The following is a 115,343-nucleotide window of genomic DNA, read 5'->3' as shown; positions in this document are numbered from 1 at the left end:
TGGCGCCGCTGATTGAAACCCACCTGCCGGGCGTGGTCATGGTGCTGGTGCTGATGCCGGCGGGCATTCTTCTGACCGCTTTTGTCTGGCAGTACCTGCCCAAGCACATCAGGAACGCCGTGCCCGATGGCTGGCAGAGCCTGTTGCTGCTGCCGGTGGTACTGCTGGTGGGCTGGGCCTGTTTTGCCTTCAGCCCCGTGGTGGAAAACGTCTTCTTCGGCGGTGATGCCCGCGGTTTTCTTACCAACGAGCTGGGCATTGGCTTTGATCAGCGCAATTCCCTGGTGGTGGGTATCGCCATGGGCTTTGCGGTGATCCCGACCATTTTCTCCATTGCCGAAGACGCCGTGTTCTCGGTGCCCCGTCACCTGACCAACGGCTCCCTGGCACTGGGTGCGACCCCCTGGCAGACCCTGACCCGGGTGGTGATGCTGACCGCCAGCCCTGGCATCTTCTCGGCGGTGATGATGGGCCTGGGCCGGGCCGTGGGCGAAACCATGATCGTACTGATGGCCACCGGCAACACACCGGTGATGGACTTCAGCATCTTCAACGGCATGCGTACCCTGGCCGCCAACATTGCGGTGGAAATGCCGGAAGCCGAGGTGAACAGCTCTCACTACCGGGTTCTGTTCCTGGCGGCCTTTGTGCTCTTTGTGTTCACCTTCCTGTTCAACACGGTTGCGGAGTTCGTGCGTCAGCGACTGCGTGACAAATACAGCTCAATGTAAGGGGCGAGACGAATGAGTAAATGGTTCAAATCGGGTGCGCCCTGGATCTGGATGACCGGCGGGGCTGTCAGCCTCAGCCTGGTGGCCGTGCTGGGTCTGCTGCTGATGATCGGCTGGCGCGGACTGGTCTATTTCTGGCCGCACACCATTTATGAATGGCAGCTGAGCACGCCCGAGGGCGAGCGTTACACCGTGATCGGTGAAATCCACGACCGGGAAGAAGTACCGGTGGCCCAGCTGCGCGGCTCCGGCCTGGCGCTGGAAGGGGTGACCGAAGAAAATCTGACCCGTTATCTGGTGAAAACCGGCAACCGGGAATTCGTGCCCCTGGACTTTCGCTGGATCCTGGAAACCGACATTCAGTCCCGGGATATTCCGGCCAGTCTGGCGGTGCTTGAGCGTTCCCACAACGGCAACTTTTACGGCTATGTGGAACGCGTGCTGGAAAACGGCAGTGCCGTGGCCGGCGATGTGCGTGAGCAGCTGCGGGCCCGCATTGAACGGGTAGACGAGCTTAACGAACGCATGGATGAACTGCAGCGCGGCGAGATCGGCAGCATCAACCACCAGCTGGAGCGGCTGCGTCTGGAACAGCGCAAGCTGGAGCTGGAGGGGGAACTGACCGAACAGGCGCTGGCCGACATTCAGGCTGAAGAGGAAAAGCTTCGCGCCGATTACCGCGTGCTGGAAAAGGATCTGTTCGCCCTGCGTGACGAAACCCGCCGTGACAGCGTGGTGGTGCGTGACATGCGTGGCCAGGAAGTGACCCTGTCTCTGGGCGATGTGCTGGACGTGGCCTGGCCCAACGACATGGGGACGGTGGCCAAGACCGGCCACTGGTTCAAGGAGATGGGCAAGTTCATCAGCGGTGAGCCGCGGGAAGCCAACACCGAAGGCGGCGTGTTCCCGGCCATTTTCGGCACCGTATTCATGGTGATCCTGATGGCCATTATCGTGACCCCGCTGGGGGTGGTGGCGGCCATCTATCTGCATGAATACGCGGGCAAGAACAGCCTGACCAAGATCATCCGTATTGCGGTGATCAACCTGGCCGGTGTGCCTTCCATCGTGTACGGCGTATTTGGTCTGGGCTTTTTCGTCTACATGCTGGGCGGCTCCATCGACAAGCTGTTTTATCCGGAAGCCCTGCCCAGCCCGACCTTCGGCTCCCCGGGTGTGCTGTGGTCAGCCCTGACCCTGGCCATTCTGACCCTGCCGGTGGTGATAGTGTCTACCGAAGAGGGGCTGTCGCGGATACCGAGCTCGGTACGTCAGGGCTCCCTGGCACTGGGTGCGACCAAGGCCGAAACCCTGTGGCGTATCATTATTCCCATGGCCAGCCCGGCGATCATGACCGGTCTGATCCTGGCCATTGCCCGGGCTGCGGGTGAGGTGGCGCCGCTGATGCTGGTCGGTGTGGTCAAACTGGCGCCCAACCTGCCGGTGGATGGCAACTTCCCCTACCTGCATCTGGACCGCAAGTTCATGCATCTGGGCTTTCATATTTACGACGTGGGCTTCCAGAGCCCGAACGTGGAGGCGGCGCGCCCCCTGGTGTATGCGACCTCCTTCCTGCTGGTGACGGTGATCGTGGGGCTTAACCTGACCGCCATCGGCATTCGCAATCACCTGCGTGAAAAATTCCGCTCGCTGGATCAGTAAACCGGCCGGCCAACGTTTAGAGGTATAGAAACATGATTAACGTCGCTACCCCCCTTGGTCAGGATTCGACCCTGGATGTCAGCCGCCTGAGCGAGGAGCAGACCGCTCTGGAAGTACGCGGACTCAACCTGTTTTACGGTGCCAAGCAGGCGCTGTTCAACGTGGATATGAAAATTGCAAAGGGCCAGGTCACCGCCTTTATCGGCCCTTCTGGCTGCGGCAAGTCGACCCTGTTGCGTTGTATCAACCGCATGAACGATCTGGTGGAAAGCTGCCGCATCGAAGGCGAAATTCTGCTGCACAACCAGAATATCTACGGAAAGGAAGTGGATGTGGCGGCGCTGCGCCGCCGGGTGGGCATGGTATTCCAGCGTCCCAATCCCTTTCCCAAATCCATCTACGAGAACGTGGTCTATGGCCTGCGCCTGCAGGGCATCAATGACCGCCGCCGGCTGGACGAAGCGGTGGAGCGCTCTCTGCGCGGCGCCGCCTTGTGGGACGAGGTCAAGGATCGTCTGCACGACAACGCCTTTGGTCTCTCCGGTGGTCAGCAGCAGCGCCTGGTGATCGCCCGGGCCATCGCCATCGAGCCGGAAGTGCTGCTGCTGGATGAGCCCACCTCGGCGCTCGATCCCATTTCCACCCTGGTGATCGAAGAGCTGATCAACACCCTGAAAGAGCAGTACACTGTGGTGATCGTGACCCACAACATGCAGCAGGCGGCCCGGGTGTCGGATCACACTGCCTTTATGTACATGGGGGAGCTGATCGAATACGCCGACACCAATACCCTGTTCACCACCCCCAGCAAGAAAAAGACCGAAGACTACATTACCGGTCGTTACGGCTAAGGAGCCTGCACCATGGACAAGCAGAATCTCAACAAACATATCTCCGGCCAGTTCAACGTTGAGCTGGAAGGCGTACTCAATCAGGTGCTGGTGATGGGCGGCCTGGTGGAGCAGCAACTGAATGACGCCATTACCGCCATTCATGAGCAGAACATGGATCTGGCCCGTCAGATCGTGGCCAGCGATCACAAGGTGAATGCGCTGGAGGTACAGATCGACGAGGAATGCACCCGCATTATCGCCAAGCGTCAGCCGGCGGCTTCGGATCTGCGTCTGGTGCTGGCGATTATCAAGACCATCACCGATCTGGAACGCATCGGTGATGTGGCCAAGCGCATTGGCATGATGCTGCTCGACAACGCCAACAAGAAGCAGCCGCCGCTGGTCTCCATGGAAAACATGGGCCGGCGTACCGTGCGCATGCTGCACGAGTCTCTCGACGCCTTTGCCCGAATGGACGTGGAAGCGGCCATCGAAGTGCACAAGGAAGATGACAAGGTGGACCGGGAGTACGAGTCCATTATTCGTGAGCTGATGACCTTCATGATGGAAGATCCCCGCTCCATTCCCCATGTGCTCAACGTGCTCTGGTGCGCCCGCTCTCTGGAACGGGTCGGGGACCGGGTGCAGCATATCTGCGAATACATCATCTATTTCGTCAAGGGCAAGGACGTACGCCATACCAGTGATGAAGATATTCACAGCATGCTGGACTGATTAAAACGGCAAAACTGGTTGGTAAAAAAACGCGCTTCGGCGCGTTTTGTTGTTTAAAGGGGGTGCAAAACACGCCGGATGGAGGGAAGGAAAGGGAGTTGGAGATAAAGGATCGGTGGCGGATCCTGGTTGATCCTGAGTCAGGGGTTAATTGCTGAGCAGTTGTGTTATATGATTGAATTATATAGAAGAATATAAAGTTAGTGATTTTTTATTCACAATTTGTGAAGATCCTGTGACCATAAATCGCAATTCGACTTTGCCTAGACCCGTCTTCGCAGGTAAACTATCGCTCCCAAGCGATTAGGGTTAGTGATCGGTCGATTGAACACTACTGACAACTAGAATAGAAGAAGCAACTATGACGGAACGTACTCACCTCGGCACTTTGCAAGTCGCTACCGTTCTACATGATCTGGTAGTAAATGAAATCATTCCCGGTACCGGCGTTGAGCCCGCCGCGTTCTGGAGTGGCATGGAGCAGATTGTTAACGATCTGGCCCCCAAAAACCGCGCCCTGCTGGAAAAGCGGGAAGCCCTGCAGAAACAGATCGACGAGTGGCACCAGGCCAACGCCGGCAAGCCCCACGATGCAGCCGTTTACAAGCAGTTTCTGACCGACATCGGTTATCTGGTGCCGGAAGTGGAAGATTACAAAATCACCACTACCAATGTTGACGCCGAGCTGGCCACCCTGGCCGGTCCGCAGCTGGTGGTACCGGTGAACAACGCCCGTTACTGCCTGAACGCCGCCAACGCCCGCTGGGGCAGCCTGTATGACGCTCTGTACGGCAGCGACGCCATTCCCGAAACCGATGGCGCCGAAAAGACCAAATCCCTGAACCCGCGCCGCGCCGAGAAGGTGATTGCCTGGGGCCGCAACCTGCTGGATCAGGCCGCGCCGCTGGCTGCCGGCAGTCACGCCGACGCCACCGCCTATAAAGTGGTCGACGGTGAGCTGCAGATCACTCTGGAAAACGGTGACACCACCACCCTGGCCGACGCCGACAAGTTCGCCGGTTACAAGGGCGATACCACTGCTCCGGCTTCCGTACTGGTGCGCAACAACGGCCTGCACATTGAGCTGCAGTTCGACGCCGCCAACCCGGTTGCTCAGCTCGACAAGGCCGGCATCAAGGATCTGATCGTTGAAGCCGCCCTGTCCACCATCATGGACTGTGAAGACTCCGTGGCCGCCGTGGACGCCGAAGACAAGGTGGGTGTTTACCGCAACTGGCTGGGCCTGATGAAAGGCACCCTGACCCAGAAAATCAAGAAGGGCGACAAGGAAATCGTTCGCGCGCTGAACGCGGATCGCGAATACCTGAACCCCCAGGGCGAGTCTTTCACCCTGCACGGCCGCAGCCTGCTGTTCGTGCGTAACGTGGGTCACCTGATGACCAACGAAGCGGTACTGGACAAGGACGGTAACGAAGTGCCGGAAGGCATCATCGACGGCCTGGTCACCTGCCTGATCGCCATTCATGATCTCAAGGGCAACGGCAAGTTCCGCAACTCCCGCACCGGCAGCGTGTACATCGTCAAGCCCAAGATGCACGGCCCCGAAGAAGTGGCCTTTGCCGTTGAGCTGTTCAGCCGCATCGAAAAAGTGCTGGGTCTGGCCGAGAACACCCTGAAAGTGGGCATCATGGACGAAGAGCGCCGCACCAGCGCCAACCTGAAGTCCGCCATCTATGAAGCCCGTGACCGTGTGGTCTTTATCAACACCGGCTTCCTGGATCGTACCGGTGATGAAATTCACACCAGCATGGAAGCCGGCGCCGTGGTGCGCAAGGGCAACATGCGCAAGCAAGCCTGGATCAGCGCCTACGAAAACAACAACGTGGACGTGGGCCTGGCTGCCGGCCTGCAGGGCAAGGCGCAGATCGGCAAAGGCATGTGGGCCATTCCCGATAACATGGCCACCATGCTGGAAACCAAGATCGTTCACCCGCTGGCCGGTGCCAACACCGCCTGGGTTCCGTCGCCGACTGCGGCCGTACTGCACGCGACTCACTACCATCAGGTGAATGTGAAAGCGCGTCAGGATGAACTCAAGTCCCGCAAGCCGGCCAAACTGGACGACCTGCTGACCATTCCGCTGCTGACCCAGGCCGATCGTGACGCCCTGACCGCAGAAGATATTCAGAATGAACTGGACAACAACGCTCAGGGCATTCTGGGCTACGTGGTTCGCTGGATCGACCAGGGTGTGGGCTGCTCCAAGGTGCCCGACATCAACAACGTGGGCCTGATGGAAGACCGCGCCACTCTGCGTATCTCCGCTCAGCATATCGCCAACTGGCTGCGTCACGGCATCCTGACCAAGGAGCAGGTGATGGAGTCCATGAAGCGCATGGCCGCCATTGTGGACGAGCAGAACGCCGGCGATCCCCTGTATCGCAACATGGCGCCCGACTTCGATGGCATCGCCTTTGAAGCCGCCTGCGCCCTGGTGTTTGAAGGCACCACCCAGCCCAGCGGTTACACCGAGCCGCTGCTGCACGCCTACCGTCGCAAGCTGAAAGCCCAGGGCTAAGCCCGGCTTTTGCTGAATAAAAACCCCCGGCCCCGGCCGGGGGTTTTTGTTTATGTTCGGTTCAAAAAGCGCTTTGGTTCAAGAAATAGTGATCGGCACCGAATATTGAACGCTCAGGACTTGTTCAGCCCCGCTGCTTGCTGTCACTCTGGGCGCCTTTCACTCACCGTCAAACGACCAACCGCCATGATAAAACGTCTGGTTATCTCCCTGTCGTCGCTGATCTTCAGCGTGTTTCTGCTGATGGGGGGCAACACCTTTGTGATGACCCTGCTGGGGGTTAACCTGGGTCTCAGACAGGTGGAGCCGACTCTGATCGGCAGCATCATGGTGTGCTACTCGGTGGGCTTTGTGCTGGGCTCCCTGTACGGGCCCAGGGTGATCAAGCGGGTAGGTCATATTCGCGCCTTTGCGGTGTTCAGTGCCGTACTGGCCAGCTCTACTCTGATCTTTCCGCTCACCGACAGCATTATTGTCTGGGCACTGCTGAGAGCATTGAGCGGCATTGCCGTGGCCGGCAGTTTTGTGGTGATTGAAAGCTGGTTCAGTGCCGTGGCCACCAGTGACAATCGCGCCACCCTGTTCTTTGCCTACCAGATCTGCGCCTATCTGGCGGCCACCGCCGGCCAGCTGCTGATTGGCTTTACCGACCCCGCCGCCTTTGTGCCGTTTACGCTTGGCGCCATTCTGCTCACCGCCGCCCTGGTACCGCTGTCGCTGACCCGAATGGATGCGCCCACGGTGGAGCACAGCGAGCGCATCAGTATCAGGTCGATTATTCGCAGCGCCCCGGTGGGGCTGCTGGCGGCCCTGTGCAGCGGCGTGCTGATCAGCAGCTTCTACGCCATGGCCCCTGTCTACGCCATTCAGGTGGGCCTGCCCGTGGGTCAGTTGTCCTGGTTTATGGCGGCGTCCATCTTTACCTTTATTCTGTTTGCCTGGCCTCTGGGACGACTGTGTGATCGCCTTAACCGGGGCAGCATTATGCTGGTCATCAATCTGCTTATTGCCTTCAGCGCCGCCGGCGTGATTATTGGGGGCGAGTATCACCTCGGCATTCTGATCGGCTTTTCCGCCCTCTATATGGGCATGGTGGCGTCCATCTATCCGGTGGCGGTGGCCATTACCAATGACCGCATGGAGGCCCATCATATCGTGGCTGCCAGTACCACCCTGCTGCTGAGCTATGGTCTGGGCAGTTCGCTCGGCCCCCTGTTCAGCTCCGGCATGATGACCTGGCTCGGGCCTCAGGGGCTGTATATCGGCTGTGGCGGCGTGGCCCTGTTACTGAGCGGCTACACCCTGTGGTGGCAGTGGCGCACGCCGGCGGTGCCGGTGGCCGAGCAGGCCGCCTGGATTGCCACGCCCGCCGATACGCCCGGTGTGATCACCGAGCTCGATCCCCGTAACGAGGAGTTCGTGGATTTGCCGATGGAGGAGGTGTTTCCGGATCTGGAAGAGCAAGCCCTGGCCGAGGCCAGCGCCGGCCAGATGGAGCTGGAGCTGAGCGAGCCTGAGGTGGTGGAGGAGGAAGAACCCATATCGCAGGACAGTGGAGCGCAGGCGGCTCGACTGCATTAGTGCGGGGGCGCCCTTGTGGCTTGAATTGGCCTTTTAGTGGCAAAGCGGGTAATGTCATCAAACCGTCAATCGGTAAGGTTAATCTGAGTTTGGTTCCATCAGCGAGGATTGCTTTATGGATAATGTGTCGCGTATGAGTGCTGTTTCAACCCCGCCGCCCTGCCAGTGGTCGGCGGACGATTGTTACCCCGCCCAAATGCTGCACTGGCTGCAGCAGCAGGCGGTTCAGGCCAAGGTAAGTCCGGTGGTTACCGAGCCTGAGCCCGAGCTGGAAGTTGTCTGAATTTTAATCCCTGATGACTGCCCCGGACGTGCAAACGGCCGGGGTTTTTCCTTTTTAGGGCTGCATCACTGCCTTCACCATTCCCCTCGCTTTCAATCCTCGTTAGACTTGGGCCTGAATTCTGACACCGGGCCTTTCGCCCGCAGCCCAGCAGGAAGCAGACACTCATGATTCGACTCGCCATCAACGGCTATGGCCGCATCGGCCGCAGCGTGTTGCGTGCCTTTTACGAGCGCGGCCTTGACCGGCACATGAAAATCGTGGCCATCAACGAGCTGGCCGAGCCCGAGGCCATGGCTCACCTTACCCGCTACGACTCCAGCCACGGCCGCTTTGGCCGGGAAGTGAGCCTGGAGGGGGAGGGCATGCGCATTGGCGACGATCATATCCGGCTGTGTCATGAGCCCGAGGCCGGCAGGCTGCCCTGGGCCGAGCTGGGCGTGGATCTGGTGCTGGACTGTACCGGCGTGCTGTCGAGCCGGGCCGATGCCGGCCTGCACCTGGCGGCGGGAGCGGGGCGAGTGCTGTTTTCCCACCCCGCCGACAGCGATGTGGACGCCACCATCGTCTATGGTGTGAATCACCAGCAGCTCACCGGCGATGAGACCATCGTTTCAAACGCTTCCTGCACCACCAACTGCGTGGTGCCGGTGATCGAGACCCTGCACCGGGTGTTCAACATCAAGTGCGGCAATATCACCACCATTCACTCGGCCATGAACGATCAGCAGGTGATTGACGCCTATCATGCCGATCTGCGCCGTACCCGGGCCGCCAGTCAGTCCATTATTCCGGTGGACACCAAGCTGGCCAAGGGCGTTGAGCGCATATTGCCGCATTTTGCCGGCAAGTTTGAGGCCATCTCCGTGCGGGTGCCCACCATTAACGTCACCGCCATGGATCTCAGCATTATCGTGGAAAAACACGCGTCGGTGGAAGAGGTCAATCAAGTGCTGCGCGAGGCGGCACAGGGGCCGCTCAAGGGCATTCTCGACTACACAGAAGCGCCGCTGGTGTCGGTGGACTTCAACCACGATCCCCATTCTTCCATCATCGACGGCACCCAGACCCGGGTGAGCGATGCCAACCTCATCAAGATGCTGATGTGGTGCGACAATGAATGGGGCTTTGCCAACCGCATGCTGGATACCAGCCTGGCCTGGCTGGCGGCGAGAAAAACGAATTAACAACAGTACTGCCAATTAGAGGACGCATTATGTCTGTCATCAAAATGAATGAACTCGATCTGTCCGGCAAGCGGGTGCTGATCCGCGCCGACCTGAACGTGCCGGTGAAAAACGGCAAGGTCGGCTCCGACGCCCGCATTCTGGCCTCGCTGCCCACCATTGAAGCGGCCCTGGCCAAGGGCGCGAAAGTGATGGTCACTTCGCACCTGGGCCGCCCCACCGAAGGGGAATTTGCCGACGAGTTCTCACTGCAGCCGGTGGTGGACTATCTGGCCGGCAAGCTGAGCGTGCCGGTACGCCTGGCCAGCGACTACCTGAATGGCCTGGACATTGCCGAGGGCGAGCTGGTGGTACTGGAAAACGTACGCTTCAACAAGGGCGAGAAAAAGGACGACGAAACCCTGTCGCGCCAGTATGCCGCCCTGTGTGATGTCTTCGTGATGGATGCCTTCGGCACCGCACACCGGGCCCAGGCTTCTACCCACGGCGTGGCCAAATACGCCCCCGTGGCCTGTGCCGGCCCGCTGCTGTCCGCCGAGCTGGACGCCCTGGCCAAGGCCATGGACAAGCCCGCCCGCCCCATGGTGGCCATTGTGGGCGGCTCCAAGGTGTCCACCAAGCTGACCGTGCTGGAGTCGCTGTCCAAAGTGGCCGACCAGCTGGTGGTGGGCGGCGGCATAGCCAACACCTTTATCGCTGCCGCCGGCCACCCGGTGGGCAAGTCGCTGTATGAGCCCGAGCTGCTCGATACCGCCAGAAAACTGGCCGCCGACTGTGCCATTCCCCTGGCCACCGATGTGGTGGTGGGCACCGAGTTCTCCGAGCAGGCCGAGGCCGCCACCAAGCCGGTGAGCGAGGTGGACGCCGACGACATGATCTTCGATCTCGGCCCCGACTCCGCCGAGGCCCTGGCCAAAATCCTGAAGGAAGCCAAAACCATTCTGTGGAACGGTCCGGTGGGTGTGTTTGAGTTCGATCAGTTTGCCCATGGCACCGAGGTGGTGGCCAGAGCCATCGCCGAGAGCGAGGCCTTTTCCATCGCCGGTGGTGGTGACACCCTGGCAGCCATCGACAAGTTCGGCATCAAGGACAAAGTGTCCTACATTTCCACCGGTGGCGGCGCCTTCCTGGAGTTCGTGGAAGGCAAGACCTTGCCGGCGGTGGCCATGCTGGAACAGCGCGCCCAGAGCTAACTCTTATTACATTTAACCAACGACCTGATTTTGTAGCTGCCACTTTAGTCGGCAGGGCCTGTGCAACAGGCCTTTAAGCGACAGCAGCCTTCAGGTTTGCGCCAGCTAAAGCGGCGCCTGCAGTTGAATCCATTTTTCCATCACGGTCGGCAGCGCCGGCCGTGATGCAGCTTACAGGAGCAATACAATGTCCCAGAAAATTTCCGATGTGGTCAAGCCGGGCGTAGTCAGCGGCGATGACATGCAGAAAATCTTTGAAATCGCCAAGGCCGGCAAGTTTGCCCTGCCGGCGGTGAACGTGGTGGGTACCGACTCGGTCAATGCCGTGATGGAAGCCGCCGCCAGGGTCAAGGCCCCGGTGATCGTGCAGTTCTCCAATGGTGGCGCCGCCTACTTTGCCGGCAAGGGCCTCAAGCTGGAAGGTCACCAGGCCGCCATTCTGGGTGCCATTTCCGGTGCCCGCCATGTGCATGCCCTGGCCGAGGCCTATGGTGTGCCGGTGATCCTGCATACCGACCATGCCGCCAAGAAGCTGTTGCCCTGGATTGACGGCCTGCTCGACGCCGGTGAGAAGCACTTTGCCGAAACCGGCAAGCCGCTGTTCAGCTCCCACATGATCGACCTGTCTGAAGAAAGCCTGGAAGAAAACATCGAGATCTGCGCTAAGTACCTGGAGCGGATGAGCAAGATTGGCATGACCCTGGAAATTGAGTTGGGTTGCACCGGCGGTGAGGAAGACGGCGTCGACAACACCGGCATGGACAGCTCCCTGCTCTATACCCAGCCGGAAGACGTGGCCTACGCCTACGAGAAGCTGAGTGCCATCAGCGACAAATTCACCATTGCCGCCTCCTTTGGCAACGTGCACGGCGTGTACAAGCCCGGCAACGTCAAGCTGACCCCGAAGATCCTTGACAACTCCCAGAAGTTCGTGTCCGAGAAATTCGGTCTGGCGCCCAAGTCCCTGAACTTCGTGTTCCACGGTGGCTCCGGCTCCTCTGCCGAGGAAATCAAGGAATCCATCGAGTACGGTGTGATCAAGATGAACATCGACACCGATACCCAGTGGGCCACCTGGGCTGGCGTGATGAACTACTACAAGGAAAAGGAAGCCTATCTGCAGGGCCAGATCGGCAACCCCGAGGGCGACGACAAGCCCAACAAGAAGTACTACGATCCCCGCGTCTGGCTGCGTGAAGGCCAGCTCAGCATGATCGCCCGCTTGGAGCAGGCGTTCCGCGAGCTGAACGCCGTCGACGTGCTGTAAGGGCACACAGGCGCAAACAAAAATACCGGCCAAATGGCCGGTATTTTTTTGCCGCTTCAGCGGCAATATGCGGGCAAGCTGCAGATGGCACTATGTGGTGGAGCGCAGGCTGCCAGCCTGCATTAGCGCCGCAGGCGCTCCAAAGAGTTTACCCTTCCAGCTCACCGCAGAAACGGTAGCCTTCGCCATGAATAGTGGCGATGATCTCGGGGGTATCGGGCACGGATTCAAAGTGCTTGCGAATGCGGCGAATGGTCACGTCCACGGTGCGGTCGTGAGGCTTGAGCTCGCGGCCGGTCATTTTCTTCAGCAGCTCGGCGCGGCTCTGGATCTGGCCCGGGTGCTCGCAGAAGTGCACCATGGCGCGAAACTCGCTGCGGGGCAGCTTGAACATTTCACCGTTGGGGCTGACCAGGGCGCGGCTGTTGATGTCCAGGGTCCAGCCGTTAAAGCGGTAGGCTTCAACTTGCTTTTCCTCTTCCTGACCATCAGGGGCCTGCATGGTCCGGCCCAGCAGGTTGCGGGCGCGAATGGTCAGCTCCCGGGGGTTGAACGGCTTGGTGATATAGTCATCTGCACCGATTTCCAGCCCCAGGATCTTGTCAACCTCGTTGTCGCGGCCGGTGAGGAACATCAGCGCCAGGTTGTGCTGCTCGCGAAGCTCCCGAGCCAGCAGCAGACCGTTCTTGCCTGGCAGGTTAATATCCATGATCACCAGATTGACCTTGTGGCTGGACAGGGCCTTGTACATTTCCTCACCGTCGGTGGCTTCCAGCACGGTGTAACCTTCCGCCTCAAAAATGCTTTTGAGGGTATTGCGGGTGACCAGTTCGTCTTCAACGATAAGAATGTGTGGAGTCTGCATGAGCTTACCTGTTCTCTGAATGTAAAAATACTGTCGCTGGCAGCGGAACAAATCTCGGGTACCGGGCAGAGCCATGCTGTAACAAGTTTACACCATGCCGCCTTATGCTCCGGTTTTGTGCCTGTGCCGATGCCATTATTGTTTTTATATGCGTCCCATGCAGTTACTGCGTCATACCCAACAGGCTTGAAAAGGGGAAGAACAGAGGTCCTTTTGATAAATTGGTGTTATTTTAACAGTTAACACCGGCATAACAACAGTTTGCAATAGATATTGTTAAATAGTTTTATTAAGGGGGTTGATCCAGGTCAAGCCCTGTTTTAAGGCTGAATCCCGGTGTGGCTGCCGGATTCCGCGCAGCGGCTCCGGCAACGCCGGTTACCTGAGTTTTGATAATGGAGAATGAAATGCTCGATTTGCTGCCGGATCTGTGTGACGAACATGCAGACAAGATCAAGGTACTGGACCCGGTTTTTCGCGACTTTGGCGGAGAATCCCTGTTCTGGGGGCAGGCAGTGACGGTGCGCTGCTACGAAGACAACTCCCGGGTGCGGGAGCTGGTGGCACAGCCGGGCACCGGCAAGGTGCTGGTGGTGGACGGCGGCGGCCTGCTGCGCTGCGCGCTGATGGGAGACATGCTGGCGGAAAAGGCCCTGGAAAACGGCTGGGAAGGTATCATCATTCACGGCGCCATTCGTGATGCCGGCACCCTGGGCGGGCTGGCCATCGGCATCAAGGCCCTGGCGGCCTGCCCGATCCGTTCGGAAAAACGCGGTGAAGGGGTGGTGGACGTGCCGGTCACCTTTGCCGGGGTGACCATTCAGCCGGGCGATTATGTGTATTCGGATTTGAATGGCGTGCTGGTGTCCCGCGAGCCCCTGAGCCACCCGCAGCTGTAAGCTTTGTGTGAGGGGAGAGGGGACAGATGTGAGGAGAGTGTCCATACCCCTCACCCCTCACCCCTCACTCTTTACACCTCTCCCCTCACACTCTTCACCGTACTTGTATTTAAACCGCTGCCGCCGCCGGTAGGGGAAGATATCCTCAACCCGGCCCTGTTCTATGTTGTGCTGCAGTTGCCGCCAGTAGCCGGCGGTAAACAGTTCCATATGTTGCTCACCAAAGGCGTCACGAATGCGTGGGTTATAGAGCAGAAAGGTGTTGAACTCCTCGGGAAACACATCGTTAGGCCCCACCGAGTACCAGAGCTCCGGGCTGAGCTGATCCTGCAGGTTATCGGTTCTGGGAATATCGCGAAAGTGGCACTCGGTCATATAGGCGATTTCATCATAGTCGTAAAAAATCACTCGGCCGTGGCGGGTGACGCCAAAGTTCTTGAACAGCATGTCACCGGGAAAGATATTGGCGGCGGCCAGTTGCTTGAGCGCACTGGCGTATTCATCCAGCGCATCACGCAGCCGCTCGTCATCGGCCTGCTCCAGGTGAAGGTTAAGAGGGGTCATGCGGCGCTCGGTATAAAGGTGATGAATGATCAGTCGCTCGTCCTTGAGGGTCAGCAGCGACGGCACCTCCCGTTGCAGCTCTTCCAGCAGTTCGGGGCTGATACGGTTGAGTGGCAGTTCGAAGTTGGTGAACTCCATGGTGTCGGCCATGCGCCCCACTCTGTCATGCTGTTTCACCAGCCGGTATCTGGCCTTGACGGTGGTGCGATCCACGGTTTTGGGCGGTGTGACCTGGTCCTTGATCACCTTGAACACCACATCGAGCGAGGGCAGGGTAAACACGCACATCACCATGCCCTTGATGCCTTCCGCTGTTACAAACTGATCCCGTGAATTCTGCAGATGTTGTAAAAAGCCCCGGTAAAAAATGGTTTTGCCATGCTTTTGCCAGCCGATGGCGTTGTAGATTTCATAATCCGGCTTGTTGGGCAGCAGCGGCCGTAAAAACTGCACCAGCAGCGAGGGCTTTGAACAGCACACCATAAAATAGGCCCGGGCAAAGCCAAACAGAATGGAGGCGTCATCCCGGCTCAGCAGCAGGGTGTCGATGACCAGACCGTCCTTTTCATGCAATATCGGCAATATAAAGGGCAGGAGCCCTTCGGGCCGTTCCAGCCGGCCAATCAGGTAGGCTCCCTTGTTGCGGTAAAACAGGGTGTTGATCACCGTCAGCTGCAGAGGCTCAACGGTCAGTCCCTGCTCGGCCATGGTGTGCTCAATATGCTCCAGATCCCGCTCCAGCCGTACAAAGGGCCTGTCCAGCCCCAGGCGTTCCAGCAGACTCTGCAGGGTGGTGGCGAGTTCTTCCGGGGCAATATGATAGCGCCAGATCATGGGCGCGAGATCCTGCTCTCCCGGGCAAGGCACAAAGGGGTGCACGTAGAGGTTTTCGGCGCGAATGCTGCGATGACGGGTAGAGCGGCGGTAGACCGAGTTGTAGAAGGACTCGGCCATGTCCGCATTGGGATGCGCGATCAGCAGATCATTAAAGGCCTGTTTCAGTGCCTTCAGCTCCTGATGGCGCAGGGGACTCCGGTTGTAGTCGAGCACGGCGCGCACGGTATTGTTGACGTGTTCGTCATACAGCCAGATGCGGCGACGTGCGGCCAGCTGCACGCCATGCCAGTCCTGGGTTTCAAACCGTACCTTGGCACCCTGAGTGATCACCAGAAAATAGCGGTAAAAGGCGTCGAAACCGCGCATGACAATGTGCGCCATTTCCCGTGTCCGGCTGTTCATGTTTCTGCTGCTCCCGACCAAGTCCGAAAAGCATGTTAATGAAACAAAAGGGAAAAAAGCGAAGAGGAAGTGAGCGTTTTGTGGTCTGCCGCACGGGCGGGGGAGTTGGGGAAGAAAATCTGTGAAGTGGGGCGAAGCATGTTACTTCGCCCTTGTATGTTGTAGGCCCGGTTTTAACCGGGCAAGTGGTATTGCCGGGCGGCACCATTGCCCCGATAAATCGGGGCCTACAGGATTACTTCAGCTCGTCGGTCAGCTTGACCGCGCGGCCGATATAGTTGGCCGGGGTCAGTTGCTTGAGCTCGTCCTTCACGGACTCGGGCAGTTCCAGGGTGTCGATAAAGGCGCGCATGCCGTCGCCGTCCACCCGCTTGCCCCGGGTCAGCTCTTTCAGCTTCTCGTAGGGCTTTTCGATGCCGTAGCGGCGCATCACGGTCTGTACCGGCTCGGCCAGCACTTCCCAGTTCTGATCCAGATCGGCCGCCAGCGCCTGCGGGTTGGCTTCCAGCTTGCTGATGCCCTTCAGAGTGGCCTGATAGGCGATCAGCGAGTAGCCCACGGCCACACCCAGGTTGCGCAGCACTGTGCTGTCGGTGAGGTCACGCTGCCAGCGGGATACCGGCAGCTTGGCGGCCAGGTGGTTGAAGATGGCATTGGCCAGGCCCAGGTTGCCCTCGGAGTTTTCAAAGTCGATGGGGTTGACCTTGTGGGGCATGGTGCTGGAGCCGATTTCGCCGGCCACGGTCTTTTGCTTGAAGTAACCCACGGAGATATAGCCCCATACATCCCGGTCGAAGTCGAGCAGAATAGTGTTGAAGCGGGCCAGGGCGTCAAACAGCTCGGCAATGTAGTCGTGGGGCTCAATCTGGGTGGTGTAGGGGTTCCAGGTCAGGCCCAGGCCGGTCACGTACTGCTCGGAGAAGGCGTGCCAGTCTACTTCCGGATAGGCGGAGATATGGGCGTTGTAGTTACCCACGGCGCCGTTGATCTTGGCCAGCAGCTCAATACCCTGGATCTGCTTGAGCTGACGCTCCAGACGGTAGGCCACGTTGGCCATTTCCTTGCCCAGAGTGGTGGGCGAGGCGGGCTGACCGTGAGTGCGGCTCAGCATGGGCAGATCGCGGTACTGGGCGGCCAGGCGTTTTACTTCATCCACCAGCTGCTGGCAGTAGGGCACCACCACGTCGTCACGGCCCGCTTTCAGCATCAAGGCGTGAGCGTTGTTGTTGATGTCTTCACTGGTGCAGGCAAAGTGAATGAACTCGCTCACCGCGGCCAGCTCGGGCAGGGCCTCAACCTTTTCCTTCAGGAAGTATTCCACGGCTTTGACATCGTGGTTGGTGGTGCGCTCAATGTCCTTGATGCGCTGACCGTCGGCTTCGTTGAAGTTGGCCACTATGCTGTCGAGCAGGGCATTGGCTTCAGCGGAGAAGGCCGGCACTTCGGCAATGGCGGGCTCGGCGGCCAGGGCCTGCAGCCAGCGAACTTCCACCTCTACGCGAAAGCGCAGCAGGCCGAACTCGGAGAAAATGGCGCGCAGCGCCTCGGTTTTGTTGCCGTAACGGCCATCGACCGGGGAAATGGCCGTTAATGCTGACAATTCCATCAACTGTAACTCCTGAAGGTTGGGGGGTATTAAAACACTTAATAACGCAGGGCGGCCTGGGCCTGAGCCACCAGTCGCTTGCGGGAAAACAGAATATGCCGGCGTTTGCCACCGAGCTGGCGCCACAGCACGCTGCTTCGAATGCCCGCCAGCAGCAGGGCGCGGATCTGGTGCTGCACCAGCGGCTGCTGCAGGTAACTGGGGTTACCCGCGACCTGAATGCGCGGCCCCAGGGGGCTGACAATGTCGCTGTAAATGCCGGCCAGGTTGGCCAGTACCTGCTCGTCGAGCAGATCAAAATGATGCAGCTGGCGTTTGACCTGGCTGATGCGCTCACCCAGCATCGACAGCAGATCCCGGCGCCTGGCCAGCTTGCGCTCCAGCGCCACCAGGCCCACCAGATAGCGGGTCAGTTCGGCGTCTTTCTTGCTGCTGTCGCCGTTGAGCTGTTCGATCAGGGTCTGATAGCCCAGCCGCAGGTGGTCGTGACCGCCGTAAATGTCTGCCGACTGCTCGGCGTCGGTGACCATGATGCTGTGCAGGGTGGAAGACAGCACCGCCTTGTCTTCAATCACGCCCTGGCGGGCCACCTGTTGTACCAGGTGAGCGGCCTGGCAGATGCCGGCAAAGGCCAGGGTCTGGTTTTCGAGACTGTGACTCACGCTTTATCCTTGTTGAACCGGGTTTCGATAATGCCGCCGCCCAGGCACACCTCGCCGCTGTAAAACACCGCCGACTGACCCGGCGTCACCGCCGCCTGGGGCTCGTCAAAGATCACGCGAATGGTATCGGCGTCCACCGGCGCTATGGTGCAGGGAATGTCGGTCTGGCGGTAACGGGTTTTGACGGTACAGCGAACGGTCTCGGTGATCGGCTGGCGATCCACCCAGTGCAGCTGACGGGCGATGAGGCCGTCGGAATAGAGCCGGGGGTGATCCCCCTGAGCCACCACCAGCACGTTGCGCTCGACCTCTTTGTCGACCACATACCAGGGCTCGTCGCCGGCGTTTTTCAGGCCGCCGATGCCTAAGCCCTTGCGCTGGCCCAGGGTGTGATACATCAGGCCCTGATGCTGGCCGATCACTTCACCGTTCACGGTTTCAATATTACCGGGCTGGGCGGGCAGGTAGCGGGCCAGAAAGTCGGTGAACTTGCGCTCGCCGATAAAACAGATGCCGGTGGAGTCCTTTTTCTTGGCGGTGACCAGCTCCAGCTGTTCGGCAATGCGGCGTACCTCGGGCTTTTCCAGCTCGCCCACCGGGAACAGGCTTTTGGCCACCTGCTGTGAGCTCAGGGTGTAGAGGAAGTAGCTCTGATCCTTGTTGCCATCGATACCGCGCAGCAGTTTGGGCTGGTCGTCAAAGCTGCGGCGCACATAGTGGCCGGTGGCAATGTAGTCGGCGCCCAGATCCTCGGCGGCGAACTCGAGGAAGGCCTTGAACTTGATTTCCTTGTTGCAAAGGATATCCGGGTTGGGGGTGCGGCCGGCCTTGTATTCCGCCAGAAAATGCTCGAACACATTGTCCCAGTATTCGGCGGCAAAGTTGATGGTGTGCAGTTCAATGCCGAGCTTGTCGCACACGGCCTGGGCGTCGCGCAAGTCTTCCGCGGCGGAGCAGTACTCGTCGGTGTCGTCTTCTTCCCAGTTCTTCATAAACAGGCCTTCCACCTGATAGCCCTGCTGTTGCAGCAGATACGCCGAGACCGAGGAATCCACACCGCCGGACATGCCGACAATCACTTTAACCTGACTGTTATCGCTCATAACGCCCATTACTCGATTGCAAAACGGGCGCTATTTTACCAGACAAATGCGGTGAGGGGGAGGGAGCTTTCTTTAAGGGAATAGGGACTGGGGAATGGTGGGTAGTTTCAGTTCCTATTCCCTATTCCCCATTCCCTAATCCCCATTCCCTAGTCCCAGCTTTTGAGTGCCGAGATAGGAAACCGCTCGCCCTTAAGATAATCCCGAAATGAGGCCAAAATCAGCGGGCTGCGCAGTTGTTTACCGAGCGCTTCAATTTCAGCCAGCGTCAGCCAGTGGCAGCGAATAATGTCACCGTCCGGATCCTGCGGGTTTGTTGGCAGGGGCTCGTCCACCTCGGTGCAGAAGGTAAAGCGCACAAAGTGCTTGCCGTTGTCCGGCGCCGTGTACTGATACACGGCCACCGCCTGTTCGAGGGGCAGTGTCAGGCCGGTTTCTTCCAGCAGCTCGCGGCGTGCCCCGTCCAGCAGGTTTTCACCGGGCTCAAGGTGGCCGGCGGGCTGGTTGAACATGACTCTGCCCTGCTGCCATTCTTCCACCATCAAAAAACGTTCACCGGCACGCACGATCACCGCCAGGGTTACCGCATGACTCATACTTTTCTCCATTGTCCGGGTTGCAGGTCACCCAGGGTCCAGTTGCCCACGGCGTAACGGATCAGCCGCAGAGTGGGAAAACCGATATGGGCGGTCATGCGTCGCACCTGCCGATTGCGCCCCTCGGTGATTTTAATCTCCAGCCAGGTATCGGGAATATTTTTTCGCTCGCGTATGGGCGGATTGCGCGGCCAGACATCAGGGGCCTCCATACGCCGAACCTCGGCCGGCAGAGTAAGACCGTCCTTCAGCTCTACGCCCTGACGCAATTTATCCAGATCGGCCTCGCTGGGGTCGCCTTCCACCTGCACCCAGTAGGTTTTGGCGGTCTTGCGCCCGGGCTGAGTCAGGCGGGCATTAAGGGCACCGTCATTGGTCAGCACCAGCAGACCTTCGCTGTCGCGGTCCAGCCGGCCGGCGGCATAAACACCGGGCACATCCACATAGTCGGCCAGGGTCTCGCGACCGTCGCCATCGGTAAACTGGCACAGCACCATATAGGGCTTGTTCAGCAGCAGGGTCACGGTTGGGCCGGACGGCTTTTTCGGTGCGGGTTTGCGGGGACGTCGGTCAGGGCTGCGGGTAACGTTGGGTTTCATGAGGGTGATTCAGGGAATAGGGAATGGGGAACAGGGACTTGGAACATGTTGGGATTCGCGTTGCTCATCCCAACCTACAGGCGCTGTTATTCCAACAGGCGACACCAATATTTCACGAAGCAGCAGCGGGGATTGCCGTAGCCGACCGTCAAATGCCATGGATGGCATTTGCCGAGTGTCCCATGGATGGGCTTGAAGCGTGTCGGCGGAGCGCAACCGCGCTGCTGCTTCGCATCGCGGTTAAGCGGTGATAATCCGCGGCAGGTTGTCGTCCTTGCGCAGGGTCAGCACTTCGCAGCCGGTTTCGGTCACCAGAATGGTGTGCTCATACTGGGCCGACAGGCTGCGGTCCTTGGTCACCACGGTCCAGCCGTCGTTCAGCATCTTGCTGTGGCGTTTGCCCACGTTGATCATGGGCTCAATGGTCAGGCACATGCCCGCCTTCAGTACCTCGCCGGTGCCGGCCTTGCCGTAGTGCAGCACCTGGGGCTCCTCGTGGAACTCCTTGCCGATGCCGTGGCCGCAGTATTCCCGTACCACCGAATAGTTGTGGGCCTCGGCGTGCTGCTGAATGGCGGCGCCGATATCGCCCAGGTGAACGCCGTCCTTCACCATTTTAATGCCAAGCTCCATGCACTCCTGGGTGACCCGGCACAGACGCTCGGCCATGATGCTGGGCTTGCCCACGGTAAACATTTTGGAGGTGTCGCCGTGGTAGCCATCCTTGATCACGGTAATGTCGATATTGATGATATCGCCGTCCTTGAGCTTCTTGTCCGCCGGAATGCCATGGCAAATCACATGGTTTACCGAGGTGCAGATGGACTTGGGAAAGCCGTGGTAGTTCAGCGGCGCCGGAATGGCCTGCTGTTCGTTCACGATATAGTCATGACAGATTCGGTTGAGTTCGTCGGTGGTGACACCGGCCTTGACATAAGGCTCGATCATCTCCAGCACCTCGGCGGCCAGGCGGCCGGCCACGCGCATTTTTTCGATTTCTTCCGGGGTTTTTATGACTATGCTCATATTCGTCTCTGTAAAAAGGCTGGGCGATGGGCGGGCGTACCCGTGAAAGGGCCAAAAGTGTACCCTTGCCGGGCGTCAACTTCCAGCACCGAAATCGGCCTTCATGCTGGTGCAGCAGGGGCAGTTATGGTATAAAGCGCGCCGTGAAGCCGGGTCTGCGGATTGGCTTCACCAACATTCACTTTTTTAACACACACACACATCGGCACATGCTCCAGGGTGCCTTCGGGTCGGAGTCATGGGATGTGTGGAGGCCTAACCCAATACACTTTTGAGGAAATCATGGCACAAGTATCAATGCGCGACATGCTGAAAGCCGGCGTTCACTTCGGTCACCAGACCCGTTTCTGGAACCCCAAGATGAAGCCTTACATTTTCGGCGCCAGCAACCGGGTTCACATCATCAACCTGGAAAAAACCGTTCCCCTGTTCAACGATGCGCTGAACTACCTGGGTAACGTGGCTTCCAAAAAGGGCAAGATCCTGTTTGTTGGTACCAAGCGCGCTGCCTCTGAAGCCGTAAAAGAAGCCGCCACCAACTGCGACCAGTTCTATGTGAACCACCGCTGGCTGGGCGGCATGCTGACCAACTGGAAGACCGTGCGTCAGTCCATCAACCGCCTGAAGGATCTGGAAGCCCAGTCTCAGGACGGTACCTTTGACAAGCTGACCAAGAAAGAGGCGCTGATGCGCACTCGCGAAATGGAAAAGCTGGAAAAGTCCCTGGGTGGTATCAAGGACATGGGCGGTCTGCCCGACGTACTGTTCGTTATCGACGCCGATCACGAGCACATTGCCATCAAGGAAGCCAACAACCTGGGCATTCCCGTGGTATCTGTTGTAGACACCAACTCCAACCCGGACAGCGTTGACTACATCATTCCCGGCAACGACGACGCCATCCGTGCCGTTCAGCTGTACCTGAACGCCGCTGCCGACGCCGTAAACGCTGCCCGCGCCCAGGATCTGGCCGTGCAAGCCGAAGACAGCTACGTCGTAGAAGAATAATAAAGACTGAGCCCTGCGCTTAAGCCTTTATTAACCATACGAAAGTTATAGGTTAACAGGGGCCATGTGCCCCTGTTTTCTTGGAACAAGACCGAGGACATTACACATGGCAAACATTACCGCCGCCCTGGTAAAAGAACTGCGTGAGCGCACTGGCGCCGGCATGATGGATTGTAAAAAAGCGCTGATCGAAGCCAACGGTGACATCGAGCAGGCCATTGAAGACATGCGCAAGTCCGGCCAGGCCAAAGCCGCCAAGAAAGCCGGCCGCATCGCCGCTGAAGGCATCATCCTGGCCCGTCAGGAAGGCAACACCGCCGTACTGGTAGAAATGAACAGCGAAACCGACTTCGTTGCCAAAGACGCCGGTTTCCGCGCCCTGGGTGAGCAGATCGCCGACCTGGCCCTGACCAACAAGATCGGTGACGTAGAAGCCCTGAAGGCCGCCACACTTGCCAGCGGTGAAACCGTTGAAACCGCCCTGACCAACCTGATCGCCAAGATCGGTGAGAACATGAGCCTGCGTCGCGTCGTGCTGGTAGAAGGTGACAACCTGGTGACCTACCTGCACGGCACCCGCATCGGCGTTATCGCCAACCTGCAGGGTGGCGACGAAGAGCTGGCCAAAGACGTGGCCATGCACGTGGCTGCTTCCAGCCCGCAGTTCGTCAAGCCTGAAGACGTGTCCGCCGAAGTGGTGGCCAAAGAGCGTGAAATCCAGGTGGACATCGCCATTAACTCCGGCAAGCCGAAAGACATCGCCGAGAAGATGGTTGAAGGCCGCATGAAGAAATTCACCGGCGAAATCTCCCTGACCGGCCAGCCCTTCGTCAAGGATCCGTCCATCTCCGTGGGCGAGCTGCTCAAGCAAAAAGGCGCCGACGCCCTGGGCTTCGTACGTTACGAAGTGGGTGAAGGTATCGAGCGCAAGGAAGAAGACTTCGCTGCCGAAGTTCAGGCTCAGATTGCCGCTTCCAAGGGTTAATTCCCGCCTTTTTTGATGCTGTTCAGACCGCGACATTTCGTCGCGGTCTTTCTATGATCAGGAATAGAAAGCATGAGTACCAATCCGAAACCCGCATACAGACGCATTCTTCTCAAGCTCAGCGGCGAAGCGCTGCAGGGAGAGGAAGGCTTTGGTATCGACCCCGCCGTACTGGAGCGTATGGCTCAGGAAATCAAGGAACTGGTTGAGCTGGGCGTCCAGGTTGGCCTGGTGATCGGCGGTGGCAACCTGTTTCGTGGTGCGGGCCTGGCCAAGGCGGGCATGAACCGCGTGGTGGGCGACCACATGGGTATGTTGGCTACCGTCATGAACGGTCTGGCCATGCGCGATGCTCTGCACCGTGCTTATGTGAATGCCCGTCTGATGTCTGCCATAACCCTGGAAGGCGTGTGCGACAGCTATAACTGGGCCGATGCCATCAGCCTGCTGCGCAAGGGCCGGGTGGTGATCTTCTCCGCCGGCACCGGCAACCCCTTCTTTACCACCGACTCCGCCGCCTGTCTGCGCGGCATCGAGATCGAGGCCGACGTGGTGCTCAAGGCCACCAAGGTGGACGGTGTGTTCAGCGAGGATCCGGTCAAGAATCCCGATGCCGAGCTGTATCATCACCTGGGTTACGACGATGTGCTCGATCGTGAACTCAAGGTGATGGATCTGGCCGCCTTTACCCTGGCGCGGGATCACAACCTGCCCATTCGCGTGTTCAACATGAACAAGCCGGGCGCGCTGCGCCGTGCCGTCATGGGCGAAACCGAAGGCACCCTGATCAGCAACAAGTTGTGATACTTTGTGAGGATTGAGGGGAGCGGAGTGAGGAGAAGCCCTCACCCCTCACGCCTGACTCCTCACCATCAAGATAAAAGGATAACGACCGTGATAAACGACATCAAAACCGACGCCAAAACCCGCATGGAAAAAAGCGTGGAAGCGCTGAAAAGCCAGATGAACAAGGTGCGCACCGGTCGTGCTCACCCCAGCCTGCTGGACACCATTCACGTGGACTACTACGGCGCCTCCACGCCGCTCAACCAGCTGGCCAACATTACCACCGAAGACTCCCGCACCCTGGCGGTCACCGTGTTTGACCGCTCCATGATCCAGGCCGTTGAAAAGGCCATCATGACCTCCGATCTGGGGCTGAACCCGTCCAGTGCCGGCGCCATGATCCGCATTCCGCTGCCGCCGCTGACCGAAGAACGCCGCAAGGATCTGATCAAGGTGGTGCGCAACGAAGCGGAGCAGGGCCGGGTGGCCATTCGCAACATTCGTCGCGACGCCAACAGCAGCCTGAAGGCACTGCTCAAGGAAAAGGAAATCTCCGAAGACGACGACCGTCGCGGACAGGACGACATTCAGAAACTCACCGACCTGTACATCAAGCAGGTGGATGATGCTCTGGCTGCCAAAGAAAAAGAGCTGATGGAAATCTGATAGTTACATCAGGTATAGTAGCCAACGCCGTGTAGCTGCCTGCACGGCGTTTGTTTTTGTGCAGGAGTGATTATGCCAGCTACGGCAGCATTTGAAGAGCAGTCGTTGCCCCGCCATGTCGCCATTATTATGGATGGCAACGGACGCTGGGCCGAGCAACGGGGAAAGTTCAGGGTGTCCGGTCACAAGGCCGGGGTAAAGTCGGTGCGGGCATCGGTGAGATTTGCCTACAAGCTCGGCCTCGATGCCCTGACCCTGTTTGCCTTTTCCAGTGAAAACTGGCGCCGGCCCGAAGACGAAGTCAGCGCCCTGATGAGCCTGTTTATTGCCGTGCTGGGCTCCGAGGTACGCAAGCTGCACCGCAACAATATCCGGCTGCGCATTATCGGTGATCGCAGTGCCTTTGCTTCCCATCTGCAGCGGAAAATCGATGATGCAGAGCGCCTTACCGCCAATAACACCGGCCTGACCCTCAATATTGCTGCCAACTACGGCGGCCGCTGGGATATTACTCAGGCGGCGCGGGCACTTGCCGAAAAAGCGCAAAAGGGGGAGCTGGCTCCCGCAGAGATTACCGAGGCGCTGCTGAACGAGCACACCCAGCTTGCCGATCTGGCGCCGGTGGATCTGCTTATCCGCACCGGTGGTGAGCAGCGCATCAGCAATTTTCTGCTGTGGCAGCTGGCCTACGCCGAGCTGTATTTTACCCCCGTGCTCTGGCCTGATTTTGGTGAAGATGCGTTCAGTGACGCCATTGCCGCCTTTGTGGGCCGGGAGCGGCGCTTTGGCTGCACCGGCGCCCAGATAAGGGAAATGCTGGAGCAAAAGGTCGCAAACAAATAATAACGAAAAGGGTGAGCATGCATGGCTCAAGGCCTTCACCCGCGAAGAGAGGACATTTCTTGCTAAAGCTTCGTATTATCACGGCCCTGTGCCTGATCCCTGTGGTGCTGGGGGCCATTTTTCTGCTGCCCCTGCCGTTTTTCGCCCTGTTTGCCACCGCCGTGTACCTGCTGGCGGGCCGGGAATGGGGCCGCTTTATCGATACACAAAAGTCCAACGTGGTCATGGTGTTTCTGGCGCTGGTGCTGGTGGCGCTGATGGCCAGTGTGCCCATCGAGCATATCTGGGCCGATGGCCTGCACGGCTGGGTTGGCATGGTGTTAAATGCCGGTGCGCTCTGGTGGCTGTGTGCCCTGCCGCTGGTGCTGCGCTATCCGGCCAGCCGCGCACTGTGGCAGGATCGGACCTGGCTCAAGGCGGTGTTTGCATTGCTCAGCCTGGTGCCCTTTTTCTGGTCCCTGCTGGTGCTACGCAGCTATCACTATGAACAGAATCCCCATTACGGCGCCTGGCTGCTGCTGTTTGTGATGGCACTGGTGTGGGCTGCCGATACCGGCGCCTACTTTGCCGGCAAGACCTTTGGCAAACACAAGCTGTGCCCCAGCGTCAGTCCGGGCAAGACCCTGGAAGGCATGATCGGCGGCGTGATCGCCGCCTGTGCTTTGGCGCTGGCGGTCACTTATGCCGTTGACTTGCCGGGGGCACAACGCAATGCGGTGTTGCTGGCCTCCATGGTGGCGGTGCTGGCCTCGGTGTTGGGAGATCTGGTGGAAAGCATGTTCAAGCGGGAAGCCGGTCTTAAAGACTCGGGCAATATACTGCCCGGCCACGGCGGCATTATGGACAGGATCGACAGCCTGACCGCCGCCCTGCCCATCTTTATTGTGGTCTATCAACTGGCGGGGCAGGGCTGATGCAACAGCTGACCATACTGGGGGCCACCGGCTCCATCGGCCAAAGTACCCTGGCGGTGGTGCGTCGTCACCCTGAACGTTTTTCGGTGTTTGCGCTGACCGCCAGCCGTCAGGTGGAGCGAATGCTGGCCGACTGTCTGGAATTTGCGCCCCGCTTCGCGGTGATGGCCGACGCCACGGCGGCGGCCGAACTGCGCCGGCAACTGCGCGACGCCGGCAGCAAGACCGACGTGCTGGCGGGCAGCGAGGCGCTGTGCCAGGTGGCCGCCGAGCCCGAGGTTGACACCGTGATGGCGTCCATTGTCGGTGCCGCCGGCCTGCTGCCCACGCTGGCGGCGGTGCGGGCCGGCAAGCGGGTGCTGCTGGCCAACAAGGAAGCCCTGGTGATGAGCGGCGAGCTGTTTATCGATGCTGTGCATCACAGTGGTGCCGAACTGCTGCCGGTGGACAGCGAGCATAACGCCATCTTCCAGTGTCTGCCTGCCGAGCTGCAACGCACCCCGGGCAGAGGGGATCTCGCCGGCGCCGGCATCGGCAAGATCCTGCTTACCGGCTCCGGCGGACCCTTTCGTTATACCCCGGTTGAAGCGCTGGCCAATGTCACGCCGGCCCAGGCCATCAATCATCCCAACTGGTCCATGGGACCCAAGATTTCCGTCGATTCCGCCACCATGATGAACAAGGGGCTGGAATATATCGAAGCCCGCTGGCTGTTTAACGCTGCGCCTGCCCAGATGGAGGTGCTGGTGCATCCTCAGTCGGTGATCCACTCCATGGTGCAATACTCGGATGGTTCCGTCTTGGCCCAGCTGGGCCAGCCGGATATGATGACACCTATCGCCCATGCGCTGGCCTGGCCCGAACGTATTGAGTCCGGCGTGGCGCCGCTCGACTTTACCCGCCTGGGCGAGCTGAGCTTTATGGCCCCCGATATGGCCCGCTATCCGTGCCTGCAGCTGGCCATCGACGCCTGCGCCGCCGGGCAGGGGGCTACCACGGCGCTGAATGCCGCCAATGAAGTGGCGGTGGCGGCCTTTCTGGAAGGCCGGCTGGGCTTTATGGCCATTGCCGGCATTAACCGGCAAGTGGCGGAGAGTCTGGGAGCAACCCGGGCGCAGGCGCTGGAAGACATACTGGCCCTCGACGCCGAGGCGCGCCGGCTGGCCGTACAACTGATCGGGACACGGGCATGATTGAAATACTGTGGAATCTGGGCGCCTTTATTATCGCCCTTGGCATACTGGTGGCGGTACATGAATACGGCCACTTCTGGGTGGCCCGGCGCAATGGCGTGCGGGTTGAGCGATTTTCCATCGGCTTTGGCAAGCCCATCTGGCGTAAAACCGGCCGTGACGGCACCGAGTATGTGGTGGCCATGATCCCTCTGGGTGGCTATGTGAAAATGCTCGACGGCCGGGTCGATGAGGTCCCGCCGGAGCTGGCGGACCAGGCCTTTAACAACAAGTCGGTATGGGCGCGCATGGCCATTGTGGTGGCCGGCCCCATGGCCAACTTTTTGTTTGCGGTGTTTGCCTTCTGGCTGATGTTCATGATCGGTGTGCCCTCGGTGAAGCCGGTGGTCAGAGACGTGATCGCCGAGTCACCCGCCGCTCTGGGCGGAGTCACGCCCGGCATGGAAATTACCGCCGTCAATGGCAATCAGGTACTCACCTGGGAAGAGGTGAATTTTTCGCTGATTGGCCGTATTGGTGCCGATCAGACCACCATTAAGGTTCAGGACAACAATGGCCGGGAGCAACAGCTGACGCTGCCCCTTGAACGCTGGCGGTTCGATCCCGACAGTGAATCACCCATTACCGCTCTGGGGCTGGTGCCGGAAGGCCCGGTACCCACTCTGACTCTGGAGCAGGTGCTGGCCGGTGGGGCCGGGGAGCAGTCCGGGCTGCAGCCCGGGGACACGCTTTACAGCGCCAATGGTGAAATATTGCGCGACTGGTCGCAGTTTGTGGCACTGGTGCAGTCTTCTCCCGGGGAGCCGGTGGAACTTGTGGTGCGCCGTGCGGGTCAGAGCCTCGACCTGATGCTCACACCGGCTCTGCTTGAAACCGATGACAAGGCCATTGGTTATGTGGGAGTGGCGCCCTCGGTCACCCCGGTGGATGAGCGTTACCGTTTTGAGCTTGCCTATGGCCCGGTCCGGGCCTTGTGGGAAGGGGCGGAGCGCACCTGGGAGCTGACGGTGCTGACCTTCAGCATGATCGGCAAGCTGCTGACCGGTATCGTCTCCGTCGACAACCTGAGCGGACCCATTTCCATTGCCAAGGGGGCCGGTGCCAGCGCCGACTTCGGACTGGTATATTTTCTCAGTTTTATGGCGCTGGTCAGCGTGAATCTGGGCATTATCAACCTGTTGCCCCTGCCGGTACTGGATGGTGGGCACCTGCTGTTTTATGCGGTTGAGGCCATTACCGGCCGGCCGGTGCCGGAAAAAATACAGGAGCTGGGATTCAGGATAGGGGCGGCCCTGCTGATATTGCTGATGGGGCTGGCGCTGTTTAATGACATTGGTCGCCTCTGAGCGACAAGACACAAGGATCAAGTCAGGCTATGGCAAAAACAAGGGCACTCAAGAATACGTTTGCCGCTTCCTGCCTGCTGGGCGCCAGCATGCTGGCCCAGGCGCAGAGCGGCATCACCCCCTTTGTGGTAGAAGACATTCAGGTTGATGGCCTGCAACGGGTAACCCTGGGCGCAGCCCTGCTCAGCCTGCCGGTCCGGGTAGGCGAGGAGGTCGATCAGGCCCGTCTGGCCGAAGCCATTCGCAGTCTTTACGCTTCCGGCAACTTCGAGCAGGTTCAGCTGTTGCGCGACGGTGATACCCTGGTGGTACAGGTCACCGAGCGGCCTACCATTGCCGGCATCAGCTTCAGCGGCAACAAGGAAATCAAGGAAGAGCAGCTGCGTGAAAGCCTGGAAGGGGCCGGAGTGAGAGTTGGCGAGCCGCTGGATCGTACTACCCTCAGCGAGCTGGAAAAAGGCCTGGAAGATTTTTACTACGGCGTGGGCAAGTATTCCGCCGATGTCAGGGCGGTACTGACACCGCTGCCCCGCAACCGGGTTGATCTCAAGTTCGAATTTGTGGAAGGCGAAGCCGCCGAAATCAAGCAGATCAACATTGTCGGCAACCGTGCCTTCAGTGAAGAGCAGCTGCTGAGCCAGCTGGAGCTGTCAGACGATGTGCCCTGGTGGAACATTCTGGGTGACAAGCGTTATCAGAAACAGAAGCTGGCCGGCGACATTGAGACCCTGCGCTCCTTTTACCGCGATCGGGGCTATCTCAAGGCGGATGTCACCTCCACCCAGGTGTCCATGTCGCCCGACAAGGAAGGGGTTTACATTACCCTGAATGTGACCGAGGGCAAGCAGTATACGGTTTCCGGCGTCAGCCTGCGTGGCAACCTGATTGATCGCCAGCGGGAGATGAACGAGCTTATTCCCATCGAGCGCGGTGATCTCTATTCCGCCGCCGACACCGCCCATATGGAAGAGCTGCTGTCGCGCTTTCTTGGTCGTTTCGGCTACGCCTATCCGCGTATCAACACCTTTCCGCAAATCGATGAAGCCACCAACAAGGTGGAGCTGGTGGTCAATATCGAGCCGGGCAACCGGGTCTATGTGCGCCGCATCAACTTCAGCGGCAACGAGATCACCAAGGACGAGGTACTGCGCCGGGAAATGCGTCAGATGGAGGGCACCTGGCTGTCGAGCGAAAATATCGAGCAGTCCCGCACCCGTCTGAACCGGCTGGGTTACTTTGAAAACGTGGAAGTGGACACTCAGCGTCTGCCGGGACAGGACGACCTGGTGGATCTCGACGTCAAGGTCAAGGAGCAGCCCGCCGGCTCCATCAACTTTGGTGTGGGCTTCGGTACCGACTCCGGCTTCAGCATTCAGGCCGGCCTGCAGCAGGACAACTTCCTTGGCACCGGCAACCGGGTGGGCATCAACTCCCAGATGAACGACTATTCCAAGAATGTGTCGCTGGACTTTACCGATCCCTACTTCACCGTGGACGGGGTCAGCCTGGGTGGCCGCATCTATTACCGGTCGTTTGAGTCCGATGATGATCTGGGCTCCATCGATTATGAAAGCACCACCTATGGTGTGCGTGGCCTTACCGGCTTCCCCATCGATGAGAACAACAGCCTGAACTTCAGCCTGGGGTATGAGCACAACACCCTGAGCCAGCCGGATCGGGCTTCGGAACAGCTGCGGGCGTTCTGGAGCGACAATGATGCTAATGAAGACGAGAAGGTGACCTTTGACGACTTCGATCTGACCGCCGGCTGGACCCGCAATACCCTTAACCGGGGCGTGTTCCCCACGTCCGGCAGCCGCCAGAGCCTGAGCGCCAAGGTGACGGTTCCCGGTTCGGATCTTCAGTATTACAAGCTGAGCTTTGACGATGGTCATTACTTTCCGCTCGATCGCAAGCACAACTGGGTACTGCACGGCAAGTTCCGCGCCGCTTACGCCGACGGTTACGGTAATACCAGCCGGTTGCCCTTCTTTGAAAACTACTATGCCGGTGGCTTCAGCACCCTGCGCGGTTTCAAGAGCAACTCGGTGGGGCCGCGGGCTGTTTTCCGGGAAGACAATGGTGATCTGACCACGGACGGCAGCGCCATTGGCGGCAACGCCCTGCTGGCGGGCTCCCTGGAGCTGATCGTGCCCACGCCCTTTGCCGGTGAGGATCTGCAGCGCTCCCTGCGCACCAGCCTGTTTATGGATGTGGGCACCGTATGGGACACCGAATACGATGCGTCCGATTTTGCCGGTTGCACCAAAGGCTGTTATGACTTCGGCGATCCCGGCGAGTATCGTGCTTCTGCCGGTGTCAGCATGCAGTGGCTGTCACCCCTGGGCCCGCTGGTGTTCTCCCTGGCCACCCCGATCACCGAGGTGGAAGGGGACAAGACCGAGGTGTTCAACTTCAATATCGGCCGCACGTTTTAACTGCGTGAGGGGTGAAGCGTGAGGAGTGAGGGGAGAAGAGTGGGGAGATTTTTTCCCCTCACCTTTAACGCCTCACCCCTCACTTCTGACCGTTAACGCCTCACCCCTCACCGAACAAGGAGAATTTAAATGAACAAACTGGTTAAACTCGCCGGCGCCCTGGCGCTGGTCATGACCGCGACCCTGGCCCAGGCCCAGGGCAAGATTGCGGTGGTGGATACCGCCGAAGTCTTTCAGAAAATGCCTCAGCGGGAGGTGGTACGCAACCAGCTGAAAAACGAATTTGCTTCCCGGGTGAAGGAAGTGCAGACGCTGGAAGAGCAGGGCCGCAGCTTTGTGGAAAAACAGCAAAAAGACATGGCCTTTATGAACGATCAGCAAAAGGCCGAGGCGCAGAAAAAGCTCAATGAAATGCAGGCCGCCTTTGTGCAGAAGGCGCGGGCACTGGAGCAGGACCAGGCGCGTCGTGAGCACGAAGAGCGCCAGAAAATGCTGTCGCGTATCAAGGGCGCGATAGATGACATTACCAAAACACAGGGGCTGGATCTGGTGATCGAGCGGGGCGCCGTGATTTATGTTAATCCGTCTCTCGACATCACCCAACAGGTGATCAGCCGCGTCAGCAAGTAACAAGAGCAAGCCCATGAGCATCACACTGCAACAACTGACCCAGGCACTGGGAGCCGAGCTGCACGGAGATCCTGCGCAGCCCATTCACAAGGTCAATACCCTCGACAAGGCCGGTCCCGGTGAGGTTGCCTTTCTGACCGACGGCAAATACCGCCACCTGCTGGAGCACACGCAGGCGGCAGCGGTAATACTGCGGGCAGAAGACAAGGACGCCTGTCCGGTCGCCAGTCTGGTGATGGCCGACCCGTATCTTGGCTTTGCCCTGGCCGCCCAGGCGCTGGACACCACGCCAGCCCCGGCGGTGGATGTGCACCCCAGCGCCGTGGTGGCGAAAAGCGCCACGCTCGGCAAGGGCGTGGCCATCGGCGCCAATGCGGTGATCGAGTCCGGTGTGGTGCTTGAAGACGGCGTTATCATCGGCCCCGGTTGCTTTGTGGGCAAAAACTCGCGCCTGGGCGCCCGCACCAAGCTCTGGGCCAATGTGACCATCTACCATGGCGTCACCTTTGGCAGCGACTGTCTGGTGCAGTCGGGCGCGGTGATCGGCGCCGACGGCTTTGGCTATGCCAACAACAAGGGCGAGTGGATCAAGATCCCTCAGCTCGGCGGTGTGGTTATCGGCAACCGGGTGGAAATCGGCGCCTGTACTACCATAGACAGGGGCGCGCTGGAGGATACCCGTATTGCCGATAATGTGATTATCGACAACCAGTGTCAGATCGCCCATAACGTGGAAATTGGCTACGGTACCGCCATGGCGGGCGGTACCATCATGGCCGGTAGTCTCAAGGTCGGTAAATATTGTATTATTGGTGGCGCTTCGGTGTTCAACGGCCACATGGAAATCTGTGACGGCGTCACCATTACCGGCATGGCCATGGTAATGCGGCCCATTACCGAGCCCGGTGTTTACTCCTCCGGCATTCCGCTGCAACCGAACAAGGAGTGGCGCAAAACAGCGGCGCGTGTGATGCGCATTGACGACATGCACAAGCGGCTGAGCCAGCTTGAAAAAAAACTGAACAACAACGACTAAGCACACTTTTGGTAGGGTTAAATTTTGAGTAACGAACTGAATCAGTTGGACATCCAGGAGATCCTGGAATTGTTGCCGCACCGCTATCCTTTCCTGATGGTCGACCGGGTGGCTCACTACGAGATAAGCCCGGAGCGCAAAACCCTGCGCGGCATCAAGAACGTGTCGTTCAACGAGCCCATGTTCACCGGCCACTTTCCCAACAAGCCGGTGTTTCCCGGTGTGCTGATCCTGGAAGCCATGGCCCAGGCCACCGGCATTCTGGCGTTTAAAATGGTAGGCAAGCCCAAGCCCAACGAGCTGTATTACTTTGCCTCCATCGACAACGCCCGCTTCAAACGCCCCGTGGTGCCGGGAGACCAGCTGGTGCTGGACGTGGTTTATCTGAAAGAGCGCAGAGGCATCGCCAAGTTTACCGGTGTTGCCAGCGTCGACGGCGAAGTTGTGTGCACCGCCGAGCTGATGTGCGCCAAACGCGAGGGTTAAGTGTGAGTGAACAAGGTGCAGTGATCCATGAAACCGCCATCGTTCATCCCGATGCCGTTATTGGCAAGGGCGTGGAGATTGGCCCCTGGACCCTGATCGGTCCCGACGTAGAAATTGGTGACGACTGCCGGATCGCCTCTCATGTGGTGATCAAGGGCCCGACCCGTATTGGCAAGCGTAACCGTATTTTTCAGTTTGCCTCCATTGGTGAAGACTGCCAGGACAAGAAATACGCCGGCGAGCGCACCGTGCTGGAAATCGGCGACGACAACATTCTTCGTGAATCCTGCACCTTTCACCGGGGCACCTCCCAGGATGAAAGCCTCACTGTCGTGGGCAGCCGTAACCTGTTTATGGTGAACGTGCATGTGGCTCACGACTGCCGCATTGGCAGTGATTGTATCTTCGCCAACAACGCCACCCTGGCGGGGCACGTACACATTGGTGACCACGTGATTTTTGGTGGCCATGCCGCCATTCACCAGTTTGGCCGGGTCGGCAGCCACGCCTTTATTGCCGGCTGCGCCGCGCTCAACAAGGACGTGCCGCCCTACGTGATGGCCGCCGGCCATTATGCCAAGCCTTTTGGCATCAATTCCGAAGGGCTGCGCCGCCGGGGCTTCAGCAAGGAAGCCATCTCCGCCATCAAGCAGGCCTATCGGGAGCTGTTCCGCAGCGGTAAAACCGTGGAGGAAGTGTTGCCGGCGCTGGAAAGCCTGGGTGAAAAGCACTCAGAGGTGAGCATTATGGTTGATTTCCTCAAGGCCAATGAGCGCGGAATTATTCGTGCCTGAGGCGCCCCTGCGTATCGGCATTGTCGCCGGTGAAGTGTCCGGCGACACCCTTGGGGCCGGGCTTATTCGCGAGCTGCGCCGTCGCCACCCCGACGCCATCATTGAAGGCATTGCCGGCCCGCAGATGCAGGCGGAAGGCTGCAAGGCCCTGTTTGAGATGGAAGAGCTGGCGGTAATGGGCATAGTGGAAGTGCTGGGCCGGCTGCCGCGCATTCTGCAAATCCGCAAGCAGATTATTCGGCACTTTATCGCCAACCCACCCGATGTGTTCGTGGGCATCGACGCTCCCGACTTCAATATCGGGGTGGAGCACAGGCTGAAGCAGGCGGGCATTGCCACCGTGCATTATGTCAGCCCCTCGGTCTGGGCCTGGCGGCAGAGCCGCATTCACAAGATAAAGGCCGCCACCGATCTGGTGCTGGCCTTTCTGCCCTTTGAAAAAGCCTTTTACGACCGCTTTGACGCGCCTTGCCGTTTTATCGGTCATACCCTGGCGGATCAAATGCCGCTGGTGCCCGATACGCGCAGTGCCCGGGAGCGACTGGGCCTGGATGTAAATGGCCGCTACCTGGCTCTGTTGCCCGGCAGCCGCCATGCCGAGGTGACCCTGCTGAGTCCGGTGTATCTGGAAGCCTGCAAGCAGCTCAAGGTGCGTCATCCCGAGCTGCAGTTTGTGGTGCCTCTGGTCAGTGAGAAGCGCCGTCAGGAATTTCTGGCCATCAAGGAGCGGGTTGCGCCAGGGCTCGAGGTTACTCTGATCGAGGGGCAGGGGCGCGAGGTGATGACCGCCGCCGACGTGGTGCTGCTGGCCTCGGGTACCGCCACCCTGGAAGCCATGCTGGCCAAAAAGCCCATGGTGGTGGGCTACAGGCTCAAGGATTTCAGCTACTGGCTGGCCCAGCGGCTGGTGAAAACCGAGCATGTGTCGCTGCCCAATCTGCTGGCGGATCAGACCCTGGTGAGCGAGCTGATCCAGCACGAATGCACGCCGGGTCATATTGTGGATGAAATCGGCAAGCTGCTCGACAACGACACCAGTGAGCTGGTGGCTCATTTCACTCAACTGCACAAACGCATTCGCTGTAACGCCGACGAACAGGCCGCCCTGGCGGTGCTGGAGCTGGCAACAAGAAAACCATGAGCGACATTATTTACCCCAGCGGCGTGCTGGTGGCCGGCGTCGACGAAGTGGGCCGGGGCCCTCTGGTCGGCGACGTGGTCACCGCCGCCGTTATTCTCGACCCTCATCACCCGATTCCCGGTCTCGCCGACTCCAAGAAAATCAGCGAGAAAAAGCGGGAGCAGCTGGCGCCGCTTATTCGCGAGCATGCCCTGGCCTGGGCCATTGGCCGCTGCACGGCGGCCGAAATCGATGAGCTGAACATATTGCAGGCCACCATGCTGGCCATGACCCGGGCGGTGGCGGGTCTTTCCGTGCAGCCCGGCTTTGTGTTTATCGACGGCAACCGCTGCCCCGAACTGCCCATGCCTGCCCAGGCAGTGGTAAAAGGGGACAGCCGGGTGGCGGAGATCAGCGCCGCCTCCATTCTGGCCAAGGTGGCGCGGGACAATGAAATGCTGGCGCTGGATGCCCGGCATCCGCAATACGGCTTTGCCCGCCACAAGGGCTACCCCACCAAAGAGCATATGGCGGCCTTGGCCGAGCACGGCGCCTTGCCCGAACATCGCAAAAGCTTTAAACCCGTGGCCCGGGCGCTGGAGGGCGCATGAGCACGGGATTTATTCATCTGCGTATTCACTCCGACTTTTCCATGGTGGATGGCCTGGCCAAGATCGGCCCCATCACCAGCCGAGTGCAGGAGCAGGCTTATCCGGCCCTGGCCCTGACCGACGAGATGAACCTGTGCGGCCTGGTGCGCTTTTACGGCGATGCCCATAAAAAAGGCCTCAAGCCCATTGTGGGCACCGATATCTGGGTGCAGAGTGAAGAGATGGGCGAGCAGCTGTTCCGGCTCACTCTGCTGGCCATGGACAACACTGGTTACCAGAACATCACCCTGCTGATATCCAGAGCCCATGAGCGGGGCCATATTCAGCACAGGCCGGTGATCGACAAACACTGGCTGGCCGAGCATGGCGAGGGGCTGATTGTGCTTTCCGGCGGCCGGGAAGGGGATGTGGGGGCCTGTCTGCTCAAGGGCAACCAGGCCCTGAGTGAGCAGTGCCTGGCCTTTTATCAGCAGCATTTTCCCGATAGGTATTATCTGGAGCTGCTGCGCACCGGCCGCCCCGATGAAGAAAGCTACCTGCATATGGCGGTGGCGCTGGCCACCGAGCAACAGCTGCCGGTAGTGGCCACCAACGAGGTGGTGTTTCTCGACAAGAGCGACTTTGACGCCCACGAGATACGGGTGGCCATTCACGACGGCTATACCCTGGATGACAAGCGCCGGCCCAAACGCTACAGCCCCGAGCAATACCTGAAAAGCGCCGAGGAAATGGCCGAGCTGTTTGCCGACATTCCCGAGGCACTGGAAAACAGTGTGGAAATCGCCAAGCGCTGCAACGTGACCGTGCGCCTGGGCGAGTACTTTTTGCCGGACTTTCCCACCGGCGACATGAGCATTGAAGACTTTCTGGTCAAATGCTCGGAAGAAGGCCTGGAAGAGCGGCTCGAGTTTCTGTTCCCGGATCCACAGGTGCGTGCCGAAAAACGCGGGGAATACGACGACCGCCTGAAGATTGAGCTTCAGGTCATCAACCAGATGGGCTTTCCCGGTTACTTCCTGATCGTGATGGAGTTTATTCAGTGGTCCAAGGACAACGGCATTCCCGTGGGGCCGGGCCGGGGCTCGGGCGCCGGCTCACTGGTGGCCTATGCGCTGAAAATCACCGATCTGGATCCGCTCGAATTTGACCTGCTGTTTGAACGCTTTCTGAACCCCGAGCGGGTGTCCATGCCCGACTTTGACATCGACTTCTGCATGGACAGGCGCGACGAGGTGATCGACCACGTGGCCGAACTCTACGGCCGGGACGCGGTGAGTCAGATCATCACCTTTGGCACCATGGCCGCCAAGGCGGTGGTGCGGGACGTGGGCCGGGTGCTGGGCCACCCCTATGGCTTTGTGGATCGCATCTCCAAGCTGATCCCCCCCGATCCCGGCATGACCCTGGCCAAGGCCTTTGACGCCGAGCCCAAGCTGCCCGAACTGTATGATCAGGACGAGGAAGTGCGGGCGCTGATCGACATGGCGCGCATTCTGGAAGGGGTCACCCGCAACGCCGGCAAGCATGCCGGGGGCGTGGTCATCGCGCCCACCAAAATCACCGACTTTGCGCCCCTTTACTGCGATGCCGAAGGGCATCATCCGGTCACCCAGTTCGACAAGAACGACGTGGAGTCCGCCGGCCTGGTGAAGTTCGACTTCCTTGGTCTGCGTACCCTCACCATTATCGACTGGGCCCTGGGCATGATAAACCCGCGGCTGGAAAAGGAAGGCAAACCCCCGATCGATATTGCCGCCATTCCCATCGATGACAAGGCTTCGTTTCAGCTGCTGAAGCGTTATGAGACCACGGCGGTGTTCCAGCTGGAATCCCGGGGCATGAAGGACTTGATCAAGCGCCTTCAGCCGGACTGCTTTGAAGACATGATCGCCCTGGTGGCGCTGTTCCGCCCGGGCCCGCTGCAGTCGGGCATGGTGGACAACTTTATCGACCGCAAGCACGGTCGCGAGGCGGTGTCCTACCCCGACGAGCAGTGGCAGCATGAGTCGCTCAAGCCCATTCTCGAGCCCACCTACGGCATTATTCTGTATCAGGAGCAGGTAATGCAGATAGCCCAGGTGCTGGCGGGCTATTCCCTTGGCGGCGCCGACCTGCTGCGCCGGGCCATGGGCAAAAAGAAACCCGAAGAGATGGCCAAGCAGCGGGCCGGCTTTGAGGCGGGGGCCGTGGCCAACGGCATCGACGGCGAACTGGCGATGAAGATCTTTGACCTGGTGGAGAAATTCGCCGGTTATGGCTTCAACAAGTCCCACTCCGCCGCCTATGCCCTGGTCTCCTACCAGACCCTGTGGCTGAAAACCCACTATCCGGCGGAATTCATGGCGGCGGTAATGACTGCCGACATGGACAACACCGACAAGGTGGTGACCCTGGTGGACGAGTGTCAGCGCATGGGCCTGACCCTGATCCCGCCCGATGTGAACACCGGCCGCTACCGCTTTACCGTCAACGAAGACGGCCATATCGTCTATGGCATCGGCGCCATCAAGGGGGTGGGTGAGGCACCGATTGAATCCATTCTCGAGGCCAGAGAAAAAGGCGGGCCGTTCCGGGATCTGTTCGACTTCTGCAACCGGGTGGATCTGAAAAAGCTCAACAAGCGGGTGATGGAAAAACTCATCCTCTCCGGCGCCATGGACCGGCTGGGTCCGCACCGGGCTGCCATTATGGCCTCGCTCGAAGAGGCCATGAAGGCCGCCGATCAGCACGCCAAAGCCGAGGCTCTGGGCCAGGGCGACATGTTTGGCGTGCTGGTGGAAGAAGACAAGGCAGAGCACGCCTTTGCCGACGTACCGCCCTGGCCCGACAAGATCTGGCTGGACGGCGAGCGTGATACCCTGGGGCTGTATCTCACTGGTCACCCCATTAACCAGTACGCCAGAGAGCTGCGCCACTATACCAGTGGCCGGCTCAACGAAGTGCAGCCCGGCGGCCGCGACCGCATCAGTACGGTGGCGGGGCTGGTGATCGCGTCCAGGGTGATGACCACCAAGCGGGGCAACCGCATGGGCATTCTCACCCTGGATGACAAATCCGGCCGGCTGGACGTGACCCTGTTCTCCGATGCGCTGGAACGCTATGAGTCTTTGCTGGAAAAAGATAAAATTCTGGTTATCAGCGGACAGGTCAGCTTTGACGACTTCTCCGGTGGCCTTAAAATGTCGGCCAGAGAAGTGCTTGATATCAGCGATGCCCGGGAGCGCTTTGCCCGCGGGCTCGCACTGTACATCGACAAAAGCCGCATCGATCAGGGCTTTTTTACTCAATTGCTGGACATACTCACGCCGGTAAGGGCGGGCGTATGTCCTGTGCGTGTGACCTACAACCGACCCGGCGCAAGAGCCGAGCTCACTCTGGGCACCGAGTGGCGGGTAACCCCCACCGACCAGATGCTGGAATCGCTCAGGGGCTTGCTGGGTTCGGACAAGGTCGAACTGATTTTTGACTAGAGGGCAGCCATGAGCCACCATTTCCTGGATTTTGAACAACCCATCGCCGAGCTTCAGGCCCAGATTGAAGAACTTCGTCACGTGGGCGAAGGTGAAGGCCTCGATATCGATCTGGATGAAGAGATCAGCCGTCTGGAAGCCAAGCGTGACGAGCTGACCAAAAAAGTGTTCGGCAATCTGGGCCCCTGGCAGATCTCCCAGCTGGCCCGCCACCCTCGTCGCCCCTACACCCAGGACTACCTGGAGCTGATGTTTGGCGAGTTTGACGAGCTGGCCGGTGACCGTGCCTATGCCGACGACAAGGCCATTGTGGGTGGTGTGGCCCGCTTTGAAGGCCGCCCGGTCATGGTCATTGGCCATCAGAAGGGCCGCGAGACCAAGGAAAAGATCAAGCGCAACTTCGGCATGCCGCGCCCGGAAGGTTACCGCAAGGCTCTGCGCCTGATGGAAATGGCCGAGCGCTTCAAAATGCCGATCCTGACCTTTATCGACACGCCCGGTGCCTACCCGGGGGTGGGTGCCGAAGAGCGTGGCCAGAGTGAAGCCATTGCCCGTAACCTGAAAGTGATGTCCGGCCTCAAGACCCCCATCATCTGCACCGTGGTGGGTGAGGGTGGCTCCGGCGGCGCCCTGGCCATTGGCGTGGGCGACCGGGTCAACATGCTGCAGTATTCCACCTACTCGGTGATCTCCCCGGAAGGCTGTGCTTCCATTCTGTGGAAGAGCGCCGAAAAGGCCTCGGTGGCCGCCGAAGCCATGGGCATCACCGCCGGCCGCATTCATGAGCTGGGCCTGATCGATAATGTGGTGGAAGAGCCCATGGGCGGCGCTCACAGCAACCCGCTGCTGATGGCCGAGAACCTGAAAGCACGTCTGGTGACCGATCTGGCCGATCTTGAGCAGCTCGATACCGACACCCTGCTGGAACAGCGCTACCAGCGCCTGATGAAATACGGCTACTGCTGACCCGGCTTTGCCGTAAGCTTGAAGCCATAAGCTGTAAGCTGTAAGAAAAGCGTAGGTTGTGAATGAGCAAAGCGAATTCCAACATTCGAGCAGATGGTGACAATGTTGGGATTTGTACCAACTTCAAAGATTGCACAATCAATGGAGCGCAGGTCTTGTCCCTGAATAGGGGCCGCTAGCCTGCATTAGCGCCCGGTAGGGCGCTTAAAAAAGTTGGCGCTTTGCACCAAACAGCGGGCAGGCTGCCCGCGCTCCATTGGACTCATCATGTCTCTCTATCCCCGTTTCCTCCAACGCATCAACGACCTTTACCCTCAGGGCCCGCTTTATGTCGCCTTCAGCGGCGGGCTCGACTCCACCGTCTTGCTGGTGCTGGCAGCGCGACTGGCCGCTGAACAAGCGCGCGAGATTCATGCTCTGCATGTGCACCACGGCCTGCAGGCGGCGGCCGACGCCTGGCCGGCGCATTGCGCGCGTGTAGCGGAAAGCCTGAATGTGCCTTGCCGCATTCTGCAGGTAAAGGTGGAAACCGGCCCACGCATCAGCCTGGAAGCCGCCGCCCGCAACGCCCGCTACGCAGCCCTGGCCGACGAGCTGCCATCCGGGGCCGCCCTGCTTACCGGTCATCACCTGGATGATCAGGCCGAGACCCTGCTGCTGGCGCTCAAGCGTGGTGCCGGCATTGCCGGGCTGGCCGCCATGCCGGAATGCAAGCCTCTGGGACAAGGGATCCAGCTCAGGCCCCTGCTGCAGGTTTCCCGCGCCGAGCTTGAACGCTTTGCAACCGAGCAGGGCTTGAGCTGGGTGGAAGACCCTTCAAATGCCGACAACCGCTTTGACCGCAACTTTTTGCGTAACGAGATCCTGCCGCGCCTGCTGGCCCAGTGGCCGGCCTTTGCCCATACCGCCAGCCGCAGTGCCGGACTCTGTGCCGAGCAGCTGGAGCTGGCCGAGGCACTGGCCGGGCAGGATCTGCCGGCGCTGCAAAACGACCATGGCGGCCTTTGTGTTGCCGGACTTTCCCGGCTCAGCCAGACCCGGCGCAATAACGCTCTGCGTTACTGGCTGGCACGAGCAGGGCTGCACTTGAGCCTCAGCCAGCTGAAGGTGGTTTGGCATGAGCTGGCCCAGGCCCGGGTGGATGCGGATCCGGTGTTTAATATTGGCGGCAAAACGCTCCGCCGTTATCAGGGGCACCTCTATGTGCCGGTATTACAGGGGAAACCGGTTGCCGCCTCCCTCCTTGAGCCAGAGCAATGGCTGGCGCTGGGCGTCGGCCGGCTGCGGCTTTGCCGGGTTGAAGATGAGGCAGATCTCAGGGTCGATCTGGCACCGCAGCAACTGCATATCGCCTTTGCCGTGTCCGGCCTGCGGGCCCGCCCTGTGGGCAGAAGCGGTTCCCGTCCCTTAAAGAAGCTGTGGCAGGAATATGGTGTGCCTCCCTGGCACCGGGAGCGGGTGCCCTTGCTGATGCTGGGTGAACAGCTGGTGGCCGCCGTGGGGGTATTCGTGTGTTCCGGCTTTGCCGCCAAACCCGGTCAGCCCGGCTGGAAAATGGAGTGGACCCCTGGAGCGCAGGCTGCCAGCCTGCATTAGCGTCCTCCAGGGCGCTCAAGACGTTGGCGCGTCGCACCAAATTGCGGGCAGGCTGCCCGCGCTCCATCCTCACCTCACCCCTCAAGTCCCCGTTCTTCGCAGCGACGGCTCCAGATCCAGAAACAAACAGACTTCCTCCAGCCGTTTGTGCGTATCGGCATAGCCCAGATCAATCAGCTCCCGGGTGTATTCCCGTTCAAACAGTAAAAAGCTTGCCAGGCCGGTGGCATCGCCGGCTTCCACGCCAAACAGACTGAGCAGGGCCCGAATGTTCCAGGGCAGGCGATGAAAATGCTGCAGCGTCATTTCATCCAGGTTACGGCTGGGTTTGAGCACCAGGTTATCGATATGGCGCAGGCTCAGCTGTTCCCGCTTGCGCTCGGGGATCAGCCGGATGGTGCTGTTGATTCGCTGCAGCCGCTCAATATCCGAGGTGAGTGCATCGGTAAAAATGGTGTCGAGCAGGTGACCGGCAATATCGGAGCTGCTGGGGTTACTGGATAAATGGTCCGGGTCCACCTCGTCATGGGCCAGGCTGATGATAAGTATCCGGCTGGCGCCCAGGTGAATGGCCGGACTCAAGGGGTTGAGCTGGTGAATGGAGCCATCGCCGAAAAAGTGGTTCTGCAGCCGGCAGGGCTTGAATACAAAGGGCAGGGCGCTGCTGGCCATCAGGTGCGGCGTGGCAATAATGGACGAACGCCCCGAGCGGCCCGCCCGGGCCCAGGGTTGATGATAGGGCCGGCCCTGAAAAAAGGTGGTGGAGTCTCCGGTGTTGTAGTTGGAGGCGGTTACCGCCAGCACCTCCAGCGCGCCATAAAGCAGGTTGTTGTCTATGCGCTGAAAGTCGATCAGGGTCTCCAGCAAGCGCTCCAGTGGGCTGTTGTCAAACAATGGCAGCGCCATTTGTGTGGGCTTGCCCAGTGCTCCCTTTACCAGAGTTTTTACCGAATGGCTGATTATGCGCCCCAGCTGCAACCTCAGTACCTTGTGGGTGTTGAGGTGGCGCCAGACATATTCCAGCTTGCGTACGCCAAGATGAAAGCAGGATGCATAACAGGCCAGGGCTGTGGCATTGATGGCACCTGCCGAAGTGCCGCACAAAATGGGAAAGGGAATGGCATGACCCCGCGGGTAACACTCGGCAATGGCCTTCAGCACCCCAACCTGATATGCAGCCCGGGCACCACCACCTGTCATTACCAGAGCGCAGGTATTGCTGGCTTCTCGTTCCATGATGCTCCTCCCTTTGCCGAAAGTATACGTAATGGTTCGCAGGGGGAGAAAGGGGAGCGCGAGTGATAGGAGGCTTCGGGATGCCAGCCAGTCGGTGTTTTCGGTTTATCAGCGCAGGTGGTCCATAATGGGATACCAGGTGTGACAGTAAGCAGGGTTTCAGGTGGTTTTTCAGGAAGGGCGGGTGAGCATTAAGTAACTGATTACCAAACAAAAAGGCCCCTTGCGGGGCCTTTCCAATCGATTGGTGGAGCTGGCGGGAGTTGAACCCGCGTCCGAAAAACCTACATCGTCGGTACTACATGCTTAGTCAGTCATTAAATTCGCCAGCTGCTGCGGACTGACACGCCACAGACAGACTATCCTGAATTGGTTTTAACGCTTCAACCGTCAGGCACGGCATCCACGCGATCCTGTGAAGGATGACCTTCCGATTCCCTAAGTCACAGGCAAGCTAGGGCAGAAGGGCTCTCAGCAGGTTATTAAGCTGCGAGTGCGTAGTTTTCGTCGTTTGCGACTATTTTTTTGCGATTGTTTAACGAGGCCTATCGCACCTCGGCATGCACCTAGGAGTTCGAGAATCTCGTCGAATCCTGAATCAGCCCCAAGGAACAGTTCGATCTTATTTCAAATATTGCTGAAACACAAGCCTCAACTCAGCGTCCCTTGTGTTTCATCATGCGGGCCTTTTCCCGCTTCCAGTCGCGCTCCTTCACGTCCTGGCGTTTGTCGTGGGCTTTTTTGCCTTTTACCAGGCCAATTTCGGCCTTGACCCAGGACTTGGACCAGTACAGCGACAGCGGTACCAGGGTGTAGCCTTCCCGCTCGATCAGGCCGGTAAGCCTGTCCAGCTGGCGCTTGTGCAACAGCAGCTTGCGGGTGCGTAACGGGTCACACACCACGTGAGTGGAGGCCATGTTAAGCGGGGTGATGGTGGCGGCAAACAGAAATGCCTCACCGTTTCGCATAAACACGTAAGCCTCGCCAATGTTGGCCTTGCCGGCCCGCAGCGCCTTGACTTCCCATCCTTGCAGCTCAACACCGGCTTCGAGTTTTTCCTCAATGGAATATTCGTGCCGTGCCTTGCGGTTAACGGCGATGGTGTTGGAGCCGGGTTTCTTTTTGGTTTTGTTTTTTGCCATAGTGCACGCATTATACGGTGCCCTTTGGTGCTTGGGAATTGGTGAACTGGCGATCGGTGTCTTTTTAAGCAGCTTCCAGGGGTGAGCCTGGGTCCCATAAGTGTTAAAATCGGCCGGTCAGAATGCCAGGAGAGGTTATGCCGAGTATTACCCGAAGTGCGCTGGTGATGTTCAGTGCCAAGCAGATGTATGAGCTGGTCAACAATGTAGACGACTACCCGCAGTTTCTGCCTGGTTGTGTGGCCAGTCGCGTGCTGGAAAAAAGCGAACACAGCATCACGGCGGCGCTCGACGTGGCCAAGGCCGGGATCCGCAAGACCTTTACCACCCGTAACCGTCTTGAACAGGATCACAAGATTAATGTGGAACTGGTGGATGGCCCCTTCAAGTCGCTGAACGGCGGCTGGACCTTTATTCCTCTCGATGAAGATGCCTGCAAGGTGGAGCTGAAACTGCATTTCGAATTTCAGTCACGGCTGGTGGAACTGGCATTCGGCGGCATTTTCAAGGAGCTGACCAACGCCATGGTGCATGCCTTCAGTGAACGGGCGAGGGAGGTATACGGCAGTGAATCTTATTCAGGTTGAAGTGGTCTATGCCCTGCCGGACCGGCAGACGGTGCTGAGCCTGCGGGTGCCGCCCGAGGCCACGGTACGGGAGATCATCGAGCAGTCCGGCATGCTGCAGCAGTTTCCGGAGATCGATCTCGAGCAGAATGCGGTGGGCATTTTCAGCCGTCAGGTAAAACTCGGCCAGCCGGTGCACGAGGGTGATCGCATCGAGATCTACCGGCCCTTGCTGGCCGATCCGAAAGAGATACGCCGGCGCCGGGCGGAGCAGGCCAAGGAGGAAGGCCGCGCCGACAAGGTCACCGGTGGCCGGCCGGATCCCAAGCGCAGTCGCAAATAAATAATGGAGCCACAAGGCTCCATTATTTATTGGGGCGGGATTAAAGTCCCTGCTCAAAGGTCTCGGGCTGAGTATAGTCACCGCCTATAGAGGCCAGGCCATCATTGATAAAGTCCAGCACTAGACGTTTTTGTTCCAGCTCCCCCCGGCCCGGCTTGAAATAGTAGATATAAACCCAGCGGTTGTGGTTAAAACCGTCCAGGCTCATGGGGTTGCCCAGCAGGTAACGAACCTGCTCTTTGGTCATGCCCTGACGAAGCTGTGCCACCTGTTTTTCTTCCAGATAGTTGCCCTGGGGAATGTCGACCTTATAGACCAGGTTGCAGGCGGTCAGGGGTAGAGTGAGAAAAAGGGGTAATATCAAGCTTTTGAGTTGCATAGGCGGTTATGTCCTGAGAGTCCTGCCGGCATCATAGCGGCACTGCAATGGGATGTAAAAGACTGACCGGCGCCGCTGGCGTTGGTTCCGCAGCTGAGCATGGTGATTTACCTTCGGCTGGCTTACTATTCGGGATTATTGTACTCGCTTGAGGAGCTTCGTTATGACCAAACATGTTTTTCACCTGGGTGTCACCGACGAGGATTTGCACGGTGCAGCACTGGCCATTCTGCCCGGTGCTCCGGAACGGGTGGAGCGCATTGCCCGTCACCTGGAAAACCCGGTGCACCTGGCCAGCCAGCGTGAGTTTACCTCCTGGCTGGGCGAGCTGGATGGCAAGCCGGTGGTGGTATGCTCTACCGGCATTGGCGGACCTTCTACTTCCATTGCGGTGGAAGAGCTGGCCCAGCTGGGCGTGCGCACCTTTTTGCGGGTGGGCACCACGGGGGCCATTCAGCCCGGAGTGGAGGTAGGCGACATTATCGTGACCACGGGTGCCGTCCGTCTCGATGGCGCCAGTAGCCACTTTGCGCCTCCGGAGTTTCCGGCGGTGGCGGATTTTGACTGCACCTGTGCTCTGGTGGATGCGGCCCGGGAGCAGGGCGTGGCGCCTCATGTGGGTATTACCGCTTCCTCCGATACCTTTTATCCGGGGCAGGAACGCTACGACACCCACTCGGCCCGCATGCTGCGCCGGTTCCAGGGCAGCATGAAGGAATGGCAGTCAATGGGGGTGCTCAACTACGAAATGGAGTCGGCGACCCTGTTTACCATGTGCTCCAGTCAGGGCCTGAAGGCCGGTTGTGTGGCAGGGGTGATCGTCAACCGCACCCAGCAGGAAACCCCCGACGAAAGCACCATGCAGAACACCGAGCAAAAAGCCATCGACATTGTGGTGGGTGCCGCCCGCCGGCTGGTGTAATCCGCTTTCAGCACACCAGCAGCTCCCGGGCGTTGGCCAGGGTATTGTCGGTAATGCGGTTGCCGCCCAGCAGCCGGGCCAGCTCCTGCAGACGGTGCTGCTCATCCAGTTCCTGCATACGGGTTTCGGTGTGATCGGTGTCGCTGCTCTTGCTCACAAAGAAGTGCTGGTGACCATTGCCCGCCACCTGAGGCAGGTGAGTGATCACCAGTACCTGGGTGGACTCACCCAGCTGGCGCAGCAGTTTGCCCACCACGGCGGCGGTGGGGCCGCTTACGCCCACATCCACCTCATCGAAAATAAGGGTGGGTGTCTCTACCTTCTGGGCGGTGATCACCTGAATGGCCAGACTGATGCGCGACAGCTCGCCCCCCGAGGCCACCCGGGCCAGGGGGCTCATGGGCTGACCCGGGTTGGTGCTCACCAGAAATTCCACCCGGTCAATGCCCAGCGGTGAAAAACCGGCGCCGGCATCGGCGTTGACCTGAATTTCAAAACGCCCCTTTTCCATGCTGAGCCGGTGCAGACTCTGGGTGATCTGTTTGTTGAGGGCAGCGGCGTAACGCTGGCGGCTCTGGCTCAGGCGTTCGGCGGCCTGCACAAAGTCTTCACGGGCCAGCTCCACTTCATCGTCCAGCCCTTCCAGCCGGCTGCTGCTGTGATCCATGTCGGCCAGCCGGGCCTTGAGCTGCTGATGAAAGCCAAACAGCTCCCCGGCGGGCACATGATGCTTGCGCGACAGCTCCATTACCTTGCTCATGCGACTTTCCACCTCGTGCAGGCGCTCCGGATCCAGTTCCAGCCGGTCCAGATACCGGCCCAGCTCGCTGTGGCCTTCTTCCAGCTGAATAAGGCTGCTTTCCACCATTTCCAGCACCGGACTCAGGCGTGAGTCCATGGCAACCAGCTCGCCCAGGGTTTTCAGGCCCTGACGCAGCAGCTGCAGGGCATTGGTTTCGTCATTGTCGCCCAGCACGTCCAGCGCCAGCTGACAGTCGTTAACCAGCTCGGCACCGTTGGAAAGCCGTTTGTGTTCGGCTTCCAGTTCGGGAAATTCCTCTTCGCTCAGGGCCAGCTCGTCGAGCTCGGCCACCTGATACTCCAGCAGCTGGCGCTCTGCCTGCCATTTTTCCTGTTCTTCCAGCAGCCGTTTGCGTTCGTTGTTGAGCTGGCGCCAGTGCTGATAGCTGTGGCTGACACCGCTCACCAGCTGATGATGGCCGGCATAGGCGTCGAGCAGGGCGCGCTGGTGATCGGGCTTTTGCAGCTCCTGATGGGCGTGCTGGCCGTGAATGTTGACCAGCAGGGCGCCCAGCGCCTTGAGTTGCGACAGGGGAACCGGGGTACCGTTGATATAGCCACGGGAACGGCCTTCCCGGCTGAGAGTACGGCGCAGTATGCATTCATCCTGCTCGTCCAGCTCCTGCTCACTGAGCCAGGCCTTGACCCTGGGCAGCTTGTCGACGCGAAAGCGGGCGCTGATGTCGGCCTTGTCGGCGCCGGGGCGCACCGAGTCGGCGTCGGCTCGCTCGCCCAGGGCCAGGGCCAGGGCGTCGATGGCAATGGATTTGCCGGCGCCGGTTTCGCCGGTAATGCTGGTCATGCCCTGGCGCAGATCCAGCTCAAGAAAGGAAACGATGGCGAAATTGCTGATGGTGAGCTGAAGCAACATGATGATTCCCTGCAACAAAAAAGATGCTGTATGGGAATACAGTATACTGTAGTTTTATACAGTGCAAGATCAGAACAGCTTGCTGCCCCAGCCCAGCTTGCTGCGCAGCACTTCGAAGTAGCTGTGGCCGCGGGGATGCAGCAGTTTCAGCCGGTGCGGGCTCTTGTTGATGTGAATTTCATCCCCGGGCTGCACCGCCAGCGACACATGGCCGTCGCAGCTCACCAGCATGTGTTCGCTTTTGTTGGCAGGGGAAAGCACCATCTTTATCTGGGCATCGGCGTCGATCACAATGGGCCGGCAGCTCAGGGTATGGGGGAACATGGGCACCAGGGTAATGGCATTGAGATTGGGCGTGAGAATGGGGCCACCGGCGGAAAGCGAATAGGCGGTGGAGCCGGTGGGGGTGGCCACTATCATGCCGTCAGCGCGCTGGCTGTACATGAAATGGCCGTTGATATACACCTCAAACTCGATCATGTGGGCGATTTTGCCCGGATGCAGCACCGCCTCGTTCATGGCGGTATTGCTGGCCTTGAGCTGGCCGTGGCGGTGCACCTGGGCTTCCAGCAGAAAGCGGTGTTCGGTCTGGTAGTCGCCGGAAAGCAAGCGTTCCAGCGGCTGCTCAAAGCTGTCGGGAGAGAGATCGGTCAAAAAGCCGAGGTTGCCCCGGTTGACTCCCACCACCGCCACATCAAAGCGGGACAATACCCGGGCCGAGCCCAGCATGTTGCCGTCGCCACCCACTACGATGGCCAGGTCCGCACGTTCTCCCAGCTCCACCATTTCCAGCAGCTCGGCCCGCTCCAGCCCCAGCTGTTCGCCTACCCGGCGTTCGATCACCACGTTGAGGCCAAGGCCGGACAGATAACGATACAGCGCCACCAGGGTCTGGTTGGCGCCCTGATGATCCGGTTTGCCGATAAGGGCGATGGTATTGAAGTCGGTTTCCATAAATAGCTGTCCGGCGAAGCGGTCCGCGTTGCTCGACGTTGTTGAATAATCGCCATTCTAATCAGAGTGTTGCCCAAGCGCCACCAACGCGGAAACAAGTCTGTGAAGTTCAGCCCTTGAAATGGGGCAGGGCACCCCCATATAGGCACAAAGTTAATTGATACTCACGGGAGACAACATGAGCAGCAAGCATAATCAGGTTGATACGGAACAGTCCGCCGAGCTGGAGCAGGAGCAACAGCCGGAACAGGCGCAGCCGGCCGCCGAGGCAGAGCAGCAAGAGACCGTCCAGCCCGATGCGGCTTATGTGGCTGAACTGGAACAGAAGCTGGCCGCCGCCGAAAGCAGTGTCAAGGAAGAGCGGGACAATGCCCTGCGGGCCGTGGCCGAGATGGAGAACATTCGCCGCCGTGCCGCTCAGGATGTGGAAAAGGCCCAGAAGTTTGCCCTGGAAAAGTTCGTGGGCGAGCTGCTGCCGGTGATCGACAGCCTGGAACGGGCCATTGAGCACACCAGCGATGAAAGCGATGCCTTCAAAGCCGTGCATGAAGGGGTGGAGCTGACCCTGAAATCGCTGCTGAGCGCGGTGGAGAAGTTCGGTGTGGCGCAAATCGATCCCAAGGGCGAACCCTTTGATCCCAACCGGCACCAGGCCATGAGCATGGTGGAAAGCAACGAAGTGGCGGCCAACGCCGTGCTGGCGGTAATGATGAAGGGCTATGAGCTTAACGGCCGGGTGCTGCGTCCCGCCATGGTAATGGTGTCAAAAGGCCCCGCCGCCGACACTCAGGCCTGATACCGGTCAATACATAAAAAAATGTGAGCGCCGTCTTGAAAGCCCAAACCGGCAGCCACATATAGACGTTAAAGCAAAATATCAAAACGCTTGTTACCGAATTAGCAATATCAAGAGAGGATTCTATGGGTAAAATCATCGGCATCGATCTGGGTACCACCAACTCCTGCGTTGCGATCCTGGACGGGGATACCCCACGGGTCATTGAAAACGCCGAGGGTGCCCGCACCACTCCCTCCATTATCGCCTACACCGACGATGGCGAAACCCTGGTAGGTCAGCCGGCCAAGCGCCAGGCCGTGACCAACCCCAAAAACACCCTGTTCGCCATCAAGCGCCTGATCGGTCGTCGTTTTGAAGACGAAGAAGTTCAGCGCGATATCAAGATCATGCCCTTCAACATCATCAAGGCCGACAACGGTGACGCCTGGGTGGAAGCCAAAGACAAGAAAATGGCGCCGCCGCAGATCTCCGCCGAAGTGCTGAAGAAGATGAAGAAGACCGCCGAAGACTACCTCGGCGAGCCGGTCACCGAAGCCGTTATTACCGTACCGGCCTACTTCAACGATGCCCAGCGTCAGGCCACCAAGGACGCCGGCCGCATCGCCGGTCTGGACGTGAAGCGCATTATCAACGAGCCGACCGCCGCCGCCTTTGCCTATGGCGTGAACAAGTCCAAGGGCGACCGCAAGGTGGCCGTATACGATCTGGGTGGTGGTACCTTTGATATCTCCATCATCGAAATCGATGACATGGACGGCGAAAAGACCTTTGAAGTACTGGCCACCAACGGTGACACCCACCTGGGTGGTGAAGACTTCGACAACCGCCTGATTACCTACCTGGTGGAAGAGTTCAAGCGCGAGCAGAACTTTGACCTGCGCAACGACATGCTGGCCCTGCAGCGTCTGAAGGAAGCCGCCGAAAAGGCCAAGTGCGAGCTGTCTTCCGCCCAGCAGACCGAGGTGAACCTGCCCTACATCACCGCCGATGCCTCCGGTCCCAAGCACCTGAACATCAAGGTAACCCGGGCCAAGCTGGAGTCTCTGGTAGAAGACATGGTCAGAAAGTCACTGGATCCGGTGCGCACCGCCCTGCAGGATGCCGGTCTGTCCGTGTCCGACATTGACGACGTGATCCTGGTGGGCGGTCAGACCCGCATGCCGCTGGTACAGAAGGCCGTGAGCGACTTCTTCGGCAAGGAGCCGCGCAAGGACGTGAACCCCGATGAAGCCGTGGCCGTAGGTGCCGCCATTCAGGGCGCCGTGCTGGCCGGCGACAAAAAAGACGTGCTGCTGCTCGACGTGACCCCGCTGTCTCTGGGTATCGAGACCATGGGTGGCGTGATGACCGCGCTGATCGAAAAGAACACCACCATTCCGACCAAGAAGTCTCAGGTGTTCTCTACCGCCGAAGACAACCAGTCTGCCGTGACCATTCACGTCATTCAGGGTGAGCGCAAGCGCGCCGCCGACAACAAGTCGCTGGGCCAGTTCAACCTGGAAGGTATTCGTCCGGCGCCGCGCGGCCTGCCGCAGATTGAAGTGACCTTCGACATCGACGCCGACGGCATTCTGCACGTGTCCGCCAAGGACAAGGACACCGGCAAGGAGCAGAAGATCACCATTCAGGCCTCTTCCGGTCTGAGCGAGGAAGAGATCGACGCCATGGTGCGCGCCGCCGAAGCCAACGCCGCCGAAGACAAGAAGTTCGAGGAGCTGGTCGCCGCCCGCAACCAGGCCGACGGTCTGGCCCACGCCACCCGCAAGCAGCTGGAAGAAGCCGGTGACGCCCTGGCCGCCGACGACAAGAGCGCCATCGAGTCTGCCCTGAGCGCGCTGGAAACCGCCGTTCGTGGTGAAGACAAGGCCGAGATTGAAGCCAAGCAGCAGGCACTGCTGGAAGCATCCCAGAAGCTGATGGAAGCCGCCCAGGCCAAGGCGCAGTCCCAGGCTCAGGATGCGGGTGCCCAGGATGCCGGCAGCAAGAAGGCCGACGACGACGTGGTGGACGCCGAGTTCGAAGAAGTCAAAGACGACAAGAAGTAAGGCCACCCCGGCGCACAGACGCTGACCGTGCGGGCGTTGGGACTCCAACGCCCGCCTTTGTGTTAATCAGCAGGTAAACACGCAAGCTATGTCGAAACGAGATTATTATGAAGTGCTCGGCGTCTCCAAGGGAGCCGACGAGCGCGAAATCAAGAAAGCCTACAAGCGAATGGCGATGAAATATCATCCCGATCGCAACAAGGACGATGCCGACGCGGCCGACAAGTTCAAGGAAGCCACCGAAGCCTACGAAGTACTCACCGACGCCCAGAAGCGGGCCGCCTACGATCAGTTCGGCCACGATGCGGTCAATGGTCAGCACGGTGGTCAGGGCGGCTTTGGCGGCGGTGCCGATTTCAGTGATATTTTCGGTGACGTATTCGGCGACATTTTCGGCGGCGGACGGGGCCGGCAGCAGCGTTCTGCCCGCGGATCGGATCTGCGCTACAACATGGAGCTGACCCTGGAAGAAGCGGTCAGGGGCGTGACCAAAGAGATCAAGGTGCCTACCCTGGCCGGTTGCGACGTGTGCGACGGCAGCGGCGCCAAGCCGGGCACCCAGGCCAAGACCTGTCCCACCTGTCACGGCCATGGCCAAGTGCAGATGCGCCAGGGCTTTTTCACCGTGCAGCAGCCTTGTCCGCACTGTCGCGGCAAGGGCAAGATCGTCAGCGATCCCTGCAGCAAGTGCCATGGCGAAGGCCGTTACCAGAAGACCAAGACCCTGTCGGTGAAAATTCCGGCGGGGGTGGACACCGGCGATCGTATTCGCCTGTCCGGCGAAGGGGAAGCGGGCGAAGCCGGGGCCCCGGCGGGCGATCTGTATGTACAGATGCACGTGCGCGAGCACGATATCTTTGTGCGCGACGGCAACAACCTCTATTGCGAGGTGCCCATCAGCTTTACCGCTGCCGCCCTCGGTGGCGAGGTGCAGGTGCCGACTCTGGACGGCCGGGTCAAGCTCAAGATCCCCGCCGAAACCCAGACCGGCCGCATGTTCCGGCTCAAGGGCAAGGGCGTGCGCTCGGCCCGCAATGGTCAGCTGGGCGATCTGGTGTGCAAGGTGTACATAGAAACGCCGGTGAACCTGACCGAGGAGCAAAAGGAGCTGCTGCGTCAGCTCGAGGATTCCTGCGGTGGCTCCGCGGCCAGGAAGCACAGACCCAAGTCGGAAGGCTTTTTTGACGGGGTAAAGCGTTTTTTTGACGATTTGACCAGTTAAGCCGGCTGTATTAGGCTGGGTTATTCGCCAGCCGGCCAGCATCGCACTGCAAGCGCAGGTACCGTTGCATAAAAACGTAAACGATTTGAGCCCTGTTCCGGCAGGGCTCTTGTTATTTTGTTGTTCAAAAGGAACCGGGTTTCCATTATGAATCAAACTCCGATGACCATTCGCGGCGCGCAAAAGCTGCGTGAAGAGCTGGACCACCTCAAATCCGTGCGCCGTCCGCAAATTATCGAGGCCATTGCCGAGGCCCGTGAGCACGGCGATCTGAAGGAAAACGCCGAATATCACGCCGCCCGTGAGCAACAGGGGTTCTGTGAAGGCCGCATTCAGGAAATTGAAGCCAAGCTGTCCAACGCCCAGATCATCGACGTGACCCGCATGCCCAAAAACGGCAAGGTGATTTTCGGCTCCACCGTAACCCTGTTTCGCGTCAACGACGAACAGGAAATCACCTACCGCATCGTGGGCGACGACGAGTCCGATATCAAGGCCAACCTGATTTCGGTGAACTCCCCCATCGCCCGGGGCCTGATCGGCAAGGAAGAAGACGACGTGGCCGTGGTCAAGACTCCCTCCGGTGAGGTGGAGTACGAGATCATCAAGGTCGAGTACCTCTGAACCCGGACGGGAGTGGCCCACAGGCTACTCCCGTCTTTATCCGGATGCCCGGATACAAAAAGAGCCCCTCGGGGCTCTGTGTTTTTTTACTCTGGCTGACGGGCAATTACCCCCGGGGCAGAATGATTTTTTTCTGCTCGCTCTGACGGTAAATCGTCAGAATATGACCAATGGTCTGTACCTTGACGGCGCCGGTTTCACGCACAATGGCGTCCATGACAAGCTTTTTAACGTCCCTGTCTTCGGCGGCGACCTTCACCTTGATCAGTTCGTGGTGGTTCAGGGCCAGGTCGATCTCGGCGAGTACGCCTTCGGTCAGGCCATGCTGGCCAAGCAATACCACCGGCTTCAGGCTGTGGGCCAGTCCCTTGAGGTATTGTCTTTGCTTATTGTTCAGGGTCATTGCAAAATGCTTCGGTTAATCAGGTTGAAAGGGGAGCATTGTACCCCCATCTAGGCACTAATGGTAATAGCAGAGCGACAAATTAATGGGCAAAAAGAAACGTTCGGCCAGCTCAACCCGCTGGCTGAAAGAGCACTTTGACGACAAATATGTACAACAGGCACAAAAAAAGGGCCTGCGCTCGCGTGCCGTATTCAAGCTGGAAGAGCTGCAGGGCCGCGACCGGCTGCTGCGCGCCGGCATGACGGTGGTGGATCTGGGGGCCGCCCCGGGCGGCTGGAGCCAGTATGCCACCGAGCAGGTAGGCCAGAGCGGCAAGGTGATCGCCTGCGACATTCTGCCCATGGACCCCATCGCCGGCGTTGACTTTCTGCAGGGCGACTTTCGTGAAGAGGCGGTGCTGGGAGCCCTGCTGGAGCGGGTAGGGGACGACAAGGTGGATGTGCTGCTGTCGGACATGGCGCCGAACATGAGTGGTACCCCCGAGGTGGATCAGCCCAGAGCCATGTATCTGGTGGAGCTGGCGCTGGATATGTGCAAGCAGGTACTGGCCCCCAGAGGCAGTTTTGTGGTGAAAGTCTTCCAGGGGGCCGGATTTGATGAATTTCTTGCCGATGTGCGCCGGTCTTTTGCTACGGTCAAGGTAAGAAAACCCGACTCCTCGCGGCCCCGATCCCGAGAAGTCTACATTGTGGCTACAGGTTTTAAACTGTAGTACCCTGTTTCAGTCATAAACTGTCAGCCGGTGAGGTTAGTAATTTGAGTGACATGGCGAAAAATTTGATCCTGTGGTTGGTCATTGCCGTGGTGTTGATGTCAGTATTCCAGAGCTTCAGCCCAGGTGAACCGTCCGGCCGCCAGACGGATTATTCCACTTTTGTACAGGAAGTGGCTCAGGGCCAGATCCGTGAAGTGCGTATGGACGGCCAGACCATCAATGGCGTCAAGCGCAGCGGTGACCGTTTTACCACCATCATGCCTTCCGAAGACCCTCAGCTGCTTAACGACCTGCTCAACAATAATGTGCGGGTAGTGGGTGAGAAGCCGGAAGAGCCCAGCCTGCTGACCTCCATCTTTATTTCCTGGTTCCCCATGCTGCTGTTGATCGGCGTCTGGGTATTCTTTATGCGCCAGATGCAAGGTGGTGGCGGCAAGGGGGCCATGACTTTCGGCAAAAGCAAGGCTCGGCTGATGGGCGAAGACCAGGTGAAAACCACCTTTGCCGATGTGGCCGGCTGTGATGAAGCCAAGGAAGATGTAAAGGAGCTGGTGGATTACCTGCGTGATCCCAGCCGCTTCCAGAAGCTGGGTGGCCGCATTCCTACCGGTATTCTGCTGGTGGGTCCGCCGGGTACCGGTAAAACCCTGCTGGCCAAGGCCATTGCGGGTGAAGCCAAGGTGCCCTTCTTTACCATTTCCGGCTCCGACTTTGTGGAAATGTTTGTGGGCGTGGGTGCATCCCGGGTGCGCGATATGTTCGAGCAGGCCAAAAAATCGGCCCCTTGCATCGTGTTTATCGATGAAATCGACGCCGTCGGTCGCCAGCGTGGTGCCGGTCTGGGTGGCGGTCACGATGAACGCGAGCAGACCCTGAACCAGATGCTGGTGGAAATGGACGGCTTTGAAGGCAATGAAGGCGTTATCGTGATCGCCGCCACCAACCGTCCCGACGTACTCGACCCTGCGCTGCTGCGTCCGGGCCGGTTCGACCGTCAGGTCGTGGTGGGTCTGCCCGATGTGCGTGGCCGTGAGCAGATCCTCAAGGTGCATATGCGTCGCGTGCCTCTTGGTGATGATGTTGAGCCTTCGCTGATCGCCCGGGGTACCCCCGGTTTCAGTGGTGCCGATCTGGCCAACCTGGTCAACGAGGCCGCCCTGTTTGCTGCCCGTGGCGGCCGTCGTCTGGTATCGATGGAAGAGTTCGAAAAGGCCAAGGACAAGATCATGATGGGCGCCGAGCGCCGCTCCATGGTGATGTCCGAGTCCGAGAAGGAGATGACCGCCTACCACGAAGCCGGCCATGCCATCGTCGGCCGCATCGTGCCCGAGCACGATCCCGTGTACAAGGTGTCCATCATTCCCCGTGGCCGAGCCCTGGGTGTGACCATGTACCTGCCCGAGCAGGATCGCTTCAGCTACAGCAAGCAGCATCTGGAGTCGATGATTTCCAGCCTGTATGGCGGCCGTCTGGCGGAAGAAATCATCTATGGCTTTGACAAGGTGACCACGGGGGCCTCCAACGACATCGAGCGGGCCACCGAAATCGCCCACAAGATGGTGACCCAGTGGGGCCTGTCCGAGAAAATGGGACCCCTGCTGTATGCGGAAGAAGAGGGCGAAGTGTTCCTGGGCCGTACTGCGGCCAAGAGCAAGCACATGTCTGATGAAACCGCCAAGCTGATCGACGCCGAAGTCAAGCAGGTCATCGAGCGCAACTTCAACCGGGCCAAGCAGATCCTGAACGATAATCTCGACATTCTGCATGCCATGAAAGACGCGCTGATGAAGTACGAGACCATCGACGCCCGCCAGATCGACGATCTGATGGCGCGCCGGGAGGTCCGTCCGCCTGCCGACTGGAAGGACGAGCACGGCAACAAGCCCCAGGGGCCGGCCGCCGGCACCGGTGACAAGCAGGACGAGAGCGAAGACAAAAAAGCGTCTTCACCCGATCTGAACAAGCCCGGTGACGCCACCAGCAACTGAGTTTTGTGATAAATTAAGCCCCGGTCATGTCTACCGGGGCTTTTTTGTTTTCAGGGATTACCCGTTTATGTTGTTATCTTCTTCATCCAGAACGCTGGATCTCTCCACACCACAGGTGATGGGGGTGCTCAATATCACTCCCGACTCTTTTTCCGATGGCGGCCGTTTTCACGGTCAGGACGCTGCCCTGCGCCATGCTCTGCAAATGGTGGCCGACGGTGCCACCATTATTGATGTGGGCGGTGAGTCCACCCGGCCCGGCGCCGATGAGGTGGCCGAGCGGCAGGAGCTGGAGCGGGTTGTGCCCGTAATCGAGCGGTTGCGCACCGAGCTGGACTGCTGGATTTCCGTGGATACCAGCAAGGCGACTGTGATGGCCGAGGCGGTGAAAGCCGGCGCCGATCTGATTAACGACATTCGTGCCCTGCGCGAGCCGGACGCCTTGAAGGTGGCCGCCGCCAGCGGTGCCGCCGTGTGCCTGATGCACATGCAGGGCCAGCCCCGCACCATGCAGCAGGCGCCGGATTATGACGATGTGGTCGCTGATGTTGCCCGCTTTCTTGAAGAGCGGCTGGATGCCTGCGAGGCGGCGGGCATTGCCCGCGAACGCATCTGCCTGGATCCGGGTTACGGTTTTGGCAAATCCCTGGAGCATAATTACGAGCTGCTGGGCCGTATCGGTGAGCTGCATCGCCTGGGGTTGCCATTGCTGGCAGGCATGTCGCGCAAGTCCATGATTGGCCAGCTGCTGGATCGCGAAGTGAACGAGCGCCTTGCCGGTACCCTGGCGGCCCATCTGTTTGCAGTGGCGCAAGGCGCACAAATTGTACGGGTGCACGATGTAAAGGAAATGGTCGATGCCCTGCGCGTATGGCGCAAGGCGGCCCACTATCAGGAACACATTTCATGAGCAGAAAATATTTTGGTACCGACGGGGTCCGCGGCCGCGTCGGTGAATATCCCATTACCCCCGAATTTGTAATGAAGCTGGGCTGGGCGGCCGGCAAGGTGCTGTCACAAACCGGCACCAAAAAGGTGCTGATCGGCAAGGACACCCGTATTTCCGGCTATATGCTGGAGTCGGCGCTGGAGGCGGGGCTGTCCGCCGCCGGTCTGCAGGCCGCCCTGCTCGGCCCCATGCCGACCCCGGCCATCGCCTACCTGACCCGCACCTTCAGGGCCGAGGCAGGGATTGTGATCAGCGCGTCACACAACCCCTATTATGACAATGGCATCAAGTTTTTCTCTCACGACGGCACCAAGCTGCCCGACGAGGTGGAGCTGGCCATTGAAGCCATGCTGGATCAGCCCATGGACTGCGTGCCGTCGGATCAGCTGGGCAAGGCCAGCCGTATCAATGATGCCGCCGGCCGCTATATCGAATTCTGCAAGAGCACCTTTCCGTCGGGTCTGCATCTGGACGGCCTGACCATAGTGCTGGACTGTGCTCACGGCGCCACCTATCACATCGCGCCGGCGGTATTTGAAGAGCTGGGCGCCAAAGTTATTCGTACCGGTGTGCAGCCCAACGGTCTCAACATCAACGACGGCGTCGGCTCCACCGCGCCGGCGGCACTGCAGGCGGCGGTGCGGGAGCACGGCGCCGATCTGGGCATCGCCTTTGACGGTGACGGCGATCGCCTGGCCATGGTGGATCATACTGGGGCCCTGCTCGACGGCGACGAGCTGCTTTATATCATCGCCCGGGACACCCAGCAGCGGGGCAAGCTCGAAGGAGGCGTGGTCGGCACCCTGATGAGCAATATGGCGCTGGAGCTGGCGCTGGCCGCGCTGGATATTCCCTTCAAACGCGCCAAAGTAGGGGACCGCTATGTGATGGAGTTGCTCAAGGAGCACGGCTGGAAACTGGGCGGCGAAAATTCCGGCCATATCATCAGCCTGGATCACAACAGCACCGGGGACGGCATAGTGGCGGCGCTGCAGGTGCTGCGTGCCCTGTTAAATCAGGGGGGCAGCCTGGCCGAACTGCGCCGCGACCTGACCCTGTTCCCTCAGGTACTGGTCAATGTGCGCTTTGCCACCGGTACCGACCCGCTGGCCGATGAAGAAGTACAGCAGCGGGTGGCCGCCGCCGAAACCGAGCTGGCCGGCAACGGCCGGGTATTACTGAGAAAGTCGGGCACCGAGCCGCTGATCCGGGTGATGGTGGAAGGTGCCGACGAGTCCCAGGTGCGCCGCCTGGCCGAGCATATCGCCGAAGCCATACCGGCCTGACCGGCTTCGCCGGAGCTTTAAGCTCGAAGCTGGAAGCTATAAGTTGCCCGAAGTATTAAGATATTCAGTTGCCAGTATGTACTCAAACACAACACCGGGTGGCTTACAGCTGACAGCTTACGGCTTAAAGCTAAGAAAACGGTTGTTGAATCATCGCTTTGCCGTCTTTTTATGCATTCAGACGGTTTTTTTTAAATTACGCTTGTAACCCGCAGGGGGTGTCGTTAGTATTAGCCCCGCTCCCAAGGCAGACCGCCACGGGAAGCAAGCGCCAACCAAAGGTAGCAAAATGTACGAGATTCTTTTGGTGGTGTACCTGCTTATTGCGCTGGCCCTGATTGGCCTGGTGCTGATACAGCAAGGAAAGGGCGCAGATATGGGCGCCTCCTTCGGAGCGGGTGCATCCAATACGGTATTTGGATCCAGCGGTTCAGGGAATTTCCTGACCAAAACGACCACACTGTTGGCGGCTGGATTCTTTGTAGTGAGCCTGGTGCTGGGTAACCTCTCTACCCACAGCACCAAGCAGAGCAGCGAGTGGGAAGACCTTTCGGCTCCCGAAGTGGTTGAAGCTCCTGTTCAGGGTGACGTGCCGGTGACCAACGGCAGCGACGTACCCAATTAAAGTTTTGCCGAGGTGGTGGAATTGGTAGACACGCTATCTTGAGGGGGTAGTGCCCGTATGGGCGTGCGGGTTCAAGTCCCGCTCTCGGCACCAATTTATAGACAAGTTGAGAAAAATGCTCGATTTGGCTATAATCTCGCACGATTTCGGACGCGGGGTGGAGCAGCCTGGTAGCTCGTCGGGCTCATAACCCGAAGGTCGTCGGTTCAAATCCGGCCCCCGCAACCAATTTCACGTTCATCGTCTGCTCACGATGAATGGTCGCTGCGAGGCGACAATCAGGGTCCTGGTGAATAGCCCCGATTTGAATATCGGGGCTTTTTGTTATCTGGACTTTTGCATTGGCGTAGCCAGTGCGTATTTAAACTGGGCTGCGAGCCCTTTTTTTGTTTTTGAAGGGGGTAGCTTTGGCTACATTGGAACAACGATTGACCGAGATGCTCAGCGAGCCGGTAGCGGCATTGGGCTTTGAACTGCTGGGGCTGGAGTTCGTTCGTGCCGGCCGTCACTCAACCCTGCGACTGTATATCGATCATGCAAACGGCATCGATGTGAACGATTGCGCCGAAGTCAGCCGGCAGGTCAGTGCCGTGTTGGATGTGGAAGATCCCATTTCCACTGAGTATGATCTGGAAGTCTCATCCCCGGGGCTCGCACGACCTCTGTTCAAACCGGCCCATTACCAGGCCATTATCGGCCAGGAAGCGGAGCTGGCGCTGCGCATGGCCGTGAACAATCGCCGCAAACTCAAGGGCATTGTGGTGTCTGCCGACGACACCATGGTTCGCCTGGAGGTGAATGGCCAGGAATTTCCCGTGGCCTACGCCAACATTCAAAAAGCAAATCTGGTTCCGAACTTTGACTGACGAGGCCATCGGACATGAATAAAGAAATATTGCTGGTTGTAGACGCCGTTTCCAACGAAAAGGCGGTGCCTCGCGAAAAAATTTTTGAGGCGCTGGAAACCGCGCTGGCCACGGCCACCAAGAAAAAATACGAAGGCGACATCGACGTGCGGGTTGCTATCGACCGCAAGAGCGGCGACTTCGATACTTTCCGCCGCTGGCAGGTGGTGGAAAATCAGGAAGTCCTGACCAACCCTTACCGGGAAATTACCCTGGAAGCGGCGCAGATCGACGACCCGGAAATTGAGGTGGGTGGTTATGTGGAAGATCAGATTGAATCTGTCGTCTTTGATCGCATCACCACCCAGACCGCCAAACAGGTGATCGTGCAGAAGGTGCGCGAAGCCGAGCGCATGCAGGTGGTGGAGCAGTTCCAGGATCAGGAAGGCGAGATCATTACCGGTGTGGTGAAAAAGGCCACCCGCGACAACGTCATTCTGGATCTGGGCAACAACGCCGAAGCGGTGATCTTCCGTGAAGATCTGCTGCCCCGCGAGTCGTTCCGCTCCGGTGACCGGGTGCGTGGTCTGCTCTATGCGGTGCGCCCCGAAGCCCGTGGCGCCCAGCTGTTTGTCAGCCGCTCCAATCCGGAGTTTCTGAAAGAGCTGTTCCGCATTGAAGTGCCGGAAATCGGTGAAGAAATCATCGAAATCATGGCCGCCGCCCGGGATCCGGGCAGCCGCGCCAAGATTGCGGTCAAGACCAATGACCGCCGCATCGATCCCATCGGCGCCTGTGTGGGCATGCGTGGCGCCCGGGTGCAGGCGGTATCCGGCGAGCTCGGTGGCGAGCGGGTGGATATCGTGCTGTGGGACGACAACCCCGCCCAGTTTGTGATCAACGCCATGGCCCCGGCCGATGTCGCCTCCATTATCGTGGACGAAGACGCCCACGCCATGGACATTGCCGTGGAAGCGGGCAATCTGGCCCAGGCCATCGGCCGTAACGGTCAGAACGTGCGTCTGGCTTCCCAGCTCACCGGCTGGGAGCTGAACGTGATGACGGTGGAAGATCTGCAGCAGAAGCATCAGGCTGAAAACGACAAGATTATCAGCCTGTTTGTGGACAATCTGGACATAGACGACGACTTTGCCGCTCTGCTGATGGGCGAAGGCTTCTCCACCCTGGAAGAAATCGCCTATGTACCGGTCAGCGAGCTGCTGAGCGTGGAAGGGCTGGACGAGGAAACCGTCGAAGAGCTGCGTAACCGGGCCAAGGATGCCCTGACCACCAGGGCACTGGCCCAGGAAGAGTCTTTTGAAGGGGTAGAGCCGGCAGAAGATCTGCTGGGGCTGCCCGGAATGACCCGCGAGCTGGCCTATCAGCTGGCCGCCCGCGGTGTTGCGGATCTGGAAGAGCTGGCAGAGCAGGGCATCGACGACCTGGAAGGCATTGAAGGTCTTGATGAAGCCCAGGCGGGTGAACTCATCATGGCTGCCCGTAACATCTGCTGGTTCGGAGAGCAGAACCAGGAATAAGATCATCGGAGGTAAATGAATGGCAGAAGTATCATTGACGCAACTTGCCAGTGACATCGACACGCCGGTTGATCGTCTGATCCAGCAGTTTCGTGAAGCGGGCATGGAGAAATCCGGCAACGACACCGTTTCTGAAACTGAAAAGGCCGCCCTGCTTGCTCATCTGAAAAAGCAGCATGGCGCCAATGACGATAAAGAACCCAAACGGATGACCCTGCAGCGCAAAACCATCAGCACCCTGAGTGTTCAGGGCGCCGGCGGCAAGAACAAGGCGGTGCAGGTAGAGGTGCGCAAAAAGCGCACCTACGTAAGACGCGACACGCTGGAAGAACAGCAGCGTGAAGCGGAAGAAAAGGCGCGCCAGGAAGCTGAAGAGCAGGCGCGTCGCGAGGCCGAAGAACGGGCCCAACGAGAAGCAGCCGAACAAGCCAAGCGTGAAGCGGAAGAGCAAGCCAAGCGCGAAGCGGAAGAAAAAGCCAAGCGTGAAGCGGAAGAACAAGCCCGTCAGGCTCAGCTGCAGGCTCAGAAAAACACCGAGCAGGGGGCTGCCAAGCCTCAAAGCAAAGAGCAGAAAAAGGCGGATGACATGGCCAAGCGCGAAGCAGAAAACCTGAAGAAACAGCGCGAAGAGGAAGCTCTGCGCAAAGCCGAGCTGGAAGCCCAGAAAAAGGCGGAAGAAGTGCGCCGGCTGGCGGAAGAAAACGAGAAGCGCTGGGCCGAAGAAGCGGCCAAAAAGCCGGAAGACGCCGACTATCACGTCACGACCAACCAGCACGCCCGGGCTGCGGAAGACGAAGCCGATCAGAGCGAGGAGCAGAAAGCCCGTCGCACCGGTGGCAAGAAGCGCAAGGGTGGCAAGTCGAAGGAAGATCGTGAAGACCGCGAAAGCCGCAACGAGCGTCAGCGCAAGGGCAAGCGCGCCAAGGTGATGACGCCCAAGTCCATGAAGCACGGCTTCCAGAAGCCGGCCCAGCCGGTGAGCCGCGAAGTGGAAATCGGCGAGACCATCAGCGTGGCCGAGCTGGCCAACCGCATGGCGGTCAAGGGCACCGAAGTCATCAAGGCGATGATGAAGATGGGCGCCATGGTGACCATCAACCAGGTGATCGACCAGGAAACCGCCCAGCTGGTGGCCGAGGAAATGGGCCACAAGGTGGTGCTGCGTCGTGAAAACGAGCTGGAAGAGCGGGTACTGTCCGATCGTGACACTGACGCCGAGCGCAAGTCTCGCGCACCGGTAGTGACCATCATGGGTCACGTTGACCACGGCAAGACCTCCACCCTGGACTACATTCGTCGTACCAAGGTGGCCTCAGGTGAAGCTGGTGGCATTACCCAGCATATCGGTGCCTATCACGTAGAAACCGACAATGGCATGATCACCTTCCTGGATACTCCGGGACACGCGGCCTTTACCTCCATGCGGGCCCGTGGTGCCAAGGCCACCGATATCGTGGTACTGGTGGTGGCCGCCGATGACGGTGTGATGCCCCAGACCATTGAAGCCATTCAGCACGCCAAGGCGGCGGAAGTACCGCTGATCGTGGCCGTGAACAAGATGGACAAGCCGGAAGCGGATCCGGATCGGGTCAAGAGCGAACTGGCTCAGCACGGCGTGATGTCGGAAGACTGGGGCGGCGAGAACATCTTCGTTCATATCTCCGCCAAGGCCGGTACCGGTATCGACGAGTTGCTGGAAGCCATTCTGCTGCAGGCCGAAGTACTGGAGCTGAGTGCGGTCTACGACGCCATGGCCTCCGGCGTGGTGATCGAGTCCCGCCTCGACAAGGGCCGTGGCCCCGTGGCCACCGTGCTGGTACAGGACGGTACCCTCAATCAGGGTGACATCGTGCTGTGCGGCCTGGAATACGGCCGGGTACGCGCCATGAAGGACGAGCTGGGCCGCGAAGTGAAATCCGCCGGTCCGTCCATTCCGGTGGAGATCCTGGGTCTGTCCGGTGTACCCACTGCCGGTGACGAAGCCACAGTGGTACGGGACGAGAAGAAGGCCCGGGAAGTGGCGCTGTACCGTCAGGGCAAGTTCCGCGAAGTCAAGCTGGCCCGCCAGCAGAAGGCCAAGCTGGAAAACATGTTCGCCAACATGAGCGAAGGCGAAGTGGCCGAGGTCAACCTGGTGCTGAAGGCGGACGTACAGGGCTCCATCGAGGCGATCTCCGACTCGCTGATGAAGCTGTCCACCGACGAAGTGAAGGTGAAGATCGTGGGCTCCGGCGTGGGTGGTATCACCGAGACCGACGCCAGCCTGGCAGCCGCGTCCAACGCCATCATTCTGGGCTTCAACGTGCGTGCCGACGCCTCTGCCCGCAAGATGATCGAGGCGGAAGACATCGACCTGCGCTACTACAGTGTGATCTATGAGCTGCTGGACGAAGTGAAGCAGGCCATGACCGGCATGCTGGCGCCCGAGTTCAAGCAGGAGATCATCGGTCTGGCTCAGGTGCGTGACGTGTTCCGTTCGCCCAAGTTCGGCGCCATCGCCGGCTGTATGGTCACCGAAGGTGTGGTCAAGCGCAGCAACCCGATTCGCGTACTGCGCGACAACGTGGTGATTTACGAAGGCGAGCTGGAGTCCCTGCGTCGCTTCAAGGATGACGTTCAGGAAGTGCGTAACGGCATGGAATGCGGCATCGGCGTGAAGAACTACAATGACGTGCGCGTGGGCGACCAGATCGAGGTATATCAGATTGTGGAAGTACAGCGCACCCTGTAAGGTGGCCGTTAACCACGTCTGAACACAGTAATCAACGGGGGCCACTGGGCCCCCTTTGTCTTGGAAAAAAGCAATGGCCAGAGAATTCAGCCGTACCCGCCGGGTAGCGCAGGAACTGCAAAAAGAGATTGCCGTTATCCTGCAGCGGGAAATCAAAGACGACCGTCTGGGCATGGTCACCGTTTCCGGAGTGGAAGTGTCCCGGGACCTCAACTACGCCAAGGTGTTTGTGACCTTTCTCGACAACGATGCCGAGCGGGTAGAGCAGGGCATGGAAGTACTGAAGGAAGCCAGCGGTTACATTCGCAGCCTGGTGGCCAAGGCCATGCGCCTGCGGGTCACCCCGGAGCTACGTTTCTCCTACGATCAGAGCCTGGTGGAAGGCATGCGCATTTCCACCCTGGTGTCGAGCACAGTGGCCGAAGACAAGCGCCGCAGCACCGGCCGCGACGACGAAGACGAGAAGGAGCAGGACTGAGATGGGCCGTCAGCGACGTTTTCGCGGCCGTGAGGTAGACGGCATTCTGTTGCTCGACAAGCCGGCGGGCATCACTTCCAACGATGCTCTGCAGCAGGTCAAGCGCATCTACGCCGCCGCCAAGGCCGGCCACACCGGGGCATTGGATCCGCTGGCCACCGGCATGCTGCCGATCTGCCTGGGTGAAGCCACCAAGTTTTCCCAGTTCCTGCTCGACGCCGACAAGCGCTACCGGGTGGTGGCTAAACTGGGTGAGCGTACCGACACCAGCGACGCCGACGGCGAAGTGGTGGAAACCCGCCCGGTGAACGTGTCTGCCGGCGAGCTGATTGAAGCCCTGGATCATTTCCGCGGCGACATTGAGCAGATTCCGTCCATGTACTCGGCGCTCAAGTACCAGGGCAAGCCCCTGTACCAGTACGCCCGGGAAGGCATTGAAGTGCCCCGGGAAGCTCGGCCCATCACGGTGTTTGAGCTCAAGCTCATTCGCTTTGAAGGAGACGAGGTGGAGCTGGAAGTGCACTGCAGCAAGGGCACCTACATTCGCACTATAGTGGACGATCTGGGCGAGCGCCTGGGTTGCGGCGCCCACGTCACCGTGCTGCGCCGGCTGGCGGTGGCCGGTTACCCGGCGGATCGCATGCTGACCCTGGAGCAGCTGCAGTGCATTCTCGACAACTGCAAGGCCAATGATATCTCGCCCCGGCTGGAGCTGGATCCGCTGCTGCTGCCCATGGACACGGCGGTGCAGAGCCTGCCCGAGGTGAACCTGTCCGAGCTGGTGGCGGGTTACCTGCTGCACGGCCAGGCGGTGCAGGTGTCGGGCGCGCCCCTTGAAGGCTTTGTGCGCATGACGGTAGGCGAAGACCGCCGTTTTGTCGGCGTCGGTGAAATCGACGACGACGGCAAGGTGGCGCCGCGCCGTCTGGTGCGTTAATTAGCACGCATTTCAGGTTGCCAAGTGCGGCGTTGCTGGTAGAATGCCGTGCTTCCTTCCGGCTGAATTAGTGATCGGCTGGAATTCATTCATGTTATTTGGAGTAGACACAATGTCACTAAATGCTGAAACCAAAGCCCAGATCGTTGCCGAATTCGCCCGTGGCGAAGGCGACACCGGCTCTCCCGAAGTGCAGGTAGCTCTGCTGAGCGCCCAGATCAACCACCTGCAGGGCCACTTCAAGCAGCACATCCACGATCACCACAGCCGCCGCGGCCTGCTGCGCATGGTATCCCAGCGTCGTAACCTGCTGGACTACCTGAAGCGCAAAGACGTAGAGCGCTACCGTGCCCTGATCGAAAAGCTGGGCCTGCGTCGTTAATCGACTCCAAAGCCTTGTTAAAAAGGGAGCCTCGGCTCCCTTTTTTCTTGCCTGTTTTTAATGGGGAGGGGTGAGGGGGAAGGGGCCTTTATTTTACCTCACCCCTCACCCCTCACGCTTTTATTCCCGCCATTCTGTCCTTTAAACAGGAATCAAGTATACTGTGCCGGCGTATTAAAGAATCAAACAGTTAAAGGAATCTACCACGTGAATCCTATCGTAAAGACCTTCCAGTACGGTCAGCATACCGTCACCCTTGAAACCGGCGTGATTGCCCGCCAGGCCACCGCCGCCGTGATGGCCAGCATCGACGATACGTCCGTGCTGGTGAGTGTGGTTGGCAAGCGCGAAGCCGACGAAAGCCGCGACTTCTTTCCGCTGACCGTGAACTACCAGGAGCGGGCCTACGCCGCCGGTCGTATTCCCGGCAGCTTCTTCAAGCGTGAAGGCCGTCCTACCGAAGGCGAAACACTGACCGCGCGTCTGATCGACCGCCCCATTCGTCCGCTGTTTCCCGAAGGATTCAAAAACGAAGTTCAGGTCATTGCCACTGTGATGTCCGCCAACCCGGAAATCGCCCCGGACATCATCTCCATGCTGGGCACCTCTGCGGCCCTGGCCATTTCCGGCATTCCCTTTGCCGGCCCCATCGGTGCCGCCCGTGTGGGTTACATGAACGGTGAATATGTACTGAACCCCAGCATCACCGAGCTGAAGGAAAGCCAGCTGGATCTGGTGGTGGCCGGTACCGCCGGTGCCGTACTGATGGTGGAATCCGAAGCCTCCGTGCTGCCCGAAGACGTGATGCTGGGCGCCGTGATGTACGGCCACGAGCAGATGCAGGCCGCCATTACCGCCATCAACGAGCTGGCCGCCGAAGTGGGCACTCAGCCCTGGGACTGGCAGCCCAAGACCGAAAACGAAGCCCTCAAGGCCAAGGTGGCCGAGCTGGCTTCCGCCGAGCTGGGCGAAGCCTACCGCATCACCGACAAGACCGCCCGCCGCGATGCCATTTCCGATATCAAGGCCCGGGTTCAGGCCGCCGTGCTGGAGCAGTCCCCGGAAGCGGAAATCAAGGAAATTCAGGAGCTGCTGGGCAAGCTGGAAAAAACCATCGTGCGTGGCCGTGTGGTCCGCGGTGAGCCCCGCATCGACGGCCGTGAGCCCGACATGATCCGCGCCCTGAACGTGGCCACCGGCCTGCTGCCCCGTGCCCACGGCTCTTCCCTGTTTACCCGGGGCGAGACCCAGGCGCTGGTGGCCGCGACCCTGGGCACCGAGCGTGACGCCCAGCTGATTGACGAGCTCACCGGCGAGCGTGCCAACCGCTTTATGCTGCACTACAACTTCCCTCCCTACTGCGTGGGTGAGACCGGCATGGTCGGCAGCCCCAAGCGCCGGGAAATCGGTCACGGCCGTCTGGCCAAGCGCGGCGTGGCTGCTGTCATGCCGAGCGCGGAAGAATTCCCCTATACCGTGCGTGTGGTATCCGAGATCACCGAATCCAACGGCTCTTCTTCCATGGCCTCCGTGTGTGGCACCTCCCTGGCCCTGATGGACGCCGGTGTGCCCATCAAGGCGTCCGTGGCCGGTATCGCCATGGGTCTGGTGAAGGAAGAAGAAGGCTTTGTGGTGCTGTCCGACATTCTGGGTGACGAAGATCACCTGGGCGACATGGACTTCAAGGTAGCCGGTACCAACGAGGGTGTGACCGCCCTGCAGATGGACATCAAGATCGAAGGCATCACCAAAGAGATCATGGAAGTGGCCCTGAAACAGGCCCGCAACGCCCGCCTGCATATTCTGAAGGTGATGGACGAGGCCCTGCAGGCGCCCCGTGCCGATATTTCCGACTTTGCCCCGCGCATTCACACCATCAAGATCAACCCCGAGAAGATCCGTGACGTGATCGGCAAGGGTGGCGCCACCATTCGTGCCCTGACCGAAGAAACCGGCACCACCATCGAGCTGGATGACGACGGCACCGTGAAAATCGCCGCCGTGGACGGTGAAGCCGCCAAGGCCGCCATTCGTCGTATCGAGCAGCTGACCGCAGAAGTGGAAAGCGGCACCATCTACGAAGGTCAGGTGGTGCGTCTGGCCGACTTTGGTGCTTTCGTCAACATTCTGCCCGGCAAGGACGGTCTGGTGCACATCTCCCAGATCACCGAAGAGCGGGTGAAGAATGTATCCGATCACCTGAAAGTGGGTGATACCGTCAAGGTCAAGGTGCTGGAAGTGGACCGTCAGGGCCGTATCCGCCTGTCCATCAAGGAAGCCAACAAGCCGGAAGAAGCCGAAGCGCCCGCCGCCGAGGCCGCTGTTGCCGAAGAAACCAAGACCGACAGCGCCGAATAAGCCACTCGGTTAACGCAAAAGCCGGAGAATCTTCTCCGGCTTTTTTGTTTTAACTCCTCACTCTTTACCCCTCATTCCTTACGTCTTCCTCTTCACGTCTCAACAACAACACTTGCCAAGCCAGGGCCGGCTTTGCACAATGAAGCCACTTTCAGCCGACGGAAACAACACACATGGAGCTGGCGGATTACCGACGGGAATATCTGCAGGGCGGCCTGCGCCGTAACGACCTGCCCGACACCCCCCTTGCCTTGTTTGAAACCTGGATGCAGCAGGCCATTGCCGCTGGGCTGCCCGATCCCACCGCCATGGTGGTGGCCACGGTCGACGAGCAGGGACAGCCTTATCAGCGCATTGTGCTGCTCAAGCAGGTGGATGAGCAGGGCTTTGTCTTTTACACCAACATGGGCAGCCGCAAGGCCGCGCATCTCAATCATAATCCCCGCATCAGCCTGCTGTTTCCCTGGCACCCGCTGGAGCGTCAGGTGCATGTCACCGGCCGGGTCGAAAAACTTTCCGCCACCGAGGTGATGAAGTATTTTTCCAGCCGTCCCAAGGACAGCCAGATTGGCGCCTGGGTATCAAAACAGTCGTCACGTATTTCAGCCCGGGGCCTGCTTGAAGCCAAGTTTCTGGAAATGAAGCAGAAGTTCGCCAGCGGTGAGGTGCCCTTACCCAGCTTCTGGGGTGGTTTCCGCGTGAAGTTCGAGTCGGTGGAGTTCTGGCAGGGCGGCGCCAACCGGCTGCACGATCGCTTTATGTACCAACGCGAGAATGACGGCTGGACCATTTCCCGCCTGGCCCCCTGAGTTGCCAACGCGAGCCGGGAGGCAAGCATGCTGATCTGCAGAACCGAGCGTCCCGGTGACGGCGACGATATCGACGAGGTGGTATACGCGGCCTTTGGCCGCCCCGATGAGGCCGATCTGGTACTGGCCCTGCGTGAGCAGGGGGCCATCAGCGTCAGCCAGGTGGCGGAATACGAAGGGGCGGTGATTGGTCACCTGGCCATGAGTCCGGTGCTGATCAACGGCGAAGACATCGGCTGGCTGGGACTGGCGCCGGTGAGTGTGTGGCCCGACTGCCAGAACCAGGGCGTGGGCTCGGAAATGATCCGCGAAGCCATTCAGGCCGCCAGCGACTTTGACTGGGCCGGCATAGTGGTGCTGGGCAACCCGGCCTATTACCGGCGCTTTGGCTTTCGCCCGGCGCGGGAAATAGGGCTGACCTGCCCTTATCCCGATGCCGGCGACGCCTTTATGGCGCTGGCGCTGAAGCCGCCGGCCCCCACCGGCCTGGTGACCTACCACCCGGCCTTTGACTCGCTCTGAGCGAAAGGTGCGAGATAGCTTATACCTATGATTATGCCCGCACCGCGGGCATAATAAGCCGCTATTCTTGAAGCATTATTGCCCCCGTTGCGAGTTTTTCATGCACAGCCCTCTTAAACTGGATATCGACCATTTTCTGGCCCACGACTGGCAGCGCCGGCCGCGTCTGTTCAAGGCCGCCCTGCCGGACTTTGACGATCCCCTGAGCCCCGACGAGCTGGCCGGTCTGGCCCTTGAACCCCATATCGAATCCCGCCGGGTATGGCGCGAGCAGGACCGCTGGCAGGCGGAAACCGGGCCGTTCGAGTCATACGATCACCTGGGCGAACGCGACTGGACCCTGCTGGTGCAGGCGGTCAACCAGTGGCACCCCGGGGTGCAGGATCTGGCCGAGCTGTTCCGCTTTATTCCCGGCTGGCGCTTTGACGACGTCATGGTGAGCTTTTCCACTCCGGGGGGCGGTGTGGGCCCCCATATTGATCAGTATGGTGTCTTTATTCTTCAGGGCGCCGGCAGCCGTCGCTGGCGGGTAGGGGAGCGTCAGAGCCTGCGCGAATTCGCCGCCCACGGCGCCCTGCGCCACTGCGACGACTTTGAGGCGGTGATCGATGAAGTATTGCAGCCCGGCGACATGATTTACATTCCCCCCGGCTGCCCTCACGAGGGGTATGCCGAAACCCCGGCGCTGAACTATTCCATCGGCTTTCGCGCTCCCGACGCCAAGGACCTGTTCTCCAGCTTTGCCGATCACCTGCTGGCCCATGTGGATACTACCCGGCGTTTTGACGATGCCGGCATGAGCGCCGCCAGCGCCCATGGCCGTCTCGATCACAGTGTGATGACCCAGGTGAAAGCCCTGATGCACGAGCTGCTGGACGACGACGCCCGCCTTAACGACTGGTTTGGCGAAATGATCTCGGAAGCCAAGCATGACCTGGATCTGGAACCCGCCGAGCCGGTGTACAGCCTGGAAGAGCTGGTGCTGCGGCTGGATCACGGTGACCACCTCTACCGCCTGGGCGGTGTGCGCTGTTTCTACCATGAAGGCAGCGCAGACGTGTTTTACCTGGACGGTGATCGCTACCAGCTGGCAGAAGCCGATGCCGACGCCATCGCCCTGCTGTGTGATCAAAACCGTATCTGCGGCCCGGAAGTGGCCTGCCTGAAAGACCCGCGCAACCTGCTGGACTGCCTGCTGCCGCTGGTGAATCAGGGCTACTGGTATTTTGAGGAAGACGAGTAATGTCCGTGCAGCTGTATTTCATACTGGAGTCACCGGCCCGTCCGGAAAATGTCGGCGCCGCGGCCCGTGCCATGAAAACCATGGGCTTTGAGCGCATGCGGGTGATCAACAGCCGGGTGCACGAGCAGGAGCAGGCCCAGTGGGTGGCCCACGGCGCCCAGGAGATACTGGCGCAGGCCGAGCATTTCTCCACTCTGGCCGAGGGGCTGGCCGACATGGATCTGGTGATCGCCACCACTGCCCGCCGGCGTGGCCGCTACCAGCACTATGCCACCCCCAAGGAAGCCATTGCCCAGGTCAACAACAAGGCGGTACAGCGGGTGGCGGTGCTGTTTGGCTGCGAGGAGTCGGGGCTGAGCAACGAGCATCTGGCCCAGGCCGATATCATCAGCTATCTGCCGCTCAAGGTGGGCTATCCGTCCCTCAATCTGGGCCAGGCGATCATGCTCTATGCCTGGGAATTCAGTCAGGGGCTGGCGCCCGAAGGTGAACAAAAAAACGACGTTCAGCAAGAAAACGCTCAGCTTCGCGTGTTACAGCAAAAAACAGAACAATTACTGGATTCAATTGGGGTTTCACAGCAGGAAAAACTGGCTGAATGGGTAAAGGACAAGTTGCCTGTGCTGGCGCAGCGGGATCTGAACCTGCTGCACCTGCTCTGCAAGGACCTTGAGCGGGCCCTCAAATCCCGGGAGTGAAGTTGACAAGCCACCGGCCCCGGGTTATTGCTATGCCAATCGTTGTTACAGGTTTTACGTCATGCTGCAGTTTACCCGCACCACCACCATTATTATTACCGGCACCACCATGGGTGGCACCGGGGCGGGCTGATGCGCTGACGACAAACAGAATTTGAATCGAAAAGCCCGTGTCCCAACCAGATACGGGCTTTTTCAGTTTTACACAGGGAGTAATAAATGCGAGTCCTGAAATTTGGCGGTACATCGCTGGCCAATAACGAGCGGTTCGACACCGTGGCCGATATCGTGGTCAACAACCAGCGCCAGTCCCAGGTGGCGCTGGTGCTGTCGGCCCCGGCCCGGGTTACCAATCATCTGGTGGCGGTGGTGGAGCAGACCATTCGCGGTCTGGAAGCGGCGCCGGTGCTGAAGGAAATCGAACAGATTTTTCACGGCATTATCGACGGACTCAAGGGCAAATATGCCGGTCTGGATGACGCCGGGCTCAAGGTAGTGGTGGAGCGGGAGCTGAACCAGCTGACCCGGCTGTTGCAGGGCGTCAGCCTGCTGCAACAGTGTCCCGACAACATTCAGGCCCGTATTCTCAGCCGGGGGGAGGCCCTGTCCATTGCCACCATGGCCGAGCTGCTGCGGGCCCGGGGCGAGCAGGTGGAAGTGATTTCCCCCCAGGAAATGCTGCTGGGCGAGGGCAGTGTGCTGGAAGCCCAGGTCAATATCGAAGTGTCCCGCCAGCGTTTTGCCGACAAGGGCCTGCGTGACGACTGCGTTTATCTGATGCCCGGTTTTACCGCTGGCAACGAGCAGGGTGAAACCGTTATTCTCGGCCGCAACGGCTCCGACTACTCCGCCGCCGTGCTGGCCGCCTGTGTGGGCGCCGAGTGCTGCGAGATCTGGACCGACGTGGACGGTGTGTACAACTGCGACCCGCGCCTGGTGCCCGATGCCAAGCTGCTGCGCCAGCTGTCCTACAAGGAAGCCATGGAGCTGTCCTATTTCGGCGCCAAGGTGCTGCACCCCAAAACCATCGCCCCCATCGCCCAGTTCCATATTCCCTGCCTTATCAAGAACACCGGTAACCCTCAGGGCGAAGGCTCGCTGATTGGCCCCGAGTGCAGCGACGACGATCTGCAGGTGAAGGGCATTTCCGATCTGGCCGGCATGACCATGATCAACATCTCCGGTCCCGGCATGAAGGGCATGGTGGGCATGGCCGGCCGGCTGTTCTCCTGCATCTCCCGCGCCGGTGCCAGCATAGTGCTGATCACCCAAAGCTCGTCGGAATACAGCGTCAGCTTCTGTATTCACACCTTTGACAAGCAAAAGGTACAAAAGGCCATCGCCAATGAATTTGCCCTGGAGTTCAAGAACAACCTGCTGGAGCCGCTGGATCTGATCGACGATCTGGCCATTATCTCTCTGGTGGGGGATCGCATGCGCACCGCCCGGGGGGTGTCTGCCCGCTTCTTCAACTCCCTGGCGGAAGCATCCATAAATATCGTGGCCATTGCTCAGGGCTCCAGCGAACGCTCCATCTCGGCGGTGATCCGCAAGGAAAAGGTGACCGAAGCGATCAAGGCCTGTCACCAGAACTTCTTCTCCAGCCGGCAGTTTATCGATGTGTTCCTGGTGGGCTGTGGCGGTGTGGGCGGCGCCCTGCTTGAACAGATCCGCCGTCAGCAGCCGGTGCTGGAAGCCCAGGATATCGGCATTCGGGTAGTGGGCATCGCCAACTCCCGCAAGATGTTGCTGGACAAGAACGGCATCAATCTGGGCGACTGGCGTGATCGTCTGGAGCAGGCCCAGGAAAGCTTCAGCCTGGAGCGGGTCACCCGCCTGGTGGAAGACAGTCACCTGATCAACCCCGTACTGGTGGACTGCACCACCAGCGAGGTGATTGCCGATCAGTACGCCGACTTTCTTGCCGCCGGCTTTCACGTGGTCACTCCCAACAAGAAGGCCAACACCTCAAGCCTGGATTACTACCGTGAGCTGCGCCGTTCGGCCCGCTCAACCCGTCGCAAGTTCCTGTATGAAACCAACGTGGGCGCCGGTTTGCCGGTGATCGAAAACCTGCAGAACCTCATTCGTGCCGGCGACAAGCTCAAGGCCTTTGGCGGCATTCTGTCCGGCTCCCTGTCCTACATCTTCGGCAAGCTGGACGAAGGCATGAGCTTTGCCGAGGCCACCCGCATCGCCCGGGAAAACGGCTTTACCGAGCCGGATCCGCGGGACGACCTGAACGGCATGGACGTGGCCCGCAAGCTGCTGATCCTGGCCCGGGAAGCGGGCATGGAGCTCGGCCTCGACGATATCGAGGTGGAGCAGGCGCTGCCGCCGGGTTTTGACGCCAGCGGCGACATTGAGTCCTTTATGGCCCGGCTGCCGCAGGCAGACGCCTGGTTTGCCGAGAAAGCCGCCGAGGCGGGCGAGGGCCAAGTGCTGCGTTATGTGGGTGTTATCGAAAATGGCAAATGCAAGGTTGCGATCAAGGCCGTGGACGGCGATGATCCCCTGTTCAAGGTCAAGGACGGCGAAAACGCCCTGGCGTTTTATACCCAGTATTACCAGCCCATTCCGCTGGTGCTGCGTGGCTACGGTGCCGGTGCCGATGTAACCGCCGCCGGCGTCTTTGCCGACCTGTTGCGCACCCATAACTGGAAGCAGGAGATTTAAATGAGTGTTGTAGCCTATGCGCCGGCCTCTACCGCCAACGTCAGTGTTGGATTTGATGTACTGGGGGCCGCGCTGGCCCCCCTCGATGGCTCCCTGCTGGGAGATCGCGTGCTGGTAGAAGACGCCAGCGGCGAGTTTCATCTCACCAACGCCGGCCCCTATGCCCACAAGCTGCCGGCCGACTACACCCAGAACATCGTATACGATTGCTGGCTGGCCTATGAAAAGGCGCTGGACAAAAAGGGGCTGGCGCGCAAGCCGCTGACCATGACCCTGGAAAAGAACCTGCCGGTGGGCTCAGGGCTGGGATCCAGCGCCACCAGCATAGTGGCCGCCTTCGTGGCCCTGAACGCCTTTTACGACAACGCCATGAGCGAGCATGAGCTGATGCTGCTGATGGGCGAGCTGGAAGGGCAGATCTCCGGCTCGGTGCATTACGACAACGTGGCCCCCTGCCACCTGGGGGGCATGCAGCTGGTGCTGGATGAAGCCGGTGTGGTCAGCCAGACCCTGCCGTCCTTTGATGAATGGTACTGGGTGGTATGCTACCCGGGCATTGCCGTGTCCACTTCCGCCGCCCGGGAAATTCTGCCGGCCCAGTACCGCCGTCAGGACTGCCTGGAATACGGCCGCCGGCTGGCGGGCTTTGTGCATGCTAGTCACACCGGTCAGGAAAGGGTGGCCGCCGCCATGCTCAAGGACGTGATCGCCGAGCCCTACCGCTCCCAGCTGATCCCCGGCTTCAAGGAAGTGCGCGAGCATGCCGCCGCCATGGGCGCCCTGGCCACCGGTATTTCCGGCAGCGGCCCCACCGTGTTTACGGTGATGAAGGATCTGCATCAGGCGGAAAAGCTCCAGGCCTGGTTGGCCGACCACTTTATTCAGAATCAGGATGGCTTTTGCCATATTTGCAAACTCGACGCCGAAGGCGCGCGAGTCACAGGAACCAAGCTATGAAGTTGTACAACATCAAGGATAACGCAGAGACCATCAATTTTGCCGGCGCCGTCAAGCAGGGCCTGGGCCGTGGCCAGGGCCTGTTTTTTCCGGAAAACCTGAGCCCGCTGGCCAACGTGGACGCCCTGCTGGAGCTGCCGCTGGTGCCGCGCTCCGTGGCCATTCTGCAGCACCTGATCGGTGATGAAATTCCCAAAGACACCCTTACCGCCATGGTGGAGCACGCCTTTACCTTTCCGGCGCCGCTGGTGAAGGTGGACGAGCACACCTACGCCCTGGAGCTGTTCCACGGCCCGACCCTGGCGTTCAAGGACTTTGGCGGCCGCTTTATGGCCCAGTGCCTGGCCACCCTGAGCAGCGACGGCAAGATCACCATTCTGACCGCCACCTCCGGCGACACCGGCGCCGCCGTGGCTCACGCTTTCTACGGTCTGCCCAATATCGAAGTGGTTATCCTGTATCCGGAAGGCAAAATCAGCCCGCTGCAGGAAAAGCTGTTCACCACTCTTGGGGGCAATATCCGTACCTTTGCGGTACAGGACGACTTTGATGCCTGTCAGGCCCTGGTCAAGAACGCCTTTGACGACGAAGAGCTGAAGGCCGCGGTGGGTCTGAACTCCGCCAACTCCATCAACATCAGCCGGCTGCTGGCCCAGGTGTGCTACTACTTTGAAGCCGTGGCCGAGCTGCCCGCCGAGCAGCGCAGCAAGGCGGTGATTTCCGTGCCGTCCGGCAACTTCGGCAACCTGACTGCCGGCCTGATTGCCAAGGCCATCGGCCTGCCGGTGAAGCGCTTTGTGGCCGCCACCAATGCCAACGATACCGTGCCCCGTTACCTGGAAAGCGGTGACTGGGATCCCCACGCCACCGTGGCCACCCTGTCCAACGCCATGGACGTGAGCCGTCCCAACAACTGGCCGCGGGTGGAAGAGCTGTGCCGGGTCAAGGGCTGGAGTCTTTCCGATATCGCCTCCGGCGCCCTTAACGATGAGCAAACCCAGGACGCCCTCAAGCGGCTGTTTGCCAAGGGCTACCTGTGCGAGCCCCACGGCGCCATCGCCTGGGATCTGCTCAACAAGGAGCGGGGCAAGGACGAGGTGGGTATTTTTCTGTGCACCGCCCATCCGGCCAAGTTCAAGGAAAGCGTGGACCGCATTCTCGAGCAGGATATTGAACTGCCGGGCCCGCTGGCCAAGCACGGCGCCATGGAATCCCTGTCCGAGACCATTCCCGCCGATTTCGCCGTGCTCAAGGCGAAAATGATGGGCTGAAGCGAATTTCTTGCCATATGACCATGCCGGGCTTGCCCGGCATTTTTTTGCCATTCTCCATTCTCCATTCCCCATTCTCCATTCCCCATTCCCCCCCCTATTCCCTATTCCCCCCTCATCCTTGTAAGCGATCTCTCAAGGCACGCACGGAAAAGGCGCTTTTGATATATGGTTTTTGGATTGGTGTTTTAACAAGCTATTGAATGTAAAGGGGTTTATTTTCGTGTTCAAAGCGTGAGCGATTTGACCGGTGTTCCGGCTGCATTGTTCCGGGCAAAGGAAAGGGTATAGTTAATCCCAACAGCAAGGCGGGCTGAGTTGCAAAGGAAAGCAACGGGCAGGAGGCCTTCAGGACACACCGACAGGAACGTCGGAGAACGGAATCGGGGAAGACAGTGCGGGCAGGAAAGCCGGCAGCCAGGAACGGCAAGGGACCCGGTCGTGGATGACCAAGCGGAAAGGGTCGGGAAGACCGAAGGATACCTTCAGGACGAAGCGGTTGGCAGCAGGAACGCAGCCATTCACGGAAGAGACAGGGACGAGCCCGACGGAACGGGAAAGGGGAAGGCCCGGAGTGGGTCAGGTCAGGGATTGCAGGGAGCAACCAGGGCTCAGGATGACGCCGACGACACCAAAAGGGGCAGCCAGTGGCTGCCCCTTTTCTATTGCCGTTACCCGGGTCGGTTACATGGCTGACGGTTGCACATCCAGCTCGTCCACAAAGCGCTCAACGGTTTTTTCCGCCTGCTTGATCTCGTCAAACAGGGCGATATGGCAGATGGCATCGCCTTCGTTCACCAGCGGCATGGTCAGGCTGCCAATCACAATACCGCTGCGCGGTGCGATAATATCCCGGTTTTCCGTGCCCAGGGGCGCAGTGATGGTACCGAGAATGTCTCCCTTGCGAATGCGATCCCCGAGTCTGACCTGCAGGTGCAGCAGGCCATCGTGCTCGGCCCGAATCCAGGTACTGGTGCGGGCGATAATGGGCTCGGCCACTGCCTTGGTGGACGTCGATCTGAGCATGTCGAGACAGCGCATGACCCTGAGCACGCCGCGCACCCCGGCCTTGATCGGCAGGGGATCAAAGCGCAGTGCCTCGCCGGCTTCATATAGGATGACCGGCACTCCCTGGGTTTCGGCCACCGAGCGAAGCGAGCCATCGCGAATGCTGGCGTCCAGAATAATGGGCGCGCCAAAGCTTTCCGCCATTTGCCGGGTGACCGGACAGTCGAGCTGGGCCCGGATCTGGGGCAGGTTGCTGCGATGAATGGCGCCGGTATGCAGATCGATAATATGACTGCACTTGCTGACGATCTCGTTCACAAAAAAGTGCGCCACCCGGGCACCCAGCGAGCCTTTTTCTGACCCGGGAAAACAGCGGTTGAGATCGCGCCGGTCCGGCAGGTAGCGGGACTTGTGAATAAAACCGAACACGTTGACCACGGGCACCGCCACCAGGGTGCCCCTGAGGCGGGCCGGATTGATTTTGGCCAGCACCTGGTTGACCACCTCAATGCCGTTGAGCTCGTCGCCGTGTATGGCGGCGCACAGCAGCAGCACCGGGCCAGGCAATTTGCCGTGCACTACTTCCACCGGCACCGTCAGTGGCGACTGGGTATAGAGCTGGGCCAGGGCCAGCTGCATGATCTGCCGCCGGCCGGGGGCCACATGCTGGCCGGCGAGTTCAAAGGTCGCTCTCATCAGCCACGCTCCCGGTGGCGGGGCTTGCGGTGGGCATGCTTCTCAAGGTGTTCAATGATCATGCCTGCCACGTCCTTGCCGGTGGCGCTTTCAATGCCTTCCAGCCCGGGAGAGGAGTTCACCTCCATCACCAGGGGACCACGTTTTGAGCGCAGCAGATCCACCCCGGCCACCTGCAGTCCCATGGCCTTGGCCGAGGCCACGGCGGTCTTGCGCTCTTCGGGGGTAATGCGTACCAGCCGGGCTTCGCCGCCCCGGTGCAGGTTGGAACGAAACTCGCCCTCCTGGGCCTGGCGCTTCATGGCGGCAATCACTCTGTCGCCCAGCACAAAACAGCGAATGTCGGCGCCGCCGGCTTCCTCGATAAACTCCTGCACCATGATATTGGCCTTGAGCCCCATAAAGGCTTCCAGCACGCTCTCTGCCGCCTTGCGGGTTTCCGCCAGCACCACGCCGATGCCCTGAGTGCCTTCCAGCAGCTTAATTACCAGAGGCGCCCCGCCCACCATGTTGATGAGATCGGGCACGTCGTCGGGCTTGTTGGCAAAGCCGGTGATCGGCATGCCCACGCCGTGTCCCGACATCAGTTGCAGCGATCGCAGCTTGTCCCGGGAGCGGCTGATGGCCGCCGAGTGGTTAAGGGTATAGCAGCCCATCATCTCGAACTGGCGCAGCACGGCGGTGCCGTAAAAAGTGACCGAGGCGCCAATGCGGGGAATGATGGCGTCGAAGTGTGCCAGATCTTCCCCCTTGTAATGAATGGAGGGCTTGTTGTCATTGATGTTCATATAGCAGCGCAGCACGTCAATAATGCGCAGCTCATGGCCCCGGGCCTCGGCGGCCTCCTGCAGGCGGCGGGTGGAATAGAGAGAGGGGTTGCGGGAAAGAATGGCGATCTTCATGAGTGCGCGGCAAAGTCCTGTGACTGAGTGTATACAATGATTGCGGGCTTCCTTCTACGCCATCGGGGCGCAGGGTGCCAGCGAGAAAAAATGAGACTGAGACCAAAAAATCATGGTTGTCTTTTTTATTGCAGTATGGCCCTTGAGGCGCTGGCTGGCCATTTTTTGATCCCTGTACGCCCTTGAGCCATAATCAATTCCTAACTGTCTGATATATAAAATAATGCATATTCGGCGGCGCCCCGCTAACGGGACGCCGGACGCTCAGGAACCAAGGAGGAAACATGTCTTCCGAACTGAACAGTACTGCCCGGGCCCGGTTGAGCCTGGAAGGCCGTGATTATCATTACTATGCCCTCGGCCAGGCGCCCGGCGGCGAGCAGCTGGCCCGCCTGCCCAAATCCCTCAAGGTACTCACCGAAAACCTGCTGCGCCATGGCGAAGACAGCCTGAAGGATGAGCTGCAGGCCATGGTGGACTGGCTGCAGCAGGGGCACAGCGATCGGGAAATTGCCTTTCGTCCGGTGCGGGTGCTGATGCAGGACTTTACCGGGGTGCCGGCGGTGGTGGATCTGGCCGCCATGCGCGAGGCGGTCAAGCGCCTGGGCGGCGAGGTGACCAGGGTTAACCCGCAGTCGGCGGTGGATCTGGTCATCGACCACTCGGTGATGGTGGACGAGTTCGCCAGTGCGCAGGCCTTTGCCACCAACGTGGATCTGGAAATGGCCCGCAACGGCGAACGCTATGCCTTTTTACGCTGGGGTCAGCAGACCTTTGACAATTTTCGTGTGGTGCCGCCCGGCACCGGTATCTGCCATCAGGTCAACCTGGAATATCTGGGCCAGACGGTGTGGCAGCAGCAAACAGACAAGGGCACCCTGGCCTGCCCGGATACTCTGGTGGGCACCGACTCCCACACTACCATGATCAATGCTCTGGGCATTCTGGGCTGGGGCGTGGGCGGCATTGAGGCGGAAGCCGCCATGCTGGGCCAGCCGGTGTCTATGCGCATTCCCGAGGTGGTGGGGTTCAAGCTCACTGGCAGTCTGCGTGAAGGCATGACCGCCACCGATCTGGTGCTGACCGTCACCGAAATGCTGCGCAACAAGGGGGTAGTGGGCAAGTTTGTGGAATTCTACGGCGACGGTCTGGCCAGTCTGCCCCTGGCGGATCGGGCCACCATTGCCAATATGGCACCGGAATACGGCGCCACCTGCGGCTTTTTCCCGGTGGATGAAGAAACCCTGCGTTACCTGCGTCTCACCGGCCGCAGCGAGCAGCATATCGAACTGGTCAAGGCCTATACCCAAGCCCAGGGGTTGTGGCGTCACCCCGGCGACGAGCCGGTGTTTACCGACACCCTTGAGCTTGACATGGGCGAGGTGGAAGCATGCCTGGCCGGCCCCAAGCGACCTCAGGACAGGGTGGAGCTGGGCAAGGTGCCGCAAGCCTTTGCGCTGGCCCATGAGCAGTCGGTCAGCAGCCAGGCCGCAAGCCGGCTGGAAGGCGAGGGGGGGCAGACCGCCGTGGGTTGTGAAAAAGTGCAGCAGGGGACGCCTTTTAAACTGGATGGTTACACCCATCACCTGCGTGATGGCGCCGTGGTGATCGCCGCCATTACCTCCTGTACCAATACCTCCAACCCCAGTGTAATGATGGCAGCCGGCCTGATGGCCAAAGCCGCCGTGGACAAAGGCCTGGCCCGGGCACCCTGGGTAAAAAGTTCGCTGGCGCCGGGCTCCCGGGTGGTCACCGACTATCTCAAGGCCGCCGGCCTGATGCCGGCCCTGGAGCAACTGGGCTTTCACCTGGTGGGCTATGGCTGTACTACCTGTATCGGTAACTCGGGGCCACTGCCCGAGCCGATTGAAGGTGCCATTCGCAAGGATGACCTCACGGTGGCTTCGGTGCTGTCGGGTAACCGTAACTTTGAAGGCCGCATTCATCCGCTGGTGAAAACCAACTGGCTGGCATCACCGCCGCTGGTGGTGGCTTATGCCCTTGCCGGAAATATGCATGTGGATCTCACCAAGGATCCCCTTGGCACCGATCAAAACGGCAAGCCGGTTTATCTCAAGGATATCTGGCCGTCGCAAAAGGAAGTGGCCGAGGCGGTGGCTAGGGTGAAAACCGAGATGTTCAGCCGTGAATACGCCGAAGTATTTGATGGTGACGAGCGCTGGTGCGCCATTAACGTGACCGGCAGTGCCACTTTTGACTGGCAGGAGGACTCTTCCTATATTCGTCATCCGCCCTTTTTCAGCGAGATGAAGGCCGAGCCTGAGGCGGTGGCCGATATTGAATCGGCACGTATGCTGGCGCTGCTGGGGGATTCGGTAACCACGGATCATATCTCGCCGGCGGGCAGCATCAAGGCCGACAGCCCGGCCGGCAAATATCTGCAGTCTCTTGGTATCAAACGGGCCGATTTTAACTCCTATGGCTCCCGGAGAGGGAATCATGAGGTGATGATGCGCGGCACCTTTGCCAATATCCGCATTCGCAACCTGATGCTGGACGGGGTGGAAGGGGGTGAAACCCGTCATTATCCCAGTGGCGAGCAGCTGTCTATTTATGATGCCGCCATGCGTTATCAGAGCGAGGGCGTGCCGCTGGTGGTGGTGGCCGGCAAGGAGTACGGCACCGGCTCCAGCCGGGACTGGGCCGCCAAGGGCACCCGGCTGCTGGGGGTACGGGCGGTGCTGGCCCGCTCTTACGAGCGCATTCACCGCTCGAACCTGATTGGCATGGGGGTGCTGCCGCTGGAGTTTACCGGTAAAAACAGCGCCGACAGTCTGGGGCTGACCGGCGAAGAGCAGTTGTCCATTCGCGGGCTTGGCGATCTGAAACCCGGCTGCAGGCTGACGGTGGCGATTACCGGCAAGGACGGCAAGGAGCGGGAAATTCAGGCGCTGTGCCGCATCGATACTCAGGATGAGATGACCTACTACCGGCATGGCGGCATATTGCACTATGTGATCCGCAATATGCTCTGACGCCTGTGCCTTCAGGTGCCTCGTGGCCGGCACCCATGTTAGGCTGCGAGGCGTTGTATTCCCGTTGACATAAGGATAAGGTGAAGACCGCTCTTCGTTTGCCCGTATGACCAAGGAAGACCAGCCTTCATGTTTTCGCTTCGAAGTACCCTCATGCTCTGTGCCCTGAGCATGTCCCTGCCGTTGTCCGCCGATGAGATCAGGGTGGCAGTGGCTGCCAACTTTCTCGATGTCATCACCACCCTTGGCGAGCAGTTTGAACAGCAAACCGGCCACCGCGTGCTGATCTCCTCCGGCTCCACCGGCAAGCTCTATGCCCAGATCAAGAATGGCGCGCCCTTTGATGTGTTCCTGTCCGCCGATGACGCCCGGCCCGCCTTGCTGGAGCAGGAAAAGGCTATAGTGCCCGGCAGCCGCTTCACCTATGCCCTGGGCACCCTGGTGCTGTGGAGCCCGGATGAAACCCTGATTGATGATGAGCTGACCGTACTGAAAAACGGCGACTTTCGTTTTCTGGCCATCGCCAACCCGGTGACCGCGCCTTATGGCCGGGCCGCTCGGGAGGTGTTGTCCGGTCTGGGGCTGTGGGAGCGCTTTAACAGGAAAATGGTGCGGGGAGAAAACATCGGCCAGACCTACCAGTATGTGTACAGCCGCAATGCCGATCTGGGCTTTGTGGCCAAGTCCCAGGTATTCAGCCAGGGGGATTACAGCGCCGGCTCCTGGTGGGAAGTGCCGGCGGATCGGTATGCGCCCATCGTGCAGCAGGCGGTACAGCTGAACGACATCGCGGCGGCCAAAGCCCTGCTGGACTATATGCGTTCTCCCGAAGCGGTAAAGGTGATCCACGCTTACGGCTACGGCACCGAACAGGACAACTGAATGCTGGCGCCTCAGGATATGGCGGCCCTCGGCCTGACCCTGCGTCTGGCCGGGGTGACCGTGCTGGTGCTGCTGGTGCTGGGCACGCCCCTGGCCTGGTGGCTGAGCCAGACTCAAAGCCGGCTGAAAACCGCCATTGAGGCGGTGGTGGCGCTGCCGCTGGTGCTGCCGCCCACCGTGCTGGGCTTTTATCTGCTGCTGGCGCTGGGGCCCCATGGGGTGATCGGTGGTTTGTCCATGGCGCTGGGCGGCGGCAGTCTCGCCTTTACCTTTACCGGTCTGGTGATCGGCTCGGCGTTTTACTCCCTGCCTTTTGTGGTGCAGCCACTGCAGGGGGCCTTTGAGGCCATGGGCCGGCGTCCGCTGGAAGTGGCCGCCACCCTGGGGGCCTCGCCCCTGAACCGCTTCTTTACCGTGGCGGTGCCTCTGGCCCGGCGCGGTTTTCTCACCGCCATTGTGCTCGGCTTTGCCCATACCCTCGGGGAGTTTGGCGTGGTGCTGATGCTGGGGGGCAATATTCCCGGCGCCACCCAGGTGATTTCCATCGCCATTTACGATCATGTTGAAATGCTGCAATACGGCCAGGCCCATGCCCTGTCGGCGCTGTTGCTGGTGCTGTCGTTCAGCATTCTGATGACGGTTTATATGCTTAACCGGCGTTTTTCGGTGGTGCAGCCATGATCCGGGCGCGTTTTCGGCTGGCGCGCGCAGGGTTTCGCCTTGACGCCGCCTTTGAGCAGCCGTCGAGCGGCGTGACCGCATTATTTGGCCCGTCCGGTTGTGGCAAAACCACCCTGCTGCGCTGCCTGGCCGGGCTGGAGCGGGCCGATGGTGAACTGTGGCTGAACGGCGCAAACCTGCACCGGCTGCCGGTGCACCAGCGCCGCTTTGGTTATGTGTTTCAGGAGGCCAGCCTGTTTGCTCATCTGTCGGTGCGTAACAACCTGCTCTATGGCTGGCGCCGCTTGCCCAGGGGGCAGAGCAGACCGGACTTTGATGAAATAGTCGGCTGGCTTGGGCTTGAACCCTTGCTGGAGCAGGGCGCGGCCTCGCTTTCCGGCGGTCAGCGGCAGCGGGTGGCCATTGGCCGGGCCCTGCTCACGGCCCCCCGCTTGTTGTTGCTCGATGAGCCCCTGTCGGCGCTGGATACGCAGGCCAAACGGGAGATATTGCCCTGGATTGAAGGCCTGTCGGCCCGGGCCGGGGTGCCGGTGTTTTATGTGACCCACGCGCCGGACGAAGTGGAGCGGCTGGCGGACCGTGTGATCTTTATGGAGCAGGGCCGCACCACCGGCATGGAAGCCTTGCAGCAGGCCATGGCCCGGCCAGACTCACCCCTGTTTTCGGAGCAGGGCGCGGCCAGCATGCTGGAAGGGGAGCTGGGCGCCGAGCTGGCGGATGGCCGCACGCCCTTTGGGTTTGACGGCCAGACCCTGTGGCTGGTGCATGCCCGCCGGCCCGGGGGCGAGCGGGTCCGGGTGCGCATTCAGGCGTCGGACGTGAGTCTGGCGCTGGCGCCGGTAGCCGGGATCTCCATTCTCAACCAGCTGCCGGTTCGGCTGACGGCACTGCATGACATGGGCGAGGGCAGAGTGCTGGCAGACGGGGAGCTGAATGGCGGCCAGCGGTTGCTGGCCGAGGTATCCGCCTGGTCGGCGGCGCAACTGGGGCTGCATCAGGGCATGCAGTGTTATGCCCTGATCAAGGCGGTGGCGCTGGTGAACTGAATATCGGCTGTCATCTTCGCGAAGGCGGAATTCCAACATTCGACAGGCGTCTTTAATATGTTGCGATTCACTTCGTTCATCGGCAACCTACGCGGCATTTCGGCAAATGAGCTTCAGCCGCCTTTGCGCACCACGCCGTCGGGAGTGCCGATCAGCAGCACGTCGGCGCCGCGTTCGGCAAACAGGCCGTTGGTGACCACGCCCACAATGGCGTTAATGCGGGTTTCCAGCACATTGGGCTCGGTAATGGCCAGGCCGTGCACGTCCAGAATGTGGTTGCCGTTGTCGGTGATCACACCTTCCCGGTAAACCGGCTGGCCGCCCAGTTTGCTCAGCTCCCGGGCCACGTATTCCCGGGCCATGGGGATCACTTCCACCGGCAGCGGGAATTTGCCCAGTACGTCCACGGTTTTGGTGCCGTCCACAATGCACACAAACTGGTCGGCCACGGCGGCCACGATTTTTTCCCGGGTCAGGGCCGCACCGCCGCCCTTGATCATGGCCATGGAGCCGTCGATCTCATCGGCGCCATCCACATAGACGTTGAGCTCGCTGATGTCATTGAGATCAAACACCGGAATGCCCAGCGCCTTCAGGCGCTCGGTGGAGGCTTCGGAGCTGGATACCGCGCCTCTGATCTGATCCTTGATGGAGCCGAGGGCGTCGATAAAGTGGTTGACGGTGGAGCCGGTGCCCACGCCAACAATGCTGCCCGGGGTCACGAACTCCAGCGCCGCCCAGCCGGCGGCCTTTTTCATTTCGTCTTGTGTCATGGCTGTACTGCTCTCCTGCAAAAGTGCCGCGCATTATAGCAAAGCCGGCCCCTGAGAACACCGCAGCCGGGTTACCTCCTTCGACACGCTTCAAGCACATCCATGTGTCGCTCGGCAAATGCCATCCGTGGCATTTGACGGTCGAATACGGTAATCCCGCCTGCGGTGTCTTGGTTAAGGAGACCTGGAGGCTTACCAGCGCCAGTGCTGGCCCGGGGTGAGCAGCTCGGGCAGGGGCACGTCCCAGTGATCGGTGGGGATCTCGGGCAGTTGCTGGCAGTCGTGGGCCAGTCCCACCGGGCGGGGGCCCAGTCCTTTATGCCAGCCGGCCAGGGTGCGGTCATAAAAACCGCCGCCCATGCCAATGCGGTTGCCGGTGGCATCAAAGGCCACCAGCGGCGTGTAGATCACGTCCAGCTCGTTTTTGGGCAGCAGCAGGCGAATATCCAGCCGGGGCTCGGGAATGCCGAAACGGTTGGCGATCAGGCGGGCATCGGGCTCGTAGCGCAGAAACATCAGATGCCCGGGGCTGAAGTGATGCAGCACCGGCAAATATACCTGAGCACCCTGAGACCAGTACCAGTCGATCAGCGGGTGGGGGTCGAGTTCACCGTCATTGGCCAGATACAGGGCTACTTTTTTTGCCTGGGCCAGGTGCGGTGTGCCGGCTACCCGGTCGGTAATGGCATGGGCGGCGGCCTGTTGCTCGGTGTGGCTCAGCCGGCGGCGGGCTTCTCTGATTTGCTGGCGTATTAGATGGCGTTCTGTCATGGCTCATTCCATTGAAAGCGAGAATGAGCCGAGCTTATGCTCAATGCCGGGTTCAAGGCAAAGGGTCAGCGGTGCCAGGGGCTGTTTTTGAGACGCAGGTAAAGCTCTTCCACCTGAGTGCGGGCCCAGGGGGTGCGGCGCAGAAACTTAAGGCTGGACTTGATGCTGGGATCGTTTTTGAAACAGTTGATATTGACCCGGCGGGCCAGCTCGTCCCAGCCGTATTTTTCCACCAGCTCGGTAAGCAGGGCTTCCAGAGTGATGCCGTGCAGGGGATTATTGGGTTGTTGCTGGGTCATGAGATTGCCAGATGAATAAATGAGGGGTCCCCAGGATGCCGTTGCGAGTGTTAGTCCTTGAACCCGTCGGTTCAAGGCGGAACTCCGGTACCCACCGCAGGCGTCTCGGTCGAGGCCGAGCATGCTCAATAGCGAGCAACGCGGCGTTCCTGTACTGTTGATATCGGCTCAGGGACGCCACTCACTGACGAACACCCCAGGGAAAAACAAATTGTGTGAACAGACTCAGTTTACCTTGCTGGCAAGGGCCTCTTCAATGGTGTGCTGAAGCATCTTGATGCGTCTGTCCATGGCGTCAGCATATTGATGATTTTTGTCCTTTTCAAGCTCGAGCTCGTGGCAGACATTCAGCGCCAGCATAATGGCGATTTGCTCATTGGACGCAGACTTGCCGCTCTCGCGAAACTTGCGAATACGCTCGTTGAGCATGTCGGCCGCCCGCTGCAATGCCTCTTCCTGCCCGGCAGGACAGGCCACCTTGTAGGGGCGCCCGAGAATTACGATGTCGATTGCCGCTGTGGTCATGTGGTCCTCAGGTGGCTTGCAATGAGCAATGAAAGTCCCGCGAATATATAGTGGCGTATCAGAACTTTCAAGGGGTTGCTGGTCTGCAATGAGCGAGGATGCTAGGATCTGCGGTAATTCAGCACCACTTTCGAGTAAATGATGAACGATAACGCCCGCCTCAACTTTGATGCCTTCACCACTCTGCTGGAACAGCACAACATGGTGGTGACCGCCGCCGAAGTACATGGCGTGATTTGCGGCCTTGTCTGCGGCGGCATGGCCCGGGATGATGCCCGCTGGCAGCAGCACTTCAACGATCTGCTCAACGATGGCTTTGGCCTGCCCGCCGAGCTGAAAAAGGCGGTCAACCTGCTGTTTAACCGGGTGTATGACGATCTGATTGATCAAAGCCGGTTTGAACTGCTGCTGCCCGCCGACGAAGAGCCTCTCGATGACCGTCTGGACGCCATGATGGAATGGGCTGCTGCCTTTCTGGCCGGTTTTGGCGTGGTACAGCAGGAGCTGAACAAGGCGTCGCCCGAGCTGCAGGAAATGATCCAGGACATCAGCAGCATTACCCAGGTATCCGGCGAGTTCGAGCAGGAAGACGAAGAAAGCGAAGCCGCCTTTGTGGTGCTTTACGAACACCTCAAGCTCGGCGCCACCATGGCCTTTGAGGAATTCGGCAAGGGCAGCCCGGTGCCCGAGCGTCCGACCCTGCACTGATTTCAGCCATTTAATACACAACCGCAATGACCCATTACGACGTGGTAATCAACGGCGCCGGCATGGCCGGGGCCGTGCTGGCGCTGGGCCTGTCCGGGCTGCGCCAGCCCGACGGCAGCCGGCTTTCCGTGGCGGTGATCGAGGCCATGGACCCCGAGCACGACCGCCATCCGGGCTTTGACGCCCGCAGCATCGCGCTGGCCTGGCACAGCCAGACCCTGTTGCAGCGCTTGGGCATCTGGCCGGCGCTGGCCAGGCTGGCCACTCCCATTACCCATATTCAGGTCTCCGATCAGGGCCATTTTGGCCGGGTGGAAATGCACGCCGCCGAATATGGTGTGCCCGCCCTGGGCCAGGTGGTGGAGCTGCAGCCGGTGGGGCGCGAACTGCACCGGCGGCTGGCGGCGGGCGAGGGCATCAGTTTGTTCTGCCCCGATCGCATCACCCGCTTTGCACAGCATGCCGAGCGAGTGACCATTGAGCTCGACTCGGGCGCGGCCTTTTCCGCCAGCCTGCTGGTAGCCGCCGACGGCAACCGCTCCCTTGTTGGCCAGCAGCTCGGCATGCCACGCCGCCAGCTGGACTATGGCCAGAGCGCCATCATTGCCAATATCGCCACCGCCGAGCCTCACCTGGGCCGGGCCTTTGAGCGATTCACCCCGGAAGGCCCGCTGGCGCTGTTGCCCATGAGCGAGGGGCGCAGCTCCCTGGTGTGGTGTGTCAGTCCCGGGCGGGCCGGGCAGCTGATGGCGCTGGACGACGCGGCTTTTCTTACCGCCCTGCAGCGGCAGTTTGGCTACCGGCTGGGCAAGCTCGTTCGCACCGGCAAGCGCCACTGCTATCCGCTGGTGCTGGATGAGGCGCCCCGGCCCTGGCATCACCGTGTGGTGCTGCTGGGCAATGCCGCCCATCTGCTGCATCCCATTGCCGGTCAGGGCTTTAATCTGGGCCTGCGCGACGTGGCCAGCCTGACCGATCACATCGGTCAGGCCCTGAGTGAGGGGCGGGATATCGGCAGCCACGCCGTGCTGAGCGCCTATGGCCGGTCGCGGCTGCCGGATCAGGCCGGCATGGTGGGGCTGACCACGGCGCTGGCGCTGCTGTTTTCCAACAACAACCCGGTGCTCGCCGCCGGGCGCAACCTGGGGCTGTCGGCCATGGCCGCCTGTGCCCCGTTAAAGAGTCAACTGGCCTGGCGGGCCATGGGCAAGAGGTAAGCTGATGCAAGCGGCAGACATCATTATTATTGGCGGCGGTATGGTGGGGCTCACCCTGGCCCTGGCCCTGGCCCCCAGCGGCATGAAGGTGGCGGTGGTGGAAGGGCAGGAGCCCGAACACGACTTTGGCGAGGTGGCCGACAACCGGGTCAGCGCTATTAACCTGGCGTCCCAGACCCTGCTTGAGCGGCTGAATGCCTGGCCCGGCCACAGTGACCGGCTCGGGCCCTATACCGAAATGGAGGTATGGGAAGCCGAAAGCCGCGCCCGCATCGGTTTTTCCGCCGGGCTGATGCACCAGCCTCACCTGGGCCATATTGTGGAAAACCGGTTGCTGCAGCACAGCCTGCTGGAGCAGGCTCGGCTCAGCCCGCACATCAGCCTGCACCTGCCGGCCCGGGCGGCCAGCGTGTCTGCCAGCGACGGCGGCGCCTTTGTGCTGCTGGACAACGGCACGCCCATTACCGGCCGGCTGCTGGTGGGGGCCGATGGCGCCCGCTCCTGGCTGCGCGGGCAGATGCAGCCGGGCATGACCGAATGGGATTATGATCATCACGCCCTGGTGGCCACCATTGAAACCGATGAGCCCCACGGCCGCTGTGCCCGGCAGATCTTTCGCGGTGACGATATTCTCGCCTTTTTGCCCCTGGCCCACCCGCATCGCTGCTCCATTGTCTGGTCCTGTCCGCCGGAGCGGGCCGGGGCTCTGCTGGCGCTTCCCGAGAGTGAGTTCAACAAGCAGCTTTCCACCGCCTTTGATCTGCGTCTGGGGCTGTGCCGGGTGCTGGGACCGCGGGCAGCCATTCCGCTCAGGGCCCGTTACAGCCAGCAGTTCTGCGGCCCGCGCTGGGCGCTGATTGGCGATGCTGCCCACACCATACACCCGCTGGCGGGACAGGGGGTCAATCTGGGACTGCAGGACGCCGCCGCCCTGGCCGACACCCTGCTGGCCCGCCACGGCGAGGGCAAGGACATTGGCGAGCTGGCCGGCCTGCGCGCCTTTGAGCGCTGGCGCAAGGCCGAAGCTGTCACCATGCTGGCGGGCATGGAAGGGCTGAAGCGGCTGTTTGGCAGCCGTTTGCCCCTGGTGCGGGAAGTGCGCTCTCTGGGCCTGGGTCTGACCGACCACCTTGTTCCCCTCAAGCGCCGGCTGGCGGCCCACGCCCTGGGCATTGGCGGCCTGCAGCCCCGGCTCTCCCGTATTGATGAAAACACTTGAGAAAAACTAATCCGAGGCTTGTTGGTAATTAGTTTTTCTAAGCTGATTAAAGGCGAGCCTGCAAGCACATAATTTGTGCTTGTGCTTGTCTGTAGATGATTTTATATATAAAATTTTAAATTAATGTTAATTTTCGGTATTAAAATCCATAAATGTTGCTTTCTTCACGTTAAAACGACTGTCATGAGTGAGTTCACATTTTATACTGCAGCATTTAACGATTAGTTTTTTTTGAGTTTCCTGCCGTGTTATCCCGACGCTGCTTGAGTATAATCAGCACGCTAGACCGGATTATCGCTCGCTGGCCGGGCTCGGAATATAAGGAAGCGTCATGACTCAGCAAACAGTTTTGCATCCGCAGCACCTGGAAGCCGGTGCCAAAATGGTGGACTTTCACGGTTGGGATATGCCCATCAACTATGGCTCCCAGCTTGAAGAACACCATGCCGTCCGTCAGGATGCCGGCATGTTCGATGTCTCTCACATGACCATAGTGGATGTGAAGGGCCCCCAGGCCAAGGCCTTCCTGCAGCGCCTGCTGGCCAACGACGTGGCCCGCATCACCCAGCCCGGCAAAGCCATTTACAGCGGCATGCTCAACGAGCAGGGCGGGGTGATTGACGATCTCATTACCTATTTCTTCGCCGATGACGATTACCGCATGATCGTCAACTCCGCCACCCGTGAAAAAGACCTTGCCTGGATGAGCAAGCAGGCCGACGGCTTTGACGTGACCCTGACCGAGCGGCCGGAGCTGGCCATGATCGCGGTGCAGGGCCCCAACGCCAAGGCCAAGGCCGCCACCGTATTTACCCCTGAGCAGAACGCCGCCGTGGAAGGCATGAAGCTCTTCTTTGGCGTGCAGGCCGGCGACCTCTTTATTGCCACCACCGGCTACACCGGTGAAGACGGCTATGAAATTGTGGTGCCCGCCGAGCAGGCCGGCGCCCTGTGGAATGCCCTGAAAGACGCCGGCGTGCGCCCCTGTGGCCTGGGTGCCCGTGACACCCTGCGTCTGGAAGCGGGCATGAATCTCTACGGCCAGGACATGGACGAAACCGTGTCTCCCCTGGCCGCCAACATGGCCTGGACCATTGCCTGGGAGCCCGCCGACCGTGACTTTATCGGCCGCGATGTGCTTGAAAGCCAGCGTGCCGCCGGCGATCAGCCCAAGCTGGTGGGCCTGGTGATGAAGGAAAAAGGCGTGCTGCGTGCCGGTACCCCGGTGCGCTTTACCGATGCAGACGGTAATGAGCAGCAGGGTGTGATCACCTCCGGCACCTTCTCGCCTACACTGGGTTTCAGCGTTGCGCTGGCGCGGGTGCCCCGCTCCATTGGCGACAACGCGGAAGTGGAACTGCGCAAGAAATGGATGCCGGTGACCGTGGTCAAGCCGACGTTTGTACGATTTGGCAAGGCGGTTGCCGAGTTTTAAGAACCAAGAGGAACAACTGATGAGCAATATCCCCAGTGAACTGAAGTATGCCCGCTCGCACGAATGGGTACGTCTTGAAGAAAACGGTGAAGCGGTGATCGGCATTACCGAACATGCGCAGGATCTGTTGGGTGATATGGTATTTGTTGAGCTGCCGGAAGTGGGCCGTAACGTGGACGCCAGCGAAGAGTGCTGCGTGGCCGAGTCGGTCAAGGCCGCCTCTGACATCTATGCCCCGGTCAGCGGCGAAATCATTGCCGTAAACGAGGATCTGGAAGACAGCCCCGAGCTGGTGAACTCCGACCCCTACGGTGACGGCTGGCTGTTCCGCATCAAGCTGGCCGACGAGTCCGATCTGGACGAGCTGCTGGATGCCGAAGGCTACGAAAACAGCATCGACGAAGAATAAGCACCCTTAAAGCCCCCGTATGGGGGCTTTGTTGATGTTGCCCTGGTCACGCAGCTGCGGCTGTTGATGTGCAATCTCAATATCAGACTCTTTGCCGGCAAGTACCCCCCAGGGGCCGGTCGTCTGTCTACCCTCGGGCGTTTTGCCCGATGAAGGAAGTAAGGAAATATGACCCAGTCTTTGTTTGAACTTGAGCAGAATAACGCCTTTATCGGCCGTCACATTGGTCCTTCCGAGCAGGAAGTGGCCGACATGCTGGCAGTAGTGGGCGCCGACAGCCTGGACGATCTGATTAAGCAGACGGTGCCGGCGAGCATTCTCAACGACCAGCCCCTTGGCATTGGCGCCCCGCGCACCGAGCAGGAAGCCCTGGGCTACCTGAAAACCCTGGCCGATCAGAACAAGGTGTTCAAGAGCTATATCGGCATGGGCTATCACGACACCCATGTGCCCCTGGTGATCCAGCGCAACGTGCTGGAAAACCCGGGCTGGTATACCGCCTATACCCCGTATCAGCCCGAAATCGCTCAGGGCCGCCTTGAAGCCCTGCTCAACTTCCAGCAAATGACCCAGGATCTGACCGGCCTGCCGCTGGCCAGCGCCTCCCTGCTGGACGAAGCCACCGCCGCCGCCGAGGCCATGGCCCTGGCCCGTCGGGTGAGCAAGAACAAGAAAGCCAATATCTTCTTTATTGCCGACGACGTGCACCCCCAGACCATCGACGTGGTCAGCGAGCGCGCCGAGCACTACGGCTTCGACATCAAGGTCGCCCCCGCCGAGGCGGTGGTAGAGCACGATGTGTTCGGTGCCCTGTTCCAGTACCCGTCCACCACCGGCCAAATTCGCGACCTCAAGGATCTGATCGCCCAGGTGCAAAGCGGCAAGGGCATTGCCTGTGTGGCCGCCGATATTCTCTCCCTGGTGCTGCTCAAGGCCCCGGGCGAGCTGGGTGCCGACGTGGTGCTGGGCAACGCCCAGCGCTTTGGTGTGCCCATGGGCTACGGTGGACCTCACGCCGCCTTCTTTGCCACCCGCGACGAGCACAAGCGCTCCCTGCCGGGCCGTATTATCGGTGTGTCCAAGGACACCCGTGGCCGTCCGGCCCTGCGCATGGCCATGCAGACCCGCGAGCAGCACATTCGCCGGGAAAAAGCCAACTCCAACATCTGTACCGCTCAGGTGCTGCTGGCCAACATGTCCAGTTTCTATGCCGTGTATCACGGCCCGGAAGGCCTGAAGCGCATTGCCGACAGGGTGCACCGCCTGACCGACATTCTGGCCCTGGGCCTGCAGAGCAAGGGCGTGGCGCTCAGACACGACACCTGGTTCGACACCATTACCGTGGAAACCGCCGACAAGGACGCCATCCTTGCCCGCGCCGTGAGCAAGGGCGTGAACCTGCGTTCCGATATCGACGGCGCGCTGGGTGTATCCCTGTCCGAGACCACCACCCGGGGTGACGTGGCCGAGCTGTTCGACATTTTCCTGGGTGACGCCCACGGCCTGACCGTGGAAGATCTGGACACTCAGGCCGCCGCCGGCACCGGCTCCATTCCCGCCGAACTGGTGCGCGACAACGCCATTCTCGAGCACGAGGTGTTCAACAGCTATCACTCCGAAACCGAGATGCTGCGCTACATCCACAAGCTGGAAATGAAGGATCTGGCGCTGAACTACGGCATGATTTCGCTGGGCTCCTGCACCATGAAGCTGAACGCCACTGCCGAAATGGTGCCGGTGAGCTGGCCCGAGTTCGCCCGCATTCACCCCTTTGCACCGCTGGATCAGACTCAAGGGTACCAGACCATGATTGGCGAGCTTGAAAGCTGGCTGGTGAAGGTCACCGGTTACGACGCCATCTGCATTCAGCCCAACTCCGGTGCCCAGGGCGAGTACGCCGGTCTGCTGGCCATCAAGAAATACCATGAGTCCCGGGGCGAGGGGCACCGCAACATCTGCCTGATCCCGAGCTCCGCCCACGGCACCAATCCGGCGTCGGCCCAGATGGCCAACATGAAGGTAGTGGTGGTGGCCTGTGACAAACAGGGCAACATCGACATGGCCGATCTCAAGGCCAAGGCGGAAGAAGCGGGTGACAACCTGTCCTGCATCATGGCGACCTACCCGTCCACCCACGGCGTGTATGAAGAGAACATTCGCGAAGTATGCGACATCGTGCACAGCTTTGGCGGCCAGGTGTACATGGACGGCGCCAACATGAACGCTCAGGTGGGCATCACCTCACCGGGCTTTATCGGCTCCGATGTGTCCCACCTCAACCTGCACAAGACCTTCGCCATTCCTCACGGTGGCGGCGGTCCGGGCATGGGCCCCATTGGCGTTAAAGCGCACCTGGCCCCCTTTGTGGCCGGCCATGCGGTGGTGAAAACCGACAAGGAAAGCCGCAACAACGGCGCCGTGTCGGCCGCACCGTTCGGCTCTGCCAGCATTCTGCCGATCAGCTGGATGTATATTGCCCTGCTGGGCGACGAAGGCCTCAAGCGCTCCACCCAGCTGGCCATTCTCAACGCCAACTACCTGATGCGCAGCCTGGCCGAGGATTACCCCATCCTCTACAGTGGCCGCAACGATCGCGTGGCCCACGAGTGCATCGTGGACATTCGTCCGCTGAAAGAGTCCAGCGGCATCAGCGAAATGGACGTGGCCAAGCGCCTGAACGACTTTGGCTTCCATGCGCCGACCATGAGCTTCCCGGTGGCGGGCACCCTGATGATCGAGCCGACCGAATCCGAGTCCAAGGTGGAGATCGACCGTTTCATTTTTGCCATGAAGCAGATCCGTGCTGAAATGCGCAAGGTGGAAAGCGGCGAGTGGACCCTGGAAGACAACCCCCTGGTGCACGCCCCGCACACTCAGGACGACGTCATGGATGCCGAGTGGAACCGCGCCTACAGCCGTGAGCTGGCGGTGTTCCCGTCGGAAGACGTGCGCCGCAGCAAGTTCTGGCCCACCGTAAACCGCATCGACGATGTCTACGGTGACCGCAACCTGTTCTGCAGCTGCCTGCCCACCGAAGCCTACGGCGAGTAACGCCTGCACTGATTTGGTGAGATAGCAAAAGCCCCGCTGAGAAGCGGGGCTTTTTTGTTTTGTATGCTGATACCACTCGGATTAAACATTTACTCATTCTGTATCTGAGCGGTAGGCGCCGCTTCAGCTGGCGCAAATATGCAGACGACTGTGTCTTCAAGGCCTGTTGCACAGGCCCTGCCGACTAAAGTGGCAGCTACAACAGGGCCGAAGCAGATCACTTGCTTAATGTAATTGGTATTACTCATTGTATATCCGGGCTGTAGACGCCACGCGCGCCGGCGCACCGGCCATTTAGCCCCATGCAAATTATCAGGAATCGACGATACTTAGGTCGCTTGATACATCCCGACATGTTCCAACAACCGAAAGAGGTGTGATATGCCAATGCCAGACTGGATCGTGGTTGCCGATGCCGCCAGGGCCGTTGTGTACCGGCAGGACTGGGTTGAAAACACGGGTGAAGAGGTCATGGATCTGGCCCATCCGGAAGCGCGGCTGAAAACGAGCGAGCTGACCACAGACGTGTCGGCCATACCGGAAAAAACCGACGCCAGTCATACCGAGAACCAGCGCTTTGCCCGTGACATCATGGCCAGGGTGCGGAACGCGCTGGATCACAACGAAATAGGGGGCTTTTATCTGGCGGCGCCACCCCAGTTTCTCGGCCTGCTGCGCGAGGCCATGGACGATCGCCTGCGCAAGGCGCTGAACAGGGATATTGATAAAAACCTGAGTGGTGCGCCCTACAGCGAGGTGCTGGCTGCCCTGACCAACGGCGGCAAGAAAGTCTGAAATGATGTCGTCTTCAAAAAGCAATCAGGTTGCCGGCAAGGCGGCAACCTGATGTATTGAATGACAACACTGACGGAAAAGAGTTATTCCGCCTTTCTGTAGTAAGTCTCCTTGTCCAGCTCGCCCTCGCTGTGGGCAATCAGCACGGAAACTGCGGCATCACCGGTAACATTGATGGTGGTACGCGCCATGTCCAGGATCCGGTCGATACCGGCCACCAAGGCGATGCCTTCGAGGGGGAGACCCACCGTGCTCAGTACCAGAGACAGTACGATCAGGCCACCACCGGGAACGGAGGCAGTGCCAATGGAAGCCAGAATGGCGGTCAGCAGTATCATGCCGTATTCGGCCATGCCCAGGTCAATGCCGTAGGCCTGGGCAATAAACACCGCCGTCAGCGCCTGGTAGAGTGCCGTACCATCCAGGTTGATGGTGGTGCCCACGGGCAGCACAAAGCTGGACACATCCTTTGACACACCCAGGTTATCGCGGGCACAGGCCATGGTCACGGGCAGGGTACCGGCGGCGGTGGTGGTGCTGAAAGCCACCAGCTGGGCTTCAAAAATTCCCTTGAAAAACTGAACCGGGCTCAGGCGGGTCAGCAAGGCCAGACCTCCGCCCAGGGTGAACAGGGCATGAATGATACAACCGAGGTAAACACCGGCAATCACCTTGAGCAGGGGCAGCAGCACATCCAGACCATACTGTCCTGTGGTGGTGGCAATCAGCGCAAATACGCCAAAGGGGGCGAAGGCGATCACCAGATCGGTCAGCTTGTACATGACGTCGGCAAAGGCGTCGAACACCTTTCTTACCGGATCTGCCTTTTCACCGACCAGGTTAATGGCAATGCCAAGAAAAATGGCGAACAGGATAATCTGCAGTACATTGCCATCGGCAAAGGAAGCAAAGGGGTTGGTGGGAATAATGCCCAGCAGGGTGTCGACAATACTCGGCGCTTCCTTGATGTCCATACTGGTGGCGCTGCCGAGGTCCATGCCTTCACCGGGCTTCAGCCAGATGGCCATGATCAGACCGATGGGAATGGCAATGGCCGTGGTCACAATGTAGGTGGCAAAGGTCTTGACGCCTATCCGCCCCATACGGGTTACATCCTTGATGGCGGTCACACCACAGACCAGAGAAATAAAGATAAGGGGAACGACCAGCATCTTGATGGCCGAGATAAAGGCCTTGCCGATGGGCAGCAGAATGGCTGCGCTTTCTCCGAGCATAAAGCCGGTGGCGGCGCCCAGTATCAGTCCAATTAATACCTTCTGCCATATTTGCAACCGTTGCCACACGTTGGTACGGCTTGATGGTGCCTGAGCTACAGATGTGTTCATAGCAAAGTCCTTTTACATTTGGGGGCTATCATCAATATTTCCCCGCGCACATCGGCTGCGGGGAACACTTGTTTTTCATTTCCGTAACAAGTGGGCAGCATTATCCCGCTGAAAAAGGAGGGAGGGGTAATGCCATGTAGGCAGGGGGGCGGTTACTTTTCGGCATGGTCCGGCTTGGGAGCATCAGAGCCGAATGGCATGGCTCCGATGCTTCTTAATGGAAGGGAACCGGAACTGTGCTACTGCTTTTGCAGGCTCAGCACAAAGTTCACCGGCACGGTACGGGTGATGGAGGGCAGGCCGGCCAGCTCCTGCAGCTTGTCGATACCGGCGGTAAAGCCAAAGTCTTCCTGCTGCACGATCACCGGTTTCCAGCTTGAGACGATCAGATCACCGTTGCCCTTGTGGCTGACCAGCACGGCAATGGGCAGAGTCTTCTCCGTGCCGTGCAGGTTAAGGGTGGCGTCGGTTTCAATCACCCGATCTTCACCACTGTTGAGGGCGTCGAGCTGGCCGGAGAGATCCGCGCTCAGGGTCAGTTTGGGAAAGCGGCCGGTTTCAAACAGATACTCTTCCAGCCGCTCGTTGCGAATGGGAATACCGCTTTCCACGCTGGCCAGATCTATGGTCAGCTCAAACTGGCCGGCGTCGCTGAGCCGGCCGGTGATCCGTTCAAAATGGTTGGGCTCGCCGACGCTTTCCTTCTTGACCGTGACAAAACTGACCCGGCTCAGCTCATTGTTCAGCTGCCAGTCGGCCAGGACCGAGGTGCTGGCCAGGCACAGGGAGGTCAGCAGGACTTTTTTAAGCATGGTGTTCTCCTTTACAGGTTGAGGCTGGTTCGAGTATAGGGCAGAGAAGGCCGGGGGAAAGGATGCTTGCGTGGCTGAGGTGATGGCTGCGACAGTCTCGTTCGTATCCACCATCTAAACGTGCCCGATGGCTGGCCAAGTCTGCCACGAGGGAATATGGTGTAGAGGCAGTGTTTGGTTTTATTCGAGTGTTTAACTTCAAATGAAACAAGGAGGCACCATGGCCGGCAAATACGAGGCAGAAAGAGCGGCGCTGATGAAAGACGTCAAACAGCTGCTGACAGACGCAGAAGCGCTGTATCAGGCGGCGGCCGACGACGGCACCAAGGAAGGCAAGGCCTTGAAGGAGAAACTGAAGGCCCAGCTCGACCGGGCCCAGCAGCAGTATGCCGATATGGAAGACTCGGTGGTAGAGCGCTCTCGTCAGGCCGCCGCCAATGCGGATGACCTGGTGCGCAGCAAGCCCTGGCACGCCATGGGCATAGCGGCGCTGGTGGGGCTGGTTGTGGGGGCACTGCTGTGCCGGGGCCGTTAATGTCATGAGCGGTAAACCGCCCCTGAGAGAAGTGCTCGATACCATCATCGAGCTGCTCTTTGTGCGCTTTCGCATGGCGCGCATTGAGTTTATTGCCCAGAAAGAGCGCATGGTGCGTCTGGGCGTGCTGGCGCTGAGCGCAGTGGCGCTGTTTTTTATGGCCTTTATCAGCCTGTTGTTTGGTCTGAGCGAGGTGCTCTCGCCGGCGGCCCGGGTGTGGGTGTTTTTCGGGCTGGCGGTGGCGCTGTCTCTGGGCATGCTCTGGGCCTGCCTGGCCATGATGAAAAATCTGGCCGGGCAACGCCGTTTTCTGGAGCAGACCCTGAAAGACGTGCAGGAAGATGTGGCCTATCTTCGTGGTCAGCGTGACATGAGTGACTGGTCGATGAAAGACTGAGGAGGGCAAGTGCACAGAAACCTGCAGGAAGAGCAGCAAATGCTGCAGCTCAAGGCCGAAGCCCTGCGCCTGAAGCTGCTTACCCAGCAGGCCCGGCGCCGCCAGCACACAGAGGTGGACTGGCTGGCGCTGGCCGAGCAGGTGCCCAAGGTCGGGCTGGCCTGGCGGTTGGCCAGCGTGCCCAAACGGCTGCGTAACAAAGTGCTGCTGGGGGCGGGGCTGCTGGCCCTGATCTGGTGGCGACTGTAAGCGTCAGCCTCAGCTGCGGTAATCCCCGATGTCCGGGCGGCGGCTGGGGCCGCGCAGGGCAATGTCCACCGGGTGAAAGGCCTTGATCGCTTCAAAGCAGAAATCACCCACCGCCCGGTGCAGCGACTGGGGATCGTGGTTGCTGATGATGATAATGCTTTTCGACAGGTTGCGCCGGCGGCGCAGCAGATGGCCCAGAAAGCTGGACTGGCTTTCCGCCAGCCGGCTGCGGTTGGCGGCCACTTCATCCAGAATCAGCAGATCCACTTCTTCCAGGGCGCGACGATACTTGTTGCGGCTTTCCTGATCTTCAATCACGCCAAAGAACAGCCGGTCCACCACCGAGGCCCACTGCTGGAAGATCACCGACTTCTGGTGCTGCTGGATCAGCTCATGGGCAATGGCGCCGGCCAGGGTGGATTTGCCGGTGCCAAAGTCGCCATAGATTAAAATGCCGGTACCGCCCTTTTTCTCCCAGTGATCAAAGGCGTTGATAAAATGGTGCGCGGTTTCAATATGGGGCGCCAGGGCCGGATCGCCGTCGTCCATATTGGCAAAGGTCCAGTCGGTATTCAGATCGGCCTGGGCCAGCAGCCGCTCGGTGCGGTGCACTTTGGCTTCCTGCTGCAGCCGCTTTACATCGGCATTGGCCTGCTGTTCATACTGCTGACGCAGGGCGTCGTAGTCGTATTGGGGCAACTGGCCACCCTGCCGAAGCTGCTGCAGGTGCTGCAGCACCTTTTGCACCTCGCCCCGGGTGGCGGTAGGGGTCATGTCCTTTTGCGGACGCTGTTGCTGCCGGCGGCGCCGGGCTATTTCAGCCAGATCGGCGGCCATTTCTTCAGGTGTCTTTTTCATCATGGCTCTCCTGATGCTCGCCGCGCAGACGCCGGGCCTCTTCCATCATTTCCCGGGCGCGTTTGCTGGGGCCGGTGTCGGTTTCTGCCGGTGCGGCCTGTTGCTGATAACCGGTGACAGGGGCCGGGCCCGTGTCCCGGCGCAGGGCGCGGCGGTTTTTCAGCTGGCGTACAAAGCGCAGCATCCACTGGTGCTGGTTTTCAAACACTTCCGGCCGGCCCAGCCAGTAGGCGATAAACTCCCCCAGCTCGGTGTCGTCATAGCGGCTGTCGAGCAGGCCGCACAGCCGTGCCAGGCCGTCCAGTTGCTCGTCGGGCCGCCATTCCGGATACATGGCAAACTGGCGGGCGGGCAGGGGAGTGAGCCCCTGCAGGCTTTTCAGGGCCAGCCGAAAGCGGGCGCCGTGATAGTTCTGCGAATGGGCCCTGTTCTGCAGCGCCAGCAGACCGCTCTGCTGCAGCTCGTCCAGCAGGGCGGTGAGATCGGCCGGTGTTACCCGGTAACGGTAATCCCCTTCTCCCTGCACCGCCAGCGCCCGTCCCAGACTCGGATAGTCGAGAGGCTGCGTCATATCCCCCCTGGCCTGGTGCCTGAGGTAAAGCAGGTAGAGGCTGCGGGCGGGATGAGACAGTCTGGGCGAGGTCAATGCCTGATATTCTGCGGGAGTCATAGTGCCTGGATACCGGAATATTGGGGGCATTATCCAATAAAGCGGCGGCAGAATACAGTCACCCCCTGCCGTCTGTGTGAAATCGGCTAGGCTGAATTTAGGTATCATTATCATTTTCGGGTAATTTCATGTTCATGCGGCACCCAGACATATTGCTCGTAGACGACGATATGCTGTTCCGGCAACAGCTGCTGGCCAGGCTGGAGCTCTGGAATGCCCGGGTACATGAAGCAGACTGTGCCGAGCAGGGAATTGTGCTGGCTGGCCGGCACCATCCCGATCTGGTGCTGGGCAACCTGATGATGCCGGGTCACCGGCAAGAGGCATTGCCGGCGCTGTTTCGCCGGTATTATCCCGAGTTGCCATTTGTTGCCGTGTCGGGAGCGGGCAACATGGCGGAAGTGGCGGCGGCATTGCGGGCCGGGGCTGTGGATTATCTGATAAAGCCGGTACAGAACTGGAGTGTGGTCAAGCGGCGGCTGGCGGTCTGCCTGGCTCCTGCGGCCCTGCAGGAACGGCAGGAAATGGCGGAGTTTGAATCCAATCTGGCGTTTTACCGCCGTCAGGATATGGCCGCATCCCGCCTGTTACGGGATCTGGTGAGATCGGAAGACAAACAACTGGGAAGCTGGCGGCTGAGCCTGAAACACAGCACCCCCTGGGTACTGACCCAGTCGGTGCGGCTGGAGCAGGATCTGTTGCTGCTGGTGGCAGAGTTTGACCCCCTGTACCCTGACACGCCCATGCTAATGTTGCTGGTGGCGTTTTTGCTGAACGAGCCTCTGCGTCAGTACCGGGGAGGCACCAGTCCCTTGCTGCAAAGCCCGGCAAGAACCCTTGAATACATCAACCGGAAGTTGTTCGAGGCCGGGCTCAATACCAGCGTTAACCTGATGCTGCTGCGGCTGAGAGCCGACAGCAATACCGTGGAAGTGGCCAATGGCGGCATGACGGGCAGTGACTGGCTGTCAAGCTGCAACGCCGGCCCTCTGGGACGAGATGAATTTACCGCCAGCCTCTGGCACCAGCACTGCCGTTTTCCTCTGCAACTGAGCCTGTGCGGCGGTTATGGCGGCCGTATTGAGCTGACCGCCAGCCGGACATCCGGTTAGGCCTGCAGTTGCTGCAGATAACGACGGAACTGTTCGCCCAGCTCTTTGTGACGCAGACCGTATTCTACATTGGCCATCATATAACCCAGCTTGCTGCCGCAGTCGTGGCTCTTGCCGGTAATATGGTGAGCATCTACCCGTTCCTTGGCCATCAGCATGGCGATGGTGTCGGTCAGCTGAACTTCGTCGCCCTTGCCAAGCGGGGTTTTCCTGAGCAACGGCCAGATGGACGCCGGCAGCACATAGCGGCCGACCACAGACAGGTTTGAAGGGGCTTCTTCCCGGGCCGGTTTTTCCACCATGGCGGCAATGGCCGCCGACTCGCCCTGGCTGATGTTCACATTGCCCAGATCGACGATGCCGAACTGATCCACCAGCTCGTCTGCGACCGGCTCCACCAGGATCTGGCTGTTGCCGGTGTTATCAAAGGCCGCGATCATGGCCGCCAGATTATCCTGTTCCAGATCGCAGGCCACATCGTCAATCAGCACATCGGGCAGCAGAATGGCAAAGGGGGCATCGCCTACCAGGGGGTGAGCGCAGAGAATGGCATGGCCCAGTCCCCGGGCTTCGCCCTGGCGTACGTGCATAATGGTCACGTCGGGCGGGCAGATGTTCTGCACTTCACTCAGCAGCTGGCGCTTGACCCGTTTCTCCAGGGTGGCTTCCAGCTCAAAACTGGTGTCGAAGTGGTTTTCAATGGAGTTCTTACTGGCGTGGGTGACCAGCACAATTTCCTTGATGCCGGCCTTGACCGCCTCGTTCACCACGTACTGGATCAGTGGTTTATCGACCACCGGCAACATTTCCTTGGGAATGGCCTTGGTGGCCGGCAGCATGCGGGTACCCAGGCCGGCGACGGGGATCACGGCCTTGCGAATGGATTGTTGGTTTGACATGAAAAAACCGGAGTTGATAACAAGGCGGCTATCATAACCAAAGCTGCCCCTGACGGCCACGGGTCGAAAGGGGCAGCATGATTGGCTTAATGGTTTTAATTGCTCAGCAGGTGGCGGTTTTTATCGATGGTGGCTTCACCAATCCCCCTGACCAGCGCCAGATCGTCAACGGACTTGAACGGACCGTTGGTGTCCCGGTAGTCCACAATGGCCGCCGCCTTGGCCGGTCCTACACCGGACAACTGGGCAAGTTGCTCGGCATTGGCGGTATTGATGTTGATGCTGGTCACCACCGCACTTTCGGTGTTTTCCTCGTTGGCAAACGCCGGAGCGCCGGTAGCCATCAGTATCGACAGCAGGGCAGGGGCAAGCAGTTTTTTCATTCCGTGTCTCCTCTTTAATCTTCATACAAGTCCTTTTGAAGGACGATTAAAGACTCGAACAGAAACTGGGTTTATGCAAATTTCCGGTTTAAAAATAACCGGTTTCACTCCCGCGCTCGGCGCGGGAGTGAAAAAACCAAAGCCGGTTTGATATCAGGGCAGGACTTTTTTGAAGGGTTTGACGATAACATCGGCGTAGACGCCGGCGGCCACATAAGGGTCGGCATCGGCCCAGCTCTGAGCGGCTTCCAGCGAGTCGAACTCGGCGATCACAGTGCTGCCGGTAAAGCCGGCCTCGGCGGGATCCTCGGCGTCGATGGCCGGGTTGGGGCCGGCCACCAGCAGCCGGCCTTCATCGGCCAGAGCCTGCAGCCGGGCCAGGTGAGCCGGGCGGGCTTCCTTGCGCAGGGGCAGGCTGTTGGGGTTGTCCTCACTGAAAATCACATACCACATGAAAAATTGTCCTTAACGTTGATTGTTGTGTGCGGGTTGCAGGCGATAAAGATAAAGCACGGTGGCCAGCGTAAACAGCAGGGTCAGGCCGAGCAGGCCAAATACCTTGAAGTTCACCCACCATTCCTCGGGCAGATTGAACGCCACATACACGTTGAGTGCGCCGCAAAAGGCAAAAAAGCCGGCCCAGGCCAGGTTGGCCTTGTCCCATACCGCCGCAGGCAGGGTCAGCTCCTTGCCCAGCATCTGCTGAATGGGATTTTTGCCAAAGCCGTAGCGGCTTATCAGCAGACCCAGGGCAAACAGGCCGTTTACCGCGGTGACCTTCCATTTGATAAAGGCGTCATCGTGAAAAAACAGGGTCATGCCGCCAAAGCCCAGCACCAGCACCAGGGTGACCAGGTGCATTTTCTCCAGGGTTTTGTGGCGCAGCCACTGCACCAGCATCTGCACGCAGGTGGCCGCCATCAGCGCGCCGGTGGCGGCATAGATGTCCACCGTTTTGTAGACCACGAAAAAAATGATCAGCGGAATAAACTCGGCAAATTGCTTCATTATCGAAATCCGAACAACCTAGATGCAGCCAGTTTACTCATTAGCAGGGCGGCTGGCAAAGCCGCCCGTTGCGGAAGGCCGCCGGCCTATTGGTGCCGGCGGTCTATTTCCTGGCGCCAGCGGCTTTCCAGGCTTTCGGGGTGGGTGGGGCCGTAACAGGCTTGGGGCTGACCGCTGTACCAGGCCCATAACTGGTTGCCGAAGTCGTAATGCCACCATTCGCTGGGCAGGTTGGTAAAGCCGGCGTCGATCATGGCCCGGTAGAGCAGGCGACGGTTGGCAATCACCTGCTGCTCATGGGGCGTGGGCGAAGCCAGCTGTTCAAAGGCGGCGGTGTGTGACCAGGGCGTGGCTTCGTCGAACTGGCTGCCCATGTCGAGCATCAAACCGTGCTCATCAATCAGCGTTACGTCCACCGAGCCTCCGGTCAGATGGGGACTGGGGGATCGGGGATTGGTGCTGGGCAGCGACACAAATTCCCGGGTCAGTTGCTCCAGCTCGGCGGCGGGCTTGTCGGGCCAGTGGTTTTCAATGGCGTTATACAGGGTGTCGTACAGATATTGCTGTACCGAATAGGGGCGCCAGCTGTCCATCACCAGCAGGGTCAGGCCCTTTGGCAGGCTGCGGGACGCCGCCAACAGGCGTTGATACACTCCCCGGCGCATATAGCATTCGGGCACCGCGTTGGGAATGCCCAGCTTGTAGTAGGCCGGATAGCACGCCAGGTTTGCCGGGGCCAGGCTGGCGGGCACCAGATCCTCATGGTTCTCTCGAATGGGAAGCGCAGACACGCGCGTCCAGTCGGGATCATTCAGCAGGGGAATAGGGGCGTTCATAGCTGTCCTCCGAACAGTCCGGGCAGCCACAGCACCAGCCCGGGAAACAGGATCAGCACCACCAGCACCAGCAACGCGGTGGCAACAAAGGGCCAGATGGTCTTGAACAGCTCGGTAATTTCCAGCCGGCTGACGGCGGCGGCCACAAAGACGCAGGCGCCCATGGGTGGGGTTATCAGGGCAATGGTGATGTTCAGGGTGATGATGATGCCGAGGTGCACCGGATCCACGCCCGCCGCCATGGCTACGGGCATGAAGATGGGGGTCAGCAGCATCAAGGCGGACACCTCTTCCATGAACATGCCGGTGGCAAAGGTGATCAGGCTAAGCAACAACAGCACCAGAACCGGCTGTTCGATAATGGGATCAAACAGGGTCACGAAAGCCTTGGGCACCTGGGCGTAAGACAGCAGCCAGCTGACCACCGCCGAGGCGGCCATGATTAGAAACACGGCACTGGTCAGGCGCGCGGTTTCCACCAGGGCGCTCCACAGCCGGTGCCAGCTCAGCTGCTTGGTGAATAGGCCGATCAGGGCCACATAGGCTACGGTGAGGGCACCCGACTCCGTGGGTGTGACCACCCCAAAGACGATACCACCGACGATGATAAAGGGGGCCAACAGTGCCGGCAGGGCGCCCCACAGGGCCTGCAAAAACAGTCCCATGGTCGGGCGCTGGCCCGACACCGGCAGCTGTGCCTTGCGGGCGTAAAACCAGTTCATGATCATGAACACCAGGCCCAGCAGCAAACCGGGAATAACGCCGGCCAGGAACAGATCACCCACCGAGGTATTGGTGAGCGAAGCATAGAGGATCATGAAAATGCTGGGCGGAATAATGGGGCCGATCAGCGAGCTGCCCGCGGTCAGGCCGGCGGCATAGGAGGCCGAATAACCTTCCTTTTTCATCGCCGGCACCAGCAGGGAGCCCAGCGCCGAGGTGTCGGCCACCGCCGAGCCGTTGACGCCGGCAAAGAATACGCTCGACACCACATTGACATAACCCAGCCCGCCCCGCAGGTGGCCCACCAGGACCCGGGCAAGGGCCATCAGCTGTTGCGTCAGGCCGGCACTGTTCATCAGGTTGCCGGCCAGAATGAACAGTGGAATGGCCATCAGGGAAAAGACGTTAATGCCGCCAAAAAACTGCTGCGGCACCATGCGGCCCAGCATGGACGGATCGATAAACATGAAACCGACCACGGCGGTGAACAGCAGGGCAATAAACAGTGGCAGGCCCAGCAAGACATGCATGATAAAGGAGGCAAACATGGCTAGGGTCATGAGCGGGCTTCCTTGCAGCCAAAGGGGCCGCGCAGCAGGTTGAATACAAACAGCAGGCCAAAGCCCAGCGGCAGGCTGAGCACCGGCCAGGTGCGGCTGATGCTGAGCCCCATGGTGGTGAAGCGGCTTACCGAAAAGGCGTAATGCCAGGAGTACCAGCAGAATCCGGCGCTGATGATCAGGATCAGCAACCACTGGTACAGCTTGAGGAGGCGGGCCAGTGGCAACGGCAGCCGTTGCTCGAGCAGGCCAATACGCATGTGTTCGTTGCGTATCAGCACCACGCCGGCCATCAGCAGGGCACAGGCAATGATCAGAAAACGTGACAGTTCATCCATCCAGATGGGCGAACGGCCCAACAGGTAACGGGCGGCCACGCCGTACAGCAGCACTAGCAGGTTGGTCAGGATCAGGGTACCGACCACCGCCTCAACCAGCCGGCTCATCAGGGTTATCAGTCGTTGTCTCATGGCGTAAAGGGGCGGCCGTCAGGCCGCCAGAAAGGTAGGATGATTCAGAAAAAACTCAGAACTTGCCGGCGTCTTCCAAGGCAAGGTCCACCCACTTCTGCTCAATGTTCTGCTCTTTGAGCCAGTTGATGTAGGAGGGCTTGGCCTTTTCCTGGAACTGCGCCAGCTCCTCGGCGGTGGGACGGTACACTTGCATGCCCTTGTCGACCAGGAACTGAACGCGCTCTTCCACCTTGGCTTCCACGGACTCGCGGTTGAGCTGGTTGGCTTCGGCCACGGCATCTTTCAGCGCCTGACGCTGTTCGTCGGTCAGCGACTCAAGCAGTTCGCCGTTGGCCACCAGGAACTGGTCGGAATACTGAATGTTGGCCAGGGTCAGGTGCTGCTGCACCTCCTGCAGGCTGCCCAGAATGATGTACATGGGCGGGTTCATCTGCCCATCGGCCACCCCGGTTTTCAGCGCCATGTAGACTTCGGTCCAGGGGATGGGGGTGCCTGAGGCACCAAAGGCTTCATACAGCGCTACCTGGCTCTTGTCCATGGCTCGAAAACGCAGGCCCTTGAAGTCCTCGGGTGACTTGATCGGGCGCTTACTGTTGGTAAAGGCGAGGAAGCCGCCTTCTTCCACCACCGCTAGTAGGTGGGTGCCGGTACGGTCGGTAAATTCCTGCTGGGCGGCCTTCCAGTATTCCCCTTCATCAAAGAAGCTGCGGGCATGGTCGAAGTCGCGGAACAGGAAGGGAATGGAGCTGGTGTAAATTTCCGGGAACAGGGGCGAAATACCGGCAAACGACGCAATGTTCAGGCCGGGGGCGGCCATCACCTGCTCCATGCGCTGCACTTCTTCGCCCAGCATGCTGTTGGGATAGAGGGTGAGCTCCAGCTCGCCATCGGTTTTTTCTTCCACCAGCCGCTTCAGGTTGCTGGCAAATAGGTGAACCGCGTTTTTGTCTGCATCCGGCGCACCGTTGTAAGACAGATCGATGGTGGTGGCGGCCTGGGTCAGTCCGGTTGCCATCAAGGTGCCGGCGCCCAGCAAGGTAACCATGGCCTTGCGCAGGGGAGAAAGGGCAAATGACGCTTTCATCGAATGATCTCCATATCGTGATACTGGTTGGGGGACGGCTTCAGGTTAGGTGTTGATCTGTTGACTTTTCAATAGTCAAGGTGTTGATATTTACGCAACACCTATGGTGGTAATCATTATCTGCCCTGACTGAAAAACAGCATGCCCTCGCTCAGGTGGCGCAGCAGACGCTCGCCGGCCACGGTCAGCTCGCGACCCTTGTGGCTGACGATCTGCGCCTCAGCCCTGGCCAGGAGCGGATGGGGCGCGGGCAGGCAGATAATTTTTCCCGCCATGACTTCCTCGTGCACGGTCAGCCTGGGCATAAAGGTCAGCCCCATGCCGGACAGCACAAAATTCTTGAGGACCGACACCGAGTTGGTTTTCAGCTGCGGCTTGAAGCGAATGTGTTCCAGTTGCTCAACCAGCCTGGGCAGCTGGCCCATGCCAAATTGCTGATCGATCAGCGCCAGTGGGTAGTTCAAGACGTCGTGAATGTCGGGTCGGCCCTTGCGGGAAAGCGGATGCCCAGGCGGGGTGATCAGATCGAGCGGGCGATTGCGGGTCACGTGGCAATGCAGTGACGAATCCGGCTGGGGCGCATAGACCAGCGCCAGATCGACTTCGTCTTCCTTGACCAGGCGGACGGCCTCGTTGGCACCGGCCATCTCCACGGAAATGGCAATGTCTGGATAGTGCTGCATAAAGCTTTGCAGCGGCGCCGAGATCAGATCGGCGATAAAGCCTTCGCCCACGGCCAGGGTAACCTGACCGCGGCGCAGATCCTGCAGTGCCTCGATGCGGGACAGGGTGGCGTCTTCGCTCGCCTTTTGCTGACGATAGAGGGAGATCAGCTCTTCGCCCACCTCGGTCGGCACAAAGCCCTGACCGTTGCGATAGCCCACCGGCAGGCCGATTTCCTCTTCCAGCTGGTGCAGTTGCCGGCTGATGGCCGAAACATCCACATTCAGCCTGGCGGCCGCCTTGCGCAGCGAGCCCTGACGGGACACTTCGTTGAGATAGCGCAGTGCCCTCGGGTTGAGTTTCCACATGTAAAGACGCTCCTTGTCAGGCCCGCACGGGATTAGCGGCGAGCGGCTGTCGTTCCAGCATGGCCTTGATGATCATGGCCAGCAGCACAATGGTGCCGCCCACCAGCCCCTGATTGCTGGGCCGCTCGCTTAAAAACAGCCACACCAGCAGGGTGCCGAACACGGTTTCCAGCAGCATCAGCAGGCTCACTTCCGCCGAGGGCAGATAGAGCGGACCGCGCTGGATAAGGGTAAACCCCGCCGGCAGCATGACCAGACACAAGAGCACCAGCCAGCCGAGATCGGCAACGGCGGGCTGCATGATATGGCCACTCCAGCCAAAGGTCAGCAAAAAGGTGAACAGACCACTCAGGGCCAGCATGGGGCTCATGTCCACGCCGGGCTTGCTGCGTGCCAAGGTCAGGTTGCCCGCCAGCCCCAGCGCCGCCAGCATTGCCAGTAGGCTGCCGGTGAGAGAGCCGCTGCCGGTGTCGTCCAGCACGATCAGGCTGATGCCGAACAGGCAGGCCACAATGGCCAGCCAGGTGCGCAGGGGCAGCCGCTCATGCAGGAACACCCGGCTCAGCAGGGCGGCAATCAGCGGTGTGGACGCCAGGATTACCAGCACATTGCCGGCCTTGGTAAAGTGGTTGCCCAGCACAAAGCCAAAGGTACTCAGGGTAAACAGCAGAGCACAGCCCAACCCGGTCAGGCCACACACGCGAAAGGCATCGGGCCAGGCCGCGCGGTGGCGGGCTACCACAATCAGCCAGAAACCCAGCATATTGAGCAGGCCGCGCCACAGCACCAGCTGATCCGGCGGCACACTGACAATGCGCAGCAGCAGGGCGTCGGGAGAGATGATCAGCACACCCAGCGCGGTCAGCAGTAATCCTTTTTGATGATTATCCATAAGATCACAGCGGTTGAGGGTAAAACCCCGAGGCTAACCCCAGTGATGTCAAATGGCCAGGGGGGCGCTGCTTTCCCGCGCCACCAGCGTCGGCTCCAGGGGCAGTATGCGGCGGGGAGCCTGCGGATCCCGAATGCGCGCCAGCAGGGTATCCACCGCCAGGGCCCCCAGCCCTGCCTTGGGCTGCTCTATGCTGGTGAGCCGTGGCACCAGGTAGCGGGCCAGCTCGATGTTGTCGTAGCCCACCAGAGACATGTCCTGGGGCACGCGCAAGCCGGCGTCGGCCAGGGCCCGCAGAGCACCGGCGGCCATCATGTCGTTGCAGGCAAACACCGCCGTGGGGCGGCGGGGCAGGGCCAGCAGACGCGCCATGGCGGCCTGGCCGCCGGCCAGCTCAAAGTTGCCTTCCACTGTCCATTCCTTGCGTACTGTCAGCCCGGCCCGGGTCAGTGCTGCGGTGAATCCGGCCAGCCGCTCTTCGCTGGCGCGCTGGCCGGCGGGCCCGGTAATGCAGCCAATATGCCGGTGTCCCAGACGAAGCAGGTGTTCCGTGGCCAGCCGGCCGCCCCGGTGACCCGAGTCCTTGATCAAATCGGCGTCCAGCTCCATGGGCCCCCAGTCCGCCATCACCAGCGGCAGACTGGCGTGGCGCTCCAGATCACTCTCTGTCAGGTTGGCCTGAGTGCACATGACGATAATGCCGTCCACCCGCTTTTGCTGCAGCATGTCGAGGCTGGTGCCCAGCCGGTTGCTGTCTGCTCCGGTATTGCACAGCACCAGGCTGTAGCCCAGTTCATAGCAGCGCTGCTCGACGCCCTGCACCACTTCGGCAAAAAAGGGGTTGGCGCTGGAGTTCACCAGCATGCCCAGGGTGCGGGTCTGGTTGACCTTGAGGCTGCGGGCCAGCGCCGACGGCGTGTAGTGCAGCTCGTCAATGGCCTGCTGTACCCGGCCGGTGATTTCCGGGCTGACAAACCGGGTTTTGTTCAGCACATGGCTGACGGTGGAGGTGGACACGCCGGCAAGCCTGGCCACGTCCTTGATGGTGGCCATTTATGCTTGCTCCAGCAGGGCCTCAATCTCGGCCTTCCAGGGCACCGAGGTCTGGGCGCCGGGGCGGGTCACGGAAATGGCGGCCGCGCCTTGAGCAAAGCGTACCGCCGGCTCCAGCGCCATGCCCTGTTGCAGGGCCGCCACCAGGGCGCCGTTAAAGGTATCGCCTGCCGCCGTGGTATCCACCGCCTGTACGGAAAAGCCGGGAATGCGCCGGCCCTGGCCCTGCTCGCTCAGCCAGACGCCGCGGGCCCCAAGAGTGATGATCACGGTGGCAATGCCGCTGGCATGCAGGACCTTTGCTGCGGCATCGGCCCCGCTTTCGTCGCTGACCGCAATGCCGGTGAGCCGTTCGGCCTCGGTTTCGTTAGGGGTGATCAGATCCACCAGCGCCAGCAGCTCGGCGGGCAGTGCACGAGCGGGGGCGGGGTTGAGAATGACCTGAGCGCCCTGCTCGCGGGCGGCCCGCGCGGCGGCCAGGTTGGTTTCCAGCGGAATTTCCAGCTGCAGCAGCAGTTGTTTGCAATACAGGGCGCTGGCATGGTGCTCCAGCCGCGCCGGGGTCAGCTCGGCGTTGGCGCCGGCGGCCAGGGCAATGGTGTTTTCGCCGGCATCGTTCACCTGGATCAGCGCTACCCCGGTGTTGACGCCGGCCACGGTGTCGATGGCATTGATGTTAATGCCATCGGCGGCAAAGCCGTCCAGCAGCGTTTTGGCCATGGCGTCTTCACCCACACAGGCCACCAGCCGGGTGTCGGCGCCGGCCCGGGCGGCGGCCACTGCCTGATTGGCCCCCTTGCCGCCGGGTACAATGCGGTAGTCGCTGCCGGTGAGGGTCTCACCGGGGCGGGGAAACTGGGGCAGCCGAATAACGTGATCGATATTGATGCTGCCGGTTACGGTTAAGGTCATGCTGTTTGCTCTAAAATGCCTTGGCTGATACGTCATTCACCGCGAAGGAACGTCATCCTCGCAGAGGCGGAGACGGGAATCCAGCGCCGACGGCACCGGATTTTAATCAGTGTCGTCCTCGTGGACTCCCGCCTGCGCGGGAGTGACAAGAGAAATTACTTGCTGATTACCTGCAGCGGTACCGGAATGTGGTCGGCCACGGTTTCGCCTTTCAGCACTCGGTCGGCGGTTTCCACCGCAATGGCGCCGATTTCACCGGGCTGCTGGGCGATGGTGGCCGCCAGGCGACCGCCTTCTACCGCCTTGATGCCGTCCTGAGTGCCGTCAAAGCCCACGATCAGCACGTCTTTCTTGTTGGCGGCCTGCAGCGCGCGCAGGGCACCCAGGGCCATTTCGTCGTTCTGGGCAAACACCGCCTGCACGTCCGGGTTGCCGGTCAGCAGGTTTTCCATCACGTTCAGGCCCTTGGTACGGTCAAAGTCGGCGGGCTGGCTGGCCAGCAGATTAAAGCCGTGCTCGCTTACCGCATGGGCAAAGCCTTCGCCGCGCTCGCGGGCGGCGCTGGTGCCGGCAATGCCTTCCAGCTGGATGACCTTGGCGTTTTCACCGGCCTGTCCGGCAATAAAGTCACCGGCCATTTTGCCACCGGCCACGTTGTCGGAGGCGATGTGCGATACCACCTCACCACGGCTGGCGGCGCGATCCAGGGTCAGCACCGGCAGGCCGGCGCGGTTGGCCAGGCGAATGGCGTTGGTGACGGCATCGGAGTCGGTGGGGTTGATCAGCAGCACCTTGGCGCCGCGCACGTTCAGATCTTCCACATTGGCCAGCTCCTTGGCGGGATCGTTCTGGGAGTCGAGCACAATCAGGTTGTAACCCAGCTCGGCGGCCTTTTGCTCGGCCCCTTCCTTCATGGTCACGAAGAAGGGGTTGTTGAGGGTGGAGATCACCAGCGCCAGGGTATCCTGGGCATAGGCACCGGCGGTCATGGTGGCGCTGACGAGGGCAGCAGAGAGCATGGTGGTCAGTTTTTTCATGATGATATTCCTTTCATTGCGTGAGTTACTTGTTCTTGGTATCGACCAGCACTGCCAGCAGGATCACCGAGGCCTTGGCGATCATCTGGTAGTAGGACGACACGTCGAGCAGGTTGAGTGCGTTGTTGAGAAAGCCGATGATCAGCGCCCCCACCAGGGTGCCCATAATGGCGCCCCGGCCGCCGGCCAGGCTGGTGCCGCCCAGTACCACGGCGGCAATGGCGTCCAGCTCGTAACTGGTGCCGGCGGTGGGCTGGGCCGACGACAGCCGGCTGGTGACGATAATGGCGGCCAGCGCCGACAGCATGCCGCAGATGGCATACACACCCATCTTCACCCGGGCCACGTTAATGCCCGACAGCCGGGCCGCGGCCTCGTTACCGCCCACGGCGTAAATATAGCGGCCAAAGCGGGTGTGGTTGAGCAGGTACCAGGCACCGAGGAAGGTCATGGCCATCAGCCATACCGGCACCGGAATGCCGAATACATAGCCGGTGCCAAACCAGGCGAAAATGTCAGACGCATCGGTAAAGCCGGTGGAAATGGGCCGGCCCTCGGTATACACCATGGTCACGCCGCGCAGCAGCGTCATGGTCACCAGGGTGGCGATAAAGGCCTGCACCCGGCCCTTGGCCACGATCACTCCGCTCACGCCGCCAAGCGCAAAGCCCGCCAGCAACACCGCCGGCAGGGTGATGAAAATGGACAGCTCCATCGACACCATGCTGGCGGCAAAGGCACCACACAGAGCCAGCACCGAGCCCACGCTGAGATCGATGCCGGCGGTGAGGATCACCAGGGTCATGCCCACGGCGATAATGGCGTTTACCGAGGTCTGGCGCAAAATATTGAGCAGGTTGTCCACGGTGAAGAAATGGGGGTTCAGTACCGAGACCACCCCAATCAGCAGGATCAGGGCGATCAGCGACTTCTGGGCTATCAGCCATTCCTTGCTGAACCAGCGACGGCCGGAGTTGAGAGCGGTGTTCATGCCATTTCCTCTTGTTGCGCCTGGCCCACGGCGGCGGCCAGCAGTTGTTCCTGAGTGGCCTCGGCGGCCCTGAATTCACCGGTAATGCGCCCTTCGTGCATCACCAGTATGCGATCGCTGATCCCCAGCACTTCCGGCATGTCGGACGACAGCAGCAAAATGGCCATGCCCTGTTGCTTGAAGCGGTTGATCAGCTGGTAAATTTCTTTTTTGGCGCCCACGTCCACGCCCCGGGTGGGCTCATCGAGGATCAGCACTTTGGGCCGGGTCATCAGTCCCTTGGCAATGGCCACCTTTTGCTGATTGCCGCCGGAGAGATTGCCAATCAGCTGCTCCCGGCCCGGCGTCTTGATATTGAACAGCCGGATAAACTCGTCCACTGCGCTGCGCTCGGCGCCGTGCAGCAGTTGAGGCCCCTTGCTGAACTCGCCCAGCGCCGACAGGCTCATGTTGGCCAGCACCGACAGCCCCAGCACCAGGCCGTCGCCCTTGCGGTCTTCGGAAATATAGGCAATGCCGGCGTCCAGCCCCTGATGCGGGGTGGTGGCACTGTAGGGATGGCCGGCCAGCTCGGTCTGGCCGCCGGTGCGGGGCACGGCGCCATACAGAATGCGGGCCAGCTCGGTGCGGCCGGCCCCCATCAGCCCGGAAAAACCGAGAATTTCGCCTTCACGCAGGGTAAAGCTGACGTCC

Annotated in this window: 108 protein-coding genes, 2 tRNA genes, 2 other RNA genes and 1 pseudogene (2 of these 113 only partly in view); 72 read left to right on the top strand and 41 right to left on the bottom strand. The window is 60.0% G+C overall.

The genetic code is table 11. The annotated features are described in order from the left end of the window. The 10 genes from DA373_RS01495 to fbaA all read left to right on the top strand — a co-directional run. Positions 1-731, top strand: partial view of an ABC transporter permease subunit gene (locus DA373_RS01495; RefSeq protein ID WP_107850581.1) — the final stretch only. Its footprint begins 1,489 nt before the window's first position; the window shows 731 of its 2,220 coding nt (coding positions 1,490-2,220); the start codon falls outside the window, past its left edge; it ends in the stop codon at positions 729-731. A gap of 12 nt (positions 732-743) precedes the next feature. After that, positions 744-2,393: a phosphate ABC transporter permease PstA gene (gene pstA / locus DA373_RS01490; RefSeq protein WP_107850580.1), complete on the top strand. Its 1,650-nt coding sequence runs from the start codon at positions 744-746 to the stop codon at positions 2,391-2,393. A 32-nt stretch (positions 2,394-2,425) separates the two neighbouring features. After that, complete coding sequence (gene pstB / locus DA373_RS01485; protein ID WP_107850579.1) at positions 2,426-3,244, top strand: phosphate ABC transporter ATP-binding protein PstB; 819 nt, start codon at positions 2,426-2,428, stop codon at positions 3,242-3,244. Between the two features lie 12 nt (positions 3,245-3,256). Continuing rightward, positions 3,257-3,961: a phosphate signaling complex protein PhoU gene (gene phoU / locus DA373_RS01480; RefSeq protein WP_107850578.1), complete on the top strand. Its 705-nt coding sequence runs from the start codon at positions 3,257-3,259 to the stop codon at positions 3,959-3,961. A gap of 361 nt (positions 3,962-4,322) precedes the next feature. Continuing rightward, a complete protein-coding gene (locus DA373_RS01475) occupies positions 4,323-6,500 on the top strand; it encodes a malate synthase G (protein ID WP_107850577.1) in 2,178 nt (725 codons plus the stop codon). Between the two features lie 186 nt (positions 6,501-6,686). Beyond that, positions 6,687-8,081, top strand: coding sequence for an MFS transporter (locus DA373_RS01470; protein ID WP_107850576.1), 1,395 nt, complete (start codon positions 6,687-6,689; stop codon positions 8,079-8,081). Between the two features lie 133 nt (positions 8,082-8,214). Next, complete coding sequence (locus DA373_RS16250; protein WP_157953663.1) at positions 8,215-8,364, top strand: hypothetical protein; 150 nt, start codon at positions 8,215-8,217, stop codon at positions 8,362-8,364. 167 nt (positions 8,365-8,531) lie between these two features. Further along, entirely contained in the window at positions 8,532-9,551 is a 1,020-nt protein-coding gene (gene epd / locus DA373_RS01465; RefSeq protein WP_107850575.1) for an erythrose-4-phosphate dehydrogenase, read from the top strand. A gap of 29 nt (positions 9,552-9,580) precedes the next feature. Continuing rightward, positions 9,581-10,744 carry a phosphoglycerate kinase gene (locus DA373_RS01460; protein ID WP_107850574.1) on the top strand — a complete coding sequence of 388 codons (1,164 nt, stop codon included), beginning with the start codon at positions 9,581-9,583 and terminating at the stop codon, positions 10,742-10,744. A gap of 187 nt (positions 10,745-10,931) precedes the next feature. Next, positions 10,932-12,011 (top strand): class II fructose-bisphosphate aldolase, encoded by a 1,080-nt coding sequence (gene fbaA / locus DA373_RS01455; RefSeq protein ID WP_107850573.1) that lies wholly within the window; start codon positions 10,932-10,934, stop codon positions 12,009-12,011. A 148-nt stretch (positions 12,012-12,159) separates the two neighbouring features. On the opposite strand, the gene arcA is transcribed toward fbaA, so the two are convergent. Beyond that, positions 12,160-12,876, bottom strand: a complete 717-nt coding sequence (arcA, locus tag DA373_RS01450) for a two-component system response regulator ArcA (RefSeq protein ID WP_107850572.1) — start codon at positions 12,874-12,876, stop codon at positions 12,160-12,162. Between the two features lie 407 nt (positions 12,877-13,283). On the opposite strand from arcA, the gene DA373_RS01445 reads away from it, so the two are divergent. Next, a complete protein-coding gene (locus tag DA373_RS01445) occupies positions 13,284-13,775 on the top strand; it encodes a putative 4-hydroxy-4-methyl-2-oxoglutarate aldolase (protein ID WP_107850571.1) in 492 nt (163 codons plus the stop codon). A gap of 57 nt (positions 13,776-13,832) precedes the next feature. Here the strand turns inward: DA373_RS01445 and aceK are convergent, their stop codons facing one another. The 7 genes and pseudogenes from aceK to map all read right to left on the bottom strand — a co-directional run bounded on the left by aceK (position 13,833) and on the right by map (position 21,170). Beyond that, complete coding sequence (aceK, locus tag DA373_RS01440; protein WP_107850570.1) at positions 13,833-15,578, bottom strand: bifunctional isocitrate dehydrogenase kinase/phosphatase; 1,746 nt, start codon at positions 15,576-15,578, stop codon at positions 13,833-13,835. Positions 15,579-15,813: 235 nt separating this feature from the next. Further along, positions 15,814-17,184 carry an adenylosuccinate lyase gene (purB, locus tag DA373_RS01435; protein WP_107850569.1) on the bottom strand — a complete coding sequence of 457 codons (1,371 nt, stop codon included), beginning with the start codon at positions 17,182-17,184 and terminating at the stop codon, positions 15,814-15,816. A 38-nt stretch (positions 17,185-17,222) separates the two neighbouring features. Beyond that, positions 17,223-17,846 (bottom strand): high frequency lysogenization protein HflD, encoded by a 624-nt coding sequence (gene hflD, locus DA373_RS01430; protein ID WP_107850568.1) that lies wholly within the window; start codon positions 17,844-17,846, stop codon positions 17,223-17,225. Beyond that, positions 17,843-18,949 carry a tRNA 2-thiouridine(34) synthase MnmA gene (gene mnmA / locus DA373_RS01425; RefSeq protein WP_107850567.1) on the bottom strand — a complete coding sequence of 369 codons (1,107 nt, stop codon included), beginning with the start codon at positions 18,947-18,949 and terminating at the stop codon, positions 17,843-17,845. Before mnmA ends, hflD begins: the two co-directional genes overlap by 4 nt. Before the next feature lie 149 nt (positions 18,950-19,098). Beyond that, complete coding sequence (locus DA373_RS01420; protein WP_107850566.1) at positions 19,099-19,545, bottom strand: NUDIX hydrolase; 447 nt, start codon at positions 19,543-19,545, stop codon at positions 19,099-19,101. Positions 19,546-19,550: 5 nt separating this feature from the next. Beyond that, positions 19,551-20,144: pseudogene (locus DA373_RS01415) on the bottom strand (pseudouridine synthase); the annotation flags it as partial. A gap of 240 nt (positions 20,145-20,384) precedes the next feature. After that, entirely contained in the window at positions 20,385-21,170 is a 786-nt protein-coding gene (map, locus tag DA373_RS01405) for a type I methionyl aminopeptidase (protein WP_107850563.1), read from the bottom strand. Between the two features lie 282 nt (positions 21,171-21,452). Here map and rpsB point away from each other — a divergent pair, with 282 nt between their 5' ends. The 18 genes from rpsB (at position 21,453) to tilS (ending at position 42,058) form a co-directional block, all read left to right on the top strand. Further along, positions 21,453-22,178 carry a 30S ribosomal protein S2 gene (gene rpsB, locus DA373_RS01400; protein ID WP_107850562.1) on the top strand — a complete coding sequence of 242 codons (726 nt, stop codon included), beginning with the start codon at positions 21,453-21,455 and terminating at the stop codon, positions 22,176-22,178. 106 nt (positions 22,179-22,284) lie between these two features. Beyond that, positions 22,285-23,163, top strand: a complete 879-nt coding sequence (gene tsf, locus DA373_RS01395) for a translation elongation factor Ts (protein ID WP_107850561.1) — start codon at positions 22,285-22,287, stop codon at positions 23,161-23,163. Positions 23,164-23,235: 72 nt separating this feature from the next. After that, on the top strand, positions 23,236-23,967 hold the full coding sequence (gene pyrH / locus DA373_RS01390; protein ID WP_014293058.1) for a UMP kinase: 732 nt from the start codon (positions 23,236-23,238) through the stop codon (positions 23,965-23,967). Positions 23,968-24,057: 90 nt separating this feature from the next. Continuing rightward, entirely contained in the window at positions 24,058-24,615 is a 558-nt protein-coding gene (gene frr / locus DA373_RS01385) for a ribosome recycling factor (RefSeq protein ID WP_107850560.1), read from the top strand. Positions 24,616-24,687: 72 nt separating this feature from the next. Then, positions 24,688-25,458 (top strand): polyprenyl diphosphate synthase, encoded by a 771-nt coding sequence (gene uppS, locus DA373_RS01380; protein ID WP_107850559.1) that lies wholly within the window; start codon positions 24,688-24,690, stop codon positions 25,456-25,458. A 59-nt stretch (positions 25,459-25,517) separates the two neighbouring features. Then, complete coding sequence (locus DA373_RS01375; protein WP_107850558.1) at positions 25,518-26,372, top strand: phosphatidate cytidylyltransferase; 855 nt, start codon at positions 25,518-25,520, stop codon at positions 26,370-26,372. After that, complete coding sequence (gene ispC / locus DA373_RS01370) at positions 26,372-27,565, top strand: 1-deoxy-D-xylulose-5-phosphate reductoisomerase (protein WP_107850557.1); 1,194 nt, start codon at positions 26,372-26,374, stop codon at positions 27,563-27,565. Before DA373_RS01375 ends, ispC begins: the two co-directional genes overlap by 1 nt. Further along, positions 27,562-28,911, top strand: coding sequence for a sigma E protease regulator RseP (gene rseP, locus DA373_RS01365; protein ID WP_107850556.1), 1,350 nt, complete (start codon positions 27,562-27,564; stop codon positions 28,909-28,911). The genes ispC and rseP overlap by 4 nt, the downstream gene beginning before the upstream one ends. Before the next feature lie 29 nt (positions 28,912-28,940). Next, positions 28,941-31,349, top strand: coding sequence for an outer membrane protein assembly factor BamA (gene bamA, locus DA373_RS01360; RefSeq protein ID WP_107850555.1), 2,409 nt, complete (start codon positions 28,941-28,943; stop codon positions 31,347-31,349). Positions 31,350-31,478: 129 nt separating this feature from the next. After that, positions 31,479-31,979: an OmpH family outer membrane protein gene (locus DA373_RS01355; RefSeq protein ID WP_107850554.1), complete on the top strand. Its 501-nt coding sequence runs from the start codon at positions 31,479-31,481 to the stop codon at positions 31,977-31,979. Positions 31,980-31,992: 13 nt separating this feature from the next. Further along, positions 31,993-33,015: a UDP-3-O-(3-hydroxymyristoyl)glucosamine N-acyltransferase gene (gene lpxD, locus DA373_RS01350; protein ID WP_107850553.1), complete on the top strand. Its 1,023-nt coding sequence runs from the start codon at positions 31,993-31,995 to the stop codon at positions 33,013-33,015. Between the two features lie 24 nt (positions 33,016-33,039). Next, positions 33,040-33,501, top strand: a complete 462-nt coding sequence (gene fabZ, locus DA373_RS01345; RefSeq protein ID WP_107850552.1) for a 3-hydroxyacyl-ACP dehydratase FabZ — start codon at positions 33,040-33,042, stop codon at positions 33,499-33,501. A gap of 2 nt (positions 33,502-33,503) precedes the next feature. After that, positions 33,504-34,295: an acyl-ACP--UDP-N-acetylglucosamine O-acyltransferase gene (gene lpxA, locus DA373_RS01340; RefSeq protein WP_198650195.1), complete on the top strand. Its 792-nt coding sequence runs from the start codon at positions 33,504-33,506 to the stop codon at positions 34,293-34,295. Further along, positions 34,288-35,436 carry a lipid-A-disaccharide synthase gene (gene lpxB / locus DA373_RS01335; protein WP_107850550.1) on the top strand — a complete coding sequence of 383 codons (1,149 nt, stop codon included), beginning with the start codon at positions 34,288-34,290 and terminating at the stop codon, positions 35,434-35,436. The genes lpxA and lpxB overlap by 8 nt, the downstream gene beginning before the upstream one ends. Then, positions 35,433-36,026 (top strand): ribonuclease HII, encoded by a 594-nt coding sequence (gene rnhB, locus DA373_RS01330; protein WP_107850549.1) that lies wholly within the window; start codon positions 35,433-35,435, stop codon positions 36,024-36,026. The genes lpxB and rnhB overlap by 4 nt, the downstream gene beginning before the upstream one ends. Further along, complete coding sequence (gene dnaE / locus DA373_RS01325) at positions 36,023-39,496, top strand: DNA polymerase III subunit alpha (RefSeq protein WP_107850548.1); 3,474 nt, start codon at positions 36,023-36,025, stop codon at positions 39,494-39,496. Before rnhB ends, dnaE begins: the two co-directional genes overlap by 4 nt. Positions 39,497-39,505: 9 nt before the next feature. Next, positions 39,506-40,462 (top strand): acetyl-CoA carboxylase carboxyl transferase subunit alpha, encoded by a 957-nt coding sequence (accA, locus tag DA373_RS01320; protein ID WP_107850547.1) that lies wholly within the window; start codon positions 39,506-39,508, stop codon positions 40,460-40,462. A gap of 267 nt (positions 40,463-40,729) precedes the next feature. Continuing rightward, a complete protein-coding gene (tilS, locus tag DA373_RS01315; RefSeq protein ID WP_107850546.1) occupies positions 40,730-42,058 on the top strand; it encodes a tRNA lysidine(34) synthetase TilS in 1,329 nt (442 codons plus the stop codon). 81 nt (positions 42,059-42,139) lie between these two features. On the opposite strand, the gene DA373_RS01310 is transcribed toward tilS, so the two are convergent. The 3 genes from DA373_RS01310 to smpB all read right to left on the bottom strand — a co-directional run bounded on the left by DA373_RS01310 (position 42,140) and on the right by smpB (position 44,436). Further along, positions 42,140-43,294, bottom strand: coding sequence for a patatin-like phospholipase family protein (locus DA373_RS01310; RefSeq protein ID WP_107850545.1), 1,155 nt, complete (start codon positions 43,292-43,294; stop codon positions 42,140-42,142). Between the two features lie 245 nt (positions 43,295-43,539). Continuing rightward, positions 43,540-43,900, bottom strand: a transfer-messenger RNA (tmRNA) gene (ssrA, locus tag DA373_RS01305). A 50-nt stretch (positions 43,901-43,950) separates the two neighbouring features. Then, entirely contained in the window at positions 43,951-44,436 is a 486-nt protein-coding gene (smpB, locus tag DA373_RS01300; protein WP_107850544.1) for an SsrA-binding protein SmpB, read from the bottom strand. A 137-nt stretch (positions 44,437-44,573) separates the two neighbouring features. Here smpB and DA373_RS01295 point away from each other — a divergent pair, with 137 nt between their 5' ends. After that, on the top strand, positions 44,574-45,023 hold the full coding sequence (locus DA373_RS01295; RefSeq protein WP_107850543.1) for an SRPBCC family protein: 450 nt from the start codon (positions 44,574-44,576) through the stop codon (positions 45,021-45,023). Continuing rightward, positions 45,004-45,345, top strand: coding sequence for an RnfH family protein (locus DA373_RS01290; RefSeq protein ID WP_232821160.1), 342 nt, complete (start codon positions 45,004-45,006; stop codon positions 45,343-45,345). The genes DA373_RS01295 and DA373_RS01290 overlap by 20 nt, the downstream gene beginning before the upstream one ends. Positions 45,346-45,385: 40 nt before the next feature. On the opposite strand, the gene DA373_RS01285 is transcribed toward DA373_RS01290, so the two are convergent. Beyond that, on the bottom strand, positions 45,386-45,724 hold the full coding sequence (locus DA373_RS01285; RefSeq protein ID WP_107850541.1) for an outer membrane protein assembly factor BamE: 339 nt from the start codon (positions 45,722-45,724) through the stop codon (positions 45,386-45,388). Between the two features lie 163 nt (positions 45,725-45,887). Between DA373_RS01285 and udp the strand changes: the two genes are divergently transcribed. Continuing rightward, a complete protein-coding gene (gene udp, locus DA373_RS01280; RefSeq protein WP_107850540.1) occupies positions 45,888-46,646 on the top strand; it encodes a uridine phosphorylase in 759 nt (252 codons plus the stop codon). Between the two features lie 7 nt (positions 46,647-46,653). Here the strand turns inward: udp and recN are convergent, their stop codons facing one another. Then, positions 46,654-48,318, bottom strand: coding sequence for a DNA repair protein RecN (recN, locus tag DA373_RS01275; RefSeq protein WP_107850539.1), 1,665 nt, complete (start codon positions 48,316-48,318; stop codon positions 46,654-46,656). 69 nt (positions 48,319-48,387) lie between these two features. Then, positions 48,388-49,272, bottom strand: coding sequence for an NAD(+) kinase (nadK, locus tag DA373_RS01270; RefSeq protein WP_107850538.1), 885 nt, complete (start codon positions 49,270-49,272; stop codon positions 48,388-48,390). A 178-nt stretch (positions 49,273-49,450) separates the two neighbouring features. Here nadK and grpE point away from each other — a divergent pair, with 178 nt between their 5' ends. The 4 genes from grpE to greA all read left to right on the top strand — a co-directional run bounded on the left by grpE (position 49,451) and on the right by greA (position 53,962). Further along, entirely contained in the window at positions 49,451-50,068 is a 618-nt protein-coding gene (gene grpE / locus DA373_RS01265; RefSeq protein WP_107850537.1) for a nucleotide exchange factor GrpE, read from the top strand. A 125-nt stretch (positions 50,069-50,193) separates the two neighbouring features. Continuing rightward, a complete protein-coding gene (gene dnaK / locus DA373_RS01260; protein WP_107850536.1) occupies positions 50,194-52,116 on the top strand; it encodes a molecular chaperone DnaK in 1,923 nt (640 codons plus the stop codon). An 88-nt stretch (positions 52,117-52,204) separates the two neighbouring features. Beyond that, on the top strand, positions 52,205-53,338 hold the full coding sequence (gene dnaJ, locus DA373_RS01255; RefSeq protein WP_107850535.1) for a molecular chaperone DnaJ: 1,134 nt from the start codon (positions 52,205-52,207) through the stop codon (positions 53,336-53,338). Positions 53,339-53,485: 147 nt separating this feature from the next. Further along, positions 53,486-53,962: a transcription elongation factor GreA gene (greA, locus tag DA373_RS01250; protein WP_107850534.1), complete on the top strand. Its 477-nt coding sequence runs from the start codon at positions 53,486-53,488 to the stop codon at positions 53,960-53,962. A 106-nt stretch (positions 53,963-54,068) separates the two neighbouring features. On the opposite strand, the gene yhbY is transcribed toward greA, so the two are convergent. Further along, positions 54,069-54,365: a ribosome assembly RNA-binding protein YhbY gene (gene yhbY, locus DA373_RS01245; RefSeq protein ID WP_107850533.1), complete on the bottom strand. Its 297-nt coding sequence runs from the start codon at positions 54,363-54,365 to the stop codon at positions 54,069-54,071. A gap of 85 nt (positions 54,366-54,450) precedes the next feature. Here yhbY and rlmE point away from each other — a divergent pair, with 85 nt between their 5' ends. From rlmE to thrC, 21 genes are all read left to right on the top strand, one after another. Then, positions 54,451-55,080: a 23S rRNA (uridine(2552)-2'-O)-methyltransferase RlmE gene (gene rlmE, locus DA373_RS01240; protein WP_107850532.1), complete on the top strand. Its 630-nt coding sequence runs from the start codon at positions 54,451-54,453 to the stop codon at positions 55,078-55,080. 44 nt (positions 55,081-55,124) lie between these two features. Further along, complete coding sequence (gene ftsH / locus DA373_RS01235; protein WP_107850531.1) at positions 55,125-57,071, top strand: ATP-dependent zinc metalloprotease FtsH; 1,947 nt, start codon at positions 55,125-55,127, stop codon at positions 57,069-57,071. A gap of 67 nt (positions 57,072-57,138) precedes the next feature. Beyond that, the gene (gene folP / locus DA373_RS01230) at positions 57,139-57,981 is read left to right on the top strand and encodes a dihydropteroate synthase (protein ID WP_107850530.1); all 843 of its coding nucleotides are present in this window, start codon (positions 57,139-57,141) and stop codon (positions 57,979-57,981) included. Further along, the gene (glmM, locus tag DA373_RS01225; protein ID WP_107850529.1) at positions 57,978-59,306 is read left to right on the top strand and encodes a phosphoglucosamine mutase; all 1,329 of its coding nucleotides are present in this window, start codon (positions 57,978-57,980) and stop codon (positions 59,304-59,306) included. Before folP ends, glmM begins: the two co-directional genes overlap by 4 nt. A gap of 289 nt (positions 59,307-59,595) precedes the next feature. Then, positions 59,596-59,931: a preprotein translocase subunit SecG gene (gene secG, locus DA373_RS01220; protein ID WP_107850528.1), complete on the top strand. Its 336-nt coding sequence runs from the start codon at positions 59,596-59,598 to the stop codon at positions 59,929-59,931. A gap of 6 nt (positions 59,932-59,937) precedes the next feature. Continuing rightward, positions 59,938-60,024 (top strand) — tRNA-Leu (locus DA373_RS01215). Positions 60,025-60,082: 58 nt separating this feature from the next. Then, a tRNA-Met gene (locus tag DA373_RS01210) sits at positions 60,083-60,159 on the top strand. A gap of 179 nt (positions 60,160-60,338) precedes the next feature. Then, positions 60,339-60,797: a ribosome maturation factor RimP gene (rimP, locus tag DA373_RS01205; protein ID WP_107850527.1), complete on the top strand. Its 459-nt coding sequence runs from the start codon at positions 60,339-60,341 to the stop codon at positions 60,795-60,797. 14 nt (positions 60,798-60,811) lie between these two features. Beyond that, positions 60,812-62,314 carry a transcription termination factor NusA gene (nusA, locus tag DA373_RS01200; RefSeq protein ID WP_107850526.1) on the top strand — a complete coding sequence of 501 codons (1,503 nt, stop codon included), beginning with the start codon at positions 60,812-60,814 and terminating at the stop codon, positions 62,312-62,314. A 19-nt stretch (positions 62,315-62,333) separates the two neighbouring features. Beyond that, the gene (gene infB / locus DA373_RS01195) at positions 62,334-65,045 is read left to right on the top strand and encodes a translation initiation factor IF-2 (protein ID WP_107850525.1); all 2,712 of its coding nucleotides are present in this window, start codon (positions 62,334-62,336) and stop codon (positions 65,043-65,045) included. 73 nt (positions 65,046-65,118) lie between these two features. Then, positions 65,119-65,523: a 30S ribosome-binding factor RbfA gene (gene rbfA, locus DA373_RS01190; protein ID WP_107850524.1), complete on the top strand. Its 405-nt coding sequence runs from the start codon at positions 65,119-65,121 to the stop codon at positions 65,521-65,523. Position 65,524: 1 nt separating this feature from the next. After that, the gene (gene truB / locus DA373_RS01185; RefSeq protein ID WP_107850523.1) at positions 65,525-66,460 is read left to right on the top strand and encodes a tRNA pseudouridine(55) synthase TruB; all 936 of its coding nucleotides are present in this window, start codon (positions 65,525-65,527) and stop codon (positions 66,458-66,460) included. Between the two features lie 112 nt (positions 66,461-66,572). Beyond that, positions 66,573-66,842 (top strand): 30S ribosomal protein S15, encoded by a 270-nt coding sequence (gene rpsO, locus DA373_RS01180; protein WP_094200563.1) that lies wholly within the window; start codon positions 66,573-66,575, stop codon positions 66,840-66,842. Between the two features lie 207 nt (positions 66,843-67,049). Next, positions 67,050-69,200, top strand: a complete 2,151-nt coding sequence (gene pnp, locus DA373_RS01175; RefSeq protein WP_107850522.1) for a polyribonucleotide nucleotidyltransferase — start codon at positions 67,050-67,052, stop codon at positions 69,198-69,200. Positions 69,201-69,373: 173 nt separating this feature from the next. Further along, positions 69,374-70,009 carry a pyridoxamine 5'-phosphate oxidase gene (gene pdxH, locus DA373_RS01170; RefSeq protein ID WP_107850521.1) on the top strand — a complete coding sequence of 212 codons (636 nt, stop codon included), beginning with the start codon at positions 69,374-69,376 and terminating at the stop codon, positions 70,007-70,009. Positions 70,010-70,036: 27 nt separating this feature from the next. After that, positions 70,037-70,531 (top strand): GNAT family N-acetyltransferase, encoded by a 495-nt coding sequence (locus DA373_RS01165; RefSeq protein WP_107850520.1) that lies wholly within the window; start codon positions 70,037-70,039, stop codon positions 70,529-70,531. Positions 70,532-70,631: 100 nt separating this feature from the next. Further along, the gene (locus tag DA373_RS01160; RefSeq protein ID WP_107850519.1) at positions 70,632-71,774 is read left to right on the top strand and encodes a ribosomal protein uL16 3-hydroxylase; all 1,143 of its coding nucleotides are present in this window, start codon (positions 70,632-70,634) and stop codon (positions 71,772-71,774) included. A 5-nt stretch (positions 71,775-71,779) separates the two neighbouring features. After that, positions 71,780-72,472, top strand: a complete 693-nt coding sequence (locus DA373_RS01155; protein ID WP_198650200.1) for a tRNA/rRNA methyltransferase — start codon at positions 71,780-71,782, stop codon at positions 72,470-72,472. Between the two features lie 219 nt (positions 72,473-72,691). Further along, entirely contained in the window at positions 72,692-75,148 is a 2,457-nt protein-coding gene (gene thrA, locus DA373_RS01150; RefSeq protein WP_107850517.1) for a bifunctional aspartate kinase/homoserine dehydrogenase I, read from the top strand. Continuing rightward, on the top strand, positions 75,149-76,105 hold the full coding sequence (gene thrB / locus DA373_RS01145; protein WP_107850516.1) for a homoserine kinase: 957 nt from the start codon (positions 75,149-75,151) through the stop codon (positions 76,103-76,105). Next, positions 76,102-77,376 carry a threonine synthase gene (gene thrC / locus DA373_RS01140; RefSeq protein ID WP_107850515.1) on the top strand — a complete coding sequence of 425 codons (1,275 nt, stop codon included), beginning with the start codon at positions 76,102-76,104 and terminating at the stop codon, positions 77,374-77,376. The genes thrB and thrC overlap by 4 nt, the downstream gene beginning before the upstream one ends. Positions 77,377-78,060: 684 nt before the next feature. Here the strand turns inward: thrC and DA373_RS01130 are convergent. Then, positions 78,061-79,080 carry a succinylglutamate desuccinylase/aspartoacylase family protein gene (locus tag DA373_RS01130; RefSeq protein WP_107850513.1) on the bottom strand — a complete coding sequence of 340 codons (1,020 nt, stop codon included), beginning with the start codon at positions 79,078-79,080 and terminating at the stop codon, positions 78,061-78,063. Then, positions 79,080-79,982, bottom strand: a complete 903-nt coding sequence (gene rimK / locus DA373_RS01125; RefSeq protein ID WP_107850512.1) for a 30S ribosomal protein S6--L-glutamate ligase — start codon at positions 79,980-79,982, stop codon at positions 79,080-79,082. Before rimK ends, DA373_RS01130 begins: the two co-directional genes overlap by 1 nt. Before the next feature lie 284 nt (positions 79,983-80,266). On the opposite strand from rimK, the gene acnA reads away from it, so the two are divergent. The 4 genes from acnA (at position 80,267) to modC (ending at position 85,587) form a co-directional block, all read left to right on the top strand. After that, positions 80,267-82,978 carry an aconitate hydratase AcnA gene (acnA, locus tag DA373_RS01120; RefSeq protein WP_107850511.1) on the top strand — a complete coding sequence of 904 codons (2,712 nt, stop codon included), beginning with the start codon at positions 80,267-80,269 and terminating at the stop codon, positions 82,976-82,978. Between the two features lie 129 nt (positions 82,979-83,107). Next, positions 83,108-83,860: a molybdate ABC transporter substrate-binding protein gene (modA, locus tag DA373_RS01115; RefSeq protein WP_107850510.1), complete on the top strand. Its 753-nt coding sequence runs from the start codon at positions 83,108-83,110 to the stop codon at positions 83,858-83,860. After that, positions 83,861-84,541, top strand: coding sequence for a molybdate ABC transporter permease subunit (gene modB, locus DA373_RS01110; protein ID WP_107850509.1), 681 nt, complete (start codon positions 83,861-83,863; stop codon positions 84,539-84,541). It begins immediately after the preceding gene. Beyond that, on the top strand, positions 84,538-85,587 hold the full coding sequence (gene modC / locus DA373_RS01105) for a molybdenum ABC transporter ATP-binding protein (protein ID WP_107850508.1): 1,050 nt from the start codon (positions 84,538-84,540) through the stop codon (positions 85,585-85,587). The genes modB and modC overlap by 4 nt, the downstream gene beginning before the upstream one ends. A 113-nt stretch (positions 85,588-85,700) precedes the next feature. On the opposite strand, the gene rpiA is transcribed toward modC, so the two are convergent. From rpiA to zapA, 5 genes are all read right to left on the bottom strand, one after another. Beyond that, positions 85,701-86,360: a ribose-5-phosphate isomerase RpiA gene (rpiA, locus tag DA373_RS01100; RefSeq protein ID WP_107850507.1), complete on the bottom strand. Its 660-nt coding sequence runs from the start codon at positions 86,358-86,360 to the stop codon at positions 85,701-85,703. Positions 86,361-86,552: 192 nt separating this feature from the next. Then, entirely contained in the window at positions 86,553-87,131 is a 579-nt protein-coding gene (locus tag DA373_RS01095; RefSeq protein WP_107850506.1) for a 5-formyltetrahydrofolate cyclo-ligase, read from the bottom strand. A 65-nt stretch (positions 87,132-87,196) separates the two neighbouring features. Beyond that, positions 87,197-87,430 (bottom strand): VF530 family protein, encoded by a 234-nt coding sequence (locus DA373_RS01090; protein ID WP_094199809.1) that lies wholly within the window; start codon positions 87,428-87,430, stop codon positions 87,197-87,199. Between the two features lie 23 nt (positions 87,431-87,453). Further along, a non-coding RNA gene (gene ssrS / locus DA373_RS01085) (6S RNA) lies at positions 87,454-87,636 on the bottom strand. Positions 87,637-87,655: 19 nt separating this feature from the next. Next, entirely contained in the window at positions 87,656-87,955 is a 300-nt protein-coding gene (gene zapA, locus DA373_RS01080; protein WP_107850505.1) for a cell division protein ZapA, read from the bottom strand. 141 nt (positions 87,956-88,096) lie between these two features. On the opposite strand from zapA, the gene DA373_RS01075 reads away from it, so the two are divergent. The 7 genes from DA373_RS01075 (at position 88,097) to DA373_RS01045 (ending at position 96,789) form a co-directional block, all read left to right on the top strand. Then, positions 88,097-88,663 carry a UPF0149 family protein gene (locus DA373_RS01075; protein ID WP_107850617.1) on the top strand — a complete coding sequence of 189 codons (567 nt, stop codon included), beginning with the start codon at positions 88,097-88,099 and terminating at the stop codon, positions 88,661-88,663. 26 nt (positions 88,664-88,689) lie between these two features. Next, positions 88,690-89,880 carry a 2-octaprenyl-6-methoxyphenyl hydroxylase gene (gene ubiH / locus DA373_RS01070; protein ID WP_107850504.1) on the top strand — a complete coding sequence of 397 codons (1,191 nt, stop codon included), beginning with the start codon at positions 88,690-88,692 and terminating at the stop codon, positions 89,878-89,880. Positions 89,881-89,884: 4 nt separating this feature from the next. After that, the gene (locus DA373_RS01065) at positions 89,885-91,099 is read left to right on the top strand and encodes an FAD-dependent oxidoreductase (RefSeq protein WP_107850503.1); all 1,215 of its coding nucleotides are present in this window, start codon (positions 89,885-89,887) and stop codon (positions 91,097-91,099) included. A gap of 331 nt (positions 91,100-91,430) precedes the next feature. Continuing rightward, entirely contained in the window at positions 91,431-92,534 is a 1,104-nt protein-coding gene (gene gcvT, locus DA373_RS01060; RefSeq protein WP_107850502.1) for a glycine cleavage system aminomethyltransferase GcvT, read from the top strand. Between the two features lie 19 nt (positions 92,535-92,553). Continuing rightward, entirely contained in the window at positions 92,554-92,943 is a 390-nt protein-coding gene (gene gcvH, locus DA373_RS01055) for a glycine cleavage system protein GcvH (RefSeq protein WP_107850501.1), read from the top strand. Between the two features lie 168 nt (positions 92,944-93,111). After that, positions 93,112-95,994, top strand: coding sequence for an aminomethyl-transferring glycine dehydrogenase (gene gcvP, locus DA373_RS01050; RefSeq protein ID WP_107850500.1), 2,883 nt, complete (start codon positions 93,112-93,114; stop codon positions 95,992-95,994). A 387-nt stretch (positions 95,995-96,381) separates the two neighbouring features. Further along, entirely contained in the window at positions 96,382-96,789 is a 408-nt protein-coding gene (locus DA373_RS01045) for a host attachment protein (RefSeq protein ID WP_232821158.1), read from the top strand. 83 nt (positions 96,790-96,872) lie between these two features. Here DA373_RS01045 and DA373_RS01040 read toward each other — a convergent pair whose 3' ends face one another. Continuing rightward, positions 96,873-98,135 carry a dicarboxylate/amino acid:cation symporter gene (locus DA373_RS01040; protein ID WP_107850498.1) on the bottom strand — a complete coding sequence of 421 codons (1,263 nt, stop codon included), beginning with the start codon at positions 98,133-98,135 and terminating at the stop codon, positions 96,873-96,875. A 239-nt stretch (positions 98,136-98,374) separates the two neighbouring features. Continuing rightward, the gene (locus DA373_RS01035) at positions 98,375-98,947 is read right to left on the bottom strand and encodes a YceI family protein (RefSeq protein ID WP_107850497.1); all 573 of its coding nucleotides are present in this window, start codon (positions 98,945-98,947) and stop codon (positions 98,375-98,377) included. A 220-nt stretch (positions 98,948-99,167) separates the two neighbouring features. On the opposite strand from DA373_RS01035, the gene DA373_RS01030 reads away from it, so the two are divergent. Genes DA373_RS01030 through DA373_RS01020 form a run of 3 tightly spaced genes read left to right on the top strand, consistent with a single transcriptional unit; the run spans position 99,168 to position 100,128 of the window. Then, positions 99,168-99,482 (top strand): DUF883 family protein, encoded by a 315-nt coding sequence (locus DA373_RS01030; protein WP_107850496.1) that lies wholly within the window; start codon positions 99,168-99,170, stop codon positions 99,480-99,482. Positions 99,483-99,486: 4 nt separating this feature from the next. Beyond that, positions 99,487-99,879 carry a phage holin family protein gene (locus DA373_RS01025; protein ID WP_107850495.1) on the top strand — a complete coding sequence of 131 codons (393 nt, stop codon included), beginning with the start codon at positions 99,487-99,489 and terminating at the stop codon, positions 99,877-99,879. 9 nt (positions 99,880-99,888) lie between these two features. After that, positions 99,889-100,128: a hypothetical protein gene (locus DA373_RS01020; RefSeq protein ID WP_107850494.1), complete on the top strand. Its 240-nt coding sequence runs from the start codon at positions 99,889-99,891 to the stop codon at positions 100,126-100,128. Positions 100,129-100,137: 9 nt separating this feature from the next. Here the strand turns inward: DA373_RS01020 and DA373_RS01015 are convergent, their stop codons facing one another. Together DA373_RS01015 and DA373_RS16240 are read right to left on the bottom strand one after the other, a co-directional pair. Then, positions 100,138-100,986 (bottom strand): DnaA ATPase domain-containing protein, encoded by an 849-nt coding sequence (locus DA373_RS01015; protein ID WP_107850493.1) that lies wholly within the window; start codon positions 100,984-100,986, stop codon positions 100,138-100,140. Next, a complete protein-coding gene (locus DA373_RS16240; RefSeq protein WP_114692576.1) occupies positions 100,970-101,656 on the bottom strand; it encodes a DnaT-like ssDNA-binding domain-containing protein in 687 nt (228 codons plus the stop codon). The genes DA373_RS01015 and DA373_RS16240 overlap by 17 nt, the downstream gene beginning before the upstream one ends. 128 nt (positions 101,657-101,784) lie before the next feature. Here DA373_RS16240 and DA373_RS01000 point away from each other — a divergent pair, with 128 nt between their 5' ends. Then, positions 101,785-102,768: a response regulator gene (locus tag DA373_RS01000; RefSeq protein ID WP_107850490.1), complete on the top strand. Its 984-nt coding sequence runs from the start codon at positions 101,785-101,787 to the stop codon at positions 102,766-102,768. Here the strand turns inward: DA373_RS01000 and galU are convergent. The 15 genes from galU to rbsA form a co-directional block, all read right to left on the bottom strand. Further along, positions 102,765-103,667 carry a UTP--glucose-1-phosphate uridylyltransferase GalU gene (gene galU / locus DA373_RS00995; protein WP_107850616.1) on the bottom strand — a complete coding sequence of 301 codons (903 nt, stop codon included), beginning with the start codon at positions 103,665-103,667 and terminating at the stop codon, positions 102,765-102,767. The genes DA373_RS01000 and galU overlap by 4 nt on opposite strands. 95 nt (positions 103,668-103,762) lie before the next feature. Beyond that, complete coding sequence (locus tag DA373_RS00990; protein WP_107850489.1) at positions 103,763-104,050, bottom strand: ComEA family DNA-binding protein; 288 nt, start codon at positions 104,048-104,050, stop codon at positions 103,763-103,765. A 153-nt stretch (positions 104,051-104,203) separates the two neighbouring features. Further along, a complete protein-coding gene (locus tag DA373_RS00985; protein ID WP_107850488.1) occupies positions 104,204-104,503 on the bottom strand; it encodes a YciI family protein in 300 nt (99 codons plus the stop codon). 12 nt (positions 104,504-104,515) lie between these two features. Continuing rightward, positions 104,516-105,058, bottom strand: coding sequence for a septation protein A (locus tag DA373_RS00980; protein ID WP_107850487.1), 543 nt, complete (start codon positions 105,056-105,058; stop codon positions 104,516-104,518). Positions 105,059-105,144: 86 nt separating this feature from the next. Then, the gene (locus DA373_RS00975) at positions 105,145-105,894 is read right to left on the bottom strand and encodes a M15 family metallopeptidase (RefSeq protein ID WP_107850486.1); all 750 of its coding nucleotides are present in this window, start codon (positions 105,892-105,894) and stop codon (positions 105,145-105,147) included. Then, positions 105,891-107,177, bottom strand: coding sequence for a TRAP transporter large permease (locus DA373_RS00970; RefSeq protein ID WP_107850485.1), 1,287 nt, complete (start codon positions 107,175-107,177; stop codon positions 105,891-105,893). Before DA373_RS00970 ends, DA373_RS00975 begins: the two co-directional genes overlap by 4 nt. Further along, positions 107,174-107,623: a TRAP transporter small permease gene (locus tag DA373_RS00965; RefSeq protein WP_107850484.1), complete on the bottom strand. Its 450-nt coding sequence runs from the start codon at positions 107,621-107,623 to the stop codon at positions 107,174-107,176. Before DA373_RS00965 ends, DA373_RS00970 begins: the two co-directional genes overlap by 4 nt. Positions 107,624-107,702: 79 nt before the next feature. Beyond that, positions 107,703-108,734 (bottom strand): TRAP transporter substrate-binding protein, encoded by a 1,032-nt coding sequence (locus tag DA373_RS00960; protein ID WP_198650194.1) that lies wholly within the window; start codon positions 108,732-108,734, stop codon positions 107,703-107,705. A 116-nt stretch (positions 108,735-108,850) separates the two neighbouring features. Beyond that, positions 108,851-109,765, bottom strand: coding sequence for a LysR family transcriptional regulator (locus DA373_RS00955; protein WP_107850483.1), 915 nt, complete (start codon positions 109,763-109,765; stop codon positions 108,851-108,853). Positions 109,766-109,781: 16 nt separating this feature from the next. Continuing rightward, on the bottom strand, positions 109,782-110,657 hold the full coding sequence (locus DA373_RS00950) for a DMT family transporter (RefSeq protein WP_107850482.1): 876 nt from the start codon (positions 110,655-110,657) through the stop codon (positions 109,782-109,784). Between the two features lie 48 nt (positions 110,658-110,705). After that, on the bottom strand, positions 110,706-111,710 hold the full coding sequence (locus DA373_RS00945; protein ID WP_107850481.1) for a substrate-binding domain-containing protein: 1,005 nt from the start codon (positions 111,708-111,710) through the stop codon (positions 110,706-110,708). Beyond that, positions 111,711-112,622, bottom strand: coding sequence for a ribokinase (rbsK, locus tag DA373_RS00940; RefSeq protein WP_107850480.1), 912 nt, complete (start codon positions 112,620-112,622; stop codon positions 111,711-111,713). 155 nt (positions 112,623-112,777) lie between these two features. Next, on the bottom strand, positions 112,778-113,659 hold the full coding sequence (gene rbsB, locus DA373_RS00935; RefSeq protein ID WP_107850479.1) for a ribose ABC transporter substrate-binding protein RbsB: 882 nt from the start codon (positions 113,657-113,659) through the stop codon (positions 112,778-112,780). A 25-nt stretch (positions 113,660-113,684) separates the two neighbouring features. Further along, positions 113,685-114,650: a ribose ABC transporter permease gene (rbsC, locus tag DA373_RS00930; RefSeq protein ID WP_107850478.1), complete on the bottom strand. Its 966-nt coding sequence runs from the start codon at positions 114,648-114,650 to the stop codon at positions 113,685-113,687. Next, positions 114,647-115,343 carry the final stretch of a ribose ABC transporter ATP-binding protein RbsA gene (rbsA, locus tag DA373_RS00925; RefSeq protein WP_107850477.1) on the bottom strand. The gene runs 806 nt beyond the window's last position, so the window shows 697 of its 1,503 coding nt (coding positions 807-1,503); its start codon lies beyond the right edge, outside the window; it ends in the stop codon at positions 114,647-114,649. Before rbsA ends, rbsC begins: the two co-directional genes overlap by 4 nt.

This window comes from Oceanimonas marisflavi (assembly GCF_003049725.1).
GTDB classification, from domain to species: domain Bacteria; phylum Pseudomonadota; class Gammaproteobacteria; order Enterobacterales; family Aeromonadaceae; genus Oceanimonas; species Oceanimonas marisflavi.
The sequence above is the reverse complement of the archived record's forward strand: the minus strand, read 5'-3'. Positions and strand labels throughout refer to the sequence as shown.

Coding starts and splice junctions, on each gene's coding strand:
- DA373_RS16240 (WP_114692576.1), bottom strand. CDS start 101,656: ATGACTCCCGCAGAATATCAGGCATTGACCTCGCCCAGACTGTCTCAT.
- phoU (WP_107850578.1), top strand. CDS start 3,257: ATGGACAAGCAGAATCTCAACAAACATATCTCCGGCCAGTTCAACGTT.
- dnaK (WP_107850536.1), top strand. CDS start 50,194: ATGGGTAAAATCATCGGCATCGATCTGGGTACCACCAACTCCTGCGTT.
- zapA (WP_107850505.1), bottom strand. CDS start 87,955: ATGACCACAGCGGCAATCGACATCGTAATTCTCGGGCGCCCCTACAAG.
- smpB (WP_107850544.1), bottom strand. CDS start 44,436: ATGGCAAAAAACAAAACCAAAAAGAAACCCGGCTCCAACACCATCGCC.
- DA373_RS01165 (WP_107850520.1), top strand. CDS start 70,037: ATGCTGATCTGCAGAACCGAGCGTCCCGGTGACGGCGACGATATCGAC.
- purB (WP_107850569.1), bottom strand. CDS start 17,184: ATGGAATTGTCAGCATTAACGGCCATTTCCCCGGTCGATGGCCGTTAC.
- lpxD (WP_107850553.1), top strand. CDS start 31,993: ATGAGCATCACACTGCAACAACTGACCCAGGCACTGGGAGCCGAGCTG.
- tsf (WP_107850561.1), top strand. CDS start 22,285: ATGGCAAACATTACCGCCGCCCTGGTAAAAGAACTGCGTGAGCGCACT.
- nusA (WP_107850526.1), top strand. CDS start 60,812: ATGAATAAAGAAATATTGCTGGTTGTAGACGCCGTTTCCAACGAAAAG.
- rlmE (WP_107850532.1), top strand. CDS start 54,451: ATGGGCAAAAAGAAACGTTCGGCCAGCTCAACCCGCTGGCTGAAAGAG.
- DA373_RS01000 (WP_107850490.1), top strand. CDS start 101,785: ATGTTCATGCGGCACCCAGACATATTGCTCGTAGACGACGATATGCTG.
- map (WP_107850563.1), bottom strand. CDS start 21,170: ATGAGCATAGTCATAAAAACCCCGGAAGAAATCGAAAAAATGCGCGTG.
- arcA (WP_107850572.1), bottom strand. CDS start 12,876: ATGCAGACTCCACACATTCTTATCGTTGAAGACGAACTGGTCACCCGC.
- pstB (WP_107850579.1), top strand. CDS start 2,426: ATGATTAACGTCGCTACCCCCCTTGGTCAGGATTCGACCCTGGATGTC.
- rpsB (WP_107850562.1), top strand. CDS start 21,453: ATGGCACAAGTATCAATGCGCGACATGCTGAAAGCCGGCGTTCACTTC.
- accA (WP_107850547.1), top strand. CDS start 39,506: ATGAGCCACCATTTCCTGGATTTTGAACAACCCATCGCCGAGCTTCAG.
- DA373_RS01025 (WP_107850495.1), top strand. CDS start 99,487: ATGAGCGGTAAACCGCCCCTGAGAGAAGTGCTCGATACCATCATCGAG.
- DA373_RS16250 (WP_157953663.1), top strand. CDS start 8,215: ATGAGTGCTGTTTCAACCCCGCCGCCCTGCCAGTGGTCGGCGGACGAT.
- rseP (WP_107850556.1), top strand. CDS start 27,562: ATGATTGAAATACTGTGGAATCTGGGCGCCTTTATTATCGCCCTTGGC.
- pyrH (WP_014293058.1), top strand. CDS start 23,236: ATGAGTACCAATCCGAAACCCGCATACAGACGCATTCTTCTCAAGCTC.
- DA373_RS01095 (WP_107850506.1), bottom strand. CDS start 87,131: ATGACAGAACGCCATCTAATACGCCAGCAAATCAGAGAAGCCCGCCGC.
- ispC (WP_107850557.1), top strand. CDS start 26,372: ATGCAACAGCTGACCATACTGGGGGCCACCGGCTCCATCGGCCAAAGT.
- greA (WP_107850534.1), top strand. CDS start 53,486: ATGAATCAAACTCCGATGACCATTCGCGGCGCGCAAAAGCTGCGTGAA.
- DA373_RS01090 (WP_094199809.1), bottom strand. CDS start 87,430: ATGACCCAGCAACAACCCAATAATCCCCTGCACGGCATCACTCTGGAA.
- rbsB (WP_107850479.1), bottom strand. CDS start 113,659: ATGAAAAAACTGACCACCATGCTCTCTGCTGCCCTCGTCAGCGCCACC.
- pstA (WP_107850580.1), top strand. CDS start 744: ATGAGTAAATGGTTCAAATCGGGTGCGCCCTGGATCTGGATGACCGGC.
- rbsC (WP_107850478.1), bottom strand. CDS start 114,650: ATGAACACCGCTCTCAACTCCGGCCGTCGCTGGTTCAGCAAGGAATGG.
- mnmA (WP_107850567.1), bottom strand. CDS start 18,949: ATGAGCGATAACAGTCAGGTTAAAGTGATTGTCGGCATGTCCGGCGGT.
- fbaA (WP_107850573.1), top strand. CDS start 10,932: ATGTCCCAGAAAATTTCCGATGTGGTCAAGCCGGGCGTAGTCAGCGGC.
- DA373_RS01075 (WP_107850617.1), top strand. CDS start 88,097: ATGAACGATAACGCCCGCCTCAACTTTGATGCCTTCACCACTCTGCTG.
- gcvP (WP_107850500.1), top strand. CDS start 93,112: ATGACCCAGTCTTTGTTTGAACTTGAGCAGAATAACGCCTTTATCGGC.
- ubiH (WP_107850504.1), top strand. CDS start 88,690: ATGACCCATTACGACGTGGTAATCAACGGCGCCGGCATGGCCGGGGCC.
- DA373_RS01460 (WP_107850574.1), top strand. CDS start 9,581: ATGTCTGTCATCAAAATGAATGAACTCGATCTGTCCGGCAAGCGGGTG.
- DA373_RS01470 (WP_107850576.1), top strand. CDS start 6,687: ATGATAAAACGTCTGGTTATCTCCCTGTCGTCGCTGATCTTCAGCGTG.
- tilS (WP_107850546.1), top strand. CDS start 40,730: ATGTCTCTCTATCCCCGTTTCCTCCAACGCATCAACGACCTTTACCCT.
- dnaE (WP_107850548.1), top strand. CDS start 36,023: ATGAGCACGGGATTTATTCATCTGCGTATTCACTCCGACTTTTCCATG.
- galU (WP_107850616.1), bottom strand. CDS start 103,667: ATGTCAAACCAACAATCCATTCGCAAGGCCGTGATCCCCGTCGCCGGC.
- DA373_RS01130 (WP_107850513.1), bottom strand. CDS start 79,080: ATGAGAGCGACCTTTGAACTCGCCGGCCAGCATGTGGCCCCCGGCCGG.
- rpiA (WP_107850507.1), bottom strand. CDS start 86,360: ATGACACAAGACGAAATGAAAAAGGCCGCCGGCTGGGCGGCGCTGGAG.
- thrA (WP_107850517.1), top strand. CDS start 72,692: ATGCGAGTCCTGAAATTTGGCGGTACATCGCTGGCCAATAACGAGCGG.
- folP (WP_107850530.1), top strand. CDS start 57,139: ATGTTGTTATCTTCTTCATCCAGAACGCTGGATCTCTCCACACCACAG.
- uppS (WP_107850559.1), top strand. CDS start 24,688: ATGCCAGCTACGGCAGCATTTGAAGAGCAGTCGTTGCCCCGCCATGTC.
- DA373_RS01295 (WP_107850543.1), top strand. CDS start 44,574: ATGCCGAGTATTACCCGAAGTGCGCTGGTGATGTTCAGTGCCAAGCAG.
- rpsO (WP_094200563.1), top strand. CDS start 66,573: ATGTCACTAAATGCTGAAACCAAAGCCCAGATCGTTGCCGAATTCGCC.
- DA373_RS01445 (WP_107850571.1), top strand. CDS start 13,284: ATGCTCGATTTGCTGCCGGATCTGTGTGACGAACATGCAGACAAGATC.
- modB (WP_107850509.1), top strand. CDS start 83,861: ATGCTGGCGCCTCAGGATATGGCGGCCCTCGGCCTGACCCTGCGTCTG.
- DA373_RS00970 (WP_107850485.1), bottom strand. CDS start 107,177: ATGACCCTAGCCATGTTTGCCTCCTTTATCATGCATGTCTTGCTGGGC.
- gcvT (WP_107850502.1), top strand. CDS start 91,431: ATGACTCAGCAAACAGTTTTGCATCCGCAGCACCTGGAAGCCGGTGCC.
- rbsK (WP_107850480.1), bottom strand. CDS start 112,622: ATGACCTTAACCGTAACCGGCAGCATCAATATCGATCACGTTATTCGG.
- DA373_RS01420 (WP_107850566.1), bottom strand. CDS start 19,545: ATGAGTCATGCGGTAACCCTGGCGGTGATCGTGCGTGCCGGTGAACGT.
- DA373_RS00990 (WP_107850489.1), bottom strand. CDS start 104,050: ATGAAAAAACTGCTTGCCCCTGCCCTGCTGTCGATACTGATGGCTACC.
- DA373_RS01045 (WP_232821158.1), top strand. CDS start 96,382: ATGCCAGACTGGATCGTGGTTGCCGATGCCGCCAGGGCCGTTGTGTAC.
- DA373_RS00950 (WP_107850482.1), bottom strand. CDS start 110,657: ATGGATAATCATCAAAAAGGATTACTGCTGACCGCGCTGGGTGTGCTG.
- grpE (WP_107850537.1), top strand. CDS start 49,451: ATGAGCAGCAAGCATAATCAGGTTGATACGGAACAGTCCGCCGAGCTG.
- nadK (WP_107850538.1), bottom strand. CDS start 49,272: ATGGAAACCGACTTCAATACCATCGCCCTTATCGGCAAACCGGATCAT.
- DA373_RS01355 (WP_107850554.1), top strand. CDS start 31,479: ATGAACAAACTGGTTAAACTCGCCGGCGCCCTGGCGCTGGTCATGACC.
- DA373_RS01310 (WP_107850545.1), bottom strand. CDS start 43,294: ATGGAACGAGAAGCCAGCAATACCTGCGCTCTGGTAATGACAGGTGGT.
- dnaJ (WP_107850535.1), top strand. CDS start 52,205: ATGTCGAAACGAGATTATTATGAAGTGCTCGGCGTCTCCAAGGGAGCC.
- DA373_RS00980 (WP_107850487.1), bottom strand. CDS start 105,058: ATGAAGCAATTTGCCGAGTTTATTCCGCTGATCATTTTTTTCGTGGTC.
- DA373_RS00960 (WP_198650194.1), bottom strand. CDS start 108,734: ATGAAAGCGTCATTTGCCCTTTCTCCCCTGCGCAAGGCCATGGTTACC.
- DA373_RS00945 (WP_107850481.1), bottom strand. CDS start 111,710: ATGGCCACCATCAAGGACGTGGCCAGGCTTGCCGGCGTGTCCACCTCC.
- aceK (WP_107850570.1), bottom strand. CDS start 15,578: ATGAACAGCCGGACACGGGAAATGGCGCACATTGTCATGCGCGGTTTC.
- DA373_RS00955 (WP_107850483.1), bottom strand. CDS start 109,765: ATGTGGAAACTCAACCCGAGGGCACTGCGCTATCTCAACGAAGTGTCC.
- modA (WP_107850510.1), top strand. CDS start 83,108: ATGTTTTCGCTTCGAAGTACCCTCATGCTCTGTGCCCTGAGCATGTCC.
- acnA (WP_107850511.1), top strand. CDS start 80,267: ATGTCTTCCGAACTGAACAGTACTGCCCGGGCCCGGTTGAGCCTGGAA.
- recN (WP_107850539.1), bottom strand. CDS start 48,318: ATGTTGCTTCAGCTCACCATCAGCAATTTCGCCATCGTTTCCTTTCTT.
- DA373_RS01285 (WP_107850541.1), bottom strand. CDS start 45,724: ATGCAACTCAAAAGCTTGATATTACCCCTTTTTCTCACTCTACCCCTG.
- rimK (WP_107850512.1), bottom strand. CDS start 79,982: ATGAAGATCGCCATTCTTTCCCGCAACCCCTCTCTCTATTCCACCCGC.
- DA373_RS01040 (WP_107850498.1), bottom strand. CDS start 98,135: ATGAACACATCTGTAGCTCAGGCACCATCAAGCCGTACCAACGTGTGG.
- thrC (WP_107850515.1), top strand. CDS start 76,102: ATGAAGTTGTACAACATCAAGGATAACGCAGAGACCATCAATTTTGCC.
- bamA (WP_107850555.1), top strand. CDS start 28,941: ATGGCAAAAACAAGGGCACTCAAGAATACGTTTGCCGCTTCCTGCCTG.
- DA373_RS00965 (WP_107850484.1), bottom strand. CDS start 107,623: ATGAGCCGGCTGGTTGAGGCGGTGGTCGGTACCCTGATCCTGACCAAC.
- yhbY (WP_107850533.1), bottom strand. CDS start 54,365: ATGACCCTGAACAATAAGCAAAGACAATACCTCAAGGGACTGGCCCAC.
- infB (WP_107850525.1), top strand. CDS start 62,334: ATGGCAGAAGTATCATTGACGCAACTTGCCAGTGACATCGACACGCCG.
- DA373_RS00975 (WP_107850486.1), bottom strand. CDS start 105,894: ATGAACGCCCCTATTCCCCTGCTGAATGATCCCGACTGGACGCGCGTG.
- DA373_RS01065 (WP_107850503.1), top strand. CDS start 89,885: ATGCAAGCGGCAGACATCATTATTATTGGCGGCGGTATGGTGGGGCTC.
- pdxH (WP_107850521.1), top strand. CDS start 69,374: ATGGAGCTGGCGGATTACCGACGGGAATATCTGCAGGGCGGCCTGCGC.
- DA373_RS01035 (WP_107850497.1), bottom strand. CDS start 98,947: ATGCTTAAAAAAGTCCTGCTGACCTCCCTGTGCCTGGCCAGCACCTCG.
- DA373_RS01160 (WP_107850519.1), top strand. CDS start 70,632: ATGCACAGCCCTCTTAAACTGGATATCGACCATTTTCTGGCCCACGAC.
- rbfA (WP_107850524.1), top strand. CDS start 65,119: ATGGCCAGAGAATTCAGCCGTACCCGCCGGGTAGCGCAGGAACTGCAA.
- thrB (WP_107850516.1), top strand. CDS start 75,149: ATGAGTGTTGTAGCCTATGCGCCGGCCTCTACCGCCAACGTCAGTGTT.
- secG (WP_107850528.1), top strand. CDS start 59,596: ATGTACGAGATTCTTTTGGTGGTGTACCTGCTTATTGCGCTGGCCCTG.
- udp (WP_107850540.1), top strand. CDS start 45,888: ATGACCAAACATGTTTTTCACCTGGGTGTCACCGACGAGGATTTGCAC.
- rnhB (WP_107850549.1), top strand. CDS start 35,433: ATGAGCGACATTATTTACCCCAGCGGCGTGCTGGTGGCCGGCGTCGAC.
- truB (WP_107850523.1), top strand. CDS start 65,525: ATGGGCCGTCAGCGACGTTTTCGCGGCCGTGAGGTAGACGGCATTCTG.
- modC (WP_107850508.1), top strand. CDS start 84,538: ATGATCCGGGCGCGTTTTCGGCTGGCGCGCGCAGGGTTTCGCCTTGAC.
- DA373_RS01475 (WP_107850577.1), top strand. CDS start 4,323: ATGACGGAACGTACTCACCTCGGCACTTTGCAAGTCGCTACCGTTCTA.
- DA373_RS01015 (WP_107850493.1), bottom strand. CDS start 100,986: ATGAAAAAGACACCTGAAGAAATGGCCGCCGATCTGGCTGAAATAGCC.
- gcvH (WP_107850501.1), top strand. CDS start 92,554: ATGAGCAATATCCCCAGTGAACTGAAGTATGCCCGCTCGCACGAATGG.
- glmM (WP_107850529.1), top strand. CDS start 57,978: ATGAGCAGAAAATATTTTGGTACCGACGGGGTCCGCGGCCGCGTCGGT.
- epd (WP_107850575.1), top strand. CDS start 8,532: ATGATTCGACTCGCCATCAACGGCTATGGCCGCATCGGCCGCAGCGTG.
- DA373_RS01030 (WP_107850496.1), top strand. CDS start 99,168: ATGGCCGGCAAATACGAGGCAGAAAGAGCGGCGCTGATGAAAGACGTC.
- DA373_RS00985 (WP_107850488.1), bottom strand. CDS start 104,503: ATGTGGTATGTGATTTTCAGTGAGGACAACCCCAACAGCCTGCCCCTG.